At 57.4% G+C, this 115,343-nt stretch carries 92 protein-coding genes and 1 pseudogene (1 of these 93 running past the window's edge); 40 read left to right on the top strand and 53 right to left on the bottom strand.

Features of this window, described 5'->3' with window-relative positions; all coding sequences use genetic code 11:
- Positions 1-319, top strand: the 3' portion of a protein-coding gene (gene tusE, locus EV102420_RS13305; RefSeq protein WP_042392631.1) for a sulfurtransferase TusE. The gene continues 11 nt to the left of window position 1, outside the view; 319 of the gene's 330 nt are visible here — the last part of the coding sequence; its start codon lies beyond the left edge, outside the window; the stop codon is at positions 317-319.
- Here the strand turns inward: tusE and yccX are convergent.
- Positions 316-624, bottom strand: a complete 309-nt coding sequence (yccX, locus tag EV102420_RS13300; RefSeq protein WP_042392505.1) for an acylphosphatase — start codon at positions 622-624, stop codon at positions 316-318. The two genes, tusE and yccX, sit on opposite strands and share 4 nt — an antisense overlap.
- A gap of 156 nt (positions 625-780) precedes the next feature.
- Positions 781-1,137 (bottom strand): hypothetical protein, encoded by a 357-nt coding sequence (locus EV102420_RS13295; protein ID WP_042392504.1) that lies wholly within the window; start codon positions 1,135-1,137, stop codon positions 781-783.
- A 165-nt stretch (positions 1,138-1,302) separates the two neighbouring features.
- Here EV102420_RS13295 and rlmI point away from each other — a divergent pair, with 165 nt between their 5' ends.
- Positions 1,303-2,493, top strand: coding sequence for a 23S rRNA (cytosine(1962)-C(5))-methyltransferase RlmI (gene rlmI, locus EV102420_RS13290; protein WP_042392630.1), 1,191 nt, complete (start codon positions 1,303-1,305; stop codon positions 2,491-2,493).
- Positions 2,494-2,552: 59 nt separating this feature from the next.
- On the top strand, positions 2,553-2,870 hold the full coding sequence (gene hspQ, locus EV102420_RS13285; RefSeq protein WP_042392502.1) for a heat shock protein HspQ: 318 nt from the start codon (positions 2,553-2,555) through the stop codon (positions 2,868-2,870).
- A gap of 28 nt (positions 2,871-2,898) precedes the next feature.
- On the opposite strand, the gene EV102420_RS13280 is transcribed toward hspQ, so the two are convergent.
- A complete protein-coding gene (locus EV102420_RS13280; protein WP_042392500.1) occupies positions 2,899-3,312 on the bottom strand; it encodes a CoA-binding protein in 414 nt (137 codons plus the stop codon).
- Positions 3,313-3,478: 166 nt separating this feature from the next.
- On the opposite strand from EV102420_RS13280, the gene csgI reads away from it, so the two are divergent.
- Positions 3,479-4,135: a curli synthesis inhibitor gene (gene csgI, locus EV102420_RS13275; protein WP_042392498.1), complete on the top strand. Its 657-nt coding sequence runs from the start codon at positions 3,479-3,481 to the stop codon at positions 4,133-4,135.
- Between the two features lie 111 nt (positions 4,136-4,246).
- Positions 4,247-4,705, top strand: a complete 459-nt coding sequence (gene mgsA / locus EV102420_RS13270) for a methylglyoxal synthase (RefSeq protein WP_042392495.1) — start codon at positions 4,247-4,249, stop codon at positions 4,703-4,705.
- 49 nt (positions 4,706-4,754) lie between these two features.
- On the opposite strand, the gene helD is transcribed toward mgsA, so the two are convergent.
- Positions 4,755-6,809: a DNA helicase IV gene (gene helD, locus EV102420_RS13265; RefSeq protein WP_042392493.1), complete on the bottom strand. Its 2,055-nt coding sequence runs from the start codon at positions 6,807-6,809 to the stop codon at positions 4,755-4,757.
- A gap of 123 nt (positions 6,810-6,932) precedes the next feature.
- Between helD and EV102420_RS13260 the strand changes: the two genes are divergently transcribed.
- Both EV102420_RS13260 and yccS read left to right on the top strand, forming a co-directional pair.
- Positions 6,933-7,376 carry a YccF domain-containing protein gene (locus tag EV102420_RS13260; RefSeq protein WP_042392490.1) on the top strand — a complete coding sequence of 148 codons (444 nt, stop codon included), beginning with the start codon at positions 6,933-6,935 and terminating at the stop codon, positions 7,374-7,376.
- A 19-nt stretch (positions 7,377-7,395) separates the two neighbouring features.
- On the top strand, positions 7,396-9,528 hold the full coding sequence (yccS, locus tag EV102420_RS13255; protein WP_042392488.1) for a YccS family putative transporter: 2,133 nt from the start codon (positions 7,396-7,398) through the stop codon (positions 9,526-9,528).
- On the opposite strand, the gene EV102420_RS13250 is transcribed toward yccS, so the two are convergent.
- Complete coding sequence (locus EV102420_RS13250; protein WP_042392486.1) at positions 9,513-10,142, bottom strand: TfoX/Sxy family DNA transformation protein; 630 nt, start codon at positions 10,140-10,142, stop codon at positions 9,513-9,515. The genes yccS and EV102420_RS13250 overlap by 16 nt on opposite strands.
- Positions 10,143-10,359: 217 nt before the next feature.
- On the opposite strand from EV102420_RS13250, the gene sulA reads away from it, so the two are divergent.
- Entirely contained in the window at positions 10,360-10,869 is a 510-nt protein-coding gene (sulA, locus tag EV102420_RS13245) for an SOS-induced cell division inhibitor SulA (RefSeq protein ID WP_042392484.1), read from the top strand.
- A gap of 354 nt (positions 10,870-11,223) precedes the next feature.
- Positions 11,224-12,282 carry a porin OmpA gene (gene ompA / locus EV102420_RS13240; protein WP_042392483.1) on the top strand — a complete coding sequence of 353 codons (1,059 nt, stop codon included), beginning with the start codon at positions 11,224-11,226 and terminating at the stop codon, positions 12,280-12,282.
- A gap of 68 nt (positions 12,283-12,350) precedes the next feature.
- Here the strand turns inward: ompA and matP are convergent, their stop codons facing one another.
- Positions 12,351-12,803, bottom strand: a complete 453-nt coding sequence (gene matP, locus EV102420_RS13235; protein WP_042392481.1) for a macrodomain Ter protein MatP — start codon at positions 12,801-12,803, stop codon at positions 12,351-12,353.
- A gap of 185 nt (positions 12,804-12,988) precedes the next feature.
- Here matP and EV102420_RS13230 point away from each other — a divergent pair, with 185 nt between their 5' ends.
- Both EV102420_RS13230 and fabA read left to right on the top strand, forming a co-directional pair.
- Positions 12,989-14,749 (top strand): AAA family ATPase, encoded by a 1,761-nt coding sequence (locus EV102420_RS13230; RefSeq protein WP_042392479.1) that lies wholly within the window; start codon positions 12,989-12,991, stop codon positions 14,747-14,749.
- Between the two features lie 68 nt (positions 14,750-14,817).
- The gene (gene fabA, locus EV102420_RS13225; protein ID WP_042392477.1) at positions 14,818-15,339 is read left to right on the top strand and encodes a bifunctional 3-hydroxydecanoyl-ACP dehydratase/trans-2-decenoyl-ACP isomerase; all 522 of its coding nucleotides are present in this window, start codon (positions 14,818-14,820) and stop codon (positions 15,337-15,339) included.
- Between the two features lie 55 nt (positions 15,340-15,394).
- Here fabA and rmf read toward each other — a convergent pair whose 3' ends face one another.
- The 6 genes from rmf to rlmKL all read right to left on the bottom strand — a co-directional run bounded on the left by rmf (position 15,395) and on the right by rlmKL (position 23,347).
- Positions 15,395-15,562: a ribosome modulation factor gene (rmf, locus tag EV102420_RS21440; RefSeq protein ID WP_072015258.1), complete on the bottom strand. Its 168-nt coding sequence runs from the start codon at positions 15,560-15,562 to the stop codon at positions 15,395-15,397.
- 267 nt (positions 15,563-15,829) lie between these two features.
- Positions 15,830-16,393, bottom strand: a complete 564-nt coding sequence (gene pqiC, locus EV102420_RS13220) for a membrane integrity-associated transporter subunit PqiC (protein ID WP_370678343.1) — start codon at positions 16,391-16,393, stop codon at positions 15,830-15,832.
- A gap of 11 nt (positions 16,394-16,404) precedes the next feature.
- On the bottom strand, positions 16,405-18,045 hold the full coding sequence (pqiB, locus tag EV102420_RS13215; protein WP_042392474.1) for an intermembrane transport protein PqiB: 1,641 nt from the start codon (positions 18,043-18,045) through the stop codon (positions 16,405-16,407).
- Between the two features lie 3 nt (positions 18,046-18,048).
- Positions 18,049-19,302: a membrane integrity-associated transporter subunit PqiA gene (gene pqiA, locus EV102420_RS13210; RefSeq protein ID WP_042392471.1), complete on the bottom strand. Its 1,254-nt coding sequence runs from the start codon at positions 19,300-19,302 to the stop codon at positions 18,049-18,051.
- A 13-nt stretch (positions 19,303-19,315) separates the two neighbouring features.
- Positions 19,316-21,223 carry an ABC transporter ATP-binding protein gene (locus EV102420_RS13205; RefSeq protein ID WP_042392469.1) on the bottom strand — a complete coding sequence of 636 codons (1,908 nt, stop codon included), beginning with the start codon at positions 21,221-21,223 and terminating at the stop codon, positions 19,316-19,318.
- 15 nt (positions 21,224-21,238) lie between these two features.
- Entirely contained in the window at positions 21,239-23,347 is a 2,109-nt protein-coding gene (rlmKL, locus tag EV102420_RS13200; protein WP_042392466.1) for a bifunctional 23S rRNA (guanine(2069)-N(7))-methyltransferase RlmK/23S rRNA (guanine(2445)-N(2))-methyltransferase RlmL, read from the bottom strand.
- Between the two features lie 99 nt (positions 23,348-23,446).
- Here rlmKL and EV102420_RS13195 point away from each other — a divergent pair, with 99 nt between their 5' ends.
- Positions 23,447-24,556: a YcbX family protein gene (locus tag EV102420_RS13195; protein ID WP_042392464.1), complete on the top strand. Its 1,110-nt coding sequence runs from the start codon at positions 23,447-23,449 to the stop codon at positions 24,554-24,556.
- Here EV102420_RS13195 and zapC read toward each other — a convergent pair.
- The 3 genes from zapC to pepN form a co-directional block, all read right to left on the bottom strand.
- Positions 24,553-25,089 carry a cell division protein ZapC gene (gene zapC / locus EV102420_RS13190; protein WP_042392463.1) on the bottom strand — a complete coding sequence of 179 codons (537 nt, stop codon included), beginning with the start codon at positions 25,087-25,089 and terminating at the stop codon, positions 24,553-24,555. The two genes, EV102420_RS13195 and zapC, sit on opposite strands and share 4 nt — an antisense overlap.
- 168 nt (positions 25,090-25,257) lie before the next feature.
- Positions 25,258-26,268 (bottom strand): quinone-dependent dihydroorotate dehydrogenase, encoded by a 1,011-nt coding sequence (pyrD, locus tag EV102420_RS13185; RefSeq protein ID WP_042392461.1) that lies wholly within the window; start codon positions 26,266-26,268, stop codon positions 25,258-25,260.
- A gap of 157 nt (positions 26,269-26,425) precedes the next feature.
- The gene (gene pepN, locus EV102420_RS13180; RefSeq protein ID WP_042392460.1) at positions 26,426-29,038 is read right to left on the bottom strand and encodes an aminopeptidase N; all 2,613 of its coding nucleotides are present in this window, start codon (positions 29,036-29,038) and stop codon (positions 26,426-26,428) included.
- 262 nt (positions 29,039-29,300) lie between these two features.
- Between pepN and pncB the strand changes: the two genes are divergently transcribed.
- From pncB to aspC, 4 genes are all read left to right on the top strand, one after another.
- Positions 29,301-30,503, top strand: a complete 1,203-nt coding sequence (gene pncB, locus EV102420_RS13175) for a nicotinate phosphoribosyltransferase (RefSeq protein ID WP_042392458.1) — start codon at positions 29,301-29,303, stop codon at positions 30,501-30,503.
- A 164-nt stretch (positions 30,504-30,667) separates the two neighbouring features.
- Positions 30,668-32,068, top strand: a complete 1,401-nt coding sequence (gene asnS / locus EV102420_RS13170; protein WP_042392457.1) for an asparagine--tRNA ligase — start codon at positions 30,668-30,670, stop codon at positions 32,066-32,068.
- Positions 32,069-32,663: 595 nt separating this feature from the next.
- Positions 32,664-33,782, top strand: a complete 1,119-nt coding sequence (locus tag EV102420_RS13165; RefSeq protein WP_042392455.1) for a porin — start codon at positions 32,664-32,666, stop codon at positions 33,780-33,782.
- Between the two features lie 187 nt (positions 33,783-33,969).
- Positions 33,970-35,160, top strand: coding sequence for an aspartate transaminase (gene aspC / locus EV102420_RS13160; protein ID WP_042392453.1), 1,191 nt, complete (start codon positions 33,970-33,972; stop codon positions 35,158-35,160).
- 51 nt (positions 35,161-35,211) lie between these two features.
- Here aspC and EV102420_RS13155 read toward each other — a convergent pair whose 3' ends face one another.
- The 7 genes from EV102420_RS13155 to cmoM form a co-directional block, all read right to left on the bottom strand.
- Positions 35,212-35,859 carry an MBL fold metallo-hydrolase gene (locus EV102420_RS13155; RefSeq protein WP_042392450.1) on the bottom strand — a complete coding sequence of 216 codons (648 nt, stop codon included), beginning with the start codon at positions 35,857-35,859 and terminating at the stop codon, positions 35,212-35,214.
- A 24-nt stretch (positions 35,860-35,883) separates the two neighbouring features.
- Positions 35,884-36,432, bottom strand: coding sequence for a peptidoglycan L,D-endopeptidase MepK (gene mepK, locus EV102420_RS13150; RefSeq protein ID WP_042392449.1), 549 nt, complete (start codon positions 36,430-36,432; stop codon positions 35,884-35,886).
- A 183-nt stretch (positions 36,433-36,615) separates the two neighbouring features.
- A complete protein-coding gene (ldtD, locus tag EV102420_RS13145) occupies positions 36,616-38,391 on the bottom strand; it encodes a L,D-transpeptidase (protein ID WP_042392448.1) in 1,776 nt (591 codons plus the stop codon).
- 178 nt (positions 38,392-38,569) lie between these two features.
- Positions 38,570-43,024 (bottom strand): chromosome partition protein MukB, encoded by a 4,455-nt coding sequence (mukB, locus tag EV102420_RS13140; RefSeq protein WP_042392446.1) that lies wholly within the window; start codon positions 43,022-43,024, stop codon positions 38,570-38,572.
- On the bottom strand, positions 43,021-43,728 hold the full coding sequence (gene mukE, locus EV102420_RS13135) for a chromosome partition protein MukE (protein WP_042392444.1): 708 nt from the start codon (positions 43,726-43,728) through the stop codon (positions 43,021-43,023). Before mukE ends, mukB begins: the two co-directional genes overlap by 4 nt.
- Positions 43,709-45,031, bottom strand: coding sequence for a chromosome partition protein MukF (gene mukF / locus EV102420_RS13130; RefSeq protein WP_042392442.1), 1,323 nt, complete (start codon positions 45,029-45,031; stop codon positions 43,709-43,711). Before mukF ends, mukE begins: the two co-directional genes overlap by 20 nt.
- Complete coding sequence (gene cmoM, locus EV102420_RS13125) at positions 45,024-45,818, bottom strand: tRNA uridine 5-oxyacetic acid(34) methyltransferase CmoM (RefSeq protein ID WP_042392440.1); 795 nt, start codon at positions 45,816-45,818, stop codon at positions 45,024-45,026. Before cmoM ends, mukF begins: the two co-directional genes overlap by 8 nt.
- Before the next feature lie 118 nt (positions 45,819-45,936).
- Here cmoM and elyC point away from each other — a divergent pair, with 118 nt between their 5' ends.
- Positions 45,937-46,716, top strand: coding sequence for an envelope biogenesis factor ElyC (gene elyC / locus EV102420_RS13120; protein ID WP_042392628.1), 780 nt, complete (start codon positions 45,937-45,939; stop codon positions 46,714-46,716).
- Here elyC and EV102420_RS13115 read toward each other — a convergent pair.
- The 13 genes from EV102420_RS13115 to EV102420_RS13055 form a co-directional block, all read right to left on the bottom strand.
- Positions 46,693-47,586, bottom strand: coding sequence for a YcbJ family phosphotransferase (locus EV102420_RS13115; RefSeq protein ID WP_042392438.1), 894 nt, complete (start codon positions 47,584-47,586; stop codon positions 46,693-46,695). The genes elyC and EV102420_RS13115 overlap by 24 nt on opposite strands.
- Before the next feature lie 139 nt (positions 47,587-47,725).
- Positions 47,726-48,472 carry a 3-deoxy-manno-octulosonate cytidylyltransferase gene (kdsB, locus tag EV102420_RS13110; protein ID WP_042392437.1) on the bottom strand — a complete coding sequence of 249 codons (747 nt, stop codon included), beginning with the start codon at positions 48,470-48,472 and terminating at the stop codon, positions 47,726-47,728.
- A complete protein-coding gene (locus EV102420_RS13105; protein ID WP_042392435.1) occupies positions 48,469-48,651 on the bottom strand; it encodes a Trm112 family protein in 183 nt (60 codons plus the stop codon). The genes kdsB and EV102420_RS13105 overlap by 4 nt, the downstream gene beginning before the upstream one ends.
- Positions 48,652-48,703: 52 nt before the next feature.
- On the bottom strand, positions 48,704-49,936 hold the full coding sequence (locus EV102420_RS13100) for a winged helix-turn-helix domain-containing protein (RefSeq protein WP_042392433.1): 1,233 nt from the start codon (positions 49,934-49,936) through the stop codon (positions 48,704-48,706).
- 42 nt (positions 49,937-49,978) lie between these two features.
- Positions 49,979-50,956 carry a tetraacyldisaccharide 4'-kinase gene (gene lpxK / locus EV102420_RS13095; protein ID WP_042392431.1) on the bottom strand — a complete coding sequence of 326 codons (978 nt, stop codon included), beginning with the start codon at positions 50,954-50,956 and terminating at the stop codon, positions 49,979-49,981.
- Positions 50,953-52,701, bottom strand: a complete 1,749-nt coding sequence (gene msbA, locus EV102420_RS13090; protein WP_042392429.1) for a lipid A ABC transporter ATP-binding protein/permease MsbA — start codon at positions 52,699-52,701, stop codon at positions 50,953-50,955. The genes lpxK and msbA overlap by 4 nt, the downstream gene beginning before the upstream one ends.
- Positions 52,702-52,737: 36 nt before the next feature.
- Positions 52,738-54,996 (bottom strand): ComEC family protein, encoded by a 2,259-nt coding sequence (locus EV102420_RS13085; protein ID WP_042392428.1) that lies wholly within the window; start codon positions 54,994-54,996, stop codon positions 52,738-52,740.
- Between the two features lie 175 nt (positions 54,997-55,171).
- Positions 55,172-55,459 (bottom strand): integration host factor subunit beta, encoded by a 288-nt coding sequence (gene ihfB, locus EV102420_RS13080; RefSeq protein ID WP_042392427.1) that lies wholly within the window; start codon positions 55,457-55,459, stop codon positions 55,172-55,174.
- Positions 55,460-55,584: 125 nt separating this feature from the next.
- Positions 55,585-57,258, bottom strand: a complete 1,674-nt coding sequence (rpsA, locus tag EV102420_RS13075; protein ID WP_042392425.1) for a 30S ribosomal protein S1 — start codon at positions 57,256-57,258, stop codon at positions 55,585-55,587.
- Positions 57,259-57,399: 141 nt separating this feature from the next.
- On the bottom strand, positions 57,400-58,083 hold the full coding sequence (gene cmk / locus EV102420_RS13070; RefSeq protein ID WP_042392424.1) for a (d)CMP kinase: 684 nt from the start codon (positions 58,081-58,083) through the stop codon (positions 57,400-57,402).
- 184 nt (positions 58,084-58,267) lie between these two features.
- Positions 58,268-59,551 (bottom strand): 3-phosphoshikimate 1-carboxyvinyltransferase, encoded by a 1,284-nt coding sequence (aroA, locus tag EV102420_RS13065; protein ID WP_042392423.1) that lies wholly within the window; start codon positions 59,549-59,551, stop codon positions 58,268-58,270.
- A gap of 69 nt (positions 59,552-59,620) precedes the next feature.
- A complete protein-coding gene (gene serC, locus EV102420_RS13060; protein ID WP_042392421.1) occupies positions 59,621-60,709 on the bottom strand; it encodes a 3-phosphoserine/phosphohydroxythreonine transaminase in 1,089 nt (362 codons plus the stop codon).
- A 161-nt stretch (positions 60,710-60,870) separates the two neighbouring features.
- A complete protein-coding gene (locus EV102420_RS13055; RefSeq protein WP_042392419.1) occupies positions 60,871-61,563 on the bottom strand; it encodes a DUF421 domain-containing protein in 693 nt (230 codons plus the stop codon).
- 138 nt (positions 61,564-61,701) lie between these two features.
- Here EV102420_RS13055 and ycaO point away from each other — a divergent pair, with 138 nt between their 5' ends.
- From ycaO to pflA, 4 genes are all read left to right on the top strand, one after another.
- On the top strand, positions 61,702-63,468 hold the full coding sequence (gene ycaO / locus EV102420_RS13050) for a 30S ribosomal protein S12 methylthiotransferase accessory factor YcaO (protein WP_042392625.1): 1,767 nt from the start codon (positions 61,702-61,704) through the stop codon (positions 63,466-63,468).
- 398 nt (positions 63,469-63,866) lie between these two features.
- On the top strand, positions 63,867-64,724 hold the full coding sequence (gene focA, locus EV102420_RS13045; RefSeq protein WP_042392417.1) for a formate transporter FocA: 858 nt from the start codon (positions 63,867-63,869) through the stop codon (positions 64,722-64,724).
- A 51-nt stretch (positions 64,725-64,775) separates the two neighbouring features.
- Positions 64,776-67,058, top strand: a complete 2,283-nt coding sequence (pflB, locus tag EV102420_RS13040; protein ID WP_042392415.1) for a formate C-acetyltransferase — start codon at positions 64,776-64,778, stop codon at positions 67,056-67,058.
- A gap of 186 nt (positions 67,059-67,244) precedes the next feature.
- Positions 67,245-67,985, top strand: a complete 741-nt coding sequence (gene pflA / locus EV102420_RS13035) for a pyruvate formate lyase 1-activating protein (RefSeq protein WP_042392413.1) — start codon at positions 67,245-67,247, stop codon at positions 67,983-67,985.
- 33 nt (positions 67,986-68,018) lie between these two features.
- Here the strand turns inward: pflA and EV102420_RS13030 are convergent, their stop codons facing one another.
- From EV102420_RS13030 to lrp, 6 genes are all read right to left on the bottom strand, one after another.
- The gene (locus EV102420_RS13030) at positions 68,019-69,167 is read right to left on the bottom strand and encodes an MFS transporter (protein WP_042392410.1); all 1,149 of its coding nucleotides are present in this window, start codon (positions 69,165-69,167) and stop codon (positions 68,019-68,021) included.
- A 305-nt stretch (positions 69,168-69,472) separates the two neighbouring features.
- A complete protein-coding gene (gene serS / locus EV102420_RS13025) occupies positions 69,473-70,765 on the bottom strand; it encodes a serine--tRNA ligase (protein ID WP_042392409.1) in 1,293 nt (430 codons plus the stop codon).
- 91 nt (positions 70,766-70,856) lie between these two features.
- Positions 70,857-72,200, bottom strand: coding sequence for a replication-associated recombination protein A (locus EV102420_RS13020; protein ID WP_042392408.1), 1,344 nt, complete (start codon positions 72,198-72,200; stop codon positions 70,857-70,859).
- A gap of 8 nt (positions 72,201-72,208) precedes the next feature.
- The gene (lolA, locus tag EV102420_RS13015) at positions 72,209-72,820 is read right to left on the bottom strand and encodes an outer membrane lipoprotein periplasmic chaperone LolA (RefSeq protein ID WP_042392406.1); all 612 of its coding nucleotides are present in this window, start codon (positions 72,818-72,820) and stop codon (positions 72,209-72,211) included.
- 140 nt (positions 72,821-72,960) lie between these two features.
- Positions 72,961-76,830, bottom strand: coding sequence for a DNA translocase FtsK (gene ftsK / locus EV102420_RS13010; protein ID WP_042392404.1), 3,870 nt, complete (start codon positions 76,828-76,830; stop codon positions 72,961-72,963).
- A gap of 120 nt (positions 76,831-76,950) precedes the next feature.
- Entirely contained in the window at positions 76,951-77,445 is a 495-nt protein-coding gene (gene lrp, locus EV102420_RS13005; protein ID WP_000228469.1) for a leucine-responsive transcriptional regulator Lrp, read from the bottom strand.
- Positions 77,446-78,007: 562 nt separating this feature from the next.
- Between lrp and trxB the strand changes: the two genes are divergently transcribed.
- From trxB to infA, 5 genes are all read left to right on the top strand, one after another.
- A complete protein-coding gene (gene trxB, locus EV102420_RS13000; protein ID WP_042392401.1) occupies positions 78,008-78,976 on the top strand; it encodes a thioredoxin-disulfide reductase in 969 nt (322 codons plus the stop codon).
- A 113-nt stretch (positions 78,977-79,089) separates the two neighbouring features.
- Positions 79,090-80,856, top strand: a complete 1,767-nt coding sequence (gene cydD / locus EV102420_RS12995) for a heme ABC transporter permease/ATP-binding protein CydD (protein ID WP_042392400.1) — start codon at positions 79,090-79,092, stop codon at positions 80,854-80,856.
- On the top strand, positions 80,857-82,578 hold the full coding sequence (gene cydC, locus EV102420_RS12990; protein WP_042392399.1) for a heme ABC transporter ATP-binding protein/permease CydC: 1,722 nt from the start codon (positions 80,857-80,859) through the stop codon (positions 82,576-82,578).
- Positions 82,579-82,646: 68 nt separating this feature from the next.
- Entirely contained in the window at positions 82,647-83,351 is a 705-nt protein-coding gene (gene aat / locus EV102420_RS12985) for a leucyl/phenylalanyl-tRNA--protein transferase (RefSeq protein WP_042392397.1), read from the top strand.
- A 284-nt stretch (positions 83,352-83,635) separates the two neighbouring features.
- A complete protein-coding gene (infA, locus tag EV102420_RS12980; RefSeq protein WP_002211347.1) occupies positions 83,636-83,854 on the top strand; it encodes a translation initiation factor IF-1 in 219 nt (72 codons plus the stop codon).
- Positions 83,855-84,098: 244 nt separating this feature from the next.
- Here the strand turns inward: infA and clpA are convergent, their stop codons facing one another.
- Together clpA and clpS are read right to left on the bottom strand one after the other, a co-directional pair.
- Positions 84,099-86,375 (bottom strand): ATP-dependent Clp protease ATP-binding subunit ClpA, encoded by a 2,277-nt coding sequence (gene clpA / locus EV102420_RS12975; RefSeq protein ID WP_042392393.1) that lies wholly within the window; start codon positions 86,373-86,375, stop codon positions 84,099-84,101.
- Between the two features lie 28 nt (positions 86,376-86,403).
- Positions 86,404-86,724 (bottom strand): ATP-dependent Clp protease adapter ClpS, encoded by a 321-nt coding sequence (clpS, locus tag EV102420_RS12970; protein ID WP_042392390.1) that lies wholly within the window; start codon positions 86,722-86,724, stop codon positions 86,404-86,406.
- A 329-nt stretch (positions 86,725-87,053) separates the two neighbouring features.
- On the opposite strand from clpS, the gene cspD reads away from it, so the two are divergent.
- On the top strand, positions 87,054-87,287 hold the full coding sequence (gene cspD, locus EV102420_RS12965) for a cold shock-like protein CspD (protein WP_042392388.1): 234 nt from the start codon (positions 87,054-87,056) through the stop codon (positions 87,285-87,287).
- A 68-nt stretch (positions 87,288-87,355) separates the two neighbouring features.
- On the opposite strand, the gene macB is transcribed toward cspD, so the two are convergent.
- From macB to EV102420_RS12950, 3 genes are all read right to left on the bottom strand, one after another.
- Positions 87,356-89,299, bottom strand: coding sequence for a macrolide ABC transporter ATP-binding protein/permease MacB (gene macB / locus EV102420_RS12960; RefSeq protein WP_042392387.1), 1,944 nt, complete (start codon positions 89,297-89,299; stop codon positions 87,356-87,358).
- Positions 89,296-90,411 carry a macrolide transporter subunit MacA gene (gene macA / locus EV102420_RS12955; protein ID WP_042392384.1) on the bottom strand — a complete coding sequence of 372 codons (1,116 nt, stop codon included), beginning with the start codon at positions 90,409-90,411 and terminating at the stop codon, positions 89,296-89,298. The genes macB and macA overlap by 4 nt, the downstream gene beginning before the upstream one ends.
- Before the next feature lie 96 nt (positions 90,412-90,507).
- Entirely contained in the window at positions 90,508-92,166 is a 1,659-nt protein-coding gene (locus tag EV102420_RS12950) for an ATP-dependent endonuclease (protein ID WP_042392382.1), read from the bottom strand.
- A 213-nt stretch (positions 92,167-92,379) separates the two neighbouring features.
- On the opposite strand from EV102420_RS12950, the gene hcp reads away from it, so the two are divergent.
- The 6 genes from hcp to EV102420_RS12920 all read left to right on the top strand — a co-directional run bounded on the left by hcp (position 92,380) and on the right by EV102420_RS12920 (position 101,195).
- Positions 92,380-94,032, top strand: coding sequence for a hydroxylamine reductase (gene hcp, locus EV102420_RS12945; RefSeq protein ID WP_042392380.1), 1,653 nt, complete (start codon positions 92,380-92,382; stop codon positions 94,030-94,032).
- Positions 94,033-94,042: 10 nt separating this feature from the next.
- Entirely contained in the window at positions 94,043-95,011 is a 969-nt protein-coding gene (gene hcr, locus EV102420_RS12940) for an NADH oxidoreductase (protein WP_042392378.1), read from the top strand.
- A 131-nt stretch (positions 95,012-95,142) separates the two neighbouring features.
- Positions 95,143-96,861, top strand: coding sequence for a ubiquinone-dependent pyruvate dehydrogenase (gene poxB / locus EV102420_RS12935; protein WP_042392376.1), 1,719 nt, complete (start codon positions 95,143-95,145; stop codon positions 96,859-96,861).
- Between the two features lie 38 nt (positions 96,862-96,899).
- On the top strand, positions 96,900-97,901 hold the full coding sequence (gene ltaE / locus EV102420_RS12930) for a low-specificity L-threonine aldolase (protein ID WP_042392374.1): 1,002 nt from the start codon (positions 96,900-96,902) through the stop codon (positions 97,899-97,901).
- Between the two features lie 122 nt (positions 97,902-98,023).
- Entirely contained in the window at positions 98,024-99,037 is a 1,014-nt protein-coding gene (locus EV102420_RS12925; RefSeq protein ID WP_042392623.1) for a 3-beta-hydroxysteroid dehydrogenase, read from the top strand.
- A 97-nt stretch (positions 99,038-99,134) separates the two neighbouring features.
- Positions 99,135-101,195: a hypothetical protein gene (locus EV102420_RS12920; RefSeq protein WP_042392373.1), complete on the top strand. Its 2,061-nt coding sequence runs from the start codon at positions 99,135-99,137 to the stop codon at positions 101,193-101,195.
- An 84-nt stretch (positions 101,196-101,279) separates the two neighbouring features.
- On the opposite strand, the gene EV102420_RS12915 is transcribed toward EV102420_RS12920, so the two are convergent.
- Together EV102420_RS12915 and EV102420_RS12910 are read right to left on the bottom strand one after the other, a co-directional pair.
- Positions 101,280-102,026: a hypothetical protein gene (locus EV102420_RS12915; protein WP_042392369.1), complete on the bottom strand. Its 747-nt coding sequence runs from the start codon at positions 102,024-102,026 to the stop codon at positions 101,280-101,282.
- Between the two features lie 220 nt (positions 102,027-102,246).
- Positions 102,247-106,032: an Ig-like domain-containing protein gene (locus tag EV102420_RS12910; RefSeq protein WP_077776534.1), complete on the bottom strand. Its 3,786-nt coding sequence runs from the start codon at positions 106,030-106,032 to the stop codon at positions 102,247-102,249.
- A gap of 392 nt (positions 106,033-106,424) precedes the next feature.
- Between EV102420_RS12910 and EV102420_RS12905 the strand changes: the two genes are divergently transcribed.
- Complete coding sequence (locus tag EV102420_RS12905; RefSeq protein ID WP_042392367.1) at positions 106,425-107,078, top strand: helix-turn-helix domain-containing protein; 654 nt, start codon at positions 106,425-106,427, stop codon at positions 107,076-107,078.
- A gap of 13 nt (positions 107,079-107,091) precedes the next feature.
- On the opposite strand, the gene EV102420_RS12900 is transcribed toward EV102420_RS12905, so the two are convergent.
- Positions 107,092-107,973 (bottom strand): N-acetylmuramoyl-L-alanine amidase, encoded by an 882-nt coding sequence (locus EV102420_RS12900; protein ID WP_370678342.1) that lies wholly within the window; start codon positions 107,971-107,973, stop codon positions 107,092-107,094.
- A 108-nt stretch (positions 107,974-108,081) separates the two neighbouring features.
- On the opposite strand from EV102420_RS12900, the gene EV102420_RS12895 reads away from it, so the two are divergent.
- The 6 genes from EV102420_RS12895 to artJ all read left to right on the top strand — a co-directional run bounded on the left by EV102420_RS12895 (position 108,082) and on the right by artJ (position 112,508).
- Entirely contained in the window at positions 108,082-108,600 is a 519-nt protein-coding gene (locus EV102420_RS12895; protein WP_042392363.1) for a lipoprotein, read from the top strand.
- Positions 108,601-108,744: 144 nt separating this feature from the next.
- Positions 108,745-109,473, top strand: a complete 729-nt coding sequence (gene artP / locus EV102420_RS12890) for an arginine ABC transporter ATP-binding protein ArtP (protein WP_042392362.1) — start codon at positions 108,745-108,747, stop codon at positions 109,471-109,473.
- Positions 109,474-109,493: 20 nt separating this feature from the next.
- On the top strand, positions 109,494-110,225 hold the full coding sequence (gene artI / locus EV102420_RS12885) for an arginine ABC transporter substrate-binding protein ArtI (protein WP_042392360.1): 732 nt from the start codon (positions 109,494-109,496) through the stop codon (positions 110,223-110,225).
- 6 nt (positions 110,226-110,231) lie between these two features.
- A complete protein-coding gene (artQ, locus tag EV102420_RS12880) occupies positions 110,232-110,948 on the top strand; it encodes an arginine ABC transporter permease ArtQ (protein ID WP_042392358.1) in 717 nt (238 codons plus the stop codon).
- A complete protein-coding gene (artM, locus tag EV102420_RS12875) occupies positions 110,948-111,616 on the top strand; it encodes an arginine ABC transporter permease ArtM (RefSeq protein WP_042392357.1) in 669 nt (222 codons plus the stop codon). Before artQ ends, artM begins: the two co-directional genes overlap by 1 nt.
- 160 nt (positions 111,617-111,776) lie before the next feature.
- Complete coding sequence (artJ, locus tag EV102420_RS12870; RefSeq protein ID WP_042392354.1) at positions 111,777-112,508, top strand: arginine ABC transporter substrate-binding protein ArtJ; 732 nt, start codon at positions 111,777-111,779, stop codon at positions 112,506-112,508.
- A gap of 52 nt (positions 112,509-112,560) precedes the next feature.
- On the opposite strand, the pseudogene EV102420_RS22910 reads toward artJ, so the two are convergent.
- The 4 genes and pseudogenes from EV102420_RS22910 to EV102420_RS12855 form a co-directional block, all read right to left on the bottom strand.
- Positions 112,561-112,665 (bottom strand): annotated as a pseudogene (locus EV102420_RS22910) (RHS protein); the annotation flags it as partial.
- A gap of 79 nt (positions 112,666-112,744) precedes the next feature.
- Positions 112,745-112,954 carry a hypothetical protein gene (locus EV102420_RS12865; RefSeq protein ID WP_052512366.1) on the bottom strand — a complete coding sequence of 70 codons (210 nt, stop codon included), beginning with the start codon at positions 112,952-112,954 and terminating at the stop codon, positions 112,745-112,747.
- A gap of 739 nt (positions 112,955-113,693) precedes the next feature.
- Entirely contained in the window at positions 113,694-113,957 is a 264-nt protein-coding gene (locus EV102420_RS21420; RefSeq protein WP_072015256.1) for a hypothetical protein, read from the bottom strand.
- The coding region (locus EV102420_RS12855) for an RHS repeat domain-containing protein (RefSeq protein ID WP_042392349.1) at positions 113,954-115,343 on the bottom strand (1,390 nt) is incomplete at its 5' end. The genes EV102420_RS21420 and EV102420_RS12855, both read right to left, overlap by 4 nt.

Below are 115,343 nucleotides of genomic sequence, written 5' to 3'. Positions count from 1 at the left end.
TGAAGGTAAAGAGATAGAGACCGACAACGACGGCTATCTGAAAGAGAGTAGCCAGTGGAGTGAAGGTCTGGCAGAAGTGATTGCGGCGCAGGAGTCTATTACCCTCTCCCCTGAGCATTGGGAAGTGGTGCGCTTCGTGCGCGACTTCTATCTGGAATTTAACACCTCACCAGCGATCCGCATGCTGGTCAAGGCGATGGCCAACAAGTTTGGCGAGGAGAAGGGCAACAGCCGCTACCTCTACCGCCTCTTTCCGAAAGGCCCGGCCAAACAGGCCACCAAGATTGCTGGCCTGCCCAAACCGGTGAAGTGCATCTAGTAGCGGATCCCAAAGTTGGTCCACTCGCGGGTGGGCTGATGCGGCTCGGTTAAGACGTTGTCGACCCGGGCGCTGCGCGGCCCGCCTGCTTTCAGCCACTCAATCAGCTCGGCTAACTTCTCTTCGTCACCGCAGGCAAGGACCTCAACGCTGCCGTCATCCATGTTGCGTGCGTAACCGGTCAAGCCAAGGCGATGTGCCTCGCGCTGCGTACTGTAGCGAAACCCCACCCCCTGCACGCTGCCGTGAACCCAGCATTTAACGCAGGCGGACGCTTTTTCGTTGGTTCTGTTCTCGTCAGTCATGGCGACACTCCTTCTCTGATTCACTAAGGGTAGCGTATGCCGCCGCCACTATCAGACTTTTCCCTACATACCGCTTCGCTTCTCTGTACCAGACTGAAAGTATTAACTCTCATTGCCTGTCTGTCTTGCCAGTACCTTGATGGTGCTGGCATTTTTTTATCTTCCGGAGCGCTTCCTGCCTACCGAGCGCATAAAATCATTTCTCGGCATGGCGAAGAAAAATAGCAGCGCAAAAACAACCGCCCCCCACCTGATTGAATCATACAAATCCACATCGATATCTACGTGAAAGACGCTACGGGTGAAAGCGGTACCGTGCACAAAAATGCAAAACTGGATCGCAGCCATCATGACGATGACCAACGTATACAAAATGAAAAAAGGATAATTGCTCTTTCTTTGAACAAGAATACGCCCGAAGTAAGCGATACCGAAAACCGCAATGGAGAGCGAATAGTAGACAATAACAGGCCACATCGGGAGCGGTGTAAACAGCTGAAAATCCTCATGCATAATCTATTTTTCTCCGGGTAACTGATACATCGACCATCCTGTAGCGCTTATTCTATTCCTTGCCATCACCTACGCGCATCGTTAATCCCGCCTGATGCGTTGCTTTTCCTGCTCTAACCCAGGAAAATGGCGGCCATTTTCTTCATTAAGACAATCAAATTTATTATGAGCGTACGTTTAGTGTTAGCCAAAGGGCGCGAGAAGTCTCTGCTGCGCCGTCATCCCTGGGTCTTCTCCGGTGCGGTTGCCCGCATGGAAGGCAAAGCCAACCTCGGTGAAACCGTTGATATCGTTGACCATCAGGGAAAATGGTTAGCTCGCGGCGCGTACTCCCCTGCTTCGCAGATCCGTGCCCGCGTCTGGACGTTCGATAAAAACGAAAGCGTGGATATCGCCTTCTTTAGCCGCCGCCTGGCTCAGGCCCAGCAGTGGCGCGACTGGCTGGCGAAGCGCGATGGTCTGGATAGCTATCGCCTGATCGCCGGAGAGTCGGACGGTATGCCCGGCATTACTATCGACCGCTTCGGCAACTTCCTGGTGCTGCAGCTGCTGAGCGCAGGCGCAGAGTATCAGCGTCCGGCGCTGGTGGCGGCGCTACAGGAGCGCTACCCGGAGTGCGCCATTTACGACCGCAGCGACGTGGCGGTACGTAAAAAAGAGGGGCTGGAGCTGACTCAGGGCCCGGTGAGCGGTGAGCTGCCGCCGCCGCTGCTGCCGATCGAAGAGAACGGCATGAAGCTGCTGGTGGATATCCAGACCGGACACAAAACCGGTTACTACCTGGACCAGCGCGACAGTCGACTGGCGACCCGCCAGTACGTTGCCGATAAGCGCGTGCTGAACTGCTTCTCCTACACCGGTGGCTTTGCGGTCTCTGCGCTGATGGGCGGCTGTGCCCAGGTGGTGAGCGTCGATACCTCCCAGGAGGCGCTGGACGTGGCTAAGCAAAACGTAGAGCTCAACCAGCTTGACCTGAGCAAAGCGGAATTTGTCCGCGATGACGTTTTCAAGCTGCTGCGTAAATATCGTGATAGCGGCGAGAAGTTTGACGTTATCGTGATGGATCCGCCGAAATTCGTAGAGAACAAAAGTCAGCTGATGGGCGCGTGCCGTGGCTATAAGGACATCAACATGCTGGCGATCCAGCTGCTGAATCCCGGCGGCGTGCTGCTGACCTTCTCCTGCTCCGGCCTGATGACCACCGATTTATTTCAGAAAATCATCGCCGATGCCGCAATAGATGCGGGTCGTGATGTACAATTTATAGAGCAGTTCCGTCAGGCCGCCGATCACCCGGTGATCGCTCCCTACCCGGAAGGACTGTATCTTAAAGGGTTTGCCTGTCGCGTCATGTAGCTTGAATTCTGGAACCTTATCCCCATATTGGGGATAAGTACTGTTTCCTGGAGGTGACTATGATTGCCAGCAAATACGGCATTGGCCAGCAGGTGCGCCACTCCCTGCTGGGATTTTTGGGCGTGGTGGTGGATATCGACCCGGAATACTCTCTTGATGAACCCTCCGCTGACGAGCTGGCCGTTAACCCGGATCTGCGCGTCGCCCCGTGGTATCACGTGGTGATGGAAGATGATGACGGACAGCCGGTGCATACCTACCTGGCCGAAGCTCAGCTTAGCAGCGAAGTGCAGGATGAACATCCGGAACAACCCTCTATGGATGAGCTCGCGCGCTCCATCCGCAAACAGCTCCAGGCGCCCCGGCTGCGCAACTGATAAGACCCCGCCAGCGCGGGGTCTTTTTTTAGCGGGTAAGCCCCAAGCGTGGGATCTCAATCGCCGGGCAGCGATCCATCACCACGTTTAACCCCGCTTCGCGAGCCAGCACCGCTGCCTGCTCGTTGATCACGCCAAGCTGTAGCCACAGGGTTTGCGCCCCAATGGCAATCGCCTCCTGCGCCACCCCCCAGGCCGCCTCCGACTGGCGGAACACGTCCACCATATCGACCTTCTCGGGAATTTCCGCCAGCGTCGCGTAGCCCTGTTGACCCAGCAGCGTCTTTCCCGCCACCTTCGGCGAGACCGGGATCACGTGGTAGCCCTGGTCGAGCAGGTATTTCATGACCCGGTAGCTAGGACGGTCAGGCTTGTCGCTTGCGCCTACCAGCGCAATGGTGTGGGTTGATTTCAGAATGCCAGCAATATCGGTCTCTTTCATAATCATCTCCAGGCTATTTTCTCAAGTGTATGCCAAAGCTGGGCACTCGACCATCTATCCCATACCTCTGCATGAGGGTAATCAGAAGCATAACTCTATATGTTACTAAACATACCTTTAGACATGTTCAGACACGTTTTTAACCCTAAAAAACAGCGGAGATTTTATGAGAGCCGGCTTTGCCACCGCACTGATTGTCTGCTTAATGCCGGTTACCGCTTTCGCAACGACCCTGCGCCTGGCAACGGAGATCGATCTCCTGATCCTCGACGGCAAAAAGGTCTCCAGCTCCCTGCTGCGCGGTGCGGGCAGTATTGAGCTGGAGAACGGTCCGCACCAGCTGGTGTTTCGCGTGGAAAAAAGCATCCGCATGAGCAACCGCGAGCAGCGGATGTGGATCTCCCCGCCGCTGATCGTCAGTTTTAACACCCGCGCTATCAATCTGGTCAACGTGACGCTGCCCCGGCTGGAGACGCAGAGAGAGTCAGAGATGTTTGACGCCTCGCCACAGATTTCACTGCTGGATGGTCACGCGGCCGCTATCCCAGCCAGAATTGACATTCTGCCGGTAACGGAGACGTCGGAGGGGGTCGACTATGAGCGGGATACTGAACGCTATAACAAGCAGGGACAGCACGCTTCTCTACCGGAGTTTGCCACGCAAATGGCAGATGACAGAACGCTGCTCTCCAGCGTATCGGAGCTGGACGTGCCGCCATCGCAGGATCTGACCGAGCAACGGCTCAAGTACTGGTTTCAGCAGGCCGACCCGCTGACCCGCAGCCGCTTTATGGAGTGGGTAAAACAGCAGCCTCCCTCCTGAGGGTGCGTTAAATCACATTCCCTTTTTCCAGCCGCGCTTTTTTTACGCCTTTCTCTTGCAGCATCAAACGCTTCCAGTAATCTGTAGCAAATTCAATAATGGAAACGGATTATGGAACTGACGACACGTACGCTTCCGGCGCGAAAACACATTGCGCTGGTGGCTCACGATCACTGTAAGACCATGCTGATGAACTGGGTAGAGCGCCACCACGCGCTGTTGGCCCAGCACGAGCTGTATGCCACCGGCACCACCGGCAACCTGATCCAGCGCGCCACCGGCCTGCCGGTCAACGCCATGCTGAGCGGGCCGATGGGCGGCGATCAGCAGGTAGGGGCATTAATCTCTGAGAGCAAAATCGATGTGCTGATCTTCTTCTGGGATCCGCTCAACGCCGTGCCGCACGATCCGGACGTCAAGGCCCTGCTGCGCCTGGCGACGGTGTGGAATATCCCCGTTGCCACCAACGTCTCTACCGCCGACTTTATTATTGAGTCAGCGCACTTCGGCGAAAGCTTTGACATTCAGATCCCGGACTATCAGCGCTATCTTGCCGATCGCCTGAAATAATGTATCGCCGGGTGGCGGCTCCGCCTTACCCGGCCTACAGAACGTAAGGCTATGGTTTACGCATTACCGTTACGCCTAACGCTTTTAAATCCTCCACAAACGGTGACGGCGCATCCTTGCTGAACAGCAGCCATACGCGTTTGCGGGCGCGGGTCATCGCCACGTAGAGCAGACGACGCTCCTCCGCGTCTGGGTAATCCTCCGGCGCAGGCAGCAGCGCCTGCTCCATCACCGACTCTCGCGCCGGGGCCGGAAAGCCCTCTTTGCCTTCCTGCAGTCCCAGCACGATGACATAGTCCGCCTGCTGCCCCTTGCTGGCGTGGATGGTCATAAAGTCCAGCGTCAGCTGCGGCCAGCGCGTGGCGGCCTTCTCCAGCACGGCGGGCTTGAGGTAGTGATAACGCCCCAGCAGCAGGATCCGCTCGTCCGGCTTCGCGTAGCCGCTGAGCTTATCCAGCAGGGCATCGAGCCGATCCTCAGTCATTAGCGTCACGGCGTTCTTCTCGCCTGCCGCCAGGCTGTTGAGCGGCTTTCTGAGCTGATGCGGGTTCTGCTGGATAAAGCGGTTGGCCACGTCGCCAATACGGTGGGTAAAGCGATAGGTGGTATCCAGCACGCAGCTTTCCCCCTCGCCAAAGTAGTGATGAAACGCGGTGGTCAGGGAGAGCTGCGCCCCGCTAAAGCGGTAGATCGCCTGCCAGTCATCGCCGACGGCAAAGAGCGTGGTGTTTGAGTTCTGCTTGCGCAGCGCCGCCAGCAGCGCTGCACGCTGGGGAGAGATGTCCTGAAACTCATCTACCAGAATATGCTTCCACGGGCTGATAAAGCGCCCTTTCTCCAGAATATTGATCGCCTGATGGATCAGCCCGGAGAAGTCGACGGCGTTTTCCGCCTTCAGCGCCGTTTTCCACGCCTTGAGCAGCGGGGCCATCAGCTTTACCCGTTTTGAAAACAGATTACGCACCTCTTCCGGCGCGGAGGCAATCATCTCCGCCTGGGCGCCGCCATGCATGCGCATCAGGCTTACCCAACGGTCAAGCCGCCCGGCAAGACGACGCTGTAGGGCTTTATCGTCCCAGAAGTTGCCTTCGGGCACCTCCCACTCCAGCTCCTCTTCCAGCCACTGCCGCCAGCCCTTCGCCTGGGCTTTTTTCTCGCTGCACTGCTGCTGCCAGGCCTCGATAAACAGCGCCTGACGGGCGTCGGTATCGTTTTCCAGCGCGCTGATGGTGGGCACCTTTTTGCTGCCGTGCTGAATAATGGCGAGCGCCAGAGCATGGAAGGTTTGGGCGGCGATCTCATCGGTATTGAGGCGTTCGCGAATACGCGCGTCCATCTCCTGGGCCGCTTTCCGACCAAAGGCCAGAAGCAGGATCTGATCCGCTGCCGCTTCACCGCGCATCAGCAACCAGCCGGCGCGAGCCACCAGCACCGAGGTCTTCCCGCTGCCCGCTCCGGCCAGCACCAGCAGTGACTGCTCGCCGTTCACTACCGCTTCCGCCTGGGCGGGGTTAAGCGGTGAGGATTCCACGCTGGCAAAGAATGGCGCGTACTGTACCAGCATTTTGCGGGTGTACTCGCGGTTATGCGCTGCCCGGCTGGCTTCAACGTCCACTAGCCAGCGTTGACATTGCTGCCACGCTTCGCGGCAGTTATCGAACTCATCGAGACGCTCCAGCGGCAACGGCAGCGCCGCAAAGGCGTGACGGATCCGATCCTGCAGGCCCGTGGTCTGCTGGCGGGTGAGCCACCTGTTGGCCTTCATACCGCTGGAGAGGGTCTCTACCGTCTCCTGCAGCACGCCTGCGGCCACCTCGCTCATTTGGCTGCTCCATGCCTGCCAGTGGGCGTTGAGATGTTGATAGAACTGCTGGGTCTGCGCCCACTCAGTACCGTGCAGGCGCACCACTTTGGCATCGGATAGCACAAACTCCAGCTCACCCCAGACCAGCCCGCGCTTGCAGACAATCGCCAAAAGTTGATTATAGGGAATAAGATACTCATGGCGATCGCCGGACACCTTTACGCCCGCGTGGAGCATGACCGCCCGGTCATAGGGGTGTTGGGCCAGACGTTTTCCGAGTGAAGTCGCTTTCAGTTCCATGATGTGCCGTTTCTCTGGTCATAACGTTGCCCGTCAGTGTACCCGCCAGAGAATTTACGCTCCAGCGCAAAAAGACGTTACACTTAGCACGCCTTTTCATACGGCAGATAACTTCGAGGATGTATGCGTACTGTACTGAATATTCTTAACTTCTTCCTGGGCGGCTTCATGACTACGCTGGCCTGGATCCTGGCAACGGTAATGAGCGTTGTCTTTATCATCACGCTGCCGCTGACCCGCTCATGCTGGGAGATCGCGAAGCTGTCGCTGGTGCCGTATGGCAACGAGGCGGTACATGTGGATGAGCTCGATCCGTCCCGCCGTAACGTAATAATGAACACCGGCGGCACGCTGCTGAATATTGTCTGGCTGGTGCTGTTCGGCTGGTGGCTGTGCATAATGCATATCCTCGCCGGTATCACCCAGTGCCTGACCATCATTGGCATCCCAGTAGGCATCGCTAACTTTAAAATCGCAGCCATTGCCCTGTGGCCGGTTGGACGGCGGGTCGTGTCGGTGGAAACGGCGCAGGCCGCCCGCGAAGCCAACGCCCGGGCCCGTTTCTAATCTAAAGGACGCGTCATTTATGTTAAGCCCCCTGCTTCGCCGCTACACATGGAACAGTGCCTGGCTCTATAACGTCAGGATTTTTATCGCCCTGAGCGGGACGGTTGCCCTGCCCTGGTGGCTGGGCGAGGTGAAGCTCACGATCCCGTTAACCCTGGGCGTGGTGGCCGCCGCGCTGGCGGATTTGGATGATCGCCTCACCGGACGGCTGCGCAACCTGGTTATCACCCTGGTTTCGTTCTTTATTGCCTCCGCCTCGGTGGAGCTCCTCTTCCCATGGCCGTGGCTGTTTGCCCTCGGGCTTATCGTCTCTACCTGCGGGTTTATTCTGCTGGGCGGCCTGGGACAGCGCTATGCCACCATCGCCTTTGGCGCGCTGCTGATTGCTATCTATACCATGCTGGGTATTTCACTCTTCGACCAGTGGTATCTACAGCCGCTGTTCCTGCTGGCGGGGGCGGTGTGGTTTAGCCTGCTGACGCTAATAGGTCATCTGGTGTTTCCGGTGCGTCCATTACAGGACAACCTCGCGCGCTGCTATGCGCAGCTGGCGAACTATCTGGAGCAGAAGTCACGCCTCTTCGATCCGGATTATGACGATGAGAGTGAGACCGAGGCTCCGCTTTACGATCTGGCGCAGGCCAACGGCCAGCTGGTAACCACGCTCAATCAGACCAAAGCCTCGCTGCTGACAAGGCTGCGGGGCGATCGCGGCCAGCGCGGTACCCGGCGCACGCTGCACTACTATTTTGTTGCCCAGGATATTCACGAGCGCGCCAGCTCGTCGCATATTCAATACCATGCCCTGCGCGAGCGCTTTCGCCATAGCTCCCTGATGTTTCGCTTTCAGCGGATGCTCGCCATGCAGGCACAGGCCTGCGCCCGCCTCTCACGGGCAATTCTGCTGCGCGAGCCTTATCAGCACGATCCGCAATTTGAGCGTGCCTTTGCCCATCTTGATGCGGCCCTTGAGCACGCCCGTACCGAGGGTATTTCCGCCGACTACATTGAGTCGCTGGGCTTTGTGCGGGATAACCTGCGGGCTATCGACGCCCAGCTGGCGACCATAGAGTCTGAACAGGCGCTGATGCAGCAGCCGCAGAGTACCGAGAATGAACTTGCCGATGACAGTCTGACTGGCCTGGACGATATCTGGCAGCGTCTGAAGCGCAACCTGACGCCGGAGTCGGCCCTGTTTCGCCATGCGGTGAGAATGTCGGTGGTGCTCTGCCTGGGCTACGCCTTTATTCAGCTCACCGGGCTCCAGCACGGTTACTGGATCCTGCTGACCAGCCTGTTTGTCTGCCAGCCAAACTATAACGCCACCCGCCACCGCTTAACGCTGCGTATCATCGGCACGCTGGTAGGCGTGGCGGTGGGGTTACCGATACTGCTTTTTGTCCCTTCTCTGGAGGGGCAGCTGGTGCTGATTGTCATCGCCGGGGTGCTCTTTTTTGCCTTCCGCAACGTGCAGTATGCCCATGCCACGATGTTTATTACCCTGCTGGTGCTGCTCTGCTTTAATCTGCTCGGAGAGGGCTTTGAGGTGGCGATCCCGCGTATTATCGATACGCTGATCGGCTGCGCCATCGCCTGGGCGGCGGTGAGCTTTATCTGGCCAGACTGGCGCTTTCGCAACCTTCCACGCGTGCTGGAGCGAGCACTTGATGCCAACTGCCGCTATCTGGATGCCATTCTGGAGCAGTATCATCAGGGACGCGATAACCGACTGGCATACCGCATTGCCCGGCGCTACGCCCACAATGGCGATGCAGAGTTCGCATCAGTGGTCTCAAACATGTCCACCGAGCCGAACGCCACGCCGCAGACCCGCGACGTCGCTTTCCGCCTGCTCTGCCTGAACCACACCTTTACCAGCTATATCTCCACGTTGGGGGCGCACCGTGAGCAGCTCCAGCAGCCGGAGATCCTGCAGCTGCTCGATGACGCCGTCTGCTATGTAGATGATGCCCTGCACCATCAGCCTGCCGATGAAGTGCGGGTTGGGCAGCAGCTGGAAACGCTCTCTGAGCGGATCCGCCAGCTTGAGCCAGACCCCAAAAGCAAGGCCCCGCTGGTTCTGCAGCAGATTGGCCTGCTGATTGGGCTGCTGCCCGAGATCTGCCAGCTACAGCGTCAGGTGCCCCGCTGATTGACGCTGCTTTCCGCCTCTAGCTCTTTAAACCAGACGGTCAGCTCCCGGCGCGTATCTGCCGGGAGCGCCGCCTCGTGTAGACCCGCAATAGCCCCTTCCAGGGCAAATAGCACTTTAATGCTCAACTGCGGGCTGCGCTCTTTTAGCCTGAGCCAGCACGCTTTCGCGCCGAGCTGTCTCAGGCTTGCCTCATCCTTGATGCCCACTGACCACAGCAGCGTCTCTAACTGAAAAGTCAGGTTGGGGAGATCCCTGAGCCGCTTTTGCGCCCGCCGCGCCACCTTTTCGCGCTGGGCGGCCGCCAGCGAGTGTTGACAGAGCGTCAGCAGCGTTTCGCGATCCTGCCATAGGCCATCATCCACCCGAAAATAGTTCAGCAGCACAGGTCTGCCCCGCTTCACAAAGGTCAGCAAAGGCGCTTTCGCATTCACACAGTAGGGTGCGCTCTCCTCACAGGCACGCAGGTAGAGCGCCCCTTCTGCCACCATCGCAAAGACCGTATCTTCAATGGCGAGGCTGTAACCCCCAAACAGTGCCCGGTGGTGGATCTGCCCCAGCGGGGAAAGATATTCCCGAGATTGATAGATTCGTTGATACGATACGTTTTTCATAATTATTCCTTTAAAATCAAGGCGTAAAATATCTTCTATTTTTAAGCCATCCGTTAAAAAGGAACATAGGGAAGTTCCCAGGCATCAGCAAGTTGATTTTTCTTCTCACCTCACATTAAGACCATATTTGCGAGACGCTTTCAGAAAATAAGGTTGATCTTTAAATGCTCAGGGGGTACTGTATATCCATACAGTAACTCTAAGGGCTGGAATGACTATGTACACTTCAGGCTATGCTAATCGCTCATCTCAATACGCTTCTTTTGCAGGCAACCGCGCACAGGTCAATACGCCCGCTGCGGCCGCTGGCCTGATCAGTGAAGTTGTCTACCGTGAAGACCAGCCGATGATGACGCAGCAGCTGCTGCTGCCTCTGCTGCAACAGCTGAGCCAACAGTCCCGCTGGCAGCTTTGGCTGACGCCGCAGCAAAAATTGAGCCGCGCGTGGGTACAGTCAGCGGGTTTGCCCTTAAGCAAGCTGATGCACATTAGCCAGCTCTCGCCGGATAATACGCTGGACTCGATGATCAAAGCATTACAGACGGGCAACTACAGCGTTGTTATCGGCTGGCATGCTCAGGAGCTGTCGGAAGATGAGCATCGCCGCCTCGTTAATGCGGCTCAGGAAGGGAATGCGATGGGGTTCATTATGCGGCCGGTTCGCTTCGACCCTCAGGCTTCAGGACAGTCATCCGGCCTAAAAATTCACTCAAATTTGTTTCATTAAGTAAGTTTAAGATAATTCCTGGGATCTTTTTTGCGTCGGTTCCAGGCCATTGGTCATTAAGCTAAATTCTCTCGCGAAGCCTGTCTGGCGCGGCAACTACGATATTTCGATGGCGAATTTATCGTCATAAATGTTAAATATTGTGTCTACAACTCTTTTTTTTTCATATGCCTGACGGAGTTCACACTTGTAAGTTTCCAACTACGTTGTAGACTTTACATCGCCAGGGGTGCTCGGCATAAGCCGAAGATATCGGTAGAGTTAATATTGAGCAATGCCCCCGGTGAAGGATTTAACCGTGTTTTCTCTGGCGAGAAGTTCATGGCGATTTTTGGATGATAACGAGGCGCAAAAATGAAAAAGACAGCTATCGCGATTGCAGTGGCACTGGCTGGCTTCGCTACCGTAGCGCAGGCCGCTCCGAAAGATAATACCTGGTACACTGGTGCTAAACTGGGCTGGTCCCAGTACCACGACAATGGCTTCATTCCTAATGATGGCCCGACCCGTGAAGACCAGCTCGGCGCTGGCGCATACGGCGGCTACCAGGTTAACCCGTACGTTGGTTTCGAACTCGGTTATGACTGGTTAGGTCGTGAGCCGTACAAAGGCGACAACGTAAACGGTGCTTTCAAATCTCAGGGCGTTCAGCTGACCGCTAAACTGGGCTACCCAATCACTGACGACGTTGATATCTACACCCGCCTGGGTGGTATGGTATGGCGTGCAGATGCTAAAGCTCAGGTTCCTGGCACTGGCGCATCTTTCAAAGACCACGATACCGGTGTTTCCCCAGTATTCGCTGGTGGCGTAGAGTGGGCAATGACCCGTGACATCGCTACCCGTCTGGAATACCAGTGGGTTAACAACATTGGCGATGCTAAAACTCTGGGCACCCGTCAAGACAACGGTATGCTGAGCGTAGGTGTTTCCTACCGCTTCGGCCAGCAGGAAGACGTAGCTCCGGTTGTTGCACCGGCTCCGGCTCCGGCTCCGCAGGTTTCTACCAAGCACTTCACTCTGAAGTCTGACGTACTGTTCAACTTCAACAAAGCGACTCTGAAACCAGAAGGCCAGCAGGCTCTGGATCAGATGTACAGCCAGCTGAGCAACCTGGATCCGAAAGACGGTTCCGTTGTTGTTCTGGGCTTCACCGACCGTATCGGTTCTGACGCTTACAACCAGGGTCTGTCCGAGAAACGTGCTCAGTCTGTTGTTGACTACCTGATCTCTAAAGGTATCCCGTCCAACAAGATCTCCGCACGTGGTATGGGCGAATCTAACCCGGTTACTGGCAACACCTGTGACAACGTGAAAGCTCGTCCGGCACTGATCGACTGCCTGGCTCCGGATCGTCGCGTAGAGATCGAAGTTAAAGGCGTTAAAGACGTTGTAACTCAGCCGCAGGCTTAAGTTTACGTCTTATAAAAAAACCCCGCTCTGCGGGGTTTTTTATTGTCTGTTCTCGGCTGAAAAACGCGTTACTCTTTACCTAGCAGCGCCTGCAGATCCTGCTTCAGGGTGCTCATTTTGCTGGCATACTTCTCTTTATGCTCGGCATCTTCAATCAGCTGCACAATCGTCTCTGACAGGGTTTTCCCCCGCCGCTGGGCTAGACCGGCCAGACGTTGCCAGACCATAAATTCCAGATCGATTGATTTTTTACGCGTGTGCTGATGCTCGGCGTTGAAGTGCCGTTTTCGCCGGGCGCGGATGGTCTGCTTCATGCGGTTCATTAACGCGGCATTCATGTGCTGCGCAATCCAGTCGTTAACACGAACCGGTTCGTATTCGAGCTTCAGCAACAGATCGACGGCCTCTTTAGCCGCACTGGTTTCTAAATAGCGCGTGATGAGTTCACCTTCACGGTGCTTTTTCACCAGGTACTTCCATTTCCAGCCGCTTTCGAGATTTTCCAGTTGTTGATATTTCATTGCGATCTCAGTGTTACCGTGTAACTTAGTTCAGAATATCAGTTTTTTGCCAATCTGCTGAAAAGAAATCACATCCTGTGAGCCAGGCGGTACCGGGAAAGGGGTAAAAGCATCTATTCCGCGTGTGCTGAATTGCCGCTTACGCTATAATTCCGCCCTTTACAGCTGACGATAAAACCTCAACATTGACCATTACTAAACTAGCCTGGCAAGACCTTGTTCCTGATACCGATAGCTATCAGGAGGTGTTTACACCGTCTGACGTTGACCTTGAGTCTGAGCTTTCTCTTGGTGACACGCAACCTCGTTTGCAGTACGCGCTGGAGCAGCTGCTGCATCCTTCTGCATCGTCACGCTTTTTACTGGCCAAAGCGCCGGAAGAGCCAGAGTATCTGGCCCTGATCGCCGCCGCCGCCCGTGAACTCCAACCCGCGACGTCGCCGGTTGTCGGCGTCGAGTACAGCGTTTCCGGCCGTACGGTGAGCGTGAAGCCTGCCACCAGCGCGCAGGCGAACTTTGCCGGGCAGAGCGACGTAGTGATTGCCGACTGGGTAGAAGCCGAGCAGCTATTCGGTTGCCTGCGCCAGTTCAATAATGAAATTACCCTTGAGCCCGGCCTGGTCCATCAGGCCAACGGCGGCGTGCTGGTCGTATCGCTGCGCACCCTGCTGAGCCAGCCGCTGCTCTGGATGCGCCTGAAATCCATCGTGACTCGCCAGCGTTTCGACTGGGTCTCCTTTGACGAGTCGCGTCCCCTGCCCGTTAGCGTGCCCGCAATGCCGCTGACGCTGAAGGTTATTCTGGTCGGCGAGCGCGAGTCGCTGGCAGATTTCCAGGAGATGGAGCCGGATCTGGCTGCCCAGTCTATCTACAGCGAGTATGAAGAGACGATCCAGATCACCGACCTGGACGCGCTTGCCGCCTGGCGTCAGTGGGTGATCCTTAACGCCGAGCAGGCCGGACTGCCAACCCCGGCTGAAGATGCCTGGCCGGCGTTTATCCGCGCCGCGGTACGCTATACCGACGATCAGGAGACGCTGCCGCTCTGTCCGCTGTGGCTTGCGCGTCAGCTGCGTGAGGTCTCTGCCTTTACCGAGGAGAGCACCTTCGACGCAGAGCAACTGCGCACCATGCTGAGCCAGCGCGAGTGGCGTGAAGGCTATCTGCCGGAGCGTATGCTGGATGAGATCCTGCTCGAACAGATCCTCATTGAGACCGAAGGCGATCGCGTAGGGCAGATTAACGCCCTGTCGGTGGTTGAGTTTCCTGGCCACCCCCGCCCCTATGGCGAACCGTCGCGCATTAGCTGCGTGGTACACATCGGCGACGGCGAGTTTCATGATATCGAGCGGAAAGCCGAGCTGGGCGGTAACATCCATGCCAAAGGCATGATGATCATGCAGTCCTTCCTAATGGCCGAGCTGGAGCTGGAGCAGCAGATGCCCTTCACGGCGTCGTTGACCTTTGAGCAATCCTACAGCGAAGTCGACGGCGACAGCGCCTCGATGGCCGAGCTGTGTGCGCTGATCAGCGCCCTGGCCGATGTCCCGCTGCATCAGCACATTGCTATTACCGGCTCGGTGGATCAGTTTGGCCGGGCGCAGCCGGTAGGTGGCCTGAACGAGAAGATCGAAGGCTTTTTCGCCATCTGCCAGCACCGGGGCCTAACCGGCAAGCAGGGGGTGATCATCCCGGCGGCCAACGTGCGCCACCTCTGCCTGCATCAGGAGCTGCTGGATGCGGTCCAGGCAGAACAATTTTTCATCTGGGCCATTGATGATGTGACCGATGCACTACCCTTACTGACAGACCTGGTCTGGGATGGCGAAGGGCAAACCACGCTGGTCCAGACTATTCAGGAACGTATTACGCAGGCGACGCAGCAGGAAGCGCGTCATCGCTATCCGTGGCCGCTACGCTGGATCGGCTGGTTTACGCCTAACTGATCGGAGTTGTTCAGCGTACACGTGTTAGCTATCCTGCGTGCTTCACTAAAATAAGGCTTACTGAGAACATGGTAGATAAACGCAAACCCTCTTATACGAAAGAAGACCTTCTTGCCTCTGGTCGTGGTGAACTGTTTGGCGAAAATGGCCCGCCGTTACCAGCAGGAAACATGCTGATGATGGATCGTGTGATCACAATGAGCGAGACGGGCGGTAATTTCGATAAAGGCTATGTTGAAGCAGAGCTGGATATCAAACCGGATCTGTGGTTCTTCGGTTGCCACTTCATTGGCGATCCAGTAATGCCTGGCTGCTTAGGCCTTGATGCCATGTGGCAGCTGGTTGGTTTTTACCTCGGCTGGCTCGGCGGTGAAGGCAAAGGTCGCGCCCTCGGCGTGGGCGAAGTAAAACTGGCTGGCCAGATTTTACCGACTGCCTCTAAAGTGACTTACCGCATTCACTTCAAGCGCGTCATCAACCGCAAGCTGATCATGGGCATCGCGGACGGCGAAGTGCTGGTTGACGGTCGTCAGATCTACACCGCAACCGATCTGAAAGTGGGTCTGTTCAAGGACACCTCTGCGTTCTGATCCCCCTGACAGGCGAAACCTCCGCGAGGCGGAGGTTTCTTTTAAAGAGACAGAATCAAGCGATAACTACCCTGTCCTCCATGGCTTCTCGCCAGCCTCCAAGCCAGTAGGATCTCTGATTCAGCGTCTGGTAAGGACACAGCTCCTTCGAGCGTCCGGCAATGCCGGCCTGGTAACCACGTTGATGTGCCCGTTCCAGGCGATCTCGTTTTTGTCTCTTCATGCCTCGTTTCCCTCATTGTTTGAGTCTGGTGGAAAAGAAAACAGTGGCTACAAAATGTGCAACCACGTCTAACAAATAGCGCGATCGCCGCGTGCAGTCAATGCACAAAATTCATACCAACGTCATAAATGTGAGATATACGAAACTTCATTTGTACAAAAAGTGTGAGCAGGCACAGGTTTTATCCCGCTGAGTAGTCGAAAAAAAACCACGCTGCCGTAAACGAACGCGTGGTTTTTTAGGATTAATTGCAGGCTTAAGTGCCGATTACGGTAGGCGATTTATCTCCCGGGCCATATTGCTGGCCTCCTGCGCCCACGCCTCGCCCAGCACCTTCACCATCGCGTCATAGCCATCCTGCGGCTGCGTCATCTCCACATGGAACGGACGCTTGATCAGCGTGCCCTGATGGTTAAGCAGCCACTCGCCGCTGACAATCACGTGTCCATCATAGCGACCATGAAAGCCGGTCACGGTGACGTTAAGGGTATCCTGATCGCTGCCCATCGGCTGAGAGGCGACCACCCAGCCCGGAAGATTGCGGCTGAGGTTCGCCACCAGCGAGGTGCGCAGCTGCTGATCGAGCGGGCTGGCCCACAGGTTATTGTTGGCGATAACGTACTGCACGTCGCTGGTCTGGTAAACCACGCCGTTGCCCGCCAGATAGTCCGGGACAGAAACCTGCTCAATCCACAGCTGACGCTGCCCCTGGCTAGCTGCCATCATACCTGCCGAAGCCGTCACCGGCTGCGGATTGGACGGTAACTGATAGTAGCGAGGCTCCTCGCTACCGCTGCTGCAGGCGCTGAGCAGCAGCGCCGCAATGACCATTATCCCTTTTCTCACTGTTTAACCCCCTTCGGCTCAGGATCTTTTTTGCCCTTCGCCTCAAAGACCAGGGCGTTGCTCTTCTGGTTAAGCGTCTGCAATACCGGCTGCAGCTCGCGCAGAACCTGATCCAGGCGCTGCATATCCGCTACCATCTTGTTATAGGCTGCCGATCCCGGCTGGAAGCCCTGCATGCTGCGGTTCAGCTCGCGCAGCGTTTTCTGCATATCCTGCGGCAACTGCTGCACCGACTGGCTGGCGGTCAACTTGTTCAGGTTATCCAGCGTGGTTTGCAGGCGACGCATGGTGCGCTGGCTTTCGGCGAGGGTGCCGGTAGCCTGCTCAAGCATTGGGTTCAGCGGCAGATTGTTGATCTTATCCAGCGTATCCATCAGGCGCTGCTGGATCTGTGCCAGGCCGCTGCTGACTGTCGGAATAATTTTGTAACCACCAAACTCGCGGATGCCGGTGATCGGCGGCGGTTTCGAGACGAAATCCATATCCACGTAGAGCGCGCCGGTCACCAGGTTACCGGTTTTCAGCGAGCCGCGCAGCCCCTGCTTCAGCAGCTCAGGCAGGTTGGTGAGAATATCCGGGCTTTCCCCCATCTGGCTTGCGATCCGCTCAGGCTCAATACGGATCAGCACCGGAATACGGTAGTCCTCGTTCAGCGCCTGCCGCAGGCCCGGCATAAAGAACGGCACCTTGCTGACGGTCCCAAGACGCATGCCACGGAACTCTACCGGCGCGCCAGGTTGCAGGCCGCGAATAGAATCCTTGAAGAACAGCAGGAAATCCTGGTGCTGGGTGTAGAGCGACTCCTGAATGCTGCGCTGGTTATCGTAGAGATCGAACTCGGTTTTCTCAGCCACCGGCTGGCCTAGATCGATGCCATCGGGCACGTCAAAGCTGACGCCGCCGCCAAACAGGGTGGTCAGCGCCCCCATCTCTACGCGCATGCCCGCCGAGGTGAGATCGACGGCGATACCGCTGTCTTTCCAGAAGCGGACATTACTGGTCACCAGCCGATCGTTAGGTGCGTTGATAAACAGCTGATAGCTCATGGTCCGTTTCTGCGGATCGAACACGCTGGTCTCTACCGAACCGACGCGATAGCCGCGGAAGAGCACCGGATCCCCCGGGGAGAGCTGGCCCGCTTTTTTACTGTCGAGCACCACGCGGATCCCTTTTGCATCCGGTGGCGCCAACGGCGGTGAGTCCAGTAGCTGGTAATCATCACGCACGCCGCCTTTGGTTCCTGGCTTAAGCTCTATATAGGCCCCGGAGAGCAGCGTGCCCAGCCCGCTGATCCCTTCCCTGCCCACCTGGGGCTTCACCACCCAGAACACCGTGTCGCCGTGCAGCAGCTTTTGCATGTTAGCATTCAGGCGCGCCTTGATCTCAACGTGGGTCAGATCGTCGGTTAGCGTCGCTGACTCCACCACGCCGACGTCAATGCTGCGGCTCTTGATGGTGGTTTTACCCGCCTCGATGCCTTCAGCATTGGTGGTGACCAGCGTCACCTCTGGCCCTTGGTGACTGTAGTGATAAAAGAGGATCCAGGCCCCGATCAGCGCCGTGACAATTGGGAAGATCCACACCGGCGACCAGTTCTTCACCTTCTGCACTTTGGCTTCCCCACCTTTGGTCTCCATGTTTTACGACTCCTTCTGGCTTGATTCTGGCTCACGATCCCACGACAGGCGTGGGTCGAAGGTCATGGCCGCAAACATCGTCATGATGACAACCAGCGCAAACATCAGCGCGCCCATTGCGGGGTAAATATTCATTAATCCGCCCATTCGAACCAGGGCAGAGAGTACGGCGATAACAAAGACGTCGATCATCGACCAGCGGCCCACAAACTCGACGACCTCGTAAATCAGGTGCATACGCTCGCTGTCGCGCCTGCCGTGCCCTTTCGCATCCCAGCAGAGCCAGGCGATGGCGATCATCTTCAGGGTTGGCACCATAATACTGGCGATAAAGATCACCAGCGCCACCGGATAGGAACCTTCGCTCCAGAGCAGGATCACCCCGGCCAGAATGGTCGAGGGCATTTTATCCCCGAGCAGATCGGTGATCATGATGGGCAAAATATTGGCTGGCAGATAGAGCAGGATGGAGGTAACCAGCAGCGCCATGGTTAACTGAAGGCTGTTCCTGCGCCTGGCGTGGCCATGGCTGTGGCAGCGAGGGCACACCGTCTGGTCAACGGGCAGCACCGCCGTGCAGCAGGCGCAGGAGCGCAGCCCCTGACGAATGCCCGGCATGCCGACGCGCAGCGGCTGGGCAAGCGCTGGCGCGGGCGCGATGTCGTCCCACAGCCAGCGTTTATCAACACACTGAAAGGCGCGCAGATGCAGAATGCAGAACAGACACCAGGGAATGAAGCTGCTACCGACGCCGATATCGCCATAGGCCATCAGCTTTACGAAGCTGACCAGCACCCCGGCGAGAAAGATCTCTGCCATCCCCCAGTTTTTCAGCATGAAAAAGATGCGGGCCAGCCTGCGCTTCAGGCGATCCGGCAGCGGAACCTGGTTCACCAGCAGGATGACGGTGACCAGGCAGAACGCGGGCACGAACTGCACAAAGAGCAAGAAGAAGGTGCCAAGGCTGGCGTAGTCCTCACTGAACATGACGCGCGGGATCTCCATCAGCGTCACTTCACTGGTGACCCCTGCCACCTTCATGTTAACGAAGGGAAACAGGTTAGCCAGCACCAGCATAAACAGCGCCACTACCGCGTAGGCCAGCGGACGCTGCCGGGGCGCATCCCAGCGGGTGGTCAGCGTATGGCCGCAGCGCGGACAGGTTGCTTTATGCCCGTGCGCAAGCGGCGGCAGCGCCACCAGCAAGTCGCATTGCGAACACAAAATGTGCCGGGCGTCATGATGTTGTTCGCACATACGCACTCCCCGATTACGTCGCGTTTTTAAGCGCCTCAAGCTCTTCCCACCGCTCAAACGCTGCTTCCAGCGCCTGCTCAGCGGCAGCCATCTCGTCTAACACCTTTTGCGTCTGCTCGTGAGGCTGGCTGAAGAAGGCGCCGTCGGCCACCTGTGCCTGTAGCGCAGTGAGATTCGCCTCCAGCTCTTCAAGCCGCTGAGGTAGCTGCTCAAGTTCCCGCTGCAGGTTATAGCTTAGTTTGCTCCCGCCGCGTTTGACAGTTTCTGCTTTTGCCGCCGGATTGTCTGTCACCTTTTTGGTAACAGACTGTTTATACGCCTGAGAGGCAGCCTGCTGGCCCCGCGCATCCTGGTAGCCGCCCACGTAGCGGCCAATGCGCCCCTGGCCTTCAAAGATCCAACACTCGGTCACGGTATTGTCGACAAATTGGCGATCGTGGCTCACCAGCAGCACCGTGCCCTGGTAGCCGTCAATCAGCTCTTCCAGCAGCTCCAGCGTTTCGACGTCGAGGTCGTTGGTCGGTTCATCGAGGATCAGCAGGTTGCTGGGCTTGAGGAACAGGCGCGCCAACAGCAGGCGGTTACGTTCCCCGCCGGAGAGCGCACGTACCGGCGTCATGGCGCGTTTCGGATGGAACAGGAAGTCCTGCAGGTAGCCCAGCACGTGGCGCGGCTTACCGTTAACCATCACCTCCTGCTTGCCTTCGGCGAGGTTATCCATCACCGTCCGATCCGGATCCAGCTCCGCACGGTGCTGGTCAAAGTAGGCCACTTCCAGCTTGGTGCCGATATGAATACGTCCACTGTCAGCCTGTAACTGGCCGAGCATCAGCTTCAGCAGCGTGGTTTTCCCGCAGCCGTTAGGGCCGATCAGGGCAATTTTATCCCCGCGCTGTACCTGGGCGGAGAAATCGGTGACCAGCTTTTTGCCGTCCACGCCGTAGTGGACGTTCTCCATCTCAATGACGATTTTGCCAGAGCGGGAGGCCTCTTCAACCTGCATCTTCGCGCTGCCCATCACCTCACGGCGTTCGCTGCGCTCGCGACGCATCGCCTTCAGCGCCCGGACGCGCCCTTCATTACGGGTACGACGCGCTTTGATGCCCTGGCGGATCCACACCTCCTCCTGGGCCAGCTTGCGGTCAAATTCGGCGTTTTGCAGCTCTTCAACCCGCAGCGCCTCCTCTTTCTCCAGCAGATACTGATCGTAGTTGCCTGGATAGGTCACCAGCTTGCCGCGGTCGAGATCGACGATGCGCGTCGCCATATTGCGGATAAAAGAACGGTCGTGGGAGATAAAGATAATGGTGCCGTTGAAGGTTTTCAGGAACCCTTCCAGCCAGTCGATGGTTTCGATATCCAGGTGGTTGGTCGGCTCGTCCAGCAGCAGCACGCGCGGGTTGCTCACCAGCGCACGGCCCAGAGCCGCCTTACGCAGCCAGCCGCCGGAGAGCGAGGCCAGCGCCATATCGGCCTCCAGGCCAAGCTGGGCCAGCACCTCGTTGATGCGGTTCTCCATCTGCCAGAGGCCGTAGTGATCCAGCAGCTCCTGCAGGCGCGCCATCTCGTTCAGGTTCTTCTCGCTCGGATCGGTCATCACCAGATGGGAGATCTCATGGTAACCCTTGAGATACTCCGCCTGCTCTGAGATACCCTCGGCGACAAAATCGTAGACGCTGCCAGCGACGTTACGCGGCGGATCCTGCTGCAGACGTGCCACGACCAGATCCTGCTCATAGACGATGCGACCATCGTCCAGGCCCTGCTCGCGGTTAAGGATCTTCATCAGGGTGGATTTCCCCGCGCCGTTACGTCCGACCAGGCAGACGCGCTCGTTATCTTCGATATGAAGCTCGGCGTTATCCAGAAGCGGCGCGTCGCTGAACGACAGCCAGGCACCGTGCATACTAATTAATGACATTGTGTTCTATTCCTCTCAGGCTGCGGTAATCAGCCAGCAGTTATGGATCTGACGGTTGCGGGCGAAATCCTGCGACTGCGTTTTTTGGGTGATATCTTGTGCTTTCAGCCCCAGTTCAGCCAGCCCGTCGTGGTCCATGCGGAAACCGCGTTTGTTATTTGAGAACATAATCGTGCCGCCTTTACGCAGCATCCGTTTTAGGTCTTTCATCAAGCTCAGGTGATCGCGCTGGACGTCAAACGCCTCTTCCATTCGCTTGGAGTTAGAGAAGGTCGGCGGATCGATAAAGATCAGATCGAACTGCTCGTCGGTCTCCCGCAGCCAGCCCATCACATCGGCCTGCATCAGGCGATGCTGGCGACCGGTGAGGCCGTTCAGGCGCAGGTTGCGCTCGGCCCACTCCAGGTAGGTGCGTGACATATCGACGGTGGTGGTCGATGCCGCTCCGCCCAGACCCGCGTGCACGCTGGCGCTGCCGGTGTAGGAGAAGAGGTTGAGGAAATCTTTTCCTTTGCTCATCTGGCCCAGCATCCGGCGGGCGATACGGTGATCCAGGAACAGGCCGGTATCCAGATAGTCGGTGAGGTTGACCCACAGGCGGGCGTTGTACTCGCTCACCTCCATGAATTCGCCCTTCTCGTTCATCTTCTGGTACTGGTTTTTGCCTTTCTGCCGCTCGCGGGTCTTCAGCACCAGCTTGTTAGGTGCAATGCCCAGCACCGTAATGGTGGCGGCAATAACATCCAGCAGACGCTGACGGGCCTTCTGCGCATCGACGGTTTTCGGCGGAGCGTACTCCTGCACCACCACCCAGTCGGCGTAGCGGTCTACCGCCACGTTATAGTCCGGCAGGTCGGCATCGTACAGGCGATAGCACTCGATCCCCTCCTGACGCGCCCACTTCTCCAGCTTTTTGACATTCTTGCGCAGGCGGTTGGCGTAATCTTCCGCCATGCCGCTGCCTTTGATATCACCGAAGTTTTCTGCGATGGAGTAGTTTTTCTGTACGCAGTCCAGCGGGCCGTTTTTAGCCTTAAACTGGCGGTCGGCGCGCAGCTGGAGGCAGTTGAGCAGCTCCGGCGAGGCGCTGAACAGGGAGACGTTCCAGCCGCCGAAGTTGTTTTTCAGGGTGCGGCCCAGCAGGCTATGCAGGGCAATCAGCGCCGGTTCGCTCTCCAGACGCTCACCGTACGGCGGGTTACTCAGCACGGTACCGTGCGGCCCTTCCGGCAGTGGATTGGTCAGCTGGGCCACGTCTTTGACGTTAAAATCGATCAGCTCGCCGACGCCTGCGCGACGGGCGTTGCTGCGGGCAATATCGATCACCCGGGCGTCGCTGTCGGAGCCGTAGAAGCGCGAGCCGTAGTCAGCTAGCCCCTGACGGGCGCGGGTCTGGGCCTCGGCTTTCACCTCTTTCCACAGCGCCTCGTCGTGTTGCGCCCAGCCGCTAAAGCCCCAGTGCCCGCGATGCAGGCCCGGTGCGCGATCGGTGGCGAGCATTGCCGCCTCAATCAGCAGGGTGCCGGAGCCGCAGAGCGGATCGAGCAGCGGCGTACCCGGCTGCCAGCCGGAGCGCATGACGACAGCCGCCGCCAGGGTCTCTTTCATGGGGGCCAGCCCGGCCCGGTCGCGATAGCCGCGCAGATGCAGGCCGTCGCCGCTGAGATCGAGGGCAATATGCGCTGTCTCTTTATTCAGCCAGACGTTGATACGCATATCCGGCTGCTCGCGATCGACGTTCGGGCGTTCCATGTTCTTACGCGTGAAGCTGTCGACGATGGCGTCTTTTACCCGCATGGCACCGTACTGGCTGTTGCGGATCTCTTCATTCAGCCCGCTGAAGTGCACGGCGAAGGTCGCGCCAGGGTTGAAAATCTCCGTCCAGTCAATTGCCTGCACGCCCATATAGAGATCGAGGTCGCTGTAGACCTTGCACTCATTCAGCGGCAGCATAATGCGCGAAGCCAGACGACTCCACATCAGGCTCTGGTAAATGAGCCGGGTGTCCCCTTCAAAATGGACACCGCCCTGAACCACCTGGACGTGCTGCGCCCCGAGGTTTTCCAGTTCAGTTTTTAATAGCTCTTCCAGCCCACGGGCCGTACTGGCAAACAGAGAATTCATATCGTCACTTTTACTCTAATAAAATTGTTGCGCATTATAGCCAATATAAGTTGGATGTCATAAAGTTGAGACCCTATTTTCACACCCATGGAGGGCGCAGTGGCTACTCTGTCGCGGCTTTTTATACATCCGGTCAAATCGATGCGCGGAATTGGCCTCACGCACGCCCTGGCCGACATCAGCGGTCTGGCTTTTGACCGCATCTTTATGCTTACTGAACCCGACGGTACCTTTATTACCGCCCGCCAGTATCCGCAGCTGGTGCGTTTTATCCCGTCGCCGCTGCATGACGGCCTCCATCTCACCGCGCCCGACGGCAGCAGTGCGCTGGTCCGCTTTGCTGATTTCATCAGCGATGCCGCGCCGACGGAGGTCTGGGGCAACCATTTTACCGCATTAATTGCCCCCGCGGCGATCAACCAGTGGCTGAGCGGCTTTTTTAATCGCGAAGTCCAGCTGCGCTGGGTAGGTCAGGCGCCCACTCGCCGGGTGAAGCGCTTTGAAAGCGTGCCGCTCTCCTTTGCCGACGGCTTTCCTTACCTGCTTACCAACGACGCCTCGCTGCGCGATCTGCAAAACCGCTGCCCGGCCAGCATCCAGATGGAGCAGTTTCGTCCGAACCTGGTGGTCACCGGGGCGCAGGCATGGGAAGAAGATACCTGGAAAACCGTGCGCATCGGCGAGGTGATCTTTGACGTGGTTAAACCCTGTAGCCGCTGCGTATTGACCACTGTCAGCCCCGAGCGCGGCCAGAAGCACCCGGCCGGTGAACCGCTGCATACCCTGCAACAGTTCCGCACTGCCGTCGATAGTGGCGACGTTGATTTCGGCCTGAACCTGATCGCCCGCAACAGTGGCGTGATCCGCGTCGGCGACGAGGTGAACGTGCTGGCGAGCGGTCCTGCGAGAGTGTACGGTGCGGGGGAGCCGGTTGAGACGCTGGAGATTGAGAAGCAGGCCGCGTCAACGGTGACCATTGGCTGGCAGGGAGAGACCTTTACGGGCAATAACCAACAGGTGCTGCTTGAGCAATTGGAGAGCCAGGGGATCCGCGTGCCCTACTCTTGCCGGGCTGGGATCTGCGGCTCCTGCCGCGTACGCCTGATAGAGGGGGAAGTGAGCGCTCTGAAGCAGTCCGCCATTGGCGACGACGGCACCATTCTGAGCTGCAGCTGTATTCCCAAAACGCCGCTGGTGCTGGAGCCTTAAACCGCCTGCTCCAGGCTATACATCTGGGGCAGCGGTCGCATACGATCGTTCATCACTTTGATCGCGTCGCCAAGCTGCATCGTACGCCCGGCAATCACCACGCCGGGCTGTGCCAGCAGGCAGAGCGTGGCGTTATCACCCGGCTCGACCACCAACAAATTAACCTGCTCTGCGGTATCACTGAGCCAGACGCTGGCGGCTTCGCCGAGAGTGGGCTGCCAGCTGTCGCCGTAGGAGTGGAAGTGCCAGCTTTTTGGCATCTGCGGCTTGAGAAAGCGGATCGCCACCAGCGCATTCAGCACCAGCTCGGCGCGCTGCTCCCGGGAGAGTTCAAACTCGCGGCAGCGCTCCTCAAAGGAGAAGTAGAGTGCGGCATCATCCACACAGAAACCAGAGGGTGCGAACGCGTCCGGCGTCAGCATCCGGCGGGCGTAACGGGAGCGAAACAGCATCCCATTGGCGAGATCGAGCATCATCCGATCGTGCTCTTCGTCGTAATACCAGCGCCAGTTATCGTCAGGTTTGATTCGCATATTCCTCTCCGCTCCCCCTTAAGCGTCCTGCTGCTTTTGTCTCCGTTGTTACCGTTCCGCTTATCACAAAATGTCAATAATGAGAACGTTTAAATAAACAACAACCAGGGGAATATAAAACAACCAGGGCTGGAAATAAAGCCCTGGTTAACATTTAGACGCAAAGGATTAGATATGGGTAACGATCTCTTTAATCAGCGGCGGGCCTTTAAATATAAAGCCGGAATAGATCTGCACCAGCGTCGCACCGGCAGCTATTTTCTCCCGCGCGGCGATAACGGAGTCGATTCCGCCGACGCCGATAATCGGCAGCTGACCGTTCAGCTCCTGCGCCAGGCGGCGAATAATTTCGGTGCTTTTTAGCTGTAGCGGACGGCCGCTTAAGCCTCCGGTCTCATTACCGTGCTTCATTCCCTGCACCAGCCCTCTTTCGAGCGTGGTATTGGTGGCGATCACGCCATCGATATTATGGCGAACCAGGCTGTCAGCCACCTGAATTAACTCCTCAACGGTGAGATCGGGAGCAATTTTCACCGCCACAGGGACATATTTATGATGAATATTCTGCAGCTCGCGCTGCTTATTTTTGATGGCCGCGAGCAGATCGTCCAACGCCTCACCGTATTGCAGCGAGCGCAGGCCGGGAGTGTTTGGCGAGGAGATATTAATCGCAATGTAGCCTGCGTAGGGATAGACTTTATCCATACAGATCAGGTAGTCATCTTTCCCCTGCTCCACTGGCGTATCTTTATTTTTGCCGATATTAATGCCCAGCACGCCGTCAAAATGGGCTTTTTTAACGTTCTCGACCAGGTTATCCACGCCAAGGTTATTGAACCCCATGCGATTAATTAACCCCTCGGCCTCGACCAGGCGGAAGATACGCGGCTTGTCGTTCCCCGGCTGCGGGCGCGGCGTCACGGTGCCGATCTCAATCGAGCCAAAGCCCATTGCGCCCAGCGCATCGATGCACTCACCGTTCTTATCCAGACCCGCCGCCAGACCCAGCGGATTCTTAAAGGTCAGCCCCATGCAGGAGACCGGTTTTTGCGGCACGTTCTGGCGCACCAGCGCGGCTAAAGGCGTGCCGGAAATACGGCGTAATTGCTGAAACGTCAATTCATGAGCGCGCTCGGGGTCGAGCTGGAAAAGGGCTTTACGAACGAAGGGGTAGTACATGAACTCTCCTGGATTCCCGGTGTGCAAACCGGGGGCGTATTATCTGCGATTGCGAGGCGAAAGGGAATTGACCTGAGGCAAATAATTCAGTTAAAACGCAAACGTTTTCCTGGAGAGGGTAAAAAAACCGGGCAGCGTGCTGCCGCCCGGCGATATATTAGGCCAGCGCCTTAGCGATCTTCTCGTAGAGATCGCCAGAGAGGTTTTCCAGGCCTTTCAGCTGCTCCAGCGCGGCACGCATCTGGGTTTGACGCCCTTCATCGTAACGTTTCAGGCGGATCAGCGGCTCAATCAGACGCGACGCCACCTGCGGGTTACGGCTGTTAAGCTCGGTCAGCATCTCAACCATGAAACGGTAGCCGCTGCCGTCTTCAGCATGGAACGCCGCCGGGTTGCTGCCGGCGAATGCACCAATCAGGGAGCGCACGCGGTTCGGGTTGCTGAGAGTAAAGGAGCGGTGGTTAAGCAGGCCGCGCACGGTCTCCAGCACGTTGCTGGCCGGGCTGGTGGCTTGCAGAATAAACCACTTATCCATCACCAGACCGTCCTGATGCCACTTATCATCGTACTCCTGCATCAGCGCGTCACGGCACGGCAGCTGCGCCGCGACGGCAGCCGAGAGCGCCGCCAGCGCGTCGGTCATGTTGTCCGCGGTGTGATACTGCTGGGTAACCAGAGCATCGCCCAGCTTCACGTCGCCAAACGCCAGATAGCGTAGGCAGGTGTTGCGCAGCGAACGCTTGCCGATATCCGCATGTTCAACCCGGTAAGCATCGAGCTTATGCGCGTTGTAGACCGCAAGGAACTCGTCGGAAAGCTCGGTCGCCAGGGTGCGGGTCAACGCCTCGCGAACGGCAACGATCGCCACCGGATCGATGATGTCGAACAGCTCGGCCATTTCGCCTGGAGAAGGCAGGGTCAGGATCTCTGCCGCCAGCGCCGGATCGATATCGGCATCCAGCAGGATCGCCCGGAAAGCATCGGCCACGTGCAGCGGCAGCGACAGCGGCTGGCCCTGCTGCTGGCGAGCCACGTTCAGCTTGATATAGGTAGTCAGCAGGCTCTGAGCGGCATCCCAGCGGGAGAAGTCGTTGCGCGCATGGCGCATCAGGAACGTCAGCTGCTGATCGCTCCACTTATACTCCAGCTTCACCGGCGCGGAGAATTCGCGCAGCAGGGATGGCACTGGCTGGAAGTAGACCTTATCAAAGACGAAGGTCTGCTCTTCCTGAGTGACGTTGAGCACGTTATGCACCGGGTGTCCCTCTTTTTGCAGCGGGATAACCTGGCCCTCGTTGTCGTACAGCTCAATATCAAACGGAATGTGCAGGGGCAGCTTCTCTTCCTGATCCGGCGTCGGCGGCGTGCGCTGGCTGATGGTCAGGGTGTACTGCTCGGTCTCTGGGTTGTAGTCGTCGCGCACGCTCACAATCGGCGTACCGGACTGGCTGTACCAGCGACGGAAATGAGAGAGGTCGACGTTGGAGGCGTCTTCCATCGCCTGGACGAAATCGTCGCAGGTGGCGGCGCTGCCGTCGTGGCGCTCAAAGTAGAGCTGCATCCCGCGCTGGAAGTTCTCTTCCCCCAGCAGGGTATGCAGCATGCGGATCACTTCAGACCCCTTCTCATACACCGTCAGGGTGTAGAAGTTGTTCATCTCGATCACTTTGTCGGGACGGATCGGGTGTGCCATCGGGCTGGCATCTTCCGCAAACTGCAGGCCGCGCATGGTGCGCACGTTGCTGATGCGGTTCACCGCGCGGGAGCCGAGATCGGAGCTGAACTCCTGATCGCGGAACACGGTCAGCCCCTCTTTCAGGCTCAGCTGGAACCAGTCGCGGCAGGTCACGCGGTTGCCGGTCCAGTTATGGAAGTACTCGTGACCAATCACGCGCTCAATATCGAGATAGTCTTTATCGGTGGCGGTGTCGGTGCGGGCCAGCACATATTTGGAGTTAAAGACGTTGAGGCCTTTGTTCTCCATTGCGCCCATGTTGAAGAAATCCACGGCGACGATCATATAGATGTCGAGGTCATACTCAAGACCAAAGCGCTCTTCATCCCACTTCATGGAGTTTTGCAGGGAGGTCATCGCCCACGGGGCGCGGTCGAGGTTGCCACGATCGACAAACAGCTCAAGCGCCACTTCACGGCCAGAACGGGTGGTATAGGTGTCGCGCAGCACGTCGAAATCACCGGCCACCAGCGCAAACAGGTAGCACGGTTTCGGGAACGGATCCTGCCACTGCACCCAGTGACGACCGTTCTCCAGCTCGCCTTCGCCTACGCGGTTACCGTTGGAGAGCAGGAACGGATATTTGCTTTTATCGGCGATGATTTTAGTGGTAAAGCGCGCCAGCACGTCCGGGCGGTCGAGGTACCAGGTAATATGGCGGAAGCCCTCGGCCTCGCACTGGGTGCAGAGCGCTTCGCCTGACTGGTAGAGCCCTTCCAGCGCGGTATTGGCGGCCGGGCTAATCTCGTTGACGATGCGCAGGGTAAAACGATCCGGCAGGTTATTGATAACCAGCGCGTTCTCAGCGATCTGGTAATCAGACCACGGCTGACCGTCTACGTGGAGGGAGACGAGCGTCAGATCTTCGCCGTTAAGACGTAAAGGCTCGGCCGTTGCGCCATGGCGAGAGACGGTGCTTTCTGCCGTGACGACGGTTTTAACAGCATCAAGATCGAAAGTCAGGTCAATATCGCTAATCAGGTAATCTGGCGCACGGTAGTCGTGGCGGTATTTGGCTTGGGGCTGTTGAGTCATAAAAAACCTTTAGCATCTCATTAGGGTAACGACTCAGTCTATTCCTGTTGCCTCATTCGCGCTACGCGGAAACTCACTCTTTTCAAGGCAAAAAGCCCTGTTTGCTACATTTTGATAACAGAGGCACAAATTGCCCTCGAACATCTTACGCGGTTGTGTTGTGATCCAGGTTCATTAAACCGATAATCAAGGTATACTCCTGCGTCTTTATCTGCTTTGGCTTTGATGGATACGCACCAGTGAGAGGATGCTACGGCGCACCATGACACAACTCGCGACCCCTATTCTGCGAACGCTGCTTGATACCGATGCCTATAAGCTGCATATGCAGCAGGCGGTTTTTCATCAATATCATGATGTCCACGTGTCGGCTGAGTTTCGCTGCCGGGGCGACGACCTGCTGGGTATCTATGCCGATGCCATTCGCGCGCAGGTTGATGCCATGCAGCATCTGCGCCTGCAGGATGATGAATATCAGTGGCTTTCCAACCTGCCCTTCTTCCGCGCCAACTATCTCGACTGGCTGCGGACGTTCCGCTATGACCCAAGCCAGGTGGTGATCACCAACGACCAGGGCAAGCTCTCTATTCGCCTCGCTGGCCCATGGCGCGAGGTGATCATGTGGGAGGTGCCGCTGCTGGCAGCGATCAGCGAGGTGGTGCACCGCTACCGCTCGCCGGATGCGGGCGTCAGTGAAGCGCTGGCCACCCTCGAAGCGAAGCTGGCGGATTTCTCCAAGATGACCGCCGGACTGGATATGTCCCGCTTCCGTCTGATGGACTTCGGCACCCGCCGCCGCTTCTCCCGCGACGTGCAGCAGGCCATCGTTGAGCGCCTGCAGCAGGAGCCGTGGTTTGTCGGCACCAGCAACTACGATCTCGCTCGCCGCCTGAACTTAACGCCGATGGGCACCCAGGCACACGAGTGGTTCCAGGCTCACCAGCAGATCAGCCCCGAGCTGGCCACCAGCCAGCGCGCCGCCCTTGCCGCCTGGCTGACTGAATACCCCGACCAACTGGGTATTGCCCTGACCGACTGCATCACCATGGACGCCTTCCTGCGCGACTTTGGTCCAGAGTTTGCCTCCCGCTACCAGGGCCTGCGCCACGACTCGGGCGATCCGGTTGAGTGGGGAGAAAAAGCGATCGCCCACTATCAAAAGCTGGGTATCGATCCACTCAGTAAGGTGCTGGTGTTCTCGGACAATCTTGATCTGAAGAAAGCTCTGGATCTCTACCGCCACTTCTCCGCGCGGGTTAATCTGAGCTTTGGCATTGGCACGCGCCTGACCTGCGACATTCCGCAGGTGAAGCCGCTGAACATCGTCATTAAGCTGGTGGAGTGTAACGGCAAGCCGGTGGCAAAACTCTCTGACAGCCCGGGTAAAACCATCTGTCATGATAAAGCCTTTGTTCGGGCGCTGCGTGAGGCGTTCGATCTGCCGCAGGTTAAAAAAGCCAGCTAATCCATGCAGGGAGCCGCTTCGGCTCCCTTTTCCCTTATTAATTTCTTATTTCTTCCCTTCTTACTGTTAATTCTGCTTGTCTGATGGCGCACGCCAGGTAACATAGGCAAACCCCCTCTTTGGGTGGAAAGCGTATTTTTCAGATAATTAACAGAGAGAATATTATGAGCGTTGTGCCTGTAGCCGACGTACTCCAGGGCCGCGTCGCCGTTGACCAAGAAGTCACCGTGCGCGGATGGGTACGTACCCGCCGAGATTCAAAAGCTGGCATCTCCTTCCTGGCCGTCTATGACGGTTCCTGCTTTGATCCTGTACAGGCCGTTATTAATAATTCTCTGCCCAATTACAATGATGAAGTCCTGCACCTGACCACCGGCTGTTCCGTGGTGGTGACCGGCACGGTTGTTGCTTCTCCGGGCCAGGGCCAGAGCTTTGAGATCCAGGCAAGCCACGTCGAGGTGACCGGCTGGGTTGAAGATCCGGACACCTACCCGATGGCGGCCAAGCGCCACAGCATCGAGTACCTGCGTGAAGTGGCGCACCTGCGTCCGCGCACCAACCTGATCGGCGCAGTGGCTCGCGTACGCCACACCCTGGCGCAGGCGCTGCACCGCTTCTTTGACGAGCAGGGCTTCTTCTGGGTCTCGACCCCGCTGATCACCGCCTCCGACACCGAAGGCGCTGGCGAGATGTTCCGCGTCTCTACCCTGGATCTGGAAAACCTGCCGCGCAACGACCAGGGCAAGGTCGATTTTGACAAAGACTTCTTTGGCAAAGAGTCCTTCCTGACCGTTTCCGGCCAGCTGAACGGCGAAACTTACGCCTGCGCGCTGTCAAAAATTTACACCTTTGGCCCAACCTTCCGTGCGGAAAACTCTAACACCAGCCGTCACCTGGCTGAGTTCTGGATGCTGGAGCCGGAGATCGCCTTCGCCGATCTGGAAGATAACGCCGCGCTGGCGGAAGCCATGCTGAAGTATGCCTTTAAAGCGGTGCTGACCGAACGTGCAGACGACATGAAGTTCTTTGCCGAGCGCGTAGATAAAGATGCCGTGACGCGTCTGGAGCGCTTCATCGAGGCGGACTTCGCGCAGGTAGACTACACCGACGCCGTCACTATTCTGGAAAACTGCGGCAAGCAGTTTGAGAACCCGGTTTACTGGGGCGTGGATCTCTCTTCCGAGCACGAGCGCTACCTGGCTGAAGAGCACTTCAAAGCGCCGGTTGTAGTGAAAAACTACCCGAAAGAGATCAAAGCGTTCTACATGCGTCTCAACGACGACGGTAAAACCGTGGCGGCCATGGACGTGCTGGCACCGGGCATCGGTGAAATCATCGGTGGCTCCCAGCGTGAAGAGCGTCTGGACGTGCTGGATGCACGTATGGCTGAGATGGGCCTCAATAAAGAGGACTACTGGTGGTATCGCGATCTGCGTCGCTACGGCACCGTACCGCATGCCGGTTTCGGCCTCGGCTTTGAACGTCTGATTGCCTACGTGACCGGCGTTCAGAACGTTCGCGATGTGATCCCGTTCCCACGCACGCCGCGTAACGCAACGTTCTAATCCTTTCTGGGCCAGCACACGCTGGCCCTTCTTCCCTTCATCTTGTCAACTTTTGTTAACAAATCGTTGGTTATTCCCCTAATCAACCCTTTCCTCGTTAGCGTCTGTAAGCGTATTTTTCAGAAATAATTTCGTACAAAAATCATACTGGCTAAAACTTGCACAAAAATTTCTCTTTTGGCTTTAGCACATTTGGATAAACGGTGCACAGCTATCCAGATGTCTAAACACGGAAATGAGAAAATGTCTCACTCACTCCTTTTCTGAATAAGTTAATCCTATATCAAGATTAAACATAAGTAATTCATATATATAGCAATGGATCCGCTGATTTTATCAGCAACTCTATTGGAAACATGAAGTGGTTCACAAAGTTCCCTCAAATACACAAATTTTTACACATTATTTCTTTTTGTTACCTCTTTACGACATTTGTAGCACTTTCAAGGTAGCGAAACGTTTATATGAATGGAAAGATGCTTCTCAGACACATAAAGACACCAAACTCTCATCAATAGTTCCGTAAACATTTATTGACGGAATCTATTGACGGCAGTGGCAGGTGTTATAAAAAACCTAATGAGGGTAATAAATAATGATGAAGCGCAATATTCTGGCAGTGGTTATCCCTGCTCTGCTGGTAGCCGGTGCAGCAAACGCTGCAGAAATCTATAACAAAGCCGGTAACAAATTAGACCTGTACGGTAAAGTTGTAGGTGAGCATGACTTCGTAACCTCTGGTGATGACACCGGCAGCAACGACAACACCTATGCTCAGATTGGCTTCAAAGGCGAAACTCAGATCAACGACCAGCTGACCGGTTACGGCCAGTGGGAATACCGTGCCCTGGCAAGCGGCGAAGAGAGCGGCGGCCAGTCCCAGCGTACTCGTCTGGCATTTGCCGGCCTGAAAATTGCTGATGCAGGCTCCATCGACTACGGCCGTAACTACGGTATCGCGTACGACGTTGACGCTTACACCGATATGGCTCCTTCTTTCTCCGGTATGACCTGGGCGAACTACGCTGACAACTTCATGACCGGCCGTACCTCTGGCGTTGCGACCTACCGTAACTCCAACTTCTTTGGTCTGGTTGATGGCCTGAACTTCGGCCTGCAGTACCAGGGTAAAAACGACCGTACTAACCCGCTGACCTCTAACGGCGACGGCGTAGGTTACTCTCTGGGCTACGACTTCGCTGAAGGCTTCAGCGTGATCGGTGCTTACTCCAACGCTGACCGTACTAACCGTCAGGAAGATCTGAACATTGCTAACCGTGGCAGCGCCCGCGGCAGCCGTGCGGAAACCTGGGGTGTGGGTGTAAAATATGACGCCAACAACATCTACCTGGCGACCACCTACGCTGAAACCCGCAACACCACCCGTGAAGCGGACGGCACCTTTGCTAACAAAACGCAGAACTTCGAAGCCATCGCTCAGTACCAGTTCGACTTCGGTCTGCGTCCGTCCCTGGCCTACGTTCAGTCTCGCGGTAAAGACCTGGCAGCAACCAACGATGGCGCATTCGGCGGCGGCAGCGAAGACCTGCAGAAGTTTGTTGAAATCGGTGCAACTTACTACTTCAACAAAAACTTCAACATCTGGGTTGACTACCAGCTGAACCTGATCGACGACAGCGACTACAGCCGCAACGTTGGCATCGTCAACGGCAAAGACGACCAGGTTGCTGTAGCGGTAACTTACCAGTTCTAATTGCACGACCTCCTCGTTATATGCTGATAAAAACAGGGCTACGGCCCTGTTTTTTTATGCCTGAAAAGCTGGTCAACGCTGCTTGCGGTCACACTCTGTTTCTTTTTGTCGCAAACGGTTGGCAATTGATAAATCTCCCGTTACCCTGATACGCAACGCCCTTCTGTCATCAAAATGGAACCTCGTCATGTTTGAGAATATTACTGCAGCCCCTGCTGACCCTATTCTGGGGTTAGCCGATCTGTTTCGTGCCGACCAACGTCCGACAAAAATTAACCTTGGCATCGGCGTCTATAAAGATGAAACCGGTAAAACGCCTGTGCTGACCAGCGTGAAGAAAGCCGAGCAGTATCTGCTGGAGAACGAGACGACGAAGAACTATCTCGGCATCGACGGGATCCCGGAATTTGGCCGCTGCACCCAGGAGCTGCTGTTTGGCAAAGGCAGCGCGGTGATTAACGACAAGCGCGCCCGTACGGCGCAGACGCCGGGCGGCACCGGCGCGCTGCGCGTGGCGGCAGACTTCCTGGCGAAAAACACCGACGTTAAGCGCATCTGGGTGAGCAACCCAAGCTGGCCGAACCATAAAGGCGTGTTTAACGCCGCCGGGCTGGAGGTGCGCGAATATGCTTACTATGACGCGGCGAACCATACGCTGGACTTTGACAACCTGTTAGCGAGCCTCAACGAAGCCCAGGCGGGTGACGTAGTACTGTTCCACGGCTGCTGCCATAACCCAACCGGCATCGATCCGACGCTGGATCAGTGGCAGACCCTGGCGCAGCTCTCCGTTGAGAAAGGCTGGCTGCCGCTGTTTGACTTCGCCTATCAGGGCTTTGCCCGTGGTCTGGAGGAGGATGCGGAGGGGCTGCGCGCCTTTGCCGCGCTGCATAAGGAGCTGATCGTTGCCAGCTCCTACTCGAAAAACTTTGGTCTGTATAACGAGCGCGTCGGGGCCTGCACCCTGGTGACCGCCGATGCGGACACAGCCGATCGCGTCTTTAGCCAGCTGAAGTCCGTGATCCGTGCTAACTACTCCAACCCGCCGGCACACGGTGCCTCTGTGGTCGCCACCATTCTCAGCAATGACGCCCTGCGCGCTATCTGGGAGCAGGAGCTGACCGATATGCGCCAGCGCATTCAGCGCATGCGTCTGCTGTTTGTTAACACGCTGCAGGAGAAAGGGGCTAACCGTGACTTCAGCTTTATCATTAAGCAGAACGGCATGTTCTCGTTCAGCGGCCTGACCAAAGAGCAGGTTCAGCGCCTGCGCGAAGAGTTTGGCGTCTATGCGGTGGCATCCGGTCGCGTTAACGTCGCGGGCATGACCCCGGACAATATGGCTCCGCTGTGTGAAGCCATCGTCGCCGTGCTGTAAGCGTAGCGCAAAAAAAGGGTCGCCGAAGCGACCCTTTTTTTATGGGGCGAACTACCAGATCGGCTGCTCATCCTGCAAAAACGGGTTGTGCAGGCGCTCTTCGCCCAGGGTCGACATCGGCCCGTGACCGGGAATAAAGGTCACGTCGTCGCCCAGCGGCAGCAGCTTGCGCTTGATGGAGTCGATCAGCTGACCGTGGTCGCCGCGCGGAAAATCACTGCGCCCTACTCCACCCTTGAAGATCACATCCCCTGAGACCAGCAGACGCGACTGTGCGTCAAAGAAGACAATGTGTCCCGGCGTATGGCCCGGACAGTGCAGCACCGCCAGGGTGATATTGCCGACGGTCACGCTCTCGCCCTCGTCCAGCCAGCGGTCAGGCGTCAGAGGCTGACACTCCTCCAGGCCAAACATACGGCTTTGGGCAGGAAGCCCCGTCAGCCAGAACTCATCCTCTTTTTCCGGGCCGACAATAGGCACACCGTAGTGTTGCGCCAGTTCGGCGGCGGCCCCCACGTGATCGAGATGACCGTGGGTGAGCAAAATCTGCGTCAGCGTAACCTCAGAAGCGGCAACCACCTCTTTGATACGCTCGGCATCACCACCGGGATCCACCAGCGCGGCCTGACGCGTCTCCTCACACCAGATCAGAGAACAGTTCTGGGAAAACGCGGTAACCGGAATAAGACGATAGTTCATACTGCTCCTTTTCATTAAGCCCTGTTACCAGTGCCGAACCGGCCCGGTATCAATATGTACAAAGTTGCTGCGCGGGTAATATCCTACACCACCTGCGCCCATAGATAACGCAGCTTTGCGAACATTGCTTAATGCAAGGCCTTCAATATGGAAATCCATTGCCTGGCCTTTGGTGTGGTAGCTGTGCTTCGCGACGCCGCTGCTATGGGCGCGAAGCTCATTATTGGTATCGACAGAGCGATAGCCCGAGATAAGCTGAACCGGTTTACGCGTGCCGAGCAGGCCCTGCAGGCGGTAGATCTGGTCGAAAAGCTTAGGGTCGATGGACGTCACTTTATTGGCGCGATAGTCGCGGAAAAAGTGGTTAAGTTTAGCTAATTCATCCTGAATATAGCCCTTGCCGTCAAAAAACTCGGCTTTGATTGACTCTCCGGTATGTAAATTACTGAGGGTCAGGATCCGTGGGCGTGGCGTAGAGAGGGTTGCGAACGCAGGCGTTGGCAGGATGGCTGCACCGAGTGCAATGCCACCTAACGCCAGCAGTTTGCGGCGATTAGCGTCAAATTTATCCATGATAATCAGGTCTACAGGTAAAAAGGTTGCTTAATTAATGCACTTCTGGCGCGTGAAAAGGCACATTACCGGGCAAAATTTCTTACGTCAAGGAAGGTCAAGCGTGGTAAAGACGGGCCGCGTAGCCTGGACGGCCCGTTTTTACCAGTGATTTAGTGAATGGATTAATCTGAACTACTTCATTTATCTGATTAATTGTTCCGCCTTCGGCAGAACGTCAGCCCCTGAACGGGCAGTGAGATCGTAATTGTAAATATCTGTACGATACTGGGTGCGCCCGTCGCTGCCGACGAAGGCGGTCAGGTAGTAGAGGTTCACCGGAATATTCTGGCGAATATTCACGTAGCGCGTGTTTCCTTCCTGCAGCGCGTCAGAGATGCGCGTATCGTTCCAGCCCGCGTCCTGCAACAGCATGCTGGCCAGCTCAGAGGATTTATTCACGCGAACGCAGCCGGAGCTGAGCGCACGCTCGTTCTTCTGGAAAAGCGTATGGTTCGGCGTATCGTGCAGATAGATAGCATCCGAGCTGGGCATATTGAACTTGTAGCGGCCCAAAGAGTTATGCGCCCCCGGTGCCTGCTGGAAGCGGAATGGCAGATTGGACGGGGTGATGGTGCCCCAGTCGACCCGCCACGGATCGATCGTCTCTTTGCTGTTCCAGCCGCGCAGCACAACATAGTTATGCCGCTCCAGATAGCCCGGATCGTTCCATACCTTCGGCAGAATGTCCTTGCGCGCCAGGGTGGGCGGAACGTTCCACGGCGGATTGACCACCACGTTATTGAGCGCGCTGCTCATCATCGGCGTTTTACGATCGGGACGACCGACGATCACCCGGGAGGCCAGCACCTCGTTGCCCTGCTGGTAATAGACCAGCGAGTAGGCCGGAATGTTAACCATAATGCCGGTGGAAACCGTGCCCGGCAGCAGGCGCAGGCGCTGGATGTTTAATGCCAGCACCCCTGCACGCTGGGCGGGGGTCACGTTAAGCCAGTCGCGGGTGGACTTACCGATAGAGCCATCGCTCCCCAGTCCCTGCCAGGCCTGGAAGCGTTTTACCGCTGCTACCAGCTCGGGATCGTAGGTGCCGCCGCGCGCAGGCTTCGCCTTTTTAGGTTTATCCCCCGGCAGAACGATGTTCTCGGCGCTATCCAGCATTCCCGTGCGGGAGAGGATCTCGCGCAGGGCGGGAATATCGTTGCTCCACTGTCCCGGACGCAGCGTGGCGGTGCTCTTCAGCGTCGGCCACGGTTGGGTATCACTCACTAACTTCAGCAGCGACTTATGCATCAGCGAGTACTGGTCATGCTGCGGCGCAAGGCTGGCAACAAAGTGCGTCAGCTGGCCGTTATCCAGCGCCATCTGCCACTGGTTAATCACCGTCAGCGGCGGGGTTGCCAGCTGATACGGTTTGGCGCTGTAGAGCCAGCTGTTACCCTTAACGGGAATACCGGCGATAAAGTGCAGGTAGCCCAGCATGGCGTCAGAAAGCACCACGTCCCGGGCCTGACCGGTCACGGCAGGATCGGTCAGCAGCTCTACCCATTTCGTAAACTGGGGCTGGAAACCAGCGATGGCCACCTCGGCCAGCTGTTGCTGAAACGCTTTAACCGCCTCGCGATCGTCCCACATGGCCTTCTGCTCGCGGGCGGCATACAGCGCAACGAGCTGGTTCATGTAGACTGGGGTATAGCCTGCCGGCAGCTGAGCCTGGATTTCAGCGCGCGTTTTGGCCATCAGGCCAGCATCGGCCAGCGCCTCGACGCCTGCCAGCACGGCGGTAGCGTGGGACTGCACCAGCGGTTCGGCCAGTGCCGTAGGCTGCACGCCCATGCTGGCAGAGCTGTCGGTTGGAATAACTTCTGGCTCATCGGCCATAGCGTTAAACAGCGGAGCAAACGTAAGGGCCACGCACAAACTCAATGCGGACGCCCGACTCTCTTTTTTCTTCAGCAACATCCCTTGCCCCCTGTTTAAAAACGAATCGATTAATCCGTCTGATTGTATGAGTATATAAAGACAAAAATACATTTGCCCGGCAAAATGTAAAGAAGATTAAAGATTGATCTGACGCTGGTTTGGCCAGCGGGCAATAAAAAAGGGCGGCTATGCTGCCGCCCTTTTGCTCGGTTACCCGTTAGGTTGCGCTGGCATCCGCCGTGCCGGGCAGCGGCTCAGGCAGCTGTGGGGCAAAGCCGCGCAGGCCAACCACGTGCACGTGCTCTTGATTGTTGAACACCTTACGCACCAGCTTATAGGTGGTACCTTTCTCTGGACTGATGTTTTCAGGCGCAGCGATAATCAGCTGCATCTCCAGCCGCTCGCACAGCTCAAACAGCGTGGCGATAGAGCGGGCATCAAGACGGGCGGCCTCATCGAGGAACAGCAGACGGCATGGGGAGATATCTTTCCCACGCAGGCGACGGGCTTCGTCTTCCCAGCTCTGCACCACCATCACCAGAATCGACATCCCGGTACCGATCGCTTCCCCGGTAGAGAGCGCGCCAGACTCGGCACGCAGCCAGCCGTCGGAGCCACGGTTAACCTCGACCTCCATCTCCAGATAGTTACGGTAGTCGAGCAGCTCTTCACCGATGGTCTGCGGCGTACGCTGGCCCATATCTATCTGCGGGTTCAGGCGCTGATAGAGTTTCGCCAGCGCTTCCGAGAAGGTCAGACGGTTGCTGTTGAAGAGATCCTGATGCTGTTCGTGCTGTTCGGAGAGCACGTCCAGCAGCGTAGCGTGGGTCTCCCGCACGTTCACGTTCAGACGCACGCTGTTCACCTGACCAAAGGAGACGCTCTGCAGCCCCTGGTTGAGCTGGCGGATACGATTCTGCTCGCGCTGGATGGTTTTGCGAATGATGTTCGCCGCGCTGCGGGAGCTGATGGCCAGCTTCTGCTCACGGGAGGTCAGCTCTTCCGTCAGACGGCCCAGCTCGATCTCCATCTGCTCAATCGCTTCAACCGGATCGTCGGTGCGAATAATATCCTGACGGATACGCTCGCGCAGATGCTGGTAGACCGCGACGAAGAACTGGATCTTACGCTCAGGGCGCTTCGGATCTTCCGACATGCGCAGCACGTCGCGCAGGTGTTCGTTATCCGCCACCGCCAGACGCAGCGCGCCCAGCGCCTTATCCGACATTGAGCGCAGCTCGTCGGCAGAGAGATAGGCCAGCTCGCGACGGTGGAGGCGGCGCTCAACGCCGTTATCTTTCACCATACGCATCACCGCACACCAGCCCGCTTTGGCCGTCACTACCTGCTCGCGCTTCTCGTAGTAGTCACGCTCAAGACGCTTGAGCTTGCGGGTCAGGTTATCCATCTCCGCTTCGCAGAAGGTCAGGGCTTTCTCCAGCTGGTTGCGGCGCGCGCGGTTGCTGGAGAGCTGGGCATAAAGCTCATCCCGACGAATCCGGGCCCGCTCTTCTGAGCCGCTGTCTGCCCGCACGCCAATCTCCTGCAGCTCTTTATGCAGATCGTTCAGCAGCTCTTTTTTGGTGTCGTAGGAGCTTTTCAGCGACGCCTGCACCTGGCCGTACTGGCTGAGCTGGGCGGCGTGGCTGCGCATCGCCTCACGGGCACGGGCACGTTCACTTTCCGCCTGCTCCAGACGCTGGCGCAGCTTCTCGTTAAGATCGCTGTTGCCGGTGAGCATCGCGGCGGAATCGCTGTAGCTGAAGTGGGCGCGGCGCTGCACGACCTCAGTGAGGGCAAACGCCTGCTGGCGCGCTTCACGCTGCACCTGCTGCGAATACGCGTAGTCCTCTTTCAGCTGTTCAAACTGCTCCGGATCGCTCTGGAGTACCGAGACCACCGGCTCCAGCTTCGCCAGCTGGTTGCCGTACTGCTGGATAAAGCGTGCCGCTTCCTGAGCTTCGTCAAGACGCTCGCGGATCTCATCCACGCGGTCGGCCAGGGTGTCATCGCTCAGCAGGTTAACGCGGGGCAGCAGGCGGTTAAGAGCGCTGACGCCCTCTTTGGCCTGGTCGTACTGGGCGCGGCTCTGCTGGTTGTCGCTCTCGTGGGCGCTAATGGCGCGCTCAAGCTCGCCCCGACGGCTGGTCAGGGTGCGGATCTCCGCTTCCGGATCGTCCTCAAAGGCGACCGCCAGATGGCTACCGATAAAGCGGCTGCAGGCCTGGTGCAGACGCTGGGTTTTCTGGACGTCAAACGACAGGGTGGCGAAGCGCTCCGCCAGCTTTTCCCGCTCGGCGTGCAGGCTTTCAATACGGCTTTCGCGGGCGGCACGGCCAAACAGCGGCAGCGACGGGAAGCGAGAGTAACGCCATTGGCGATCGGCGACCTTGACGATCACCGCTTTTTCCAGCTCGTCGGCGGCAAAGACGCTGTCGTCAAAGGACTGCGGATCCCCTTCGATCAGGTAGAGATCTTCCGGGCAGTCGGTTAATCCTTCCAGCTGTTCGGCGATCAGGGAGAGATCCGGCACCACGATAGCGTGACGGGATGGGCCATACAGCGCCGAATAGTAAGGCGCATCGTCGAGGCTGACGTCATCGTAGATTTCAGAGAGCAGCACGCCGCCAAAGCGTTCCGCCAGGGCGTTGAGACGGGCATCTTCTGCCCCGCCCGGCTGGCTCAGACGTTCGATCTCGTCATCCACCGCCTGCTTGCGGGCACCGATCTCATCCCGCTCAACAATGGCTTCGCGCTCGCGCTCCAGCAGCTGTTGCAGGTACTCGGTGACGTCCTGGCTCGATTCAAACTCCTGCCCGCTCTGCTCACAAAGCTGGTTCAGGCTGTTCTGCGCGGCCAGCCAGATCGGGGCGCGCTTCAGCAGACGCTGAATACGCGCCTGCAGCTGCTCCAGCTCCTGACGCAGGGCCATGCGCTGCTCACCGGCGTTGGCAACGGTCTCAGAGAGGGCGGCAATCTGCGCCTCCAGCTGCTGGTGCAGGGCTTCGAGCTCATCGGCCTCGACGCGCTTGTTGTGACGCTTGCAGAACTCGGCCAGCAGACGCTCGGCATCCTGCTGCTCGCGCAGGCGCTGCTCCAGCTCGTTCAGACGCATCCGCAGCGGCTGCACCTGGTCCGCCAGATGGCGCTGGTTAACGGCGTCGCGCAGCAGCTCCCGGGCGACGCTCCAGGCTTCATCCCGCGACAGCGGGCCGTTAATGGCCGCCACCAGCTGGTACGCCTGCTCAAACTGGCTGTGCGCGGTCTGGGCCACGCTCATCTTCTGCTCCAGCGAGAGCAGCTTCTCGGTCGCTTCCTGCTCTTTGGCCTGGAAAGTCTCCTGCCACTGCTGGGCGCTCTCCGGGGTCAGATCCGGAATGTGGCACAGGGCCTGAGCGCGCTCCAGCGCGGCCAGCGCCTGGTTATACTGAATAGCGCGGGTCTGCTGCACGTCGAGCGCCTGCTGATAGTTGGCAAGCTGGCTCTTCAGCTCATCCACCTCCAGCTCGGCGGCTTCCGCCCGGGCCTCATTCTCTTCATGGCGGTCGGCGGCTTCTGCCACCACCTCGTTCTGCTCCTCCAGACGGATTTGCAGCTCGTCGAGATCCGTTTCGTAGCGCTCAATTTTTTCCTGCTGGCGCAGCGCGGTTTGTACCAGGTTCAGATGGTCGCTGGCGGCCTGGTGATCCGCTTCGAGATCGCCCTCCGCACCGGTATGCTCATGCAGCTCCCGCGCCATCTCAACGTGCTTATACTGCTCGGCGGCCAGCTGCGACCGGGAGGTAAAGAGATCCCGGCGGAAGGCCAGGGCCTGATCGAGATGCACCCGGCGCTCGTTGGCGTGGCGCATGTAGTCCGAGGCCACGTAGTTGGTGGCTTCGCTGATCAGGTGCTTAAAGAGATCCCTGTCCGACTGGGTGACGCGGATCGCCTCAAGGGTCATGCGGTTCTCCCGCAGCGCGGCTTCCATATCCTGGAATGCCTTCCGCACCCCGCCGTTTTCCGGCAGCAGGTAGTCACGCAGCGAGCGGGTAATGGCGCTGGAGATCCCGCCGTAGAGCGAGGCCTCAATCAGGCGGTAGAACTTGCTGCGATCCGAGGCGGAGCGCAGACGACGCGCCACAATGCCCAGATCGAACATCAGGGCGTGGTAATCGATAATCGAGTTGAACTGCTTGAACTGAACGCCTTCTATCTCATCCAGCTTCTCTTTTAGCTCGTTCAGGGTCAGTACCCGCGCCTGGCGCTCGTTGAGCGTCTCGGTGAGCAGCTGGGTCGGCTGAATGCTGGTCGGCAGGCCCTGAATCGCAAAGGGTTTAATATCGACTTTGCGATCGCGGCCAGCAACCTGTTGCAGGCGTACGCCGACCACTACGCGCTGGTTGCGTGAGTTGATCACGTCCAGCACTGAGTAACAGACGCCCGCCTTCAGCTTGCCGTGCAGGCCCTTATCACGCGAGCCGCTGGTGGCCCCCGCTTCGGTGGTGTTACGGAAGTGCAGCAGGGTTAAATCCGGGATCAGCGCCGTGACAAAGGCTGCCATGGTGGTGGATTTACCCGCCCCGTTACCGCCTGACAGCGTGGTGACCAGCTCGTCAAGGTCAAAGGTACGGGCAAAAAAGCCGTTCCAGTTAATCAGCGTTAGCGAGCGAAATTTACCGCGATCGATCATGACTCTTCCTCCGCACTGTCCGGCTGATTCTCGTCTTGCTCATCATTGAGCTGCAGGTTGTTCTCTATCGGCATGGCCTCGCCGTCGCGGATCATGCGCAGCTGCGCTTCACGCAGATCGTCTCCGCCGCGCACGTCAGCGCCGAAGCGGAACACCGACTCGGTGATGCGGAACTTGCTGCTGTCGTTCCCCATAAACCAGACCATGCCCAGACGGCGCAGACGGTTCAGGGAGGAGCGCACCTTCTCCTGCAGCTTCTGGCGATCGACGTCAGAGCCGGTGGAGCGGTTGTTGACCAGCTTCAGCAGCTTGCTCTCGTCCGCCAGAGACAGCAGCTCATCGTAGAGCTCCTGCTGGGTAAAGATGCCTTCGTTGGCCAGGCGCTCTGGGCTGAGATAGAGGTAGCAGAGGATCTTACCGACCATCATATCCAGCTCTGAAAGCACCGAGCGCGGGATCAGCGTCGTGGAGCGCGGGCGCAGGTAGAAAAACCCTTCCGGCGCGCGGATCAGCTCCACGTTATAGCGAGCGTAAAACTCTTCCAGATACTCCTGGAAGTCCATCAAAAATGCGTGATTATCCAGCTCATCAAGACCAATGTGGCGACCGGCACGCAGCTGACTGTCAAGCGCCGGGAACAACGGGTTAGCCAACGCCTGCGCCAGCTTGACTGGCATCACTTGTTCAATATTTGTCAATGACATGCGCCTGTACCCTGGCTCCGTAATCATTAATTGGCTGCCATTTTGCTGGCAGCCCGGTGAAATCGCCCTGCGCTACGCCGAGGCGTACCGCCTGATCAACCACAATTCGCGCAACGTCAAAGTGACGCGCCCGCGGATATTGCGCCAGATATTCGCGCACAACCAGACCGAGATCCAGTGGCACTTCTCTGGTTTTATAGACCGCCAGCTGCGCTTCAATCATGGCGGCAAGCTGCTCGCGAATTTCGTTAAACTCTTCAAATTCGAGATCCGGCGGCAGTTCGCCGGTGACCTCTTCATCGCGCAGCGTCATCTCTTCGTCGCGCATATCCAGCAGACGATCGGCGCTGGCGTAGGTCAATGCCCATGGCGCATCGAAGTAAGACTGCACCGACTGGCGCAGACGCTGGGCAAAGACGCGGTTTTTGTCCATATCGATGGCGGTACGGATAAACTTATGCACGTGGCGGTCGTAGCCGATCCATAGATCGATAGCCTGCTGGCCCCAGCTGATGATGCGGTCCAGCTTGCTTTGCAGATCGAATACCAGCCGGTCAACGAACTCGAGATCGTTATGGGCGAGGGTCGCATCCTGAATGCGCAGCAGGTTGGCCTGCAGCTTATCCCCCGCCGCCTCCAGCGTATCCTGCAGCTCGCGCAGGGTCCCGGAGGTTTCCGACAGCAGAAGCTCACAGCTGGAGATCGCCGCCCGCCAGTCTTTGTTCAGCAGCTGGGCGATGTCATCTTTCACCAGCTGCTGCTGCTCGTCCATGATCCGCTGGGTCAAATCGATGCTGTCGAAAATCTCCGCAACGGAGTACTTGAGCGGGGCATAGACGTGACGATGCCAGTGAAACTCGTCCCCGCCTTCCGCCGCCGCGTCGGCAGCGCGTTTCAGCTCGCCGGCGACAATAGAGAGCTGCATCGAGAGGCGCAGGGTAGAGAACTCGCGCTGGCGGATGTAATAGTCCGTGATGCCGATCCCGAGAGGCGTCAAACGGTAGATGGCGTTCCCCTCGGCCTGCTCGCTGGTAAAGCGGTTCAGCAGGCGCTGGCGCACCATATCGTTGATGGCGTTATTGGCGCGCACGCCGATGGTTTCGCTGGTCTGCTCAAACGCCTCGCTGACGTGACGAAACGCGTCAATCAGCTCCCCTTCGCTCATCTCGCCGTCGAGCCGCTCGCCGTTAAGCGTGGCGACGGCCAGCAAAAAGGAGAGTCTGTCCACCGGCAGCGCGATCGAGAAATCATTTTTTCTGGCCCAGGCAACCAGTTCGGGGACTGTCTGGGAAAATTCACTCATCGTTAATCCTTGTATCTACCTGCGGCTTCTGCGCGGTAACGTGTATATAGCGGCCCAGGCTCAGGTAGGGCTCCTGGCGGCAGTAACGCGTCTCCAGCTCCACTAATGCAGCAAAACAGTCATGCTGTTTTTGCTTATCGCGCAGATAATCGTGAAAAACTCTGATACCGGTTTTACCGGTGATCTGCCAGCCCATCTCTTCGAGCCAGCCGTAAACCTGCTGCGGATCGCGCGGAAAGTCCGGTGAAAGCGTCCGTCGTTTCTTTTTGTACATGCCCTGCTGCACATAGCCAAAATTGCCTACCAGCACGTTCCGCATCAGCAGGCCGTTGGCGTTGTAAAACATCAGCGACAGCGCGCCGCCGTGACGTAGCGCCGACCAGAGGGTTTGCAGGACGGCAACCGGCTCGGCGACCCACTCCAGCACGGCATGGAACAATATCAGATCGACCGGCGATTCCAAATGCTGGGCAATGTCCTGAGCGGCACAGTGGATAAAATGCATGTTGCCGATCACACCTTCCGCCTCTGCCGCCGCGCTGGCTCGGGCGACCATCTCACCCGACAGATCGCACAGGGTGACGTGATGACCAAGCTTCGCCAGCCGGATGGCCGTCTGCCCCTCTCCGCCACCCGCATCGAGGATGCGCAACGGCCGTGGACCAAAGGTCGCCAGCAGTGCGTCAAGATCCTGCCACAGGATCGCCTGGCGTAGCTGCCCTTTCGTTGTGCCATAAATATTGCGGGAAAACTTCTCCGCGATGTCATCGAAATTGCGATCCTGCATCTACTACTCCGCGATCCTGGCAAAACCGCTATTTTGTCACACCCACGTTAAGAAGGAACCTATCTGGTGTAAGATCCACAGAATAACCTGCTGTATGGTCAAAAAGGAAACGGAAGCCATGCTTTTTACGCTGAAGAAATACATTGGTGGGATGCTGCTGCCCCTGCCGCTGCTGCTTTTGCTGATGGGGATTGGCCTGGCGCTGGTCTGGTTTACCCGCTATCAGAAGTCAGGTAAGGCGCTGATGAGTGCAGGCTGGCTGGCGCTGGTGCTGATTAGCCTCCAACCAGTGGCGGACGGTATGCTCAGGCCGATAGAGCAGACCTACCCTACCTGGCGCGGCACCCAGCAGGTGAAATACATCGTGGTGCTCGGCGGGGGCTACACCTGGAACGATACGTGGGCACCCAGCTCGAACCTCATCAACAACAGCCTGCCGCGTTTGACAGAGGCGGTACGCCTGTGGCGGCTTAATCCAGGCGCCAAAATGATCTTCACCGGCGCGGCGGCGGTCACCAACCCGGTCAGCACCGCCGAGGCCGGGGCGCGGGTGGCTGAAACGCTGGGCATCCCGCGCAGCGATATAATGACGCTCGATACCGCCAAAGATACGGAAGAGGAAGCGGCCGCGGTGAAGCAGGCTATTGGCGAGACGCCGTTTCTGCTGGTAACCTCGGCGTCGCATCTGCCCAGGGCGATGATCTTTTTCCGCCACGCAGGCTTAAACCCCCTGCCCGCTCCGGCTAACCAGCTGGCGATCGACTCGCCGCTGAACCCCTGGGAGCGCATTATCCCCTCTCCGGTGTGGCTGATGCACAGCGACCGGGTCGGGTATGAGACGCTGGGTCGCGTCTGGCAGTGGCTTAAGGGTTCGTCAGGCGATCCACGGCACGAGTGATTTTGAGGCGAGGTCAAAATTGGCGCGGTTGAAATGGCCGGTGTTCACCAGCTGCGCCACCTCGTCCCACAGGGTGTAGAGCCAGCGCCGCCAGATAAACGCCTCTGACACCGGGGCGTGCTGAAGATAGTGCCACAGCAGCCCTTCCGCCAGCGCGCTGTCGGAGAGGCGAAACAGCTCGTACTCCCGCGGTGCCCAGAGCATCACCCCTGGCCCCACCATCGCCACCAGCTGATCGGTACGGGCATCTTTTAACATGCTGCGCAGGTTCAAATTGCCGTGCACCAGCACGCAGTTATCGTTAAAGCCTTCGAAGAGTTTAGGCAGGCACTCCCGGGTGCGGAACAGGATCCGTTTATCCTGCATCGTCAGGCCGGTATTTTTAAACTGGTTGAGGGTGTTCCACAGCACCTCAACCCGCTGGCGATACCACGAGGGCCAGATGTTCTCCTGGGTGCTGTCCACCACGCCGACGCAGCCGTGGCTGTCCTGCCGATGCCAGGCGAGTAGCGCCTCAACGATCTGATCCTTGAGCTGCTCCCAGCGCTCCGGCGTACGGGCCGGGGCCTCAACGGGCACGCCGCGCAGCCGCTCGATCAGCAGCACGTCCGGGCCGGGATGCTCGTCATGAGTCATCACCCCGTAGACCACCGGCATGCGCACCGTACCGCTGCGGGCCAGCATCGACATCTTCCACGCCAGCTGCCGCGCCAGACCCGGCGTGGTAAAGCTTCTCGCTAGCAAGGGCATGGGGTGGCCGTGGCTGTCGTACAGTGACCACAGCGCGGTGTCCGCCTTCTCATTAACACACTCCACGCGGCTGAGTTTTTCCCCCAGCAGGTGGCTTAGTTCGGCACGTAGTTGTTCCATTCACGCTACCTCTCAGGAATACCCTTACGCAGACTACACCTATTATAATGGGCGTCCGTCACAGAGATGTCACCCTGATAAGATCAAAACAGCGGTAGAAAGTGTAGAAATTCCCCTCCGGGCGGAGGGGAGAGAGGAATTAGCGGAGTTCAGCGCGCACGCGGGCGAGATCTTCTGCGGTATCCACCCCGGTTCCGGGAATGGCCTGCGCGACGTCAACGTGAATTTTTTCCCCATGCCAGAGCACGCGCAGCTGTTCGAGCATCTCGATCTGCTCCAGCTGGCTTGGCTGCCAGGTGACGTAGCGGCGGATAAACCCAGCCCGGTAGCCGTAGATACCGATATGACGCAGGAAGATATCGCCAATAGCCTCGCGCGACTGGGCGAAACGATCGCGATCCCAGGGAATGGTCGCCCGGGAGAAGTACAGCGCGTAACCCTCGCTGTCCATCACCACTTTAACCGCGTTGGGGTTAAATGCCTCTTCCGCGCTGTGGATTGGCACGGCCAGCGTCGCCATCCCCACCTGGCGCTGGGCCAGATTCTCCGCCACCTGGCGAATAATCGCTGGTGGGATCATCGGCTCGTCGCCCTGAACGTTAACGATGACCGTGTCATCGCTAAAGCCGCACTTCTCCACCACCTCTGCCAGCCGCTCGGTGCCCGACTGATGATCGGCGCGGGTCATGCACACTTCACCCCCTGCCGCCTCGACGGCCAGCGCCACGTCCGGGTGATCGGTCGCGACAATAATTCGCGCCGCCCCGGACTCACGTGCCCGCTCCAGCACGTGCACGACCATCGGCTTGCCGTTGATATCTACCAGCGGCTTACCCGGCAGGCGGGTAGAAGCATAACGCGCAGGAATGATAACAACGAAACTCATGGACGGCTCTCTTCAGCAGCGAGCGGGCGCGCTTCGTTTTCCAGCAGTACCGGAATGCCTTCCCGCACCGGGAAAGCGAGGCTGTCGACTTTACAGATCAGCTCTTGTTTATCCTGGCTGTAGTAGAGCTTACCGTTGCAGACCGGGCAGGCAATGATTTCGAGTAGACGGTGATCCATAGTTCCTCCTGAGGGACCGAAAGTGGTATGCCTTAAATGTTATCATATTCCCCTAATCCGCAGCGGCAATTTCCCATTCGCCTTGCCTGTCGCTAAAGAGACCGTCCGGAAGGCGTTTGCAGACCACCTGCCGCGCGCCCTGCCAGCGGGCAAAATCCTCAATGGCCGCTGTAAGGCCACTCTCCAGCCTGCGGCCCGGCTTGATGTCCGGCTCCAGATACAGGGCAATAATTTCCAGCACGCCCGTTTTCCGGTGCATCTTGGCGTCCATCCGCCCCACCAGCTGCCCACAGTGCAGCAGCGGCAGGACAAAATAGCCGTACTGGCGTTTCGGTGCCGGGGTGTAGCACTCCAGCCGGTAGGTAAAGTTAAAGAGCTGCTCGGCGCGCTTGCGATCCCAAACCACCGGATCGAAGGGCGAGAGTACCGCGCTGTGGGTGGCGTGCAGCCTGCCCGCCTGGGCCAGCTCAAGTTCCGCCAGCAGGTCGGCGTGCACAAACGCCTCCCCCAGGGTTTCAACCTCTACACGCACCACTTTTTGCTCAGCCTGCCAGCGCGCCATCAGCGCGGGCAGTGCGGGCTGGCGCAGGCGGTAGTAGTCCGCCAGCCAGGCGGGGCGAAAAAGACCTAAGCTGCGGGCGCTCTTCTCCAGCATCCGATCCTCCGCCACCGCCTGAGAGAGCAGATCCCGCTCGTCATCCCAGTGGGGCATGACGCGGTGGGTCAGATCGTAGACGCGCTGAAAGTTGCGCCGCTCAACCACCATCACCTTACCGGCGGTAAACAGTCCCTCAAGGTGCCGCTTGTGCGGTTTCCACTCCCACCAGCCGCTGCTGCCTTTGCGCGGATGTTCGAAATCTGCCGAGCGTACCGGGCCATGCTCATGGATATGGGCAATAAGCTGCTCAATTTCAGCCGCGTGCTCATCCATCCAGGCCGCACGGTATTTCCAGCCCATATTTTCCGGAGCCAGCATCCGATGGCGCACCAGGGCAAAATCCTCACGCGGCAGGAAGCAGGCCTCATGCGCCCAGTACTCCATCAGATCGCCCCGGCGCAGCGCCTCATCGAGCCATGATGGCGAGTAGTCGCCGAGGCGGCTAAACAGCACCAGGTAGGGACTGCGGGCCACGATATTGATGGTGTCGATTTGCAGGAGTGACATTCGCTGAATGGTTGTCAGAATATCGGCAGGCCTGGCGCGGCGGCGCGGCTTTTTCAGCAGGCCCTGGGCAGCAAGATGGAGATGACGGGCGGCGGTAAGAGAGAGTTGCGGCACAGACATACGGGTTCCCGTGGTTAACAGGGCGCTGTCGGCACTGTGCCGCTAGCGCACCAGAGTGAGCAGATCCTGTAGCAGACGTTCCGGTTTATCGCCCTCCAGACGGGCGTCAACGGGTAGATACCACCAGCTCTCGTCGGCAAAGGCGCGGCACTTGACCGCATCCTTCTCGGTCATTACCAGCGTCTGGCCGGGTTGAATAAACCCGCTGACCTGCGCATAGCTGAGCGCCTGATGATCGGCCAGCGCAACGGTGTTCTCTACCGCTGCACTGCAGTCGGCCAGGGTTTGGAAGAAACGCGGCGGATGACCAATTCCGGCCATGGCAACCACGGCGGGGAGTTCATCAACCGGGCGGCGCTCGCCGCTCTTCAGGTTCACGGCAAGGCCTGGCTGCAGGCGCATCGGGATCTCATCTGCCCGCGCCTGGCCGCCGTTGGTTATCACCGCATCGACGGAACGCAGACGGGAGGCCCGCTCGCGCATCGGTCCGGCAGGCAGCCACCAGCCGTTGCCAAAGCGGCGTACGCCATCGATCACCACAATCTCTTTATCGCGGGCGAGACGGTAGTGCTGGAGGCCGTCGTCAGTCACAATAAGCTGGAGATCGTGCGCAGCCAGCAGGGCTTTCACCGCGTCGCTGCGCACCGGAGAGACCGCCACCGGCGCGCCGGTACGCTGATAGATCAGCACCGGCTCGTCGCCCGCCTGCTCCGTCGTTGTCTGTTGGTCCAGCACCAGCGGATAGCTATCCGCCTTGCCGCCGTAGCCGCGAGAGACCACGCCCACCCGCACGCCGCGCTGGCGCAGCTGCTCAACCAGCCAGATCACCACTGGCGTTTTGCCGTTGCCGCCCGCCGTGAGATTACCCACGACCACCACCGGCACCGGCGCGCGCCAGGCTTTTTTAATGCCCAGCCGGTAGCAGAGGCGGATCGCCCCGCTCACCAGGCCATAGAGCCAGGAGAGCGGAAGCAGCAGCAGCCACAGCGGTGATTCGCCTGACCAGATGCGAGCTATCATGCGCCAAACTGCATCTTATGCAGCTGGGCGTAGACACCCTGCTGAGCCAGCAGTTCGCCATGGCTACCGCGCTCAACGATACGACCATCTTCGACCACCACGATCTCGTCCGCCTTCTCAATGGTAGAGAGACGGTGGGCGATCACCAGCGAGGTGCGGTTTTTCTGCAGCTCGTCCAGCGCGGCCTGGATAGCGCGTTCAGACTCGGTATCCAGCGCCGAGGTGGCCTCGTCGAGGATCAGGATCGGGCTGTCGCGCAGCAGGGCACGGGCGATGGCGATACGCTGGCGCTGGCCGCCGGAGAGCAGCACGCCGTTCTCGCCGATAATGGTATCGAGGCCGTTATCCATCTTGCTGATAAAGTCCATGGCATAGGCCATGCGGGCAGCAGTTTCGATCTGCTCCCGGCTGTACTCTTCCGTGCGCGCATAGGCGATGTTATTCGCCACCGTGTCGTTAAAGAGGTGCACGTTTTGCGATACCAGCGCCACCTGATTACGCAGCGAGTGCAGCTTGTACTCGCGCAGATCGTGGCCGTCCAGCAGGATCTCTCCGCTGTCGGTGTCGTAGAAGCGGGTGATCAGGCTGGCAAGCGTCGATTTACCCGAGCCTGAACGACCCACCAGCGCCACGGTTTTGCCTGCGGCGATGTTCAGGTTGATGTCACGCAGCGCCGGGGTTTCACGCCCAGGATAGGTAAAGGTGACGTTGCGGAACTCCACGTTGCCTTCGGCACGCTCAATTTCGCGCTTCCCTTCGTCCTTCTCCTGCTCGCTGTCGAGAATAGCAAACAGTGTCTGACAGGCCGCCATGCCGCGCTGGAACTGGGCGTTAACGTTGGTCAGCGACTTCAGCGGGCGCATCAGGGCAATCATTGAGGAGAAGACCACGGTAATGGTCCCGGCGGTCAGGGTCTCCATCACGCTGGGGAAGCTCGCCGCATAAAGCACAAAGGCCAGCGCCAGGGAGGCGATCAGCTGAATGATCGGATCCGAGATCGAGGAGGCGGAGACCAGCTTCATCCCCTGCAGGCGCATCTTGTTGCTCACCTTGTCAAAGCGCTCGGTTTCGACCTGCTGGCCGCCAAACATCAGCACCTCTTTGTGGCCCTTCAGCATCTGTTCCGCGCTGGTGGTCACCTGCCCCATCGTATTCTGCATATTTTTGCTGATGCTACGGAAACGCTTCGATACCACGCGAATGGCAATCGAGACGATCGGGGCCAGCACGATCAGAATCACCGACAGCTGCCAGCTGTAGTAGAACATCATGATAAACAGGCCGATGATCGACGCCCCTTCACGCACTACGGTGATGAGCGCGTTGGAGGAGGAGGAGGCAACCTGCTCAGAGTCATAGGTGATACGGGAGAGCAGCGTCCCGGTGGACTGTTTGTCGAAGAAGGCGACGGGCATGCCCATCATGTGGCTAAACAGGCGACGGCGCATGCCCATCACCACTTTGCCAGAAACCCATGAGATACAGTAGCTTGAGATATAGCTGGTAATCCCACGCAGGATCATCAGGCCGATGATCACCAGCGGCATCCACAGCAGCACGGAGCGGTCCGTTTTGCCAAAACCATCATCGAGCAGCGGTTTCAGAAGCGATAGCATAAAGGTATCGCTGGCTGCGTTGAGGATCAGTGCGACCCCCGCCACGAACAGACCTGCTTTGAAAGGTGCAATCATTGGCCAGAGGCGGCGGAACGTTTGCCACGTAGAGAGATCTTTGTCGTTATGCATTCAAAAAACCAGCACTTGTTGAAATAGCCGCATATTCTACCCGTTATCTGCAGGGACGCCAAACCGCTGATGATACCAGCGGGGGAAAAGTTGTTCGCGCTGGCTGAGGATCGTCCAGCCCGTAGAGGAAAAATTGATGCTCGTTTGCCCCGCGTGCGGCGTGTCGTACCAGCGGTAGCCCTGCTGCCGGTAGCGGCGGATCACCTTTGTCGAGGGGAGTCGCCAGGCGTTGTAGCGCGAGGCGGAGGCCAGCGCCGCCTGGCCGTTGACCCGCTGGATCAGCGGCAGCGACGAAGAGGTGCTGCTGCCGTGGTGTGGGACCTGGATAAGTGTAGCCTGTAGATGCTGCCAGTAGCGGCTCAGCATGCGCTGCTCGGCGGGAGCTTCGATATCGCCGGTAAGCAGGATGCTCCGTCGACCGTCATCGACCTTCACGACGCAGGAGCCGTTATTTCCTTTCGCCACCTCCCCCGCCAGCGGCCAGTGTACGGTAAAGTTCAGCCCCTGCCACTGCCAGCGCTGGCCGCGAAAACAGGGTAGATGCCCGGCCCACCCCAGCGGACTGCGCACGGTCATCTTCGGCCACGCTTTTTGCAGCGTATCAAGCCCGCCCCGGTGATCGAGATGCTCATGGCTCAGGATAACGCCATCGGGCTGGAGATGATGCCAGCGTAGCCAGGGCACGATCAGCTGCTGAGCGCTGTCTCCGCCCGGCCACGCCATTCCAGTGTCATAGAGCATCGCGTGCTGGTTGCGGACAATGACCATCGCCAGCCCCTGCCCCACATCCAGCATGTGTACGGCCCACTCGTCGCTGCGGGCAGGACGCCCACGCGGCAGCGCCAGCAGCGTAACAATCGCCAGACTCAGAAACGGTGCTTTGGTGTAGATGCGTAGCCGCCAAAGCGCTATCGCCACCCACGGGAGCCAGACCAGCCCCTGCCAGCGCTGATCAATGTCATACCAGCCGTCAGGCAGCTGGCGTAAAAACCAAAACAGCAGCGCCAGGGTTTTATCTGCCAGCAGCCAGCTGCCGCTCTCAACGATCGCTGGGCCGCTCAGGTGCAGCAGCATGCCAGTGAGGATCAGTGGCACGGTAACAAAGGTCACCAGCGGTACGGCAATGAGATTGGCAGCGATGGAGGTCAGGCTGATGCCATGAAAAATAGTGACCTGAATGGGCAGAAGGAGGATCATCATCCCCGCCTGCAAATGTAGCAGGCTCAGGACGCTGCGCACGATGCGCCCTCCCGGCAGGTGGGGCAGCGGAAGCCACTGATACCAGAAGATCAGCGCGGCAACGGCAAACGCGGAGAGCCACAGGCTCTGGGAGAGAGTGGCAACAGGATCGATAAACAGGATCGCGGCTACGCAGCAGAGCCAGACCTGCCAGGGCGACCACTGCCGCCCGGAGAGGCGCAGCGCGCCCCAGACCATGAGGGAGACCGCTGTGCGCAGGGCCGGCGGCTGCATACCGCTAAGCCAGGCGTAGTAAACCGCGCAGGCAAGACCAAACAGCAGCGGGAGTCGCCAGCCGATCCTGTTGCCCGGCAGAAAAAACTGGAGGCCGCGCATCAGCAGCCAGCCCAAAGACGCCGCCAGGGCAATATGCAGCCCGGAGATGGCCATCAGGTGTGCGGTGCCGGTCTGGCGCATCAGGTTTTTGATATCAGCGCTTAACGTAGCGCGTTCCCCCATCCCGAGCCCTAGCATCACTGCCCGCCACGCGTAAGGCGTCAGCGTTTCACTCAGGGAGGCAAGATAGCGGGCGCGCAGGTCGCAGCGGAGGTCAATCGGCGTGGCGTGGATAAACCGCCCGCTCACGGGCTGATGCTGGGCTATGGCATAGCGCTGGGTATCGAAGCCGCCGTCGTTTAGCTGCCCATGTACGGCCCGCACTTTCAGCGTCATCTCCCAGCGCTGGCCAGCACACCCTGGCTGAGGCAGATACTGTCCGTAGAGCCTGATCCCCGGCGCAGGGAAGAGCCGCCTGCCGTCCAGCTGCTCGATAATGCCCCGGTGCGCGGTTATATTGTCGGTGGCGACGATCTTTACCACCGCCCGCTGGGTTGCCCCCGGCAGCGCTTTTGCTGGCCAGACGGCCTCCTGCGCGGCCAGTAAACCCCAGGCGAAAAAGAGCAGCCACAGCGCCAGCCAGCGGACGCGCGGCCAGCCCCCCAGCAGACAGCCAGCAACAATGATCGCCACGATGCCGCTGATTTCCGGCAGGGCCGGAAGCCATAGCAGGGGCAGAACGGCGGTAATCAGACAAAATGCAACGGCGGGCAAACCCATAGCCACCTCCTTGTGCCGCGAGTATGCAGGCATCGGGCAACGCTGTCGGCTATGGCTTTTCGGTTTTACGAGGCAGCTTCAGAAGGGATTGAAAAATCGTGGACGACAGAAATGAAAAAAGCACCCGCAGGTGCTCTCTTCAGAGAAGTACGTTTTCGCCAGTGCGGCGTAAAACCTACTCTTCGTAAATGTTGGCGCGGTCGCGCAGCTCTTTACCCGGCTTAAAGTGTGGGACATATTTGCCTTCCAGATCCACTTTATCGCCTGTTTTTGGGTTACGCCCGGTGCGTGGTGCCCGATAGTGCAGAGAGAAACTGCCGAAACCGCGGATCTCAATGCGCTCGCCCTGGGCCAGGGTCGAGGCCATATGCTCCAGCATCTCTTTCACGGCGTCTTCTACAGACTTGGCCGGAATGTGAGATTGTTGGCTTGCAAGTCTTTCGATCAATTCTGACTTGGTCATGATTCCTCCGGTTTCCTTAATCAGGAATATTCACTAACAGCAGATTAGACAAGGGCGGCCGTAGCCGCCCTTTGTTATTGATTACAGGACTAATCTTGTAATCTGTCAAGCTACCCGAGGGTAACTTATTCGCCTTTCGCTGCTTTGAACGCTTCAGCCATAGCGTTAGAGAAGTTGCCTTCTTCCTGTTTGTTGTTAACAGTAGCGATTGCATCTTTCTCGTCAGCTTCGTCTTTAGCACGAACAGACAGGCTGATGGCGCGGTTCTTACGATCAACACCGGTGAACTTAGCTTCAACTTCGTCGCCAACGCTCAGAACCAGAGTTGCGTCTTCAACGCGGTCACGGGAAGCTTCAGAAGCGCGCAGGTAGCCTTCAACACCGTCAGCCAGCTCTACGGTTGCGCCTTTCGCGTCAACTGCAGTCACTTTACCGGTTACGATTGCGCCTTTCTTGTTCAGGGCAACGTAGTTGTTGAACGGATCTTCTGCCAGCTGCTTAACGCCCAGGGAGATACGCTCGCGCTCTGCGTCAACCTGCAGAACAACCGCAGCGATTTCGTCGCCTTTTTTGTATTCACGAACTGCTTCTTCGCCTGTAACGTTCCAGGAGATGTCAGACAGGTGAACCAGGCCGTCGATGCCGCCGTCCAGGCCGATGAAGATACCGAAGTCAGTGATAGACTTGATTTTACCTTCAACACGGTCGCCCTTGTTGTGGGTTTCCGCGAACTGCTGCCATGGGTTGTTTTTGCACTGTTTCAGGCCCAGGGAGATACGACGACGTTCTTCGTCGATATCCAGAACCATCACTTCCACTACGTCGCCAACGTTAACAACTTTAGACGGGTGGATGTTTTTGTTGGTCCAGTCCATTTCGGAAACGTGCACCAGGCCTTCAACGCCTTCTTCGATTTCAACGAAGCAGCCGTAGTCGGTCAGGTTGGTTACGCGACCGGTCAGCTTGGTGCCTTCCGGGTAACGTTTAGCGATAGCAACCCACGGATCTTCGCCCAGCTGTTTCAGGCCGAGGGATACACGGGTACGCTCGCGGTCGAACTTCAGCACTTTAACAGTGATTTCGTCGCCAACGTTCACGATTTCGCTTGGGTGCTTAACGCGTTTCCATGCCATATCAGTGATGTGCAGCAGGCCGTCAACGCCGCCCAGATCAACGAATGCACCGTAGTCAGTGAGGTTCTTAACGATACCTTTAACTTCCATGCCTTCCTGCAGGTTTTCCAGCAGCTGATCGCGCTCTGCGCTGTTTTCAGACTCGATAACCGCACGACGGGAAACAACAACGTTGTTGCGTTTCTGGTCAAGCTTGATCACTTTGAACTCAAGCTCTTTGCCTTCCAGGTGCAGCGTATCGCGTACCGGACGCACGTCTACCAGAGAACCTGGCAGGAACGCACGAATACCGTTCAGCTCAACAGTGAAGCCACCTTTAACTTTGCCGTTGATAACACCAACTACAGTCTCAGCGTCTTCGTAAGCTTTTTCCAGCGTGATCCAAGCTTCGTGACGCTTAGCTTTCTCACGGGACAGCAGAGTTTCACCGAAGCCGTCTTCTACTGCATCCAGTGCAACGTCAACTTCGTCACCTACCTGGATTTCCAGCTCGCCCTGGGCGTTTTTGAACTGCTCTGCCGGAATGGCAGACTCAGATTTCAGACCGGCGTCAACCAGTACGATATCTTTGTCAATAGCAACAACAACACCACGAACGATGGAACCCGGACGGGTTTCGATTGTTTTTAAGGATTCTTCAAAGAGTTGAGCAAAAGATTCAGTCATGTTTAATCTTCAGGTTAATATAACGTCCACCTGGCTCCATGCCGGATGGGGTTGTTTCACATACCCGCTGTCACTCCGTTGCAGCGGGGGTACTACATAAACTTGCTACTATATAATCTTACTACTACAAATTCGGTCGCTTTAAGCGAGAGCCAACTTTTGGCGCGCGTATTGTAACGCTTTTTCAATCACTTGCTCAATGCTTAAACTGGTCGAATCCAGCACTAATGCATCGGCAGCGGGGACCAGCGGCGCTACGGGGCGATTACGATCGCGATCGTCGCGTTCTTTGATCTCGGCCAAAAGGCGTTCAAAGTTAACACTAAAGCCCTTCTCCTGCAACTGCAGCATGCGGCGGTGTGCGCGCTCTTCCGAGGAGGCATCGAGGAAAATCTTCACCGGCGCGTCGGGGAATACCACCGTACCCATGTCGCGGCCGTCGGCAATCAGGCCGGGCAGCTCGCGGAAGCCACGCTGGCGACGCAGCAGCGCCTCGCGCACACGAGGAAACGCGGCCACCTGGGAGGCCGCATTCGCCACCTCCTGGGTGCGGATTTCACCGCTCACGTCTTCGCCCTCAAGGATCACCTCTAGCTGGCCGTTAGTGGACACAAAGCGTACGTCGAGATGTGCAGCCAGCGGGACCAGCACCTCTTCCGAGGTAACGTCAACGTGATGATGCAGCGCAGCCAGCGCCAGCACGCGATAGATCGCACCCGAGTCGAGAAGATGCCACTGCAGCGCTTCAGCCATCGCCTGGCACAGAGTCCCTTTGCCCGCACCGCTTGGCCCATCAATGGTGATTACCGGGGCAGTTGCCGCCATCTTTTGCTCCTTATTAAAGGCTTACCATGAACGTAAACGCCGCGCATTATACGCGCCAACGTACGCAACTGTTATCTTTGCGTGTAAATTACGGAATTAATGAGAGAGAGTGTAGAAGAAATGGGCAGGAATGAGTGTGAGAAAGCGTAAGGAAATGCCGCATCGGAGGATGCGGCAGAGATAATCATGCAAAGGTGCTAATCCGCGCCAGCTGGTCGAAATAGTCCGGGAAGGTTTTCGCAGTACACTTCGGGTCGAGGATCGTCACCGGCGTCGTCGACAGGGCCACCAGCGAGAAGCACATCGCCATCCGGTGATCGTTATAGGTGGCAATGGACGCCTCCTGCAACGCCGCAGGCGGCGTGACGCGGATATAATCCTCGCCCTCTTCTACTTCCGCCCCCACCTTACGCAGCTCGGTCGCCATCGCAAACAGGCGATCGGTCTCTTTCACCCGCCAATTATAGATGTTGCGCAACGTGGTCGTCCCGCTGGCAAACAGCGCGGCGGTAGCAATGGTCATTGCCGCATCCGGAATATGGTTCATATCCATATCAATCGCTTTCAGCTCACCGCGGGTACAGGCGATGTAATCCTCGCCCCAGGTCACGGTCGCGCCCATCTTCTCCAGCACGTCGGCAAAGCGAATATCGCCCTGCACGCTGTTGCGCCCGATGCCAGTTACCTTCACCGTGCCGCCTTTAATGGCCGCCGCCGCGAGGAAATAGGAGGCGGATGACGCATCACCTTCCACCAGATAGTGACCCGGAGAGCGGTACTGCTGCCCGCCGCGCACCACAAAGCGCTGGTAATGCTGGTTCTCTACCTCGACGCCAAAGGTCTTCATCAGATGCAGCGTGATGTCGATATAGGGTTTTGAAACCAGATCGCCCTTGATGACGATCTCCGTGTCCTGGGACGCCAGCGGCGCGGTCATCAGCAGCGCGGTAAGGAACTGGCTGGAGACGCTGCCGTCTACCGCGACCTGGCCGCCGGTAAAGCCGCCGCGCAGGCGCAGCGGGGGGTAGTTCTCTTGCTCAAGATAGTCGATCTGGGCGCCGCCCTGACGCAACGCATCCACCAGATGGCCAATCGGACGCTCTTTCATGCGCGGTTCGCCGGTCAGCACAACGTTGCTGCTGCCGAGACACAGCGCTGCCGCTAGCGGACGCATCGCGGTACCGGCATTGCCGAGGAACAATTCAACATCTTCTGCAGAGCGTAACGCGCCGCCGTTGCCGGTCACTTCACAGCAGGTACGATCGTCAGAGAGCGTGTAATGAACGCCTAACGCTTTCAGCGCATTGAGCATATGGCGCACGTCATCGCTGTCTAGCAGGTTAGTGAGGACGGTGGTGCCGTTTGCCAGCGCAGCCAGCAGCAGAGCGCGGTTCGAGACACTCTTAGAACCAGGCAGATTAATGTTGCCGTCTACGCGCGCAATAGGTTGTAACGTCAGGGATTCCATGAAACTCAACTCTCAACTCAACATAATAAAAACCCCGCAGCAGGCGTGCGGGGGTGAAAAAAAGCGCAATTAACCGTGGCGACGTTCGAAGTCGACCATGAAATCGGTCAGGGCTTTGACGCCCGCCAGCGGCATGGCGTTATAGATGGAGGCACGCATTCCGCCAACGACGCGGTGGCCTTTCAGGGCATGCAGACCGGCGGCAAAGGACTCCTCCAGGAAGAGGCTGTCGAGTTTGCTGTCCGCCAGCTGGAACGGCACGTTCATGCGCGAGCGGTTCGCGACCGCCACGTCGTTACGGTAGAAGTCGCTGCCGTCAATAACGCCGTACAGCAGTTCGGATTTCTGCTGGTTGATGGCATTCATCGCCGTGACGCCGCCGTTTTGCTTCAGCCACTTGAACACCAGGCCAGAGAGATACCAGGCGAAGGTCGGCGGGGTGTTGAACATAGAGTCGTTGTCGTTCAGCACGCTGTAATCCAGAATCGACGGGCAGGATTTATGGGCTTTACCCAACAGATCGTCGCGCACGATCACCAGCGTCAGGCCTGCCGGGCCGATGTTTTTCTGCGCCCCGGCGTAGATCACGCCGTAGCGGCTGACGTCAAGCGGCGCAGACAGGATCGTCGACGAGAGATCCGCCGTAACGACAACGTTATCGCCAAACTCAGGCTCTTCGTGAATGGCGATGCCGTCGATGGTCTCGTTCGGGCAGTAGTGCAGGTAGGCGGCATCGTTAGAGAGCTGCCAGTCACGCATCGGCTTCACCGCGCGCAGTCCGTCGACGGTGGTTTTGGCATCAATCACGTTCGGCGTACAGTATTTATGCGCCTCTTTTACCGCGCTGGCGGCCCAGTAACCGGCATCAACGTAATCCGCCGTGGTTTTATCCCCCAGCAGGTTCAATGGAATGCCCGCAAACTGGCCGCGACCGCCACCGTGACAGAACAGAACCTTATAGTTCTCAGGGATGCTTAACAGATCGCGAAAATCCTGCTCCGCCTCTTCTGCGCACTGGATAAATGGCTTACCGCGGTGGCTAATCTCCATGACCGACGTGCCAAGACCCTGCCAATCGCAGAGCTCCTGCTGAGCCTGTTTAAGCACCTCTGTCGGCAACATCGCCGGACCAGAACTAAAATTAAAGACCTGTGTCATTTCCTCTCACCACGCTGAAAGCAATAAGTTATTCCTGTGACATCGGTTGTACCATTGCGCGTCACCCGCCGCAACGGGTATTCCGACAGCGGGAAGAAATGTGCGCTCAGTCACATAGCAGAATATTTTGTGCTGTTCTGCGGCGGTGGCGAAAAACCCTGTCAGGTGATGCGAATCGCCCGGCTGGCCTTCGTCCATTCTGGATTTTTGCAGCGCGGACAGGGTTGTTTTTCTCCTGCCTGCATCGCAATCACCTCGCTGCATTTTACGCAGGCGTAGTCGCCGGTCTCTGGCGCGACGATAAAGCGCGGCACAAGTCCCGCCGGCAGCAGCGACAGCCCAGGGCGCACGTCCTCATCGCGATAGTAGTAGGTACTGATCTGCCCGTTGGTTTCCATGATGGCCAGCCGAATCTGCCCCAGCTGCTCCACGCCGCTGACCCGCAGCTCCATATAGAACTCGACCTCGGTTAGGTTGGCCGCTCTCAGCTTGTCCCACGCCAGCTCGCCCTCCTCTACAATGATAATTGGCTTGCCTTCCAGCAGATCCTCAAGCCGTTCACTGTGGGCCATCAGCCACATCACCAGCCGGTAGAACAGCGCCAGCGAGACAAACACTACCAGCACCGGCAGCATCGGTACGTCGTCATAGAAGGCAACGTCCCCCGCCGCCGAGCCGAGGGTTAGAATGATCAGCACCTCGAAGAGCGACATCTGCCGCACGCCGCGCCGCCCGGCGATCTTCAGGAACAGAAAAACGAGGATAAAGGTGTAGAGACTTCGCAGCGCAACTTCTCCCAGGAAGTCGAGCGGCGCCTTGTCCAGCATCATGCGATGCAAATCGAATGCTTTCATTTTCTTTTGCCTAAACAGGACGTTAGTTTCTACAAGCATAGCTCGCGCTTTTATTTTCGTCCTCCGGCGCAGGAAGATAGCGCCGTTCACCTAAAACCCGTATCATTGCGCGCTTTCCGTACGAATAAAGTGACGCTCATGACGCAAACATTTATCCCCGGCAAAGATGCCGCTCTGGAAGACTCCATCGCCCGCTTCCAGCAGAAACTGCTCGACCTTGGCTTCGATATCGAAGAGGCCTCCTGGCTGAACCCGGTGCCTAACGTCTGGTCCGTGCATATCCGCGATAAAGCCTGCGCCCTCTGCTTTACCAACGGTAAAGGCGCAACCAAAAAAGCCGCGCTGGCCTCTGCCCTTGGCGAGTACTTCGAGCGTCTCTCTACCAACTACTTCTTTGCCGACTTCTGGCTGGGCGATGAGATCGCTAACGGCCCGTTTGTTCACTATCCGAACGAGAAGTGGTTCCCGCTGCCGGAAGACGACTCGCTGCCGGAAGGTATTCTCGACGCCCGCCTGCGCGCATTCTACGATCCGGAAGGCGAGCTGGCCGCCGGCATGCTGATTGACCTGCAGTCAGGCAACGATGAACGCGGCATCTGTGGTCTGCCGTTTACCCGTCAGTCAGACCAGCAGACGGTCTACATCCCGATGAATATCGTCGGCAACCTGTACGTCTCCAACGGCATGTCCGCCGGTAACACCCGCAACGAAGCCCGCGTGCAGGGTCTGTCGGAAGTGTTTGAGCGCCACATCAAGAACCGCATTATCGCGGAAAGCATCAGCCTGCCGGAGATCCCGCAAGAGGTGCTGGCCCGCTATCCGGGCGTGGTAGAGTCTATTGCCACTCTGGAAGCAGAAGGCTTCCCGATCTTTGCCTACGACGCCTCGCTGGGCGGCAAATACCCGGTGATCTGCGTCGTGCTGTTTAACCCCGCTAACGGCACCTGTTTCGCCTCCTTCGGCGCGCACCCGGACTTTGGCGTAGCGCTGGAGCGTACCGTGACAGAGCTGCTGCAGGGCCGTGGCCTGAAGGATCTCGACGTCTTCACCCCGCCGACCTTCGATGATGAAGAGGTCGCCGAGCATGCCAACCTGGAGACCCACTTTATCGACTCCAGCGGCCTGATCTCCTGGGATATGTTCAAGCAGGACGCCGACTATCCGTTCGTGGACTGGAGCTTCTCCGGCACCACCGAAGAGGAGTTTGCGACCCTGATGGCCATCTTCCGTGCCGAGGATAAAGAGGTCTACATCGCCGACTACGAGCATCTGAGCGTCTACGCCTGCCGTATTATCGTGCCGGGCATGTCCGACATCTATCCGGCAGAGGATCTCTGGCTGGCGAACAACAGCATGGGGAGCCACCTGCGCGAAACTATCCTTGCTCTGCCGGGCAGCGAGTGGGAGAAAGAGGCGTACCTCGACCTGATCGCCCAGCTGGACGAAGAGGGCCACGATGACTTTACCCGCGTACGTGAGCTGTTAGGCATTGCCACCGGGAAAGACAACGGCTGGTACACCCTGCGCATTGGCGAGCTGAAGGCGATGCTGGCGCTGGCCGGTGGCGATCTTGAGCAGGCCCTGATCTGGACCGAATGGACGATGGAGTTCAACGCCTCCGTCTTTACCCCGGCGCGGGCGAACTACTACCGCTGCCTGCAGACTCTGCTGCTGCTGGCGCAGGAAGAAGAGCGCCAGCCGCTGCAGTATCTCAACGCCTTTGTCCGCATGTACGGCGCGGATGCGGTAGAGGCCGCCAGTGCAGCGATGAGCGGCGAAGCGCCGTTCTATGGCCTACAGGCGGCAGACGGTACGCTGGAGGCGTTCCCGGCTCACCGCTCCCTGCTGGCAGCCTACGAGAAGCTGCAGCGGGCCAAACAGGCTTTCTGGCCAAAAGAAGCGTAAATAACACTATAAGCTGTAGGCGTATTGCGACAGCCAGGCTATATTACGGGGCAATTTGATTGCCCCGTTTTTTATCTATTTTTGCAAAGAATTATAAATGTAATAATTAGGTTACTCATAAGTAATATTCTTTATTGATACTCAGGCATATTGTTACTTTTTGGCAGAATTACTCCATTGTAATTAACGCGCCTGCGGTGAGGCCAAAAAAATATTCAAAACATTTTATAATTTTTAAACTTTATTTATTAATTCAAAATCAATAAGTTACCAATAAAAACAGCTAAAACCTTAGACTCTAAAGGCCTATAACACGGACGAGATATGATCCATATCAAGTTCTCTCCTATAATGCTTTGTTAGTATCTCATTGCCAACTTAATGAAGAGAGAGTTAGTGTGAAAGCTGACAACCCTTTTGATTTGATACTTCCCCCTGCGATGGCAAAAGTTGCCGAAGAGGCGGGTGTCTATAAAGCCACAAAGCGTCCGATGACGACGTTCTTCCTGGCGATTACCGCCGGGGTGTTCATCTCCATCGCCTTTGTTTTCTATATTACCTCCACCACCGGCACCGCCGCGATGCCGTACGGTGTTGCTAAACTGATTGGCGGGATCTGCTTCTCACTGGGCCTGATTTTGTGCGTTATCTGCGGCGCGGATCTCTTTACCTCGACGGTACTTATCGTGGTGGCAAAGGCCAGCGGCAAAATCACCTGGGGCCAACTGGCACGCAACTGGATCAACGTTTACGTTGGCAACCTGGTTGGCTGTCTGCTCTTTGTGCTGCTGATGTGGCTTTCCGGTGAGTACATGACCGCCAACGGCGGCTGGGGACTCAACGTCCTGCAAACCGCTGACCACAAAATGCACCATACTTTTATTGAAGCCGTCGCACTCGGCATCCTGGCAAACCTGATGGTCTGTCTGGCCGTATGGATGAGCTACTCAGGCCGCAGCCTGATGGACAAAGCCATGATTATGGTCCTGCCGGTTGCCATGTTTGTTGCCAGCGGCTTTGAGCACAGCATCGCAAACATGTTCCTGATCCCGCTGGGTATCGTAATTCGTGATTTTGCTACGCCGGAGTTCTGGACCGCGGTCGGTTCGTCTCCAGCCAATTTTTCTCATCTGACCGTGATGAACTTCATCACTGATAATCTGATCCCCGTAACGATTGGGAACATTATCGGTGGGGGTTTACTGGTTGGGTTGACATACTGGGTCATTTACCTGCGTGGCGATAACCATCATTGATGGCTGTTCCAGGCAGTAAATAAAAAATCCACTTAAGAAGGTAGGTGTTACATGTCCGAGCTTAATGAAAAGTTAGCCACAGCATGGGAAGGTTTCGTTGAAGGTGACTGGCAGAAAGCGGTCAACGTCCGTGACTTTATCCAGAAAAACTACGCTCCTTACGAGGGCGACGAATCTTTCCTGGCCGGTGCCACTGAAGCTACCACCACGCTGTGGGACAAAGTAATGGAAGGCGTCAAACTGGAGAACCGCACCCATGCGCCAGTTGACTTCGACACCTCTGTTGCGTCCACCATCACCTCTCACGACGCTGGCTACATCAACAAGGCGCTGGAGAAAATCGTTGGTCTGCAAACTGAAGCGCCGCTGAAACGTGCGATTATCCCGTTCGGTGGTATCAAAATGGTTGAAGGTTCCTGCAAAGCGTACAACCGCGAGCTGGACCCGATGCTGAAAAAGATCTTCACTGAATACCGCAAGACCCACAACCAGGGCGTATTTGATGTTTACACCAAAGACATCCTGAACTGCCGTAAATCTGGCGTGCTGACCGGTCTGCCGGACGCCTACGGCCGTGGCCGTATCATCGGTGACTACCGTCGCGTTGCGCTGTACGGTATCGACTTCCTGATGAAAGACAAATACGCTCAGTTCCTCTCTCTGCAAGATAAACTGGAAAACGGCGAAGATCTGGAAGCGACCATCCGTCTGCGTGAAGAGATCTCCGAACAGTATCGCGCACTGGGCCAGATCAAAGAGATGGCAGCGAAATATGGCTGCGATATCTCCGGTCCGGCAACCACTGCTCAGGAAGCGGTTCAGTGGACCTACTTCGGCTACCTGGCCGCGGTGAAATCCCAGAACGGTGCAGCCATGTCCTTTGGCCGTGTCTCTACCTTCCTTGACGTTTACATCGAACGCGACCTGAAAGCCGGTAAAATCACCGAGCAGGACGCGCAGGAGATGATTGACCACCTGGTCATGAAACTGCGTATGGTTCGCTTCCTGCGTACCCCTGAGTATGATGAGCTGTTCTCCGGTGACCCGATCTGGGCAACCGAATCCATCGCCGGTATGGGCGTTGATGGCCGTACCCTGGTTACTAAAAACAGCTTCCGCTTCCTGAACACCCTGTACACCATGGGGCCGTCTCCGGAGCCGAACATCACCGTACTGTGGTCTGAAAAACTGCCGCTGGGCTTCAAAAAATACGCAGCGAAGGTCTCTATCGACACCTCTTCCCTGCAGTATGAAAACGATGACCTGATGCGTCCTGACTTCAACAACGACGACTACGCTATCGCTTGCTGCGTAAGCCCGATGGTTGTTGGTAAGCAAATGCAGTTCTTCGGCGCGCGTGCTAACCTGGCGAAAACCATGCTGTACGCTATCAACGGCGGCGTTGATGAAAAACTGAAAATGCAGGTGGGTCCGAAATCTGAACCGATCAAAGGCGATGTTCTGAACTTTGACGAAGTCATGGAGCGTATGGATCACTTCATGGACTGGCTGGCTAAGCAGTACGTGACTGCCCTGAACATCATCCACTACATGCACGACAAGTACAGCTACGAAGCTTCCCTGATGGCGCTGCACGACCGTGACGTTATCCGCACCATGGCCTGTGGTATCGCTGGCCTGTCCGTTGCGGCTGACTCCCTGTCCGCTATCAAATATGCGAAAGTAAAACCGATTCGTGATGAAGACGGTCTGGCGACTGACTTTGAAATCGAAGGTGAATACCCGCAGTTTGGTAACAACGATTCACGTGTTGATGACCTGGCGGTTGACCTGGTTGAACGTTTCATGAAGAAAATTCAGAAACTGACTACCTATCGCAACGCTATCCCGACCCAGTCCGTTCTGACCATCACTTCTAACGTCGTGTATGGTAAGAAAACCGGTAACACCCCGGACGGTCGTCGTGCTGGCGCGCCGTTTGGCCCAGGTGCTAACCCGATGCACGGTCGCGATCAGAAAGGTGCCGTTGCCTCTCTGACATCCGTGGCTAAACTGCCGTTCGCCTACGCTAAAGATGGTATCTCTTACACCTTCTCTATCGTTCCGAACGCGCTGGGTAAAGACGATGAAGTGCGTAAAACCAACCTGGCAGGCCTGATGGATGGTTACTTCCACCACGAGTCTTCCATCGAAGGCGGTCAGCACCTCAACGTGAACGTTATGAACCGTGAAATGCTGCTTGATGCGATGGAGCACCCGGAAAAATATCCGCAGCTGACCATCCGTGTTTCCGGTTACGCGGTACGTTTTAACTCCCTGACGAAAGAGCAGCAGCAGGACGTTATCACCCGTACCTTCACGCAAACCATGTAATGGTTGACTGAAAAAGCGTACAATAAAGGCTCCACGATCGTGGGGCCTTTTTAGTAAACGCGCCCTCTCCTTCGAGCCTGCTTTGCCAACTGTCCTGCCTCCGGGCCGCTGGCAAAACAGACTTAAACATAGCGGAAAGCTGTGCAAATACAGGCCCGGGACGGGCCATATCCGGAGAACCTCGCAATGTCAGTTATCGGTCGCATTCACTCCTTTGAATCCTGTGGCACAGTTGATGGCCCGGGGATCCGCTTTATCACCTTCTTTCAGGGCTGCCTGATGCGCTGCCTCTACTGCCACAACCGTGATACCTGGGATACCCACGGCGGCAAAGAGGTTACCGTTGAAGAGCTGATGAAAGAGGTCGTGACCTATCGCCACTTTATGAACGCGTCCGGCGGCGGCGTAACGGCCTCCGGCGGCGAGGCTATCCTGCAGGCCGAGTTTGTGCGCGACTGGTTCCGCGCCTGCCATCAGGAAGGCATTCACACCTGTCTGGACACTAACGGCTTTGTTCGCCGCTACGATCCGGTGATCGACGAGCTGCTGGAGGTTACCGATCTGGTGATGCTCGATCTCAAGCAGATGAATGATGAGATTCACCAGAATCTGGTCGGCGTCTCTAACCACCGTACGCTGGAGTTCGCCCAGTATCTGTCGAAGAAGAACATTAAGGTCTGGATCCGCTATGTGGTGGTGCCGGGCTGGTCAGACGACGACGACTCTGCGCATCGCCTGGGTGAGTTTACCCGCGATATGGGCAACGTTGAGAAGATTGAGCTGCTGCCCTATCACGAGCTGGGCAAGCACAAATGGGTTGCGATGGGCGAAGAGTACAAGCTTGATGGTATCCATCCGCCGAAGAAAGAGACCATGGATCGCGTGAAAGGCATTCTGGAGCAGTACGGTCACAAGGTCATGTATTAATAAAAAGCCCGGTCTGAACCGGGCTTTTTTATATCAGGCGTGTGCCACAGGCGTCGGATGCTGGCCCGCTTTGCGCAGCAGCATCATCAGGTAAATAAACGACACGCTGGCGATCATCACAAAGAGCAGGTTGTCGGAGTAGTTCTGCATCAGCATTGAGGTCAGGGTCGGCCCCAGCAGGCTGCCGACGGTGTAGCTCAGCAGCAAAGCCTGGTTCATCGCCACCAGCTGATGCGGCTCAACCTTCTCACAGGCCCATGCCATGGCTACCGGGTAGAGCGTAAAGCCCGCCGCACCGAGCACGAACAGCGCCGGAGCCATCGCGGCGTTGCCCAGCATCGCCAGACAGCCGACGATCACCACAAACACCTGCACGCGCAGCACCAGCAGGCGGCCAAAGCGATCCGCCAGCTTGCCCACCGGCCACTGGCCGAAAATACCGGCGCTGATCAGCACCGCCATCCAGAAACCAATTCCGGCATCGCTCACCCCATGATGGTTCAGCCACAGCGGCATCAGACCATACAGCGAGCCAAGAATAATACCCGAGATAACGCAGCCGTTAACGCCCAGACGCGCCTGACGCAGGCGCAGCATCGGCCACATTGTCGTCGCCTCCTGATGCTCGCTATGCTCGTTCACAATACGGGTGAAGAGCAGCGGCAGGATCGCAGCCAGGATCAGCCCGGTAACCCACGGCATAACCTGCATCAGCCCGGTTGGCAGCTTGCTGACCATCAGCTGGCCCAGCACCGTACCCACGTAGTAGATCATCATATAGGCAGCCAGCAGGCGGCCACGGTTGCGCGAGGTGCCGCTGCACATCAGGCCGCTCTCAACCACCACCCAGATCATGGCACAGCCGACGCCAGCCACGAAGCGCCATACCATCCAGCTCCAGAAGCCCACCATCAGCCCCATTCCCACGCAGCCTGTAGCAAAAATCAGCGAGGCGATGTAGTAGCTGCGGTTGAAACCGAAGCGTTTGATCAGGCGACCGCAGAGCAGCGTGCCGACCAGGTTACCGGTGAAAAAGGCGGAGCCAACCATACCTACCTGCCATGTCGGCAAGTTTTCATGGGCGAGCCAAAGCGGCACGAGCGTGTTTAGCGTCGCGATCGACAGGGTCAACAACAACAGGCCACAGAGCAGCAGTAGCACCGGGCGGGTATAGATAGGCATGGATATAAACCGTGAGGAAGTTCTGATTTCGAGCGCATCATGCCACCGGCAAAAACATTGTCAATCAGCCTGAATGGCCGCAGCAGGTGCTTTTTGAGAGATCGATTTGAAATACTGATTATCCGCTGAGTCATGTCACGCGGACTGTAATTCAACCCGTTGTTTTAATGATAGATAGTAAAAAATCCCACGCTGCGCTTAGTTGAAAAATTTCATGGTTCTCGCAGCACTTTTTTCGCTCTGTTTGTTAGCTATCAGACATAAAAAAAGCGCCCGCAGGCGCTTTTTCAATTCCGGCGTATCGATTAACCGATATATTCCAGACCTTTCATGTACGGACGCAGCACCGCAGGGATCTCGATGCGGCCATCAGCCTGCTGGTAGTTCTCCAGCACAGCGACCAGCGTACGCCCTACTGCCAGACCAGAGCCGTTCAGGGTATGCACCAGACGGGTTTTCTTGTCGGCTTTGCTACGGCAGCGAGCCTGCATGCGGCGCGCCTGGAAATCCCAGCAGTTAGAGCAGGAGGAGATTTCACGGTAGGTATCCTGCGCCGGTAGCCACACTTCCAGATCGTAGGTTTTGCGCGCGCCGAAGCCCATGTCACCGCTGCACAGCAGCACTTTACGGTACGGCAGGCCTAACAGCTGCAGCACCTTCTCAGCGTGACCGGTCATCTCTTCCAGCGCATCCATGGAGTCTTCCGGTCGCACGATCTGCACCATCTCAACTTTATCAAACTGGTGCATACGGATCAGGCCGCGGGTGTCACGTCCGTAAGAGCCCGCTTCTGAGCGGAAGCACGGCGTATGGGCCGTCATCTTCAGCGGCAGCGCCTCTTCTTCGAGGATCTCATCACGCACGAGGTTGGTCAGCGGCACTTCCGCCGTTGGGATCAGCGAATAGTTGCTGCTCTCTGCCTCTTCGTCCAGAGGACGCGTATGGAAGAGATCGCCACCGAATTTAGGCAGCTGGCCGGTACCGTACAGCGTGTCCTGGTTGACCAGGTACGGCACATAGTTCTCGATATAGCCGTGCTGTTCAGTATGCAGATCGATCATGAACTGGCTCAGGGCGCGGTGCAGACGGGCAATCTGCCCCTGCATCACCACAAAGCGGGAGCCGGTCAGCTTCACCGCCGCGGCGAAGTCGAGGCCTTTAGCCATCTCGCCCAGCGTGACGTGATCGCGGACGTCAAAATCAAACTTACGTGGCTCACCCCAGCGGCTCACTTCCACGTTTTCGCTGTCGTCTTTACCGAGCGGCACACAGTCGTCCGGCAGGTTCGGCAGGGTCAGGGCGATGTCACGGATCTCCGCCAGCAGCGTTTCAAGCTCGGCTTTAGCGGCATCCAGCTCTTCGCCCAGCTTGTTCACTTCCAGACGTAACGGCTCAATGTCTTCCCCACGCGCTTTCGCCTGGCCAATGGATTTCGATCGCGAGTTACGTTCCGCCTGCAGGTTTTCCGTGTCGACCTGCAAAACTTTACGACGCTCTTCAAGAGCGCGCAGTTTATCTACATCCAGCTTAAAGCCCCGGCGTGCCAGTTTTTCTGCGACTGCGTCTGGCTCGGTACGCAGCAGATTGGGATCGAGCATGCTTATCCTGTGCTTATCGAATTGATATTAGAGGGAGTGGCCGCAGACGCAGCCACAAGAATTCACAGGTAACCTTACCGCAACGCCTCAATTAGCGATAGCGTTTTGTGGGGCTTTTATTGTCCTGATCGGCCAGCCAGGCGAGCTTTTCGCCAATCTTACCCTCAAGACCTCTGCTGGTGGGATGATAATAGCGCGTTTGTGCTATTTCAGGCGGGAAGTAGTCTTCACCTGCTGCATAGGCGTTAGGCTCATCGTGGGCATAGCGATACTGCTGGCCGTAGCCCATCTCCTTCATCAGCTTGGTTGGCGCATTGCGAAGGTGATCGGGTACGTCATAGTCCGGCTTGTCGCGGGCATCGGCCATCGCCGCTTTAAAGGCGGTGTAGACGGCGTTGCTTTTTGGCGCGCAGGCAAGGTAGACAATCGCCTGAGCGATAGCGCGCTCCCCTTCTGCTGGCCCGACGCGGGTAAAACAGTCCCAGGCCGAGAGCGCAACCTGCATCGCACGAGGATCGGCGTTGCCGACATCCTCAGAGGCGATTGCCAGGCAGCGGCGCGCAACGTAGAGCGGGTCGCCCCCGGCGGTAATAATGCGGGCATACCAGTAGAGGGCGGCATCCGGCGCGCTGCCGCGTACGGATTTATGCAGGGCCGAGATGAGATCGTAGAAGCGATCGCCTTTGTTATCGAAGCGCGCGCTGCGCTCCCCGGCAATCTCCGTGAGCAGCTCAGGCTTCAGCACCCGCTTGCCGCTCTCGTCGACCTCGGCCATGTCGGCCATCATCTCCAGGGTGTTAAGGGCGCGCCTGGCATCACCGTTGACCAGCTGGGCGATAGCCAGCCGGGTCTCATCCGGCAGGACGATATTCTGTCCGCCGTAGCCGCGAGCTTTATCGCTGATAGCCTGATCCAGCACCAGCTCAATATCCTCAACGGAGAGGGATTTCAGCAGATAGACGCGGGCGCGGGAGAGCAGCGCCGAGTTAAGTTCGAACGAGGGGTTTTCGGTGGTAGCGCCGATAAAGGTAATGGTGCCGTCTTCAATGTGCGGCAGGAAAGCATCCTGCTGGCTTTTATTGAAGCGATGGACTTCGTCCACAAACAGAATGGTGCGGCGACCGGCGTTACGCCGCTGACGTGCACGCTCGATGGCCTCGCGGATCTCTTTCACCCCGGAGGTGACCGCCGAGATACGCTCAACGTCGGCGTTGGCATAGTGAGCAATCACCTCAGCAAGGGTCGTCTTGCCGGTTCCAGGCGGCCCCCAGAGGATCATTGAGTGCAGATGCCCGGCCTCGATAGCGCGCGGCAGCGGCTTACCGGGCGCCAGCAGATGCTGCTGCCCGATGTACTGCGCTAAGTTTTCTGGCCGCATACGGGCGGCCAGAGGTTGAAACGCGTTGTCTGAAAAATCGAGCGATAGATTGCTCACTCAGGCCTCTACTTGCGTTGATCGTCCACCGTTACGCCCTGCGGCGGGGTAAAGGTAAATTTAGAGGGATCCACAGCGCCATTCTGCTGAGACTGCAGCTGATAAAGGCTGCGCTGATCGTCCTGCTCAACGGCGCTGAACTGATTAATGGTACCGTTCTGGCTCACGTTAATGGTGAACTGCTTCAGGTTACCATTTTTGCTTTTCGGCGTGAGCACGAAGTCGTTACCGGTTTGCTTGATGTTGTACTGCTGCCAGTCGCTGGTCTGGTTACGGGCAATCAGCATGAACGGCGTGTTGCTGGTCGCCGAGCTGAGATTGGTGGCCGTCGCCTGCTCAACGAACGGGTTATAGAACCACAGGGTTTTGCCGTCGGAGACCAGGATACTTTCATCCGGCTGCGTCATATGCCAGTTAAACAGGTTCGGGCGCTTGACCCATAAATCCCCCTGACCTTCCTGCACTGCCGCGCCGCTGCCGTCGGTCACTTTTTGCGTGAAGCTGGCATGGAAGCTGCTCACCTTATCGAGGCGGCTTTTCAGATCGCTGGCTGCATCAGCCCAGACGCTGCTGGCTACCAGAGAAGAGAGTAATGCACAGGTCATTGCGATTTTTTTCATTGTTATTCCTTTAGCTACGTCTGCTACGTCACTCCCGATCCGGGAGAACCTCTGACACTCATTGCAGGCTAAACCGGCAAAGAGTGAAAGAGGAAAAAGCTGATTTTTGACGAATTTACCCAAATTTGCACTTGGAAGCGCTACTCGAACGGCGGCGGAGCCAGCACCTCACGGTTACCGTTGTGGCCCGCCTCGCTGACGATGCCCTGGGCTTCCATCTGCTCGATAATACGCGCCGCGCGGTTGTAACCGATGCGGAATTGACGTTGCACGCCAGAGATCGAGGCCTTGCGCTTCTCGGTCACAAAGTTGACCGCCTGGTCGAACAGCGGATCCAGCTCTTCACCGGAATCCAGGCCGCCACCGCCGCTTTCGCTTTCGCTGTCGGAGGTGATCCCCTCGACATACTGCGGACGACCGCGCGCTTTCCAGTCCTGCACTACGGCGTGCACCTCTTCGTCACGGACAAAGGCACCATGCACGCGCACCGGCGCAGAGGAGGAGTTAGGCCCGGAGTAGAGCATATCCCCCATGCCCAGCAGCGACTCCGCGCCGCCCTGATCGAGAATGGTGCGGGAGTCAATTTTGCTCGATACGGTAAAGGCGATGCGCGTCGGGATGTTGGCCTTGATAAGGCCGGTGATCACATCCACCGACGGACGCTGGGTAGCCAGTACCAGGTGAATACCGGCCGCACGCGCCTTCTGTGCCAGGCGAGCGATGAGCTCTTCAACTTTTTTACCTACCGTCATCATCAGGTCGGCAAATTCGTCCACCAGCACAACGATGTACGGCAGCTTCTCCAGAACCGGATGGGTGGCGTCCATGCTGTCGCCCGGCTTCCAGTACGGATCCGGGATCGGCCGGCCCATGCGTGCAGCTTCCGCGATCTTCTCGTTGTAGCCTGCAAGGTTACGCACGCCGAGCGCGGACATCAGCTTGTAGCGACGCTCCATTTCGTTGACGCTCCAGCGCAGGGCGTTGGCGGCGTCCTTCATGTCGGTCACCACCTCGGTCAACAGGTGTGGAATACCTTCGTAGACCGACAGCTCCAGCATTTTCGGGTCGATCATGATGAACTTCACCTCTTCCGGCGAAGCTTTGTAGAGCATGCTGAGGATCATGGCGTTGACCCCCACCGATTTACCCGAGCCGGTGGTCCCCGCGACCAGCAGGTGTGGCATTTTCGCCAGGTCGGCAATCACCGGATCGCCCGCGATATCTTTCCCCAGCACCACGGTCAGCGGTGACGGGCTCTCACGGAACTTGGCGCAGTCCAGCACCTCACGCAGGTAGACGGTCTGACGTTTTTTATTCGGCAGCTCAAGGCCCACGTAAGGCTTACCGGGGATCACTTCCACGACGCGGACGGCCACCGTTGACAGGGAACGGGCCAGATCGCGGGAGAGGTTAGAGATACGCGCCGCTTTCACGCCCGGCGCAAGGTTAAGCTCAAAGCGAGTGATCACTGGCCCCGGCGAGTAGTTCACCACGTCAGCCTTGATGCGGAAATCATTCAGGCGAGCTTCAACCAGGCGCGCCATCTGCTCCAGAGCAAAGGTATCTACCGGTTCCACTTCCGACGGCGGCTGGGTCAGGAGATCCAGCGACGGCAGCGGCGTTGTCGGGCGCTGCGCTGGGCGGCTGTCGCCGTTACGCATCAGCAGCGGATGGATCAGGCTGTCCTGCGGGGCTGGCTGCGGCGCGACGGGCGCGGCGACGGGCTGCTGCACAGGCTGATACTGCTGCTGTGGCTGTACCGGCGCAGGCGCGACAGGCTGCTGGTAGTGCTGCTGTACTGGCGCAGGGGCCGCAGGCTGCTGATAGTGCGGCTGCTGTGGCTGTACCGGCGCGGGTGCAACAGGTTGCTGATAGTGCTGCTGTGGCTGCTGCACAGGCGCCGACGGCTGAACAGGCTCTTCCGGCGGTAGCGTAAAGAGCGGCTCGCTCGGGCCATCGTCTACCAGCGCTTTCATTGGCGAAAACTCAAAATCGGCCAGCGAGAACGGATTTGCCGACGGCGGCTGTTCGGCTGAATAGCGCTGCTGCTGCGAGGCGGCGAACTGGCGGGCCAGCTCCGCTTCGGCGGCATCGTTCTCATCGTCCTGCCATGCATCATCATGCCCTGTATCAGCGCGTACTTCATGCTGATACTCTTCCCCATAGCGTGACTGCTGGGAAGCGGCAAACTGGCGAGCCAGTTCGTCCTGATGCAGCGTATCCGCCTCGTCATCGCTAAACGGATCGGGCTGCTGCTGCTCGGCTTCACGGGCGGCACGCTCCTCAGCGATACGCTCCTCAGCGATACGCTGCGAAGGAAGCTTAATGCCGTAGGAGGCCAGCTCGCGGCGGGTTGGCACGCGGACTCGGTTCGGACGCGGCAGCTGCGGGCCAATACCCTCTTTCACCTGCGGACGCGGCGCACCGCCGTCGGCCAGGCCGAACGCAGGTGCCGCAGCGGCGGACGCGGCAACGGCAGTGGCTGCGGCCTGCTTGACATCGGGCACGGCTGGCGCAAAGGTCGGCTCTGCAACCGGTGGCGGCGTCACAGGCGCGGCGGGTGCGGGAACAAACGGCTCTGGCGCAGCGGGTTCGGGAACCGGCTGATACCAGGCAGCAAGCTGCTCGCGTTCGCGGGCGCGTCGCTCTTCAACCTCTTCAAAATAGTAGAGCGGCGGACGGGTATGCTTAACCTCTTCCTCTGGCTCTGGTTCCGGCTCTGGCACGGCTACAGCAGGCTCTGGCATCGGTGCGGGCGCAGCGGCGACGGGCTCCTGCTGCCAGACGGGCTCAGGTGACCAAATGGGCTCCGGCTGCGGCGCAACGCTGGCAACGTGCATCTCGGGTGAGTTCTGCGCCTGCATCGGCGGAACATAGTGTTGCTGCGGCTCTGCTGGGGCAGGCTGCCACTGGCTTTCAGGAGCAGGCTCAGAGAAGGTAGCAGCGGCCGGGATGGGGGCCGTCTGCATAACCGGCGGCGTAGGCATGACCGGCTGCGATGGCGCAATGTGCGCCTGGGCATCGGCGGTAGCCAGCGCGGCGGCGGCAAGCGGCTCTGCTATGCTCGGGCCATTCAGCAGCGGATCGTACTCATCATACTGCTCGCCCTGGGTAGCACGGTGGCCAGAGAAGAGCACGTCGTTAGGATCGGCGGCGACGCCACGGGCGCTGTACTGCACCTCTTCCTCATCGTCCATGCGCCTGCCCGAGAACAGCGCTGCATCGGTTTTACGGCCGAGCGGGTTGGCAAACTTCTCTGCCACACGCTTACGGCGGGCGAGAACGCCACGCATAATGCGGGTACGGCGAGACTCGCGTCGTTGCGCGGCTGGCTCGTCATCGTACTCCTCTTCGTCCTCGTACTCTTCGTCATCGACCCAGGTATCATCCCGACGGGTACGGTTGCTGGCGAAGGTGAGAATATTGAGCAGCACGCTGCCGATCTTCTCGGCGATGCTAACCCATGACCAGCCGGTAAACAGCGTCAGCCCGGCAGCCCAGACGCAGAGCAGCGCGATGGTGCCTCCGCTGCTGTGCAGCAGCGGCATCATGGTGGTGCTCAGCAGGCTGCCAATCACCCCGCCAGAGGCAAAATACCAGATGTCGTCGGCGTTGATGGCGGCCAGCCCGCAGGAGGTCAGGATCAGCGCCAGAACGCCAATCAAACGCAGCGAGACGGCAAAGTAGTCGATATAGTCTTCGTTGGCACGGTGCCGCCAGGCAAACCAGCAGCCGCCGACTATCATCACCGGGATGGTATAGGCCATGACGCCAAAGATGAAAAATAGCGTATCGGCAAGCCACGCGCCCGGCGCGCCACCCAGATTATGGATAGGCTCATGCCATGCGGTTTGTGACCAGCTGGGATCGGAGGGGTTGAAGCTGAGCAGTGCGGCCATCAGCCAGACTGCAAACAGGGCGACAAGTATCAGTAACGCCTCAAGGAGCCGGCGTCCGCTGCTTAACTTGCTTAATGTGACTTCTTTGTCTTCAGTATATTCCTGGCTCAAGAAAGGCTCTCCAGGTCCTTGATGCTAAAACGGAGAACAGTGTCAGGTTGCCCTGACACTGCTGCTGTATGGATTACCAGGAGTGTAATCAAACTGCGTCGATTTTGCACCTGTTCCGTGTTAGCGGGTTTTAATCACCAGACGATTGCTCTGTTTGACCTCTTCCATTACCACGTAGGTACGCGTGTCGTTGACGCCCGGCAGACGCAGCAGGGTTTCACCCAGCAGTTTGCGGTAGGCCGACATATCCGGCACGCGGGTTTTCAACAGGTAGTCGAAATCACCGGAGACCAGATGACACTCTTGAATTTCTTCAAGTTTTTGCACTGCGGCGTTAAATTGCTCAAACACATCCGGCGCGCCGCGATTCAGAGTAATCTCAACAAATACCAGAAGTGATGCATCCAGATAATGCGGGTTCAGCAGTGCGGTATAGCCCTGAATGAAACCCTGTCTTTCCAGTCGGCGCACGCGCTCAAGGCACGGCGTCGGAGAAAGTCCCACTCGCTTTGAAAGCTCGACATTTGAGATCCGCCCATCCTTCTGCAATTCATTCAGAATGTTACGATCGATGCGGTCGAGATCTTTGCCAGGGCGCTTTTTGCTATCTACCATTATTATTGTCTCTCTGTATTCCTTCCCTACTCCTGTCTTGACCCTGTGCACTTCACTGTTCAGAGTCTTTGCCCGTCGCTATACATTCCGCATTATCATTATTTGCGCGGAGCATCACGGGGCCTGCATTAAGAAGACGGTTGCCAGCCGCAGCCAGAGAGATTGCACAGAGAGTCTGTCCACGCCCTGTACTATTTCACTGGCCCTGTTAAGCGCATCTTTATGCGTGATTTTGTCCCACGCGTGAAACGCTGCTCTTGTCTTCTTCGAATGTTTTCGCAAATGCGCAGCGGATTGTCAAAGTAAAACATCGTTTTTTAGTACAACATGCCAGATATTCATCATCGACCCACCCTAAACCTCATGTAATCTTCTTATAACACTACCAATTTCAGTAGATTTTGTTATAGCCGTAGAGAGTAAAAGGGTCTACGCCATTGGCCGCGCCTATTGCACATATCGTTAACAAAACCGTCATGCTCTTTTTTTACCGCCGTAAATTCCCTACAATCCTGCCCATTGTCTGCCAACAGCAGTCTCTGCCACCAACAATGGGGATCTCATGGGCACAGCTAAACATTCTAAGCTGCTTATTCTTGGTTCTGGACCTGCCGGCTACACCGCTGCGGTCTATGCCGCACGCGCTAACCTTCAGCCGGTACTGATTACCGGTATGGAAAAAGGCGGCCAGCTGACTACCACCACCGAAGTGGAAAACTGGCCGGGCGACCCGCACGATCTGACGGGGCCGCTGCTGATGGAGCGTATGCACGAGCACGCTGCGAAGTTTGAGACCGAAATTCTGTTTGACCACATCAGCAAGGTCGATCTGCAGAACCGTCCGTTCCGCCTGACTGGCGACAGCGGCGAGTACACCTGCGATGCGCTGATCGTGGCGACCGGTGCGTCTGCCCGCTACCTGGGCCTGCCTTCTGAAGAGGCGTTCAAAGGCCGCGGCGTCTCCGCCTGCGCCACCTGCGACGGTTTCTTCTACCGTAACCAGAAAGTCGCGGTTATCGGCGGCGGCAACACGGCGGTTGAGGAAGCGCTCTACCTGGCGAACATCGCCTCTGAGGTGCACCTGATCCACCGCCGCGACACCTTCCGCGCGGAGAAGATCCTCATCAAACGCCTGATGGACAAAGTGGCAAGCGGCAACATCGTGCTGCACACCCATCGTACCCTGGAAGAGGTGACCGGCGACCAGATGGGCGTGAGCGGCCTGCGCCTGCGTGATACGCAGAATGCTGACAACGTCGAGTCGTTAGAGGTTGCGGGCCTGTTTGTCGCTATCGGCCACAGCCCGAACACGGCGATTTTTGACGGCCAGCTGGAGCTGGAAAACGGCTACATCAAGGTGCAGTCCGGTATTCACGGCAATGCCACCCAGACCAGCATCCCAGGCGTATTCGCTGCGGGCGACGTTATGGATCACATCTACCGTCAGGCGATCACCTCTGCGGGCACCGGCTGCATGGCCGCGCTTGATGCAGAGCGTTATCTCGACGGGCTGGCTGAACTCTCTAAATAATCTTTACAAGTCAGTAACAAAGGTAAAAAAGGCGACTATGAGTCGCCTTTATTTTTGTCCCGTTGTAACATTGCGCAGCTCAAAAATCTGACAAGCCACCTGCTAAGCGCGCAATGAATAAAACCCGTCAACAAGAATTAACCCGCTGGTTAAAACAGCAAAGTATTTTCTCCCGCCGTTGGCTGCTGGCGTCACGCCTGCTCGGTCTGGCGAGCGGTCTGCTGATTGTTGCCCAGGCCTGGCTGCTGGCGCGCATTCTCAACCACCTGATCATGGAAAATATCCCGCGCGAGGCGCTGCTGCTGCCGTTCGTGCAGCTGGTGCTGGTGTTCGTCCTGCGCGCCTGGGTGGTCTGGCTGCGCGAGCGCGTCGGCTTTCACGCAGGCCTGCACATCCGGTATGAGATCCGCCGCCAGGTGCTCGACCGCCTGCAGCAGGCGGGGCCAGCATGGATCCAGGGGCGACCGGCGGGCAGCTGGGCCACGCTGATCCTTGAGCAGATTGACGATATGCACGACTACTACGCCCGCTATCTGCCGCAGATGGCGCTGGCGGTGAGCGTGCCGCTGCTGATCGTGATTGTCATCTTCCCCTTTAACTGGGTTGCGGCGCTGATCCTGTTGGCTACGGCCCCGCTGATCCCTACCTTTATGGCGATGGTGGGCATGGGCGCGGCCGATGCTAATCGCCGCAACTTCAAGGCGCTGGCCCGCCTGAGTGGTCACTTTCTCGATCGCCTGCGTGGTATGGAGACGCTGCGCATTTTTGGGCGCGGCACGGCAGAGACGGACAATATCCGTAAAGCGTCGGAAGATTTTCGCAGCCGCACCATGGAAGTGCTGCGCCTGGCGTTTCTCTCCTCCGGCGTGCTGGAGTTCTTCACCTCGCTCTCCATTGCGCTGGTAGCGGTGTACTTTGGCTTCTCCTATCTTGGCGAGCTGAACTTCGGCCACTATGGCACCGGCGTAACGCTGTTCTCTGGTTTCCTGGCCCTGATCCTGGCCCCGGAGTTTTTCCAGCCGCTGCGCGATCTAGGCACCTTCTACCATGCGAAAGCGCAGGCCGTCGGCGCGGCGGATAGCCTGAAAACCTTCCTGGAGACACCGCTCGCTCATCCAGAGCGTGGCGAAGCCGTGCCGGACGATAGCAACGGCATCGGTCTCTGCGCCCGCGATCTCTGGATCACCTCCCCTGAAGGTGCGGTGCTGGCCGGTCCGCTCAACTTTACTCTGCCCGCAGGCCAGCGCGTGGTGCTGGTGGGTCAGAGCGGCTCGGGTAAAAGTTCGCTTATCAATACCCTCTCCGGCTTCCTCTCCTACCGGGGGTCATTGCAGATTAACGGCACCGAACTGCGCGATCTTAACCCTGAGGCCTGGCGTCAGCGCCTGAGCTGGGTGGGGCAAAACCCGCAGCTTCCGGCGGCCACGCTGCGTGAAAACGTGCTGCTGGCCCGGCCCGATGCCAGCGATGCGGAGCTTAACGCCGCCCTGGATAGCGCCTGGGTCAGTGAATTCCTGCCGCTGCTGCCGCAGGGGATCGACACGCCGGTGGGCGATCAGGCCGCACGTCTCTCGGTCGGCCAGGCTCAGCGGGTGGCGGTGGCTCGCGCCCTGCTTAATCCTTGCCAGCTGCTGCTGCTGGATGAGCCTGCCGCCAGCCTGGATGCGCACAGCGAACAGCGCGTGATGCAAGCATTAAACGCCGCCTCCCTGCGCCAGACCACGCTGATGGTCACTCACCAGCTGGAGGGGCTTGCCGACTGGGATGCCGTCTGGGTCATGCAGGATGGATCGATTGTTGAGCAGGGTACCTTTGCCGAGCTCTCCGCCGCCAACGGGGCCTTTGCTGCCCTGCTCGCTCATCGTCAGGAGGAGATTTAAATGCGCGCGCTTATCCCTTTTCTTGCGCTCTATAAGCGCCATATATGGCTGCTGACGCTCGGCGTGGTGCTGGCGATCGTTACCCTGCTGGCGAGCATTGGCCTGATCACCCTCTCAGGCTGGTTCCTCTCCGCCTCGGCGGTGGTTGGCGTGAGCGGGCTATACAGCTTCAACTACATGCTCCCCGCCGCCGGGGTGCGCGGCGCGGCAATTACCCGTACGGCAGGACGCTACTTTGAACGGCTGGTAAGCCACGATGCGACCTTCCGGGTGCTTCAACACCTGCGCGTCTCGACCTTCAGCAAGCTGCTGCCGCTCTCCCCCGCCGGGCTGGCGCGCTTTCGCCAGGGCGATCTGCTTAACCGCATCGTGGCGGACGTGGATACCCTGGACCATCTCTACCTGCGGGTGATCTCCCCGCTGGTGGGGGCGCTGGTGACCATTGTGGTAGTGACGATTGGCCTGAGCATTCTGGATGCCACCCTGGCCCTGACCCTTGGCGGCATTATGCTGCTGACGCTGCTGCTGCTCCCGCCCCTGTTCTATCGTGCTGGTAAACCCACCGGCGAGAAGCTGACTACCCTGCGCGGCGAGTATCGTCAGCAGGTAACGAGCTGGCTGCAGGGCCAGGCGGAGCTGACGATCTTCGGCGCAAGCGAACGCTATCGGGCGCAGATGGAGAACACCGAGCTGAGCTGGCACGATGCCCAGCGCCGTCAGTCAGAGCTTACCGCGCTGTCGCAGGCGGTGATGCTACTGATCAACGCCGTCGCCGTCCTCGCCATGCTGTGGCTCGCGGCGGGTGGCGTTGGGGGCGATACCCAGCCGGGGGCGCTGATTGCGCTGTTTGTCTTCTGCGCGCTGGCCGCCTTTGAGGCGCTGGCCCCGGTGACGGGGGCATTTCAGCACCTGGGGCAGGTCATTGCCTCGGCGGTGCGGATCACGCAGATTACCCAGCATCCGCCGGAGGTGCGCTTCAGTGAAAATTCCACGCCGCCGCCTGCCCAGGTAGCGCTAGCTCTGAATAACGTTAGCTTTAGCTACGCCCAGCAGCCGCAAAAGGCGCTGGACGACCTCTCATTACAGATCAACGCCGGGGAACACGTTGCCATTCTGGGGCGCACCGGCTGCGGTAAATCCACGTTGCTGCAGCTGCTGACGCGCGCCTGGGATCCTGTTGCAGGCGAGATAGCCCTTAACGGCCAGCCGCTGGCGTCCCTGAGCGAATCCGCTCTGCGGGCAACGATCGGCGTCGTGCCCCAGCGCGTGCACCTGTTTAGCGCCACCCTGCGGGATAACCTGCTGCTGGCCTCGCCGCAGGCGACGGATGACGCCCTCACGGCGGTGCTCACGCAGGTGGGGCTGGAGAAGCTGCTGGACGACAGCGGGCTAAACAGCTGGCTCGGCGAAGGTGGCCGTCAGCTCTCCGGCGGCGAGCTGCGGCGGCTGGCGGTAGCACGCGCGCTGCTGCATGATGCACCACTGCTGCTGCTGGACGAGCCTACCGAAGGGCTGGATGCGACCACCGAGAGTCAAATTCTTGATTTACTTGAGCGAGTTACCCAAGGTAAAACCGTGCTGATGGTGACCCACCGCCTGCGTGGATTATCGCGTTTCGATCGCATTATTGTGATGGACAATGGTCAAATAATTGAGCAAGGTAATCACACAGCGTTACTGGCCAAACAGGGTCGTTATTACCAGTTTAAGCAACGGCTGTAGAGGAGTGACCAGGCACGGGTGCCTGGTTCTATGGATTAACTATTGTTGCGTTGCGGAGCGTTGTCGCTATGCGCCTGGTTCAGCTATCTCATCACTCTCTTGCGTTTCCCTCCCCTGAGGGCGCGCTGCGTGAACCCAATGGACTGCTGGCGCTGGGAGGCGATCTCAGTCCGGCTCGCCTGCTGATGGCCTATCAGCGAGGCATTTTCCCCTGGTTTTCTCCCGGCGATCCGATCCTCTGGTGGTCCCCCGATCCCCGGGCGGTACTGTGGCCTGCTCACTACCACGTTAGCCGCAGCATGAAGCGCTTTCATAAAAACTCGCCCTACCGCGTGACGCTGAACCACGATTTTAGCCGGGTGATCGACGGCTGCGCTGCTGACCGCAATGAAGGGACCTGGATCACCCCCGCCGTGGTGCTGGCCTATCTGCGTCTGCACGAGCTGGGCCATGCTCATTCGATTGAGGTCTGGGAGGGAGATGAGCTGGTTGGCGGCATGTACGGCGTTGCTCAGGGGGCGCTGTTCTGCGGTGAATCGATGTTCAGCCGCCGGGTCAACGCCTCGAAAACCGCTCTGCTGGTGTTCTGCGCGGAGTTCTTGCGTCAGGGGGGTGAGCTGATCGACTGTCAGGTGTTGAACGAGCATACTGCCTCGCTGGGCGTGGGTGAAATGCCGCGTCGGGAGTACCTGCAGCATCTGGAGCGCCTGCGTCACCAGCCGCTTTCTCCACGCTGCTGGCTGCCGCGCACCTTATTTACGCCAGGTCTGTGAATGTTTTCGGCATATTTTCTTTCAGAGTGCTATAATAGCGGCGCAGAGTAGCTTCTGCCTGTTGCCCCGCCGCCGCTTGGGAATAGCTCGAATCAGGTAACGCCCATCGTTTATCTTATCGCTCCCCTTTAGGTTTGCGCGTTTTGCGCCGCTTCGCTGGCGCGAGGGTAATACGCCAAGGTTACTTTGCTGCGTTTTATCAGCACAAATCTTTACTTAACAGACGAACTTCGGCATTATCTTGCCGGTTCAAAAATTTTGGTAGTGATACCCCCGAGGACTAGATGGCCAAAGAAGACAATATTGAAATGCAGGGTACCGTACTTGATACGTTGCCTAATACCATGTTTCGCGTAGAACTGGAAAACGGTCACGTGGTAACTGCGCATATCTCCGGTAAAATGCGTAAAAACTATATCCGCATTCTGACGGGCGACAAAGTGACTGTTGAGCTGACCCCGTACGACCTGAGCAAAGGCCGCATTGTCTTCCGTAGTCGCTAATCGCATCGCTGCTGTGCGGTAATTGCACAGATTATGAATAGTAAAAGGCCGGGAATTATCCCGGCCTTTTTTATTGCTGTTATATCCAGTGGCACATGGTCCTTCGTAGGCCGGATAAGGCCATAGCCGCCATCCGGCATTGCGGACCGCCGGGCGGCGCTGCGCTTGCCCGGCCTACGGTTCAGCCTCTGGATAGTAAAAGGCCGGGAATTATCCCGGCCTTTTTATTGGCGTGAGTGAGAGATTAATGCGCCGCTTCCGGCTTGTGCTTCTGCGCACCCTGGAAGCCGTAAACCAGCTCGTTTTTCTCTGTATCCAGCTCGACCGTGACCTGGCCACCATCTACCAGCGAACCAAACAGCAGCTCGTTGGCCAGCGGTTTTTTCAGGTTGTCCTGAATGACGCGTGCCATTGGACGTGCACCCATGGCGCGATCGTAGCCCTTCTCTGCCAGCCAGTCGCGTGCTTCCTGACTGACCTCCAGCGAGACGCCTTTCTGATCCAGCTGCACCTGAAGCTCGACGATAAACTTATCCACCACCTGATGAATAACCTCGGTAGAGAGGTGATCGAACCAGATAATGTTGTCGAGACGGTTACGGAACTCCGGCGTAAAGATCTTCTTGATCTCTTCCATCGCATCGGTGCTGTTGTCCTGATGGATCAGGCCGATGGATTTGCGCTCGGTTTCACGTACCCCGGCGTTGGTGGTCATCACCAGCACCACGTTACGGAAGTCCGCCTTGCGCCCGTTGTTATCGGTCAGCGTACCGTTATCCATCACCTGCAGCAGCAGGTTAAAGACGTCCGGGTGCGCCTTCTCGATCTCATCGAGCAGCAGTACCGCATGCGGATGTTTGATCACCGCGTCCGTTAACAGCCCGCCCTGATCGAAGCCAACGTATCCCGGAGGTGCACCAATCAGGCGGCTCACGGTATGACGCTCCATATACTCGGACATATCAAAGCGCAGCAGCTCAATCCCCAGCGCTTTGGAGAGCTGAACCGTGACTTCGGTTTTACCGACCCCGGTCGGCCCGGCAAACAGGAACGAGCCCACTGGCTTATGATCCTGGCCGAGTCCGGCGCGGCTCATCTTAATGGCTTCGGTTAAGGCCTCAATGGCTTTATCCTGACCAAAGACCAGCATTTTCAGGCGCTCGCCGAGGCTCTTCAGCGTATCGCGATCGCTCTGGGAAACGCTCTTCTCAGGGATCCGCGCGATGCGGGCCACCACCGTTTCGATATCCGCCACGTTGATGGTTTTTTTACGCTTGCTGACCGGCATCAGACGCGCACGCGCCCCGGCCTCGTCAATCACGTCGATAGCCTTATCCGGCAGATGGCGATCGTTAATGTATTTCACCGCCAGCTCCACCGCCGCACGCACCGCTTTCGCGGTATAACGCACGTCGTGGTGCGCTTCATACTTCGGCTTCAGGCCGTTGATAATCTGCACCGTCTCTTCGACAGACGGCTCGGTGATATCAATTTTCTGGAAGCGACGCGCCAGAGCACGGTCTTTCTCAAAGATGTTGCTGAACTCTTGATAGGTCGTAGAGCCCATCACGCGGATCTTGCCGCTGGAGAGCAGCGGTTTGATCAGGTTTGCGGCATCGACCTGACCACCCGACGCGGCACCCGCCCCGATAATGGTGTGGATCTCATCGATAAACAGAATGCTGTTGCTGTCCTGTTCAAGCTGCTTCAGCAGCGCCTTGAAACGTTTCTCAAAGTCACCGCGGTACTTGGTCCCGGCCAGCAGCGAGCCAATATCCAGCGAGTAGATGGTGCAGTCTGCCATCACTTCCGGCACGTCACCCTGCACGATACGCCAGGCAAGGCCTTCCGCAATCGCCGTTTTACCTACGCCGGATTCACCCACCAGCAGCGGGTTGTTTTTGCGGCGACGGCACAATACCTGGATAGCTCGCTCAAGCTCCCTTTCGCGACCGATCAGCGGGTCAATGCCGCCGACACGAGCAAGCTGATTGAGATTGGTGGTGAAGTTTTCCATACGTTCCTCCCCGCCTGCCTGCTCTTCGTGATTTGCCTGGCTGCCGGGATCGGAAGCCTGATTCGGTTCATCTTTCCGCGTGCCGTGGGAGATAAAGTTCACCACGTCGAGACGGCTCACCTCATGCTTACGCAGCAGATAGGCAGCCTGAGACTCCTGTTCGCTAAAGATGGCGACCAGTACGTTCGCGCCGGTCACTTCGCTACGGCCGGAGGACTGAACGTGGAAGACCGCGCGCTGCAATACACGCTGGAAGCTGAGCGTCGGTTGCGTATCGCGCTCGTCTTCGCTGACGGGCAGCACGGGTGTGGTTTGTTCGATGAAGGCTTCGAGTTCCTGACGCAGCGCCACCAGATCCACAGAGCACGCTTCAAGCGCCTCGCGAGCCGATGGGTTGCTGAGCAGAGCCAGCAATAAGTGCTCTACGGTCATAAACTCATGTCGGTGCTCGCGCGCTCTGGCGAAAGCCATATTTAAACTGAGTTCCAGTTCCTGGTTGAGCATTGGGCACCCCCTCAATAGTTTGCCTTAATCAGGCGAGTTCCTGCGTACACAACAACGGATGTTCGTTCTCCCGGGCGTATTTGTTCACCATCTCCACCTTGGTCTCTGCTACTTCAGCAGTGAAAATGCCGCAGATGGCTTTCCCGTGATAGTGAACCGTGAGCATCAATTGCGTAGCGCGTTCTACATCATAAGAAAAGAACTTTTGTAGCACGTCAATAACAAATTCCATCGGCGTGTAATCATCGTTCATTAACATAACTTTATACATAGATGGCGGTTTTAGCGCGTCGCGCAGCTTATCCGCCGTCAATTGGTCAAAATCCAGCCAATTATTAGACTTACCCATCGTTGTTCGCTTTCATCTAAGGTTGCCATTTCCGACAGAGTGCACTCTGTCGTTGACTTGAGTCTAGATGCATTTTGAATCTACATCAGGATCCAAATAACTAACATCTATCATTGCTATTCGCGAGGCCTGTCACAAACCCAGGCAATAGCGTTAACTGCTTCAAATTTTCGAGTGAATCATCCTGCCGGACGCTGCCAAACGCTTGACGCTAACCCCGATTTATCTAAATTGTACAGGCGAGAGTTGGCGAGGTTTTGAACAAACCCAGACTCTGCCACCGGTTCATTCCATCTTACTCAAAGAAGATTAACGAAGGATGTCGAAGCATGGAAACGGGTACTGTTAAATGGTTCAACAACGCTAAAGGGTTCGGTTTTATCTGCCCTGAGGGCGGCGGCGAAGATATCTTCGCCCACTACTCTACCATCCAGATGGAGGGTTACAGAACGCTCAAGGCAGGACAAACCGTCCAGTTTGATGTACACCAGGGGCCGAAAGGCAATCATGCCAGCGTCATCGTGCCCGTTGAAGCGATGGCGTTCGTCGAGGCCGTTGCCTGACGCCGCTTAGTTTAATTGTGTACATCCCGCACCTAAAATGCCAGCCACACGCTGGCATTTTTATCACCCTATTCCCGCGCCAGCGCCTCAACGGGATCGAGTCGGGCAGCGTTACGCGCCGGCAGCCAGCCAAACAGCACCCCGGTAAAGGTTGAGCAGACAAACGCAGTGATCAGCGCAACCGGGGAGAAGCCAATCTCCCAGCCGGGTAAAAAGAGCTGAAGCGTAAAGGCGATGAGCATCGACAGACAGACGCCTAACGCGCCACCGACCAGGCAGACCAGCACCGCCTCGATCAAAAACTGTGACAGCACGTCGGTTTTACGCGCCCCGACCGCCATGCGGATGCCAATCTCCCGGGTGCGCTCGGTGACCGAAACCAGCATGATATTCATCACACCGATGCCACCCACCAGCAGAGAGATCACCGCCACCAGCGTCAGGAACAGCTGTAGAGTACGTGTGGTCTTTTCTGCGGTTTTCAAGATCCCATCCATGTTCCAGGTGAAGAAATCTTTTTTGCCGTGGCGCAGGGTAAGCAGTCGCGTCAGCTGAAGTTCAGCCCGTTCGCTGCTGTAGCCTTCGTTCACCCGTACGGTGATAGAGTTCAACCACGACTGGCCCATAATGCGTCCGGACATGGTGGTATAGGGGAGCCAGACGCGTAGGATCTTGCTGCTGCCGAACATGCTCTGCTTCTCCTGGGCTACGCCGATCACCGTCGCAGGCATATTGCCCACCAGCACAATTTCTCCCACCACCTTGGCCTTATTCGGGAAGAGCTGACGTCGGGTGTTCTCGTCGAGGATCACCACCTGGGCGCGGCCGGTAAGCTGCTGATCGTTGAAGGTGGTCCCCTCGCTGAAGGTCATACCATAGACGTTAAAATACTGCCCGCTGACGCCGTTCGCGCTGGCGGCCACGTCGGTACCGCCGTAGCGCAGGCGCAGGTTTTGGGACACGGCTGGGGTCGCCGAGCGAACCCAGGGCTGCTTCTGAATAGCAATCAGATCGTCATACTTCAGCGCCTGTTGGTACTGGGGATCGTCATCGCCGAAATCTTTCCCCGGATAGACGTCAATGGTGTTAGTGCCGATGGCGCGGATATCGGCCAGCACCAGCTGCTTGGCGGCGTCCCCTACCACCACAATCGACACCACCGAGGCGATGCCGATAATAATCCCCAGCATGGTCAGCAGGGTGCGCATCTTGTTAGCCGCCATCGCCCGCCACGCCATGGTCAATGCCTCACGAAAACCACTGCTGAACTGCTGCCAGCCGTTGTCGGGCTGCACGCTGGGCTGCTGGCGGACGGCTTCCGGCTTCACGGCAGGCGGCGGATTGCGGATAATCTCCCCGTCGCGGATCTCAATGATCCGCTCGGCCTGCGCCGCCACCTGTGGATCGTGAGTGACGATAATCACCGTGTGGCCCGCATCGCGCAGCTGATGGAGGATGGCCATGACCTCCTCCCCCGAATGGCTATCCAGCGCCCCGGTAGGCTCATCGGCAAGGATCACCTGCCCACCGTTCATCAGCGCCCGGGCAATACTGACGCGCTGCTGCTGGCCGCCGGAGAGCTGAGAGGGCTGATAGCTCTCCCGCTCCGCCAGCCCCAGCCGCTTGAGCAACGCATTAGCGCGGGCCAGCCGTGCTTTGCGCTCGGTGCCAGCGTAGACCGCAGGCACCTCCACGTTCTGCGCCGCCGTCAGGTGGGAGAGCAGATGGTAGCGCTGGAAAATAAAGCCGAAATGCTCCCGGCGCAGGCGGGCCAGCGCGTCACCGTCCAGCGTGGCCACGTCCACCCCCGCCACTCGATAGCTGCCGCTGGTGGGTTTATCCAGGCAGCCAAGAATATTCATCAGCGTCGATTTACCGGAGCCGGATGCGCCCACAATGGCAACCATCTCACCGGCGGCGATATCCAGGGTGACGCCTTTCAGCACCTCGACCATGCCTTCGCCCGACGGGTAGCTGCGGCGAATGTCCCGCAGCTCAAGCAGGGTCGTCATGGTGCGGCTCCGGCGTTGTCCTGGCCGATGACGACCTCATCGCCCTCCTCCAGGCCTTTCACCACTTCCGCATCGGTGTCGTTACGCGCCCCGAGCGTCACCTCCCGCTCGCGGGTTTCACCGTTGCGCAGCAGCGTGACCTTGTAACGGTTATCGCCAATGGGTTCACCCAGCGCCGCCAGCGGAATGGTCAGCACGTTTTTCACCGTCGAGAGCTGAATATGCACCTGAGCGGTCATCTCCAGGCGCAGCACCCCCTGCGGGTTTGGCACCTCAAAACGCGCATAGTAGAAGATGGCGTCGTTGACCTTCTCCGGCGTCGGCAGAATATCCTTCAGCACCCCTTCGTAGCGCGTCAGCGGATCCCCCAGCACGGTAAACCACGCCTTCTGTCCCGGCTTAAGGTGAATAACGTCCGCTTCTGACACCTGGGCTTTGACCAGCATGGTGCTCATATCCGCCAGGGTAAGAATGTTCGGTGCCTGCTGGGCAGCGATCACCGTCTGGCCTTGCAGGGTGGTAATCTGCGTCACTTCGCCCGCCATCGGGGCGATAATCCGCGTGTAGTCGAGGTTAGTTTTTGCCGTGTCGAGAGTGGCCTGGTTACGCTTGATCTGCGCCTCGATGGTGCCGGTCTGCGCCTCTTTTACCGCCAGCTCGGTGGCGGCGCTGTCGAGATCCTGGCGAGATACCGCCTGGGTCTTCGCCAACTGCTGCTGACGGGAGAGCGTGACTGCCGCCAGCTTCTTCTCCGCCTCCGCCTGACGACGCTGGGCGCGCAGCTCCATCAGCGTCGCCTCCACTTCACGGATCTGGTTCTGCGCCTGCTCGGGATCGATCACCCCCAGCAGCTGATCCTTTTTCACCTTGTCGCCGATGTTAACCGACAGGGTTTTTAGCTGTCCGCTTACCTGGGCACCTACGTCTACCTTGCGCAACGCATCCAGCTTGCCTGTCGCCAGCACGCTCTGCTGAAGCTCCCCAGGCCGGACTATCAGCGTCTGGTACTGCGCGATCGGCGCATTGAGCTTCTGCCATCCCCAGATGGCGACGATCAGCAGGAGCAGCGCCAGCACGACGTAAATCTTCCTGCGTTTTCCCTTAAGATTCATAAAAATTCCGGATAGTTAACCTGGCTACACTGAAACAATTCTATATGAACCGCCTGCCGCTGAAACCCTCTCTTTTTTTGCCTTAACGTTTCAAGGTTAGTCTGCCCGCCCTCGCGCCAGCCACAGTACGCGGGAGAACATGCTGCGCAGCAGCGGCGGCACCGCCTCAACGCCGCGCCGCCCCGCCTCCAGCGCGACCTCGATGGCTAAATCCGGCTTCGAGGCGCGGTGGATCGCCTTGATGATCACTCGCCGCTCGTTCATGCGGATCCCCTCCGGCAGCTCGGCCACGCGGTGGTAGACGTCGGCAAAGCCCTGGCGATACATAAAATGCTCCATATCAAGGGCGGGCAGCACCGTTAAATGCTCCCGCTCCTGGGCCTTGTCATTATCGAGCAGGCTGCGCACCGTGGCGGCGTATTTTTTCCCCGCCTCATCGCCGTCGACCAGCACATGCCACGCGATGCCCATCCGGCGGGCAAACTTAACCAGCGGCTTAAGGCCGGACTGAGCAAACTCAATCACCTTAATCCCTTCAGCATCGAAGTGGTGTCCGCACTGGCGGGCCAGCTCGCTGATGGTCCAGGTCTCGGTCTCCCCCTCCACCAGCAGCCAGCAGCGGGCAAAGAGCGACGAGGGACGGTTGGCACGAATATGAAAGGCGATACGGCGGCCATCCTCCGCGCTTAGCCCGCCCGGCCCCAGCCGCCAGGCAGCGACCCGAGAGGCCTCGCGCACCAGCCGGCAGAGATGCTCGACGGGCGTCAGGGAGAGCAGCTCCCCGGAGTTAGTGGTGGTGATGCGCTGGAGCGGCAGCAGGTTGAGCAGGTGCCAGGCCACCGAGAGCATAATCGGGTGCAGGCGCGTCTCGGGATCCTCAATCAGCAGCAGCGGGCGCGCGTCCCTGTCCAGCTGCACGGTCCCCTTGGCTTTTAACAGGGTGGCGAACAGACCCAGTAGGATCACCCGATGGCTGCGGCCGCCGGGCCGGTCGATCATCCGGTTGATGATATCGAGATAGCGCCAGCTGCGCTGCTCATCGTGGGAGCGGCGGCGCATCAGACGCTGGCGCGATTCACCGGTGCCCTGCTCGGCAAAATAGTGCTCCAGCAGCTGCACCATCGCCGATAGCCCCTGGCGGATCTGTCCGTCGCTGAGGTTCTGCGGGCGCGAGACCAGCTCATGAGCCAGCACGTCGAGCTGACGGGCGGTAATATCTACCTCCGGCAGATCCGGCACGCTACCGTTGCGAATACGGCGCATAAAACGGGCATCGCGCAGGCGCAGAACCGGCATCAGCCGGACCAGATGCCGTGCCAAGTCATCGGCTTCCGTCAGCGCCAGCGTCTGGCCCTCAGCATCAAGAAAGCTGCGTCGGGTGGTGACATGGCCCTCATGGGTCTGCTCTGCTTCGAGGCGGTAGAAAATACGCCGATAGCCATCCGCTCCCTCAGCCATACAGTTAGCCAACGGGCGATAGCGACGGGCGCGATAGTTACCCGGCTCGGCTTCACAAAAGGTCAGAATAATATGCAGGTGGCGCTCGCGACCCTGAACATCACCAGGAGGAAACCAGAAGTCGTTGCGGGTAAAGGTATACAGATCCGTTTCCGGTGAAAGCAGAAGCGTGAGCGCGTCCAGCAGGCTCGATTTCCCCCACGCGTTTTCCCCTATCAGAACGTTATTGTGCTCCAGCATCAGCGACAAACGATTGATGCCGCGAAACCCTACAATCTCTACCCGCTCAAGTCGCATTTCGCCTCCCACAGAGTGATTTTTAATAATTACATAAATTTGCGGGATGCTTAACGATATTATTCCTCTTACTACCCCTTTAGGGTTAGCCGCCCCTCAGCAAAATTGCGCTAAATCAATCTCCCTGCAAATAGCATAAATATCGCTTTCACCGCCTTTCGCCGGGGCATAATCTTAAACATGTATTTAAAATATAACTTTAAAGGTGTGACTATGTTTTGTGTGCAATGTGAACAAACTATCCGTACCCCGGCTGGCAACGGCTGCTCCTATGCGCAGGGTATGTGCGGTAAGACCGCAGAGACCTCTGACCTACAGGATCTCTTGATCGCAGCGCTGCAAGGCTTGTCCGCCTGGGCGCTTAAAGCCCGCGACTACGATGTGATCGATCATGAGATCGATAGCTTCGCCCCGCGCGCCTTCTTCTCTACCCTCACCAACGTGAACTTTGATTCACCGCGCATCGTCGGTTATGCCCAGGAAGCCATCGCCAAACGCGAGGCGCTGAAGGCGCTGTGCCTGAGCATCGATCCGACCGCCTCCGTGGATAACCCGATGGCGGGATTACAGCTGGTCAGCGACGACCTGGGCGATCTTCAGCGCCAGGCTGCGGTCTTTACTCCGAACAAAGACAAAGCCGAGATCGGCGACAATATTCTTGGCCTGCGCCTGCTCTGCCTCTACGGCCTGAAAGGTGCGGCGGCCTACATGGAGCATGCCCACGTGCTCGGCCAGTACGACAACGCCATCTACGCCCAGTATCATAAAATCATGGCGTGGCTAGGCACCTGGCCAGCGGATATGAATGCCCTGCTGGAGTGTGCAATGGAGATCGGGCAGATGAACTTCAAGGTGATGAGCATCCTCGACGCCGGGGAGACCAGCGCCTACGGCCATCCGACCCCGACCCAGGTTAACGTCAAGGCGGTCGCCGGGAAATGCATTCTCATCTCTGGCCACGATCTGAAGGATCTGCACAACCTGCTGCAGCAGACCGAGGGCACGGGCGTGAACGTCTATACCCACGGCGAAATGCTGCCAGCGCACGGCTATCCGGAGCTGCGTAAGTACAAACATCTGGTGGGCAACTACGGCAGCGGCTGGCAGAACCAGCAGGTGGAGTTTGCCCGCTTCCCTGGCCCGATCGTGATGACCTCCAACTGTATCATTGACCCGACTCCGGGTGCCTATGACGATCGTATCTGGACCCGCAGCATCGTCGGCTGGCCGGGCGTTAGCCACCTCGAAGGCGATGATTTTGCGCCGGTGATCGCCCAAGCCCAGCAGATGGCGGGCTTCCCCTACAGCGAAATTGAACACCTGATCACCGTCGGCTTTGGCCGTCAGACCCTGCTTGGCGCGGCCGATACGCTGATCGACCTGGTGAGCCGGGAGAAGCTGCGTCATATCTTCCTGGTGGGCGGCTGCGATGGCGCGCGCGGAGAGCGTAGCTACTTTACCGACTTCGCCACCAGCGTGCCGGAAGACTGCCTGATCCTCACCCTGGCCTGCGGCAAGTACCGCTTTAACAAGCTCGACTTTGGCAATATCGAAGGGCTGCCGCGCCTGGTGGATGCCGGTCAGTGCAACGACGCCTACTCGGCGATTATTCTGGCAGTCACCCTGGCAGAGAAGCTGGGCTGCGGCGTCAACGACCTGCCTCTGTCGCTGGTGCTCTCGTGGTTCGAGCAGAAAGCGATTGTCATCCTGTTGACCCTGCTCTCGCTGGGCGTCACCAATATCGTGACTGGCCCAACCGCACCGGGCTTCCTGACCCCGGATCTGCTGGCGGTGCTGAACGAGAAGTTTGGCCTGCGTTCGGTCACCACCGTTGAACAAGATATGCAGCAGCTGCTGAGCGCGTAAGGAGGAGATGATGACGATGCCAACCTCACAGTGTCCGTGGCGGATGCAGGTTCACCACATCCATCAGGAGACGCCGGATGTCTGGACGCTCTCCCTGCTGTGCCACGACTACTATCCGTACCGTGCCGGACAGTATGCGCTGGTCAGCATCGGCAACGCCGCCGATACTCTGCGCGCCTATACGCTCTCCTCCACGCCGGGGGTGAGCGAGTACATTACGCTGACCGTTCGCCGGCTTGACGACGGAGTAGGCTCACAGTGGCTGACGCGGGAGGTGAAGCGCGGGGACTATATCTGGCTCTCTGACGCCCAGGGTGAGTTTACCTGTGACGATAAGCCTGGCGACCGGGTGCTGCTGCTGGCGGCAGGCTGCGGCGTTACGCCGATTATGTCGATGCGCCGCTGGCTGGCGAAACACCGCCCGCAGGCTGACGTGCAGACTATCTTCAGCGTGCGCTCACCGCAGGATGTCATCTTCGCCGACGAGTGGCGTGACTATCCGGTTACCCTGCTGGCAGAGCATGACGCCACCTTGGGGTTTATTCCCGGTCGATTGACCGCCGAGCTGCTCCAGCGCGTGCCGGATCTCGCCTCGCGTACGGTGATGACCTGCGGCCCTGCCCCCTACATGGCGTGGGTGGAAAGCACGGTGAAGTCGCTGGGCGTAACGCGCTTCTACAAAGAGCAGTTCTTTGTCCCGGTGGCGGAAGCGGCCAGCAGTGGGCTGAAGATCAGCGCCCTGCAATTGGCGCGGGAGTTCTACGCGCCGGTCGGCACCACCCTGCTGGAGGCGATGGAGAGCAATAAGGTCCCGGTTAACGTGGCCTGCCGGGCGGGCGTGTGCGGCTGCTGTAAAACGAAGGTGGTTTCCGGGGAGTATTCGGTGACCAGCACCATGACGCTGACCGATGCCGAGGTTGCTGAAGGCTACGTGCTAGCCTGCTCCTGCCAGCCGCAGAGTGACTTGGTGTTAGCATAAGAGAAATGCCCGGCGGCGCTAACGCTTGCCGGGCCTACACTCTCTGCAACCTCGCACCGTGTCAACCGGCGTCGTTTTCACTTTTTCATCTAAGCTTGTTATCAACATCACAAAATGGAGATGAGAAGAAGATGAAACAAACCGTCGCCGCCTATATCGCAAAAACGCTTGAGCAGGCCGGGGTAAAACGCATCTGGGGCGTTACCGGTGATTCACTGAATGGTCTGAGCGATAGCCTGAACAAGATGGGCACTATCGAATGGATGTCGACCCGTCATGAAGAGGTTGCCGCCTTTGCCGCTGGGGCAGAAGCGCAGCTAACGGGCGAGCTGGCGGTGTGTGCAGGCTCGTGCGGGCCAGGCAACCTGCATCTGATCAACGGCCTCTTTGACTGCCACCGCAACCATGTGCCGGTGGTGGCGATTGCGGCGCATATCCCCTCCAGCGAGATCGGCAGCGGCTACTTCCAGGAGACCCACCCGCAGGAGCTGTTCCGCGAGTGTAGCCACTACTGCGAGCTGGTCTCCAGCCCGGAGCAGATCCCGCAGGTGTTAGCCATCGCCATGCGTAAGGCGATCCTTAATCGCGGCGTCTCGGTGATCGTTCTGCCCGGCGACGTGGCGCTGAAGCCCGCACCGGAGAGCGCCAGCAGCCACTGGTATAGCGCCCCTCAGCCGGTGGTCACCCCTGCCGAAACGGAGCTGCATAAGCTCGCCCAGCTGCTGCGCTACTCCAGCAATATCGCCCTGATGTGCGGCAGCGGCTGCGCCGGGGCCCATGACGAGCTGCTCGCCTTTGCGGAAAAGCTGAAAGCACCGATTATCCATGCCATGCGCGGCAAGGAGCACGTGGAGTACGACAACCCTTACGACGTGGGCATGACCGGGCTGATCGGCTTCTCATCCGGTTTCCATGCCATGATGAACGCCGACACGGTGATACTGCTCGGCACCCAGTTCCCCTACCGGGCCTTCTACCCCACCGATGCCAAAATTATCCAGATTGATATCAATCCGGCCAGCATTGGCGCGCACAGCAAGGTCGACATGGCGCTGGTGGGCGATATCAAAGCCACGCTGGCCGCCCTGCTGCCGCACCTGGAAGAGAAAACCGACCGCCGCTTCCTCGATAAAGCGCTGGAAGATTACCGCGACGCCCGCAAGGGCCTGGACGACCTGGCCAAGCCCAGCAGCAAGGTCATTCACCCACAATACCTGGCCCAGCGGATCAGCGACTTTGCTGACGACGACGCTATCTTCACCTGCGATGTAGGGACGCCAACGGTATGGGCCGCGCGCTACCTGAAGATGAACGGCAAGCGCCGCCTGCTGGGCTCCTTTAACCACGGCTCCATGGCCAACGCCATGCCGCAGGCGCTGGGGGCACAGGCGACGCATCCCGAGCGTCAGGTGGTGGCGATGTGCGGCGACGGCGGGTTCAGCATGCTGATGGGCGATTTTCTCTCGCTGGCACAGATGAAGCTGCCGGTAAAAATCATCGTCTTTAACAACAGCGTGCTGGGCTTTGTGGCGATGGAGATGAAGGCCGGGGGATACCTGACGGACGGCACCGACCTGCATGAGACCAACTTCGCCCGCATCGCAGAGGCCTGCGGCATTACCGGTATTCGCGTCGAGAAGTCCGCCGACGTTGACAGCGCCCTGCAGCGTGCGTTTGCTACTGACGGGCCGGTGCTGGTGGACGTGACGGTGGCAAAAGAGGAGCTCTCTATTCCACCGCAGATCAAGCTTGAGCAGGCCAAAGGATTCAGCCTCTATATGCTACGCGCCATTATCAACGGTCGCGGCGACGAGGTCGTGGAACTGGCGAAAACCAACTGGCTCAGGTAAAACAGATGGCACGATCCTGAAGATGATAAGGAAGTGCCGTGATTGATTTACGTAGTGATACCGTGACCCGACCGAGCCGTGCCATGATGAAAGCGATGATGGCCGCCCCGGTCGGGGACGACGTGTATGGTGACGATCCCACCGTTAATGAGCTACAGCGCTACGCTGCCGAGCTTTCGGGCAAAGAGGCAGCGCTGTTTCTGCCTACCGGCACCCAGGCCAACCTGGTAGCGCTGCTTAGCCACTGCGAGCGCGGCGAGGAGTATATCGTTGGTCAGGGGGCGCACAACTATCTCTATGAGGCTGGCGGCGCAGCGGTGCTGGGCAGCATTCAACCTCAGCCCATCGACGCCAGCCCGGACGGCTCGCTGCCGCTGGATAAGGTGGCGGCGAAGATCAAGCCGGACGATATCCACTTCGCCCGTACCCGCCTGCTGAGCTTAGAGAACACCCACAACGGCAAGGTGCTGCCGCGTGAATACCTCGCTGAGGCGTGGCACTTTACCCGGGAGAAGGGTCTGGCGCTGCACGTCGACGGCGCGCGCATCTTTAACGCAGTGGTCGAGTATGGCTGTCCGTTAAAAGAGATTACCCAGTATTGCGATACCTTTACCATCTGCCTCTCTAAAGGCCTCGGCACGCCGGTTGGCTCGCTGCTGGTAGGCAGCCACGAGTACATTAAGCGCGCTAACCGCTGGCGCAAGATGACCGGCGGCGGCATGCGTCAGGCGGGGTTCCTGGCGGCGGCGGGCCTGTTTGCGCTGAAGAACAACGTGGAGCGTCTGAAAGAGGATCACGCGAATGCCGCATGGCTGGCGGCGCAGCTGCAGGAGATTGGCGCTGACGTCATGCGTCACGACACCAATATGCTGTTTGTTCGCGTAGGCGAAGAGAACGCCGCAGCCCTTGGCGGGTTTATGCAGGCGCGCGGCGTGCTGCTCAACGCCTCGCCGATTACCCGCCTCGTTATGCATCTCGACGTCAGTCGTGCCCAGCTGGAAGAGCTGGTTAACCACTGGCAGGCGTTCCTGAAACGTTAAGGGTATAGAATATTTGACAGATAAAGTCCGAAAGTGGGCTTTTATCTGTCATCTTTCCATTGCATAGCGGCGTAATTCACGGAAGAATGCGCACGAAATTCTTTTCAACACAGTGGATTGCTATGAAGGTTCTGGTCACCGGCGCAACCAGCGGTTTAGGCCGCCACGCGGTCGAGTATCTGCGTCAGAGAGGCGTGAGCGTCAGAGCAAGCGGTCGCAACGAGGCGATGGGCAAGCTGCTGCAAAAGATGGGCGCGGAGTTCGTCCAGGCCGATCTGACCGAGCTTGTCTCCTCACAGGCAAAGGTGATGCTGGCTGGCGTTGATACGCTCTGGCACTGCTCCAGCTTTACCTCACCCTGGGGCACGCAGGAAGCATTTGACCTCGCCAACGTGCGGGCAACCCGCCGCCTCGGTGAGTGGGCCGTGGCCTGGGGCGTGCGGAACTTTATCCACGTCTCCTCGCCGTCGCTCTATTTCGATTATCATCACCACCATGATATCGACGAGAACTTTCGCCCGGCGCGGTTTGCCAACGAGTTTGCCCGCAGCAAAGCCGCTGCGGAAGAGGTGATCCAGCTCCTTGCCCAGGCCAACCCCAACACGCGCTTTACTATTCTGCGTCCGCAGAGCCTGTTTGGCCCTCATGATAAGGTCTTTATTCCCCGGCTGGCGCAGATGATGCACCACTACCGCAGCGTGCTGCTGCCGCGCGGCGGTGATGCCTTAGTGGATATGACCTATTTCGAGAACGCGGTGCATGCGATGTGGCTTGCCAGCCAGGAGAGCTGTGATGGCCTGCCCTCTGGACGCGCCTACAACATTACCAACGGCGAGCGCCGTACCCTGCGCAGCATCGTGCAGCGGCTGATCGACGAGCTGGAGATCCACTGCCGCATCCGTTCGGTGCCCTATCCGATGCTGGATATCATCGCCCGCAGCATGGAGCGCTTCTGTGACAAGCGGGCTAAAGAGCCTGCCCTGACCCACTACGGCGTGTCGAAGCTGAACTTTGACTTCACGCTCGATACCACCCGCGCCCGCGACGAGCTGGGCTATGTTCCGTTGGTCACCCTTGATGAAGGGATCCGGCGCACCGCCCTGTGGTTAAAGGATCACGGCAAGCTGCATCGCTAACTCCGTTTCTTTTATAACCAGTGTCAGTCACCCTTTGTGACTTTCCGCCTCCCAGGGGCTGATACCTTCTGTTTATTTTACATAAACAGGAGGCATCATGATTACAGCATCACCCCTACCCTCTCCCTCACTGCCCCAGATGAGCGATGACGGCTATATCAATGAAGTAGAACTTCTCTCTTCTGGCGGCGTTGCCGTCATGGTCAATCGCTATAGCAATGCCGCCGTGGGAGACTATCTTTCTCTGTTCTGGGATGGCGAAGCGGTCAGCACGCTGTGGCTGACAGAGAATAATATCGACACGGCATTTCCCTGGCAGGTGATCGTTCCAGACGAACTGGTTCCAGACGGGAGCCATAGCGTTTGGTACACCTCCACCGACACCTACCAGAATATAGCCGCTTCGATTACGACTACCGCCATCGTCGATCGCAGCCATACCGGGTCGCTGCCGCCGCCGGTGTTCATTGATGCCGTCGACGACGTCATCACCTATAGCTCGGTGATGCTCAACAGCGGCACGCATGTCGAGATACCGGGTGATGCCCTTGCCGTGGGCGATACGGTTATCCTCTACTGGGTTGGGTTTGACGAAACCGGCGTGACCGTACCCGCTAGCGTCACCAGCGTCACGCATACCGTGACCAGCGCCGATCTGCAAGGGTTCGACGTCCTCATTGCTCCGTCTTACATTACGCCAATTGGCGAGGGCAGCGCCCAGGCGTGGTACTCGGTAACCAACGCCTCCGGCATTGTACAAAACTCTGACAGCGCATCGGTAAATATCGATATGGCCCCCTCCGTGCTCTACCCTGCTCCATTCTTTCCGGCAGGCGGCGATGGCTGGCTCGACTGCGCCGAAAGCAGCATGGGCGTCGATATTACGGTACCAGCAAGCAGCAATTTCGTCGCAAACAGCGTGATAACGGTCTACTGGCAAGGCTATGCCCGAGACGGAAGCGCCGTTGCCAATACCTACGACGTTATCCCGCATGTCGTGGCCGCACCTGACGTGACCGATGGCTTTACCGTTACGGTACCGTCTGCTTACGTTACGCCAATAGGTATCGGCTATGGTCAGGCATGGTACCAGGTCAACTCGCCTTCAATACCGGGCGTGTCTGAGCTGGCGCAGGTGAGCGTTGATACCGAGCACTGCTCTCTGCTGCCTGCCCCTGAATTCCCGGCAGCGGCGGATGATGGTGTGATTGACGCGGATGAGATTACCGCCGATAGCGGCACAGAGATGACCGTCTCCTATCCCGGCATGGCCGCAGGCGATACGGTAACCGCGTTCTGGTACGGCTACGTGACTTCCCCCAGCGAGCCGGTAGCAGGCACCAGCTGGACTGAAACCCGCACCCTCGTTGCCAGTGAAGCCGAGGCCCAGCAGGCGGTGTTCCATATTCCCGCCGCGTATATTACCCCGGTTGGCGTAGGCTACGGTGAAGGGCGCTATCAGGTGCTGTTCCTCGACGAGGAGGGCATTGCCTCTTCCGCTACCACCGATGTTAAAATAGATACCACGCCGACGGCCGGTTTGTGGATGATCTGCGGCACCGGTGCCCCGCTCTTTAACCCGCATTTAGCCGTGCGTCCACTTAACTCGGTTACGCTGCAGGGCCCGGCGGGTGCAGATGTCCAGCTTTCCGTCTCCGGCACATCCGGTGCTTATTTCAACGCCAACGATGCGCAGACCCTGACGGTTCGCCTGGATGAGACAGGATTTGGTTTTGCTCAGGTCTACTCTTACCAGACGGGGAACGTTCCGGTCAGTGCTTATGTCGTTAGCGATCCGCAGATGAGTGCCCGAGCTAACATGACCTTTACCTGGTGGCTTGACGGCCAGGGGGAATTGCAATATTACGGGGTTTCAACCGGAGCTGCTGCGGATGGTAAAAGTTTGTGTAGTGTTTACCTCGTCACCAGCGAGCCGTGTGAGGCAACGTGGGCAGAATTGTCTCTCACCAATAATAACAGTGCGGTAATTACCGTGAGCGGTGATAAAACGGCGTTAATTAACGTTAGCGGTACCCATGCAGGCGGTTTTGATTTAACTGATGGCGTTGCGGAAACCGTTGAATTCACGCTTTCATTAGTTAGTGTCTCTGGCGCGTATATCACCAGCAGCCTGGTGTTTAGTCCTTTTAATCATTAACACATATAAACCACTTCTTTTTGAAGTGGTTTATTATGAGAATAAAAAAAGGCTTCCCGAAGGAAGCCTTATTAAAGGGGATTATTACATTGATCCCGGCGGTATAACGTCAACAATAGTCTTGAAGGTAACAGATGTTTCAACAGCAGAGCCATCAGCCGGAGTAACAGTATACCAGAACAGAGCGTAGGCTTCTTCACCAATTACCTGCATATCGGCCAAGGTAACCGTATTAAGCATTTTAACAGAACCAACTGCTACATCAGCAGCGGTTACAGTATAAGCCGGATAGTCTTTGTTGAATTTTTGCTGATCGGTGTCTTTATCGTAGCCCTGAACAGTCAGGGTAATACTATCCCCCGCATTCATTGGTGCGTAAGTGATATCCACCTCAACATCATCTTCGGCTGCATTATAGTTAATATAGCCAGGTGCAGCATCCGGCACTTCCGGTGCAGGCAGCGTACCGACATGCTCACCGGCAGCAATCGTCAGGGTCAGGTGTGCTGATGGGTTTTCGTTTTGATATTCATCAAGAACGATGTAATAGACATCGTAAACACCGTCAGCATGGCACTCAGGCGGATAGTCGTTAAGAATATCAATATTCATCGGCAGCTGATCAAGCGCCGTTACTGGATACTCTTCGCTGCGAGCATCGCCCCAGATGACACGGACAGTATCATTTACCTTGGCATCCTGGTAGGCTGGAATAATCAGCTCAAGGCCAGCTTTGATATCGTATTCGTCGATAGTATAGTCATCACTTTCAGACGCATTGATAACGGTCGGCGCAGCGGGTGTTGCCATGACTTTAAGTTTATTGCTCATATAAATACCTCGTTCGTTTGGTTAATGTGCTTGTCATATCGACAGCGCTATACTAGCTAAACGGAGGGATGAAACTGCGCATTAAGGAGTAATTTCAGAAGCAATAGTTGCACATTTTTAATGAAAGCTATCCATTCCACTGAGAGAAACAAGGCCGCTATATAAAAAACGCCCCTGAATGGCAGGGGCGTTTAATAAAAAACATTAACTACTGCCTAAACTACTTACATACCGTATCCCCGGGAAGGCAAGTATCGATACCCGCAGTCAGGGATGCACTTTTCTTCTGGTCACCTTGAGTCACAACGGCATCGACATGCAAATGAGCATCAACGCTACCGTCCTCTGGGCCTTCCACATTCATTAATGCACTTTCTGGGAGCATAATGCTGATGTCCTGGCCTACCTCGTCAGCCGCTACCGTATGTACCGGTGCGCTATAAGGCAGCGTTTGACCATTTTTATCTTCCGTCACGTGCGAGCTAACGGCAATCTCATCCCCTGCCATCATACCGTTATAGTGTTTGACTAAAACTGGCGTTCCGTCCGTGGCAATGACCATATTCACCTTGAGATTCGGTGCTTCAGGCAGGGAGATCGCAATTGGCCCAAACTCTGGCGCTACAAATGTTGACTGCGTCTTACCCGTCTCATCCCCTACAGTCGCCACAACATTAAACGTCTCGGCAACGGTGTCGGTGTAGATCATGGTGGCTATACCATTACTGTCGGTGTATGCCGTTGGTGCAGAGGCGTTCTTGGCGTTATTAGAGTCTTTAGTCCAGCTAACCTCTGCGCCAGAGACCGGTCTGTTATCTTTCAGCACCACAACCTGAGCAATGTTCTGCGTTTTGCCATCGGCGGCTGAGTTATTCACCTTCATGGTCACGGTCACGTCCTGCTGAAGCTGGCTAAACGTCGTCAGCGTGGTCCCTTTCACGTCACCTACCGCTGCGGTAACGGTCAGGTTACTCTCCACCACTTTATCAGTCAGGCTCATCGTCGCATTACCGGAGCTGTCAGTGACGGATGTCGGGGCCTTGAGTACCGCGCTACCGGTAACCGACCAGTTGACGGTGACACCAGAGAGTGCCTTGCCATTAGCATCCTTAACCATCGCGTTAACCACGTTGGTTGACATGCCGTCTGCCGGTGAGTTGTCGGTTGTGGTGGTGACGGTAAGGGTGTCTAGCGCGGACTTAAAGGTAGTCGTCGTTGAACCCTTTGCACTTCCCGCTGCTGCGGTCACGGTCAGACCACTCTCGGCAACGGTGTCCGTCAGGTTAACGGTAGCAATACCGTTGGTGTCGGTTACCGAAGAGGCCGCAGCCAGTTTCGCATTGCCGGTAGTTGCCCAGTTCACGGTCACATTAGCAAGTGGTTTGCCGCTGCTGTCCGTCACCGTGGCGCTAGCCACGTTTGGCGTTACGCCGTCAGCAAGAGAGTTATCCGTTGTCATCTCGACAGCGATCGTTTTCTGGATCTCAACAAAGGTTGTGGTGGTCGAACCTTTGGCATTCTCCGTCATCGCCGTCACCGTCAAGCCGCTTTCCGCGACGGTATCCGTCAGATTAACAGTGGCAACCCCGCTGCCGTCGGTCACCGAAGAGGCCGCTGCCAGTTTTGCGCTACCGGTGGTGGTCCAGTTAACGGTTACATTAGCAAGTGCTTTGCCGTTGCTGTCCGTCACCGTGGCATGAGCCACGTTCGGCGTTACGCCATCTGCCGGGGAGCTATCGGTGGTCATCGCCACAATGATGTTCTGCTGAATCCCCTTAAAGGTCGTGGTGGTCGAACCTTTGGCATTGTCCGTGGTGGCAGTCACGGTCACGCCGCTCTCTGCAACGGTATCCGTCAGATTAACGGTAGCGACGCCGCTGCCATCGGTCACGGAGGAAGCCGCTGCCAGTTTGGCACTGCCGGTAGTGGCCCAGTTGACGGTCACGTTAGAAAGCGGTTTACCGCTGCTGTCCGTTACCGTGGCACGGGCGACGTTTGGCGTCGTACCGTCAGCCGGAGAGTTGTCCGTGGTCATCACGACGGCGATGTTCTGCTGGATCCCCACGAACGTAGTAGTCGTGGTGCCACTAGCATCCCCTGCCGTGGCGGTCACGGTCAGGCCACTCTCGGCCACGGTATCGGTCAGGTTAACGGTGGCATTGCCGTTAGCGTCAGTTACCGAAGAGCCAGCGGACAGTTTTGCGCTACCGGTGGTTGCCCAGTTTACCGTTACGCCAGACAGTGCTTTACCGGTGCTGTCTTTCACCGTAGCACGGGCCACGTTAGCCGTTACGCCGTCGGCCTGGGCATTATCCGTGGTCATCGTAACGGAAACAGTATTTGCCGTCGCAGCGGCCACAAAGGCGGAATCCGTTGACTCTGTTTTACCCGAGGCGCTGGCGGTCAGCTTCACGGTTTCCGCTTTGGTATCGGTAAAGTCAACGGTGGCATGGCCTTCGCCGTCGGTCACCGTATCGCTGTGCACAATCGTTGCGCTGTGATCTACGCTCCAGCTTACCTGCACGCCCGACATCACTTTACCGCTGGCATCGCGCACCGTTACCTGCCCGCTATCTGCGTCGGAGCCGTCGGCTTTGCTGTTATTGTCGGTCAACTTCAGATTAAGTGAGCTGACAGACTCGTTAAAGCTGCTCGGTGTGCTGCGGGTAATCGAGCCGGATGTGGCCGAGACCGTGACCTGCTCGGCGGTGGTATCGGTAATGGCAACGGTAGCGTTCCCGTTACCATCCGTGACGCCGGAGGTGGCACTCAGTTTACCCGTTCCGCTGACGCTCCAGAGAATGGCCGCATTTCGTGCGGCAGATCCGTCCGATGTAACCGCATGGACCATAACGGTATTATTGGTCGCGCCATCGGCCGGGCTGTTATCCTGAATGCTGGTCAGGGTCATATCAGCAAGGGCATCGTTGTTCTGTTTCTTTTTATACTGCAGCACAATCTCGTTGTTACGATCGACCAGATCGTAACGGCTGCCCGCCAGGCTGCGGCGAACGGCAACCTGATCGGACGAAATCTGCGCCCCCCACGGCTGGCCCAAGGCGTAGCGGAAGTTGAGGCTAAACTCGGTCTCATCCACCGAATCCTGGCCGCGACGGTAGTCAACACCCGCGGTGACTAACGGAATAGGCGTATAGTTAAGCCCGACGGTCACTGCTGAAGGATCGTTTTGCAGCGTGTCTTTATCAAACAGCGCCACGTCATCGCCGTAGTATTTTTCATACATCAGCTTGCCGCCCAGCTGCGGATAGGCTGGGAGGTAGCCGTCAACCCGAACGTCAAACCCATCGGCAGGTTTTTCGTCATAGTCGGCATAATCACGCGAGGTGTGCCAGTCGGTGGTGCCAGCATAGGTGTTAAAGCCTAACTTCAGGAAGTCAGTCCAGGCTTCAGCACCCGCACCGAAACGGCGGTTTTTGCCGGTGAAGTCGTCATCAAAGAAGACGTTTCCGCCGAACATCCAGTGTTCAAGGTTAAATACCCTGACCCCTAAGCCAAAGTTACCGGTATTACGACCATCTGGCGCACGGTAGCCGAGCTGAGTAAACAGCAGCTGCTGTTGGTTTTCATATAGCGGCAGCAGGAAATCCAGTGAGCTGTCGTCCCAGTTGCCGTTATCATCAACGTTGAGCTTCACCTTAGCCGTACCAAACTGGCTCAACCAGTCCTGCGCTGAGGAAGCCGCGTAGCCCGTTGCCGCTGAAGCCGCAACGCCTTTCATGCCGTCGGCACCGGAAGAGGAGAGCGCCGATGCCGTGGTGCTAAGGGTATCGCTGCCGGGCAGTGTCGTACTGTCCGCCTGTGTTTCGGTAGAGGAAGTCGTTGGGGGACTGAGTAGGAAAGAGGCTGAAACCGGATAGGTTGTCAGGGAAAAAATACAAATAAAGAAGAGGACAAACGTTTGTTGCCAGTTGGACCGGCGTATCCTCTCGAACAGGTGCGTTTTCCGCTCCCGGGTAAGCGGTTTGGGTTTCGATTTTACTTTCATTAGACAAGTCTCTTTTTCACAATGCCGAAAGCGTGCATCACACTCACGTTTGCACTTTTGAATTAATTGAAATTTGAATTTACATTTCAAAACTGAATAAGTAGTACACTCCCTTATCAGGTTGACAACACTCTCTCTTGAAAGGCTAAAAAAGGTTTACCCCAGCCCAAAATTGGCTCAATTATTTCTTATCATGGATATAAAACAAAACAAAAAAATTGCTCTATTTGAGACTTTCGCATCCATTTGATAGGAAAGGGTTTTTATCACAAAAATCAATACACTTGCCAGAATGCTTCAGCTTAAATAGAGTGTACGGTTCTAATAATTATTTAATTTATTAGCGGCATGAATAACAGGAAAATGGAATTACTGAAAAGAGAACATAAAAAATGAGCACACCGCCTGAAAATAACCTCTCTGATATTCTCTCCCGCCGTCCACTTCAGTCATATCAGAGACTTTTCTCTGCCCTCGAAGATAACGGGCACGCTTTTAGCCTGGCACCAGGCGAGAGTGCCGAAAAAAACGTGGCTGCTGAAAGCACAATCTGGCTCATTTCGCGGGGCGTATTTACCGTGGTCAGAGAGTCGGACGCCAGCTGGTTGGGAACCGCCTCCGCACCCTTTATCGTCGGCATAAGCGGACTATTTTCTACGCATGGCGGAGGCTATAGCCTGATGGCGCAAAATAGCTGTCAGGGAATAGGCGTTGAACGCGATCTTTTTTTTCAATGCATCGACCAGCACCATCTCTGGCAGGACGTGGCGCATATTCAAGCGTGGCTACTGGAGCTGCTGCTTTTCCGGGATGGCTGGATCTCTTCTGGGGATGCGTACCAGATGGTCAGGCGGCAGCTTCTGAATCTCATGAAGCTGCCCTATGACATTCGCGTCACTACGCCCGTTGAGAGCTATATCCGCAATCATACCTGTCTTTCCCGCAGTTCGGTTTTCCGCATTCTTTCACAGCTGCGAAAAGGGAAGTTCGTGCTGATTAAAAAAGGGAAGCTGATTAACGTTGCACGCCTCCCTGAGAAGTATTGACGAGGGAAAGACGTTATCCCTGACCATATTTTTCCAGCAGCGCATTGGCAATGGCCAGGGTTTCCGCGTCGGCGACGCCATCATAGCGCGCTGGGCGGAAGTGCATCTGGAAGGCCATGATCACCCGCTTCTGCTGGGCTAACGTCATGCCCGGCACCACCTCGTAGCCGTAGCGGTAGAGCACATCCAGTAGGGTTGCGCTATCCACTCGTTGATAAGGCGCACGGCCGTTGAGGTAGAAGGTCACGCGCTGGGCGTCCGGCCAGGCACCTATCCCCTGCGCAGCCAGCTCGCGCCACGGAAAGAGCGGACCCGGATCGACCTTACGCTGAGGCGCGACGTCCGAGTGTGCTACGACGTTAGCAGGAAGTATGTTGTAACTATTGATGATATCCTTCGCCAACGGGATCAACGCGGCAATTTGGTCCGGGGCAAAGGGGGTAAAGTCTTTCTCTCTGCCTATCTTCTGCCAGCCGTGATTCTCCAGCTCAATGCCGATTGAGGTATCGTTAATACGTGTTGCGCCCCGCCAGTAGCTCACCCCGGCGTGCCACGCCAGCTGATCCTCGGGCACCAGCTGCCAGATACGCGGCTTGCCGTTGTGAACCGGCGGATGTTCGGGGATCAGATAGTGAGCGCTGACCTCTTTATCCGTGAGGGTCGTCAGAGAAGTATCAAAGTCGCCCGCCGTGTAGTGGATCACCAGCACTTTGATTCTTGGGTAAGCCGCCTGAGCCCGACGCTGGGTATCCAGCTCATAGCTCACCTTCTTAACCACGCCCTTGTCACTTATTTCGCTCTTCTTGCTTGCACAACCGGTAAGCAGCAGGGCCAATACCAACAGCCAGAATCGTTGCCACGCCAGCTGCGGCATAGGGGCGGGGAATAGCCGCATCTTTACTCTCCTTTTTAACCTTCGATGCCACAAGCGATGCATAATCAAACAGCCAGGGCTATGATTGATAAAACTATACACATGTCGTTAGCTTATAAGGAAATCATTATGCGCTACTCTTTTCTATCCGTCATTGCGCCCTGTGCGCTGGTGCTCACCGCCTGCACCACTCCCGTGACGCCCGCGTTTAAGGATATCGGCACGCGCAGCGGCCCCTGCGTGGCAGGCGGTCCTGATGCCGTGGCGCAACAGTTTTACGACTACCGCATCCAGCATCGCAGTAACGATCTGACAGCGCTGCGTCCCTATCTCAGCGACGATCTCGCCGCGATGCTGACCGCCGCCTCCCGCGACAGCCGCAACAGCACCTTGCTGAGCGCCGATCCCTTCTCCAGCCGCGCGACGCCAGCCCAAACGGCCCGAGTCGCCAGCGCCTCAACTATTCCCAATACTGACGCGCGCAATATTCCTCTGCGCGTAGAGCTGACCCAGGGCAATCAGCGCTGGCTGGATGAGGTGCTGATGGTGCGTGAGGGCCAGTGCTGGGCGGTAGATGACGTACGCTATCTCGGCGGCAGCGTCCACGCCCCGGCAGGCTCTCTGCGCCAGTCAATCGAACACCGCTAATCGTCTGTACAGGCCGGACCTCCGCGATTTTGTGCTATTTTTAAGGTGGAAGACGGCCTGTAGTTAAGTTTTAACGCATAAATATTGCATAACTATTCTGTCAACGTTACTATTTGCGGCCTCAATTGCTATCAGATTGCCTCGATGAGTATTAAATTAAACGGCATTAACTGCTTCTACGGCGCACATCAGGCGCTGTTTGATATCACACTCGACTGCCCAGAGGGCGAGACGCTGGTATTGCTCGGCCCAAGCGGCGCGGGCAAGAGCTCGCTGCTGCGCGTGCTTAACCTGCTGGAGATGCCACGCTCCGGCACCCTGAGCATTGCGGGTAACAATTTCGATTTTGCTAAAACGCCCTCTGATAAAGCGATCCGCGAGCTGCGGCAAAACGTCGGCATGGTGTTTCAGCAGTACAACCTCTGGCCGCATCTGACCGTGGTGCAGAACCTGATTGAAGCGCCCTGCCGCGTGCTGGGCCTGAGCAAAGAGCAGGCCCATGCCCGTGCCGATAAGCTGCTGGAGCGCCTGCGCCTGAAGCCTTACAGCGATCGCTATCCGCTGCACCTCTCCGGCGGCCAGCAGCAGCGCGTGGCCATTGCCCGTGCGCTGATGATGGAGCCGCAGGTGCTGCTGTTTGACGAGCCAACGGCAGCGCTGGATCCCGAGATTACCGCGCAGATCGTCAGCATTATTCGCGAGCTGGCGCAGACCAAGATTACCCAGGTTATTGTGACTCACGAAGTTGAAGTGGCGCGTAAAACCGCCAGCCGTGTGGTGTATATGGAAAATGGCTATATCGTCGAACAGGGCGATGCCAGCACCTTTACCGCCCCGCAGACCGATGCGTTTAAAAACTACTTATCTCACTGATATTTTTTTGGGAAGTGACAATGAAAAAAGTATTGATTGCCGCGCTGCTCGCAAGCGTAAGCCTCTCTGCTACAGCAGCCCAAACTATTCGTTTCGCCACCGAAGCGAGCTACCCTCCGTTTGAATCTACCGATGCCAATAACAAAATTGTTGGCTTCGACGTCGATCTGGCGAACGCACTGTGTAAAGAGATTGATGCGACCTGTACCTTCACTAACCAGGCGTTTGATAGCCTGATCCCCAGCCTGAAGTTCCGCCGCTTTGACGCGGTGATGGCGGGTATGGATATTACCCCGGAACGTCAGAAGCAGGTTCTTTTCACTACCCCGTACTATGACAACTCGGCGCTGTTTATCGGCCAGCAGGGTAAATATGCCAGCATCGATGCGCTGAAAGGCAAACGCGTTGGCGTGCAGAACGGTACCACCCATCAGAAATTCATCACCGACAAGCATCCGGAAATCACTACCGTACCGTACGACAGCTACCAGAACGCGCGTCTGGATCTGCAAAACGGCCGCATTGACGCCGTGTTCGGCGATACCGCAGTGGTGACCGAGTGGCTGAAGGCCAACGACAAGCTGGCAGCGGTCGGCGATAAGGTGACGGATAAAGAGTATTTCGGCACGGGTCTCGGCATTGCGGTGCGTCAGGGCAATACCGAGCTGCAGCAGAAATTTAATACCGCGCTGGAAAAAGTGAAGAAGGATGGGACTTACGAGACCATCTATAAAAAATGGTTCCAGAAGTAATCCTTGATGAATGAATTTTTTCCTTTAGCAAGCGCCGCCGGGATGACCGTCGGCCTTGCCGTTTGTGCGCTGGCCATTGGTCTGGTGCTGGCCATGCTGTTCGCCGTCTGGGAATCCGCTAAGTGGCGTCCTGTTGCATGGTTGGGATCGGGGCTGGTGACCATCCTGCGCGGCCTGCCGGAAATTCTGGTGGTGCTCTTTATCTATTTTGGCTCGTCACAGCTGCTGCTGGTGCTCTCGGATGGCTTTACCCTGAACCTGGGGTTTGTGCAGATCCCGGTGCAGATGCAGATTGAAAACTTCGACGTCAGTCCGTTCCTGTGCGGGGTGATCGCCCTCTCCCTGCTGTACGCGGCGTATGCTTCTCAGACCCTACGCGGGGCGCTGAAGGCGGTGCCGCAGGGGCAGTGGGAGTCCGGCCAGGCGCTGGGGCTGTCTAAAAGCGCCATCTTCTTCCGGCTGGTGATGCCGCAGATGTGGCGTCACGCCCTGCCAGGGCTGGGCAACCAGTGGCTGGTGCTGCTGAAAGATACGGCGCTGGTTTCGCTTATCAGCGTTAACGATCTGATGCTGCAAACCCGCAGCATCTCGACCCGTACCCAGGAGCCGTTTACCTGGTTTCTGGTGGCGGCGGCCATCTACCTGGTGATTACGCTTCTCAGTCAGTACATTCTCAAACGCATTGACCAACGCGCGACACGTTTCGAACGGAGGCCAGGCTGATGCTTGAGTATTTACCCGAACTGATGAAGGGGCTGCACACCAGCCTGACGCTCACCGTGGCATCGATTGTGGTGGCGCTGATCCTCTCCCTGATTTTTACCATCGTTCTGACGCTGAAAACGCCGGGGCTGGTGTGGATCGTGCGCGGCTATATCACGCTCTTTACCGGCACTCCGCTGCTGGTGCAGATCTTCCTGATCTACTATGGGCCGGGTCAGTTTCCATCGATCCAGGCCTATCCGTGGCTGTGGCACCTGCTCTCTGAGCCGTGGCTCTGCGCGCTGATCGCCCTGTCGCTGAACAGCGCCGCGTACACCACCCAGCTCTTCTACGGTGCCATTCGGGCGATCCCGGAGGGGCAGTGGCAATCCTGCGGCGCGCTGGGGATGAGCAAGAAGGATACGCTGGCGATCCTGCTGCCATATGCGTTCAAACGCGCCCTCTCCTCCTACTCTAACGAAGTGGTGCTGGTATTCAAAAGTACCTCGCTGGCTTACACCATCACGCTGATGGAGGTCATGGGGCACGGACAGCTGCTGTACGGTCGCACCTACGACGTCATGGTCTTTGGCGCGGCGGGGGTTATCTACCTGATCGTCAACGGTTTGCTGACGCTGCTGATGCGGTTAATCGAGCGGCGGGCACTGGCGTTTGAACGACGCAGCTAAAACAGAACTACACACTATAGAGGCGGGGGAAACCCGCCTTTTTTACGTCTTTGAAAATATAATTAATCAATAATATTGCATACTCATTCATTAAATGGCATTGTAATTCCATGCCGCAGACACGGTAAAAACGATAAGATTGACAGACAGGAGCTCCATAATGAAAAAGTTAATTCTGGCCGCCATCCTCGCCACCTTTGCTGCCGGTGCCAGCGCAGCAGATAAAATCAGCTTCGGCTCCTCTGCCACCTATCCGCCGTTTGAGTCGCTGGATGCCAGCAACAAGATCGTAGGCTTTGATATCGACCTGGCGAAAGCGCTGTGCAAGCAGATGCAGGCCGAGTGCACCTTCACCAACCACGCGTTTGACTCACTGATCCCAGCGCTGAAGTTCAAGAAGTATGATGCGGTGATCTCCGGCATGGACATTACCCCAGAGCGTAGCAAGCAGGTCTCCTTCACCGACCCGTACTACGCCAACTCGGCGGTGGTGATCGCTAAGAAAGACGCGTTTAAATCGTTTGACGATCTGAAAGGCAAGCGTATCGGCATGGAGAACGGTACGACCCACCAGAAGTACCTCCAGGATAAGCACCCGGAAGTGAAGACCGTGGCCTATGACAGCTACCAGAACGCGATCCTCGACCTGAAAAATGGCCGTATCGACGGCGTTTTCGGGGATACTGCGGTAGTGAACGAGTGGCTGAAGAATAACCCGCAGCTGGGTACCGCTACGCCGAAGGTGACCGATGCGCAGTACTTCGGTACCGGCCTGGGTATTGCGGTGCGTCCGGATAACAAAGCCCTGCTGGAGAAACTGAACGCTGCCCTGAAGGCTATCAAAGCCGACGGCACCTATCAGAAAATCAGCGACCAGTGGTTCCCGCAGTAATTTGCATTCCGCAGGTCAGGTAAGATTTTTAGGCCGGGTAAGGCGTAGCCGCCACCCGGCCTTCCGCATCCGTCAGGCGCTGCGGTATGCCGTTGGGCTGGTTGTGGAACCAGAAGATGTCGGGAGCATTCGTGCCATCAATACGTGCCAGCAGCTCATGGCTGTGCGGGTGTTGATATAACTTAGTGGTACTTTTTAATCAGAAAAAAATTGGAATTGGTCGCCTTCCAGAAAAATCATATATTTTTATAAGCTTGTTCTGCATCGATAATCATGCCTCCAAGTTTAAGCTCATAAGGCCACTCATCTATCACTATTCTTGCCATGCCTAGATCCCGTTCATTTTTAGGAGGGATGTCGCCAGTAACTAATTGATTTAACAAATTTTTAAAAATCTTAATAAATTGAGATATTTGTTCTGGCAAACTTACGGATAATACTTTCATATCTCCTCTAACAAGCACCAACTCAAGTTCGTTAATTAGATCTTTTATCTTTACTATGGCTATGTCTTTCTTGTCCTTATTTACAAATCCATTATATTATTAAGATTAGTTATGTATTTTTGTAATTCGCCACCAGATCCATGCCAAATGGACATTAAACAACTAAAGCCAAGAAAATAATATTGCCTTCTTAGATTTTTTATCGTAAGGATTATGCAATTATTCTAACAGGATATCGACTTGACTCTTGATTCTTTCCACCTCAATCAGCATATCTTCATTTAAATTATCAAAGTTTATCTGGGCAAGGTAGAACTTTATCTTGAGCAGAATTTCTGTAGAAGCGCTACTAAAATCCATAGCTTCTTCGATGTTTTCGCTAACAATTTTGTCCTTAGCGTTTCTGAGATTTTCAATCAACAACCTAATATCACTATAAAATTCATGATTTATAATCAATACTTACTGAAACTAATAATTTCAACACTATCCTTTGGAACGACAACCTCAATACTACTACTAGGGTTGTCACCTATTCCTTGAGCGGGATGAGTTATGAATCCCCCATCAAATTTCAATTTAGCCTTCATAATAAAATCTCTGCATTCAATATTTTCTTGAGGTACTCCATATTTGCCAGCATACCCTGACGCAGAGGCTTGTTTTAAAACCCAACTTTGAATACTAATATTTTCACTTACAATGAAAATCCAGAAAACTTGGATCTCTATAGAACTTGTTACCTTACTCTTTTCAACTCATTCTTAAAATCAATAATGAGATCCGTCCATTCTGAATAAGTTATATTTTTTATATAATAATCCCCAAGCCATTTAGGGTGGCAGCGTGATATCAAATCATCTATTGCAGATATTCTTACCGGATCATTTTTTTCTAATGAAAGAACCTTAATCATCAGACTTCTGATTTCATTAGCCTCATTGTTATAAGCTGATGAAAATAATATATTACATAATTTTTCAGCAATTTCATTTAAATTCATAGTAGTTTTGTTGCTCCTGAATACTTACCGCCAGCTGTTACAACTTGCCATCCACCACCAACCTTATCCGCCCCCCATTGTAACTGTGGAGCAACCTTCCCTTCAAGAAGTACTTGTGACCTTGTCAGTGAAACTTTTCCTTCGTAAGTCGCTGAGTTACTTGGCGGCAACGCTAAATTGGCGCGCCTTAAAGCAGGAGTATTACCCGCGCTTTCTCTTGTAACATATACTTGTGAAGCACTGCCTGGAGTATGCTCGGTAATTGTGAATATATCTCCGGGCATTCCTCTGGATGCATATATTTGACCCTCAAAGCTATTGATTGTGTCATGCTGTATTTGCTTATTTAGGCCACGATTTCTTAATAAATTTCTGGCTGAGTTTCGTGTAATCGGTATTTTTTCTACGGAACACTTACTCAGCCCCCACGGATCCACCCACCCCAGCGGATTCGGCGCGTACTGGTAAAGATTCAGCCCTCCCGCCAGGCCTATCAGGTCCTGCTGCGTGAACCGTCCGCAGTCCGGGTCGTAGTACCGGAACAGATTATAGTGAAGTCCCGTCTCCCGATCCAGGTACTGGCCCTGCATCCGCAGGTTCTGGGCACAGCCTGCCAGCTGCACCTCTCTTTCACTCAGCAGCTTACCCCAGGCACTGTTCTGTGCCTCCCAGCACACCCGGCCTTCCGCATCCGTGAGGCGCTCCGGCGTGCCACTGGGCTGGTTATGGAACCAGTAGATGTCCGTGGCATTCACGCCGTCAATACGGGCCAGCGGCTCATGGCTGTGCGGGTCGGTGTAGACGTAGGTCAGCGGGACCTCATCCCGGATCTCCTGCAGCAGCCGGAACCCCTCCCACACAAAGCGGGTGGTGACCTCCCTGCCGTGCGGCTGGCCTGCCAGCGTCCGGCGGCTGGTCTTGCTGATGCGCCTGCCCAGAGGATCGTAGCGGAAGCTGACCGTGACCTGCGGCCGGGTGCGGTCGCGTGGCTGGCTGGTGACCTCCGTCAGGCGGTGCTCGCCGTCATAGCGGTAGTGCCAGCGGGTCTGACCGTCGTCCTTCTCCACCGTGCGGCCGTGGATGTCATACCGCCAGCGGATGCCGTTCAGCTGCGTGACGCGGTTGTGGGTTATCTTCTCCCCGATATCGTCCAGCGGGTTGCCCGCCGCATCCCACCGCCACTGCTCCCGGCCCGGCAGCGTGCCGTCCTGAGACAGCAGCCGCCCGGCGCTGTCGTACTGCCAGTGATACGCGCTGAACGGGTCATCGTCGCGCTCCTCGCGCACGGGGTTGTTACGGTAGTCGTAATCCCACCTGCGCGACCAGCGGCGCGGGGCCGGACGCTGCGCGCTGCCGGTAAAAACGTCCCGGCGGTGCAGGCGGCCG

The organism is Pseudescherichia vulneris NBRC 102420 (assembly GCF_000759795.1).
In the GTDB taxonomy this organism is placed as follows: domain Bacteria; phylum Pseudomonadota; class Gammaproteobacteria; order Enterobacterales; family Enterobacteriaceae; genus Pseudescherichia; species Pseudescherichia vulneris.
The sequence above is the reverse complement of the archived record's forward strand: the minus strand, read 5'-3'. Positions and strand labels throughout refer to the sequence as shown.

Coding starts and splice junctions, on each gene's coding strand:
- matP (WP_042392481.1), bottom strand. CDS start 12,803: ATGAAATATCAACAACTGGAAAATCTCGAAAGCGGCTGGAAATGGAAG.
- artQ (WP_042392358.1), top strand. CDS start 110,232: ATGAATGAATTTTTTCCTTTAGCAAGCGCCGCCGGGATGACCGTCGGC.
- fabA (WP_042392477.1), top strand. CDS start 14,818: ATGGTAGATAAACGCAAACCCTCTTATACGAAAGAAGACCTTCTTGCC.
- aspC (WP_042392453.1), top strand. CDS start 33,970: ATGTTTGAGAATATTACTGCAGCCCCTGCTGACCCTATTCTGGGGTTA.
- mukB (WP_042392446.1), bottom strand. CDS start 43,024: ATGATCGATCGCGGTAAATTTCGCTCGCTAACGCTGATTAACTGGAAC.
- trxB (WP_042392401.1), top strand. CDS start 78,008: ATGGGCACAGCTAAACATTCTAAGCTGCTTATTCTTGGTTCTGGACCT.
- pflB (WP_042392415.1), top strand. CDS start 64,776: ATGTCCGAGCTTAATGAAAAGTTAGCCACAGCATGGGAAGGTTTCGTT.
- EV102420_RS13030 (WP_042392410.1), bottom strand. CDS start 69,167: ATGCCTATCTATACCCGCCCGGTGCTACTGCTGCTCTGTGGCCTGTTG.
- ldtD (WP_042392448.1), bottom strand. CDS start 38,391: ATGTTGCTGAAGAAAAAAGAGAGTCGGGCGTCCGCATTGAGTTTGTGC.
- EV102420_RS13165 (WP_042392455.1), top strand. CDS start 32,664: ATGATGAAGCGCAATATTCTGGCAGTGGTTATCCCTGCTCTGCTGGTA.
- cydD (WP_042392400.1), top strand. CDS start 79,090: ATGAATAAAACCCGTCAACAAGAATTAACCCGCTGGTTAAAACAGCAA.
- pncB (WP_042392458.1), top strand. CDS start 29,301: ATGACACAACTCGCGACCCCTATTCTGCGAACGCTGCTTGATACCGAT.
- ihfB (WP_042392427.1), bottom strand. CDS start 55,459: ATGACCAAGTCAGAATTGATCGAAAGACTTGCAAGCCAACAATCTCAC.
- msbA (WP_042392429.1), bottom strand. CDS start 52,701: ATGCATAACGACAAAGATCTCTCTACGTGGCAAACGTTCCGCCGCCTC.
- aroA (WP_042392423.1), bottom strand. CDS start 59,551: ATGGAATCCCTGACGTTACAACCTATTGCGCGCGTAGACGGCAACATT.
- asnS (WP_042392457.1), top strand. CDS start 30,668: ATGAGCGTTGTGCCTGTAGCCGACGTACTCCAGGGCCGCGTCGCCGTT.
- EV102420_RS13250 (WP_042392486.1), bottom strand. CDS start 10,142: ATGAAAAACGTATCGTATCAACGAATCTATCAATCTCGGGAATATCTT.
- mukE (WP_042392444.1), bottom strand. CDS start 43,728: ATGTCATTGACAAATATTGAACAAGTGATGCCAGTCAAGCTGGCGCAG.
- artM (WP_042392357.1), top strand. CDS start 110,948: ATGCTTGAGTATTTACCCGAACTGATGAAGGGGCTGCACACCAGCCTG.
- ompA (WP_042392483.1), top strand. CDS start 11,224: ATGAAAAAGACAGCTATCGCGATTGCAGTGGCACTGGCTGGCTTCGCT.
- lolA (WP_042392406.1), bottom strand. CDS start 72,820: ATGAAAAAAATCGCAATGACCTGTGCATTACTCTCTTCTCTGGTAGCC.
- EV102420_RS12905 (WP_042392367.1), top strand. CDS start 106,425: ATGAGCACACCGCCTGAAAATAACCTCTCTGATATTCTCTCCCGCCGT.
- mukF (WP_042392442.1), bottom strand. CDS start 45,031: ATGAGTGAATTTTCCCAGACAGTCCCCGAACTGGTTGCCTGGGCCAGA.
- cmk (WP_042392424.1), bottom strand. CDS start 58,083: ATGGCGGCAACTGCCCCGGTAATCACCATTGATGGGCCAAGCGGTGCG.
- helD (WP_042392493.1), bottom strand. CDS start 6,809: ATGGAACTGAAAGCGACTTCACTCGGAAAACGTCTGGCCCAACACCCC.
- pepN (WP_042392460.1), bottom strand. CDS start 29,038: ATGACTCAACAGCCCCAAGCCAAATACCGCCACGACTACCGTGCGCCA.
- yccS (WP_042392488.1), top strand. CDS start 7,396: ATGTTAAGCCCCCTGCTTCGCCGCTACACATGGAACAGTGCCTGGCTC.
- EV102420_RS12900 (WP_370678342.1), bottom strand. CDS start 107,973: ATGCGGCTATTCCCCGCCCCTATGCCGCAGCTGGCGTGGCAACGATTC.
- poxB (WP_042392376.1), top strand. CDS start 95,143: ATGAAACAAACCGTCGCCGCCTATATCGCAAAAACGCTTGAGCAGGCC.
- cydC (WP_042392399.1), top strand. CDS start 80,857: ATGCGCGCGCTTATCCCTTTTCTTGCGCTCTATAAGCGCCATATATGG.
- infA (WP_002211347.1), top strand. CDS start 83,636: ATGGCCAAAGAAGACAATATTGAAATGCAGGGTACCGTACTTGATACG.
- EV102420_RS13280 (WP_042392500.1), bottom strand. CDS start 3,312: ATGAAAGAGACCGATATTGCTGGCATTCTGAAATCAACCCACACCATT.
- EV102420_RS13100 (WP_042392433.1), bottom strand. CDS start 49,936: ATGTCTGTGCCGCAACTCTCTCTTACCGCCGCCCGTCATCTCCATCTT.
- EV102420_RS13205 (WP_042392469.1), bottom strand. CDS start 21,223: ATGTCATTAATTAGTATGCACGGTGCCTGGCTGTCGTTCAGCGACGCG.
- macB (WP_042392387.1), bottom strand. CDS start 89,299: ATGACGACCCTGCTTGAGCTGCGGGACATTCGCCGCAGCTACCCGTCG.
- EV102420_RS13055 (WP_042392419.1), bottom strand. CDS start 61,563: ATGAAAGCATTCGATTTGCATCGCATGATGCTGGACAAGGCGCCGCTC.
- hspQ (WP_042392502.1), top strand. CDS start 2,553: ATGATTGCCAGCAAATACGGCATTGGCCAGCAGGTGCGCCACTCCCTG.
- serC (WP_042392421.1), bottom strand. CDS start 60,709: ATGACACAGGTCTTTAATTTTAGTTCTGGTCCGGCGATGTTGCCGACA.
- pflA (WP_042392413.1), top strand. CDS start 67,245: ATGTCAGTTATCGGTCGCATTCACTCCTTTGAATCCTGTGGCACAGTT.
- elyC (WP_042392628.1), top strand. CDS start 45,937: ATGCTTTTTACGCTGAAGAAATACATTGGTGGGATGCTGCTGCCCCTG.
- artP (WP_042392362.1), top strand. CDS start 108,745: ATGAGTATTAAATTAAACGGCATTAACTGCTTCTACGGCGCACATCAG.
- lpxK (WP_042392431.1), bottom strand. CDS start 50,956: ATGATAGCTCGCATCTGGTCAGGCGAATCACCGCTGTGGCTGCTGCTG.
- clpS (WP_042392390.1), bottom strand. CDS start 86,724: ATGGGTAAGTCTAATAATTGGCTGGATTTTGACCAATTGACGGCGGAT.
- rlmKL (WP_042392466.1), bottom strand. CDS start 23,347: ATGAATTCTCTGTTTGCCAGTACGGCCCGTGGGCTGGAAGAGCTATTA.
- aat (WP_042392397.1), top strand. CDS start 82,647: ATGCGCCTGGTTCAGCTATCTCATCACTCTCTTGCGTTTCCCTCCCCT.
- rmf (WP_072015258.1), bottom strand. CDS start 15,562: ATGAAGAGACAAAAACGAGATCGCCTGGAACGGGCACATCAACGTGGT.
- EV102420_RS13260 (WP_042392490.1), top strand. CDS start 6,933: ATGCGTACTGTACTGAATATTCTTAACTTCTTCCTGGGCGGCTTCATG.
- sulA (WP_042392484.1), top strand. CDS start 10,360: ATGTACACTTCAGGCTATGCTAATCGCTCATCTCAATACGCTTCTTTT.
- cmoM (WP_042392440.1), bottom strand. CDS start 45,818: ATGCAGGATCGCAATTTCGATGACATCGCGGAGAAGTTTTCCCGCAAT.
- ycaO (WP_042392625.1), top strand. CDS start 61,702: ATGACGCAAACATTTATCCCCGGCAAAGATGCCGCTCTGGAAGACTCC.
- EV102420_RS21420 (WP_072015256.1), bottom strand. CDS start 113,957: ATGAATTTAAATGAAATTGCTGAAAAATTATGTAATATATTATTTTCA.
- EV102420_RS12925 (WP_042392623.1), top strand. CDS start 98,024: ATGAAGGTTCTGGTCACCGGCGCAACCAGCGGTTTAGGCCGCCACGCG.
- EV102420_RS13085 (WP_042392428.1), bottom strand. CDS start 54,996: ATGGGTTTGCCCGCCGTTGCATTTTGTCTGATTACCGCCGTTCTGCCC.
- clpA (WP_042392393.1), bottom strand. CDS start 86,375: ATGCTCAACCAGGAACTGGAACTCAGTTTAAATATGGCTTTCGCCAGA.
- pqiC (WP_370678343.1), bottom strand. CDS start 16,393: ATGGTCATTGCGGCGCTGCTGCTCAGCGCCTGCAGCAGCGGTAGCGAG.
- EV102420_RS13295 (WP_042392504.1), bottom strand. CDS start 1,137: ATGCATGAGGATTTTCAGCTGTTTACACCGCTCCCGATGTGGCCTGTT.
- lrp (WP_000228469.1), bottom strand. CDS start 77,445: ATGGTAGATAGCAAAAAGCGCCCTGGCAAAGATCTCGACCGCATCGAT.
- EV102420_RS12895 (WP_042392363.1), top strand. CDS start 108,082: ATGCGCTACTCTTTTCTATCCGTCATTGCGCCCTGTGCGCTGGTGCTC.
- kdsB (WP_042392437.1), bottom strand. CDS start 48,472: ATGAGTTTCGTTGTTATCATTCCTGCGCGTTATGCTTCTACCCGCCTG.
- hcp (WP_042392380.1), top strand. CDS start 92,380: ATGTTTTGTGTGCAATGTGAACAAACTATCCGTACCCCGGCTGGCAAC.
- serS (WP_042392409.1), bottom strand. CDS start 70,765: ATGCTCGATCCCAATCTGCTGCGTACCGAGCCAGACGCAGTCGCAGAA.
- pqiB (WP_042392474.1), bottom strand. CDS start 18,045: ATGGAGACCAAAGGTGGGGAAGCCAAAGTGCAGAAGGTGAAGAACTGG.
- EV102420_RS12915 (WP_042392369.1), bottom strand. CDS start 102,026: ATGAGCAATAAACTTAAAGTCATGGCAACACCCGCTGCGCCGACCGTT.
- rpsA (WP_042392425.1), bottom strand. CDS start 57,258: ATGACTGAATCTTTTGCTCAACTCTTTGAAGAATCCTTAAAAACAATC.
- pyrD (WP_042392461.1), bottom strand. CDS start 26,268: ATGTACTACCCCTTCGTTCGTAAAGCCCTTTTCCAGCTCGACCCCGAG.
- EV102420_RS13105 (WP_042392435.1), bottom strand. CDS start 48,651: ATGGATCACCGTCTACTCGAAATCATTGCCTGCCCGGTCTGCAACGGT.
- cspD (WP_042392388.1), top strand. CDS start 87,054: ATGGAAACGGGTACTGTTAAATGGTTCAACAACGCTAAAGGGTTCGGT.
- mgsA (WP_042392495.1), top strand. CDS start 4,247: ATGGAACTGACGACACGTACGCTTCCGGCGCGAAAACACATTGCGCTG.
- pqiA (WP_042392471.1), bottom strand. CDS start 19,302: ATGTGCGAACAACATCATGACGCCCGGCACATTTTGTGTTCGCAATGC.
- EV102420_RS12865 (WP_052512366.1), bottom strand. CDS start 112,954: ATGAAAGTATTATCCGTAAGTTTGCCAGAACAAATATCTCAATTTATT.
- artJ (WP_042392354.1), top strand. CDS start 111,777: ATGAAAAAGTTAATTCTGGCCGCCATCCTCGCCACCTTTGCTGCCGGT.
- EV102420_RS12920 (WP_042392373.1), top strand. CDS start 99,135: ATGATTACAGCATCACCCCTACCCTCTCCCTCACTGCCCCAGATGAGC.
- csgI (WP_042392498.1), top strand. CDS start 3,479: ATGAGAGCCGGCTTTGCCACCGCACTGATTGTCTGCTTAATGCCGGTT.
- yccX (WP_042392505.1), bottom strand. CDS start 624: ATGACTGACGAGAACAGAACCAACGAAAAAGCGTCCGCCTGCGTTAAA.
- EV102420_RS13155 (WP_042392450.1), bottom strand. CDS start 35,859: ATGAACTATCGTCTTATTCCGGTTACCGCGTTTTCCCAGAACTGTTCT.
- EV102420_RS13115 (WP_042392438.1), bottom strand. CDS start 47,586: ATGGAACAACTACGTGCCGAACTAAGCCACCTGCTGGGGGAAAAACTC.
- artI (WP_042392360.1), top strand. CDS start 109,494: ATGAAAAAAGTATTGATTGCCGCGCTGCTCGCAAGCGTAAGCCTCTCT.
- hcr (WP_042392378.1), top strand. CDS start 94,043: ATGACGATGCCAACCTCACAGTGTCCGTGGCGGATGCAGGTTCACCAC.
- macA (WP_042392384.1), bottom strand. CDS start 90,411: ATGAATCTTAAGGGAAAACGCAGGAAGATTTACGTCGTGCTGGCGCTG.
- rlmI (WP_042392630.1), top strand. CDS start 1,303: ATGAGCGTACGTTTAGTGTTAGCCAAAGGGCGCGAGAAGTCTCTGCTG.
- EV102420_RS12910 (WP_077776534.1), bottom strand. CDS start 106,032: ATGAAAGTAAAATCGAAACCCAAACCGCTTACCCGGGAGCGGAAAACG.
- EV102420_RS12950 (WP_042392382.1), bottom strand. CDS start 92,166: ATGCGACTTGAGCGGGTAGAGATTGTAGGGTTTCGCGGCATCAATCGT.
- mepK (WP_042392449.1), bottom strand. CDS start 36,432: ATGGATAAATTTGACGCTAATCGCCGCAAACTGCTGGCGTTAGGTGGC.
- zapC (WP_042392463.1), bottom strand. CDS start 25,089: ATGCGAATCAAACCTGACGATAACTGGCGCTGGTATTACGACGAAGAG.